Here is a 107,915-nt window from a genome sequence, read left to right as displayed (position 1 = left end):
CCTCCTGCCCCAGCCCGCCGGCTGATCCTCAGTTCAGCACCCCGGCTGAATACGTACCCATGTGCTGCGCCACAGCTTCGCCACCCACATGCTCCAGGCCGGCTACGACATCCGCACGGTGCAGGAACTGCTGGGCCACGCCGATGTGGCGACGACGCAGGTCTACACGCACGTGCTGAACCGCGGCGGGTTCGGCGTGCGCAGCCCGCTCGACGCGATCTGAACGGAACCGTGGCCGCGCGAGGAAGCGCGCCTGTCTGTCCGACGGCGCCGCGGCGGCCTGTCAGTGGATCGGCGGCTGGTCCTGACCCGGCTCGCCGGCCTCGTCGTCCTCGTCGGTTCCGGCGCTCTCCTGCAGGCGCACCCGCATCTCCATCTCCGCTGCTTCGGCAGGCTCCATCACGCCGGAGGCCTCCTCCCACAGCTCGCCGGCGAGGTCCCGCGCGGTCGCTTCATCCAGCTCGGGCACCAGTTCGCGCAGCCGGGCGGCGCATTCGTCGATCCAGTCGTCTTGCGGCGTGGGCATCGATCTCGCTTTCTTGGGTCAAAGGGTGGAGGGGGCGGCGCCGGCCCGCAGGCGCACCGCCGGACCCCATTCTGGCCGCAGGCGCATTTCCGCGCGGTGACGCTTGCGCCGCCCGGCGCGGGCACATCGCATGCCCGTTTCCCTGCCTGCGTGCCCGCAGAGGGGCTGCGCGCCCCGGCAATGCGGCGGCGCCACATAGAATTCGCCGCAAACCGTGCGCGAATGCGCATCTTTCTGCCCGCCCGGGCGTCGCATGCGCGGCCCGGGCCGATCGCCACAGCGGCCAGCCGTCGCGTACACCGGCCGGCGCCGCCCCAGGACCCGGCCACCTTCGATGAGCACTCCGAACCCGCCCGAAAAACCTTCCTTCATGCGCCGCGTCTCGATGGCCTTCGGCGCCTTCTTCGGCATCCTGTCTGACGCCGACTACGCCGCGCGCATCCCCTCGCGCGACGAGGTCGCGGCGCCGCCGCCCCCCGAGCCGCCCGCGCCCGCGCCGGCCCCGGTCGTCGCGCCGCCGCCCCCGCCGCCGGTGGTACTGAAGGAGGCCACGCCCGACGCCGCGCTGCAGCTGCTCGGGCTGCTGCAGCGCGAGGCGCGGCTGATTGACTTCACGCAGGAGAACCTCTCCGGCTACTCGGACGCCGACATCGGCGTCGCCGCGCGCCTCGTGCACGAGGGCTGCCGCAAGGTGCTGCGCGAGCATTTCAGCATCGAGCCGGTGCGCACCGAGGCCGAGGGCAGCCGCGTCACGGTGCCCGAGGGCTTCGACGCGTCGGCAGTCCGGCTCACCGGCAACGTGGTCGGCAAGCCGCCCTTCACCGGTCACTTGAGCCATCGCGGCTGGCGCGTCACCGCGGTGCGCCTGCCGAAGCTGGCCGAGCGCCATGACGCCTCGGTCGTCGCCCAGGCGGAGGTGGAACTGTGATGAACGAATCCCGCTATGCCATCGGTGTCGATCTCGGCACCACCCACAGCGCGGTGTCCTGGGTGGACCTCGCGGCAAGCGACGGCGAGAAGACGCAGCACGGCGTGCTGCCGATCCCGCAGCTCACCGGCCCCGGCGCGGTGGAGCAGCCGCCGCTGCTGCCGTCCTTCCTCTACCTGCCGCATGCCGACGAGCTGGCCCCCGGCGAGCTGAGCCTGCCCTGGGGCGGGGCGGACTACGCGGTGGGCGAGATGGCGCGCAGCCGCGGCGCGACGACGCCGATCCGGCTCGTGTCGAGCGCGAAGAGCTGGCTCTGCCATCCGGGGGTGGATCGCCGCGCGGCGATCCTGCCGCCGGGCTCGCCGGCCGAGGTGCCGCACGTCTCGCCGCTGGAGGCGTCGATCCGCTACCTGGACCACCTGCGCCGGGCCTGGGACCACGCGCACCCGGACGCGCCGCTGCGCGCTCAGAACGTCACCGTGACGATCCCGGCCTCGTTCGATCCGGCCGCGCGCGAGCTGACCGCCGAGGCCGCCAAGGCCGCCGGCTACGAGCAGCTCACGCTGCTGGAGGAGCCGCAGGCCGCGCTCTACAGCTGGATCCAGAACAGCGGCGGCGCGTGGCGCAAGGAGGTCCGGCCGGGCGACATCATCCTGGTGGTGGACGTCGGCGGCGGCACCAGCGACTTCTCGCTGATCGCGGTGCACGAGCGCGAGGGCAACCTGGAGCTGCACCGCGTCGCGGTCGGCGAGCACATCCTGCTCGGCGGCGACAACATGGACCTCGCGCTCGCGCACGTCGTCGCGCGCAAGCTCGCGGCGAACGGCACGCAGCTCGACCCGACGCAGATGCGCGCGCTGACCTACGCCTGCCGCGCCGGCAAGGAGGCGCTGCTGGCCGACGCGAACGCCGGGACCTGGCCGATCGTCGTGGCCAGCCGCGGCTCGCGCCTGATCGGCGGCTCGATCCGCACCGAGCTCACGCGCGAGGAGGTCACCGCGACCATCCTCGAAGGCTTCTTCCCGCAGGTGGACGCGACGGCGCGGCCTGTGACGCGCACCCGCGCGGGCCTGACGCAGCTCGGCCTGCCCTACGCGCAGGACGCGGCGGTGACGCGCCACCTTGCCGCCTTCCTCGGGCGGCAGGTGGGCGCGCTCGCGGAGCTGGAGGGCTTCGCCGGCGCGCAGCACGCGAACGCCAGCTTCCTGCACCCGACCGCGGTGCTGTTCAACGGCGGCGTGTTCAAGTCCTCGCTGCTCGCCGAGCGCACGATGGCGACGCTCAACGGCTGGCTCGCCGCCGAGGGTGCCGCGCCGGCGCGCGCGCTCGCGGGCGCGGACCTCGACCTCGCGGTGGCGCGCGGCGCGGCCTACTACGGCCATGTGCGGCGCGGGCGCGGCGTGCGCATCCGCGGCGGCACGGCGCAGTCCTACTACGTCGCGATCGAGTCGGCGATGCCGGCGGTGCCGGGGCTGGAGCCGCCGATCCAGGCGCTGTGCGTCGCGCCCTTTGGGATGGAGGAGGGCAGCGACGCGCCGCTGCCCGAGCAGGAGTTCGGCCTCGTCGTCGGCGAGCCGGTGCACTTCCGCTTCTTCGGCTCCTCGGTGCGGCGCCAGGACCAGGTCGGCACCGTGCTCGACTTCTGGACGCCCGAGGAGCTGCAGGAGCTGGAGGAGATCCAGGCCACGCTGCCCGCCGAGGGGCGCCAGCCCGGCGAGGTGGTGCCGGTGAAGCTGCACGCCAAGGTCACCGAGGCCGGCACGCTGGAGCTCGAGGCGCTGCCCCAGTCCGGCGCGGCGGGCGGCGGCGAGCGCTGGAAGGTCGAGTTCGACGTGCGGGGCGGCGAGCAGGCGGCTTGACGGAGCGCATGAACTCCAGACAGGGCGCCGCCTTCTCCCGCCGGCCGGCCGGGGTCCCCCCGGGGGACCGCGCGCGGTGCCGCGCCGCCGGGGGACGGACATGAGCTCCCGCTACGTGGTCGGCATCGACCTCGGCACCACCAACACGGTGGTGGCCTGGGCCGACGCGCAGCAGGAGGACGCCGGCATCCGGCTGTTCGAGATCGAGCAGCTCGTCGCACCCGGCGAGGTCGCGACGCGGCCGATGCTGCCCTCGCTGCGCTACCACCCGGCGCCGGGCGAGTTCGCCGACGGCGACCTCGGGCTGCCCTGGAGCTGGCGCGATCCGGCCGGGCTGCCGCAGGCGGTGATCGGGCAGCTCGCCCGCGCGCGCGGCGCGCAGGTGCCGGGGCGGCTGGTGGCGAGCGCCAAGAGCTGGCTGTCGCACGCGGCGGTGGACCGGGGCGCGGCGATCCTGCCCTGGGGCGCCGAGGCCGAGGTGCCCAAGGTCTCGCCGGTGGCGGCGAGCGCCAGCTACCTCGCCTACGTGCGCGCCGCCTGGAACGCGCGCCACCCGGACGCGCCGCTCGAGCGCCAGCAGGTGGTGCTGACGGTGCCGGCCTCCTTCGACGAGGGCGCGCGCATGCTGACGCTGCAGGCCGCACGCGATGCGGGCCTGCCGGACGTGCGGCTGCTGGAGGAGCCGCAGGCGGCCTTCTACGACTGGCTGCACCGCCACCGCGACACGCTCGACGCGGAGCTGGCGGACACGCGCCTCGTGCTGGTGGTGGACGTCGGCGGCGGTACCACCGACCTGACGCTGATCCGCGTCGAGCCGGGCAAGGAGGGCGAGGAGGGCGCCCCGCAGCTCACCCGCATCGGCGTGGGCAACCACCTGATGCTCGGCGGCGACAACATGGACCTCGCGCTCGCGCACCTGGCCGAGCAGCGCCTCGGCGGCGGCGACGCCCCGGGCGCGCGGCTGTCGGCGAGTCGCATGTCGCAGCTGATCGAGCGCTGCCGCGCCGCGAAGGAGCAACTGCTCGCGGCCGACGCGCCGGAGCGCGCCGCGGTGACGCTGCTCGGCGCCGGCTCGCGCCTCGTCGGCGGCGCGCGCACGGTGGAGCTCGCGCGCGAGGAGGTCGAGCGCCTCGTCGTGGACGGCTTCTTCCCGCGCGTGGCGCCGACCGAGCCGGTGCGGCGCGCGCGCGCCGGGCTGGTCGAGTTCGGGCTGCCCTACGCGGCCGACGCGGCCGTGACGCGCCATGTCGGCAGCTTCCTGATGCGGCACGCGGCGGATTCGCGGCTGGCGCTGGGCCTGGGCGAGGGGGGCGCGGCGCTGCCGGTGCCGGACACGCTGCTGCTCAACGGCGGCGTGTTCCGCGCCGACGCGCTCGCGCGCCGGCTGCAGCAGACGCTGGCCGACTGGCGCGGCGCGCCGCTGCGCCTGCTGCACAACGACAACCCGGACGTCGCGGTGGCGCGCGGCGCGGTGGCCTTCTCCCTCGCGCGCCGGGGCCGTGCGCCGCGCATCGGCGGCGGCTCGGCGCGCAGCTACTTCCTGCTGCTCGACGACGTGCCCCGGGACGCCGCGGCCGGCTCGGCCGCGCGCGGCGTCTGCGTGCTGCCGCGCGGCAGCGAGGAGGGCCGCGAGCTGCGGCTGCAGGAGCGGACCTTCGCGCTGCGGCTCGGCCGCCCGGTGCGCTTCCACCTCGCGTCGACCACCGCGGGCTCCGGCTCGCAGGCCGACTACCGGCTCGGCGAGCTCGTCGCGCTCGACGAGGGCGAGTTCGTGCGCCTGCCGCCGATCGCCACCGTCGTCGCGCCGGGCGCCGCGGGCGGGCGCCGCGAGGTGCCGGTGCAGCTCGCGACCACGCTGACCGAGGTCGGCACGCTGGAGGTCGATTGCGTGGGCGTCGAGGACCCCGCGCAGCGCTGGTCGCTCGAGTTCCAGCTGCGCGGCGAGGCGGGCGAGGACGCGGCGGAGTCGGCTGCGGCCGGCGCGCCGCCCGGCTTCGGCGAGACGGTCGAGCGCATCGAGCGCGTCTTCGGCGCGCGCTCGCAGCAGGTCGCGCCCAAGGAGGTCAAGCAGCTGCGCGCGCAGCTCGAGGCGCTGCTCGGCGCGCGCGAGCGCTGGCCGACGCCGCTGCTGCGCCGGCTCTTCGACGCGCTGTGGCAGCGCGCGAAGGCGCGGCGCCGCTCGGCCGACCACGAGCGCGTCTGGCTCAACCTCGCGGGCTTCTGCCTGCGCCCCGGCTTCGGCGACCCGCTCGACGGCTGGCGCATCGAGCAGCTGTGGACGCTGTTCGAGGCCGGCGTGCAGCACGGCCACGACGCGCAGGTCGCCTCCGAATGGTGGACGCTGTGGCGCCGTGTCGCCGGCGGCCTGCCCGAGGAGGCGCAGCTGCGCCTCCTCGACGACTTCGCGTGGAACCTGCAGGGCGCCGAGGCCGGCGAGCCGCGCCCGCCCAGGCTCGTGAAGGGCGGCTTCGACGACATGATCCGCCTCGGTGCCTCGCTCGAGCGCATCCCGGCCGAGCACAAGGCCGAGATCGGCGAGTGGCTGCTCGGGCGGCTGCACAGGCCGGTGGCCGGCGCCGGGAAGGGCGAGGACGTCGACGGCCGGCTGCTGTGGGCGGTGGGCCGCATCGGCGCGCGCCAGCCCTTCTACGGCAGCGCGCACGGCGTGGTGCCGGCCGACACCGCGGCGCAGTGGCTCGAGACGCTGCTGGCGCTGGACTGGCGGCGCGTCGAGGCGGCGGCCTTCGCCGCGGCGCACCTCGCCCGCATGACGGGCGACCGCACGCGCGACATCGCGCCGGAGCTGCGCGAGCGCGTGGTGGGCAGGCTCTCCGCCGCGCACGCCGCGCCGAGCTGGATCGCGATGGTGCGCGAGGTGGTGCAGCTCGACGAGGCGACCGAGCGGCGCGTCTTCGGCGAGGCGCTGCCCCCGGGGCTGAAGCTGATCGCCTGAACGGGGACCGGCGCGGGCCGGCCGGCGCGGCGATACTGGCCGCATGGCCACCTTCCTTGTCTGTCATGGCGCTTGATCGGCCGGCTGGGCGTGGAAGAAGATGCATCCGCGGCTGCAGGCCGCCGGGCACCGGCTCGTCGCGCCGACCTGCACCGGCCTCGGCGAGCGTGCGCACCTCGCGTCGCCCGCGGTCGACCTGGAGACGCACATCGCCGACATCCTCGGCGTGCTCGAGTTCGAGGACCTGCGGGACGTGATCCTCGTCGGCCACAGCTACGGCGGCATGGTCGCGACCGGCGTCGCGCAGCGGGCGCCGGGCCGGCTGGCGCAGCTCGTCTACCTCGACGCGATGCTGCCGCGCCCCGGCCAGAGCGCCTTCGACCTGCATCCCGAGGACGTGCGCGAGCGCATGCGGGAGGCGGCGCGCAGCTCGGGCGAGGGGTGGCGCATCCCGCCGAACCCGCTGCCGCCCGACACCAGCGCCGAGGACGCGGCCTGGATCGGGCCGCGGCGCCTGCCGCAGCCGATCGGCACCTTCGAGCAGCCGCTGAGGCTCGACGGCCCGGAGCCGCAGCTGCCGCGCAGCTACGTCTACTGCCGGCGCGCCGCGCGCGGCGACTTCTTCCGCCAGTTCGCGGACCGCGTGCGCGGGGCGCCCGGCTGGCGCTCCTTCGAGATCGACGCGAGCCACAGCCCGCACGTCACCGCGCCGGACGAACTCGCGCGCTTGCTCGCCGAGATCGCCGCGACCGCGTCCTGAGGCCGGCCCCGGCGCGGGTGCCACACCGCGAACGCGGGTACCGCGGCGGCTCCAGAATCGGGATGACCGACCGACCGACCGACCGGAGGCCTGTGTCATGGATCGCTTCTCGACCTACCGCTTCCAGCTCACGTACCGGCTCCCCGGCGATGCGCCCGAGCGCGCGGCGCTCGCGAAGACGCTGGAGGGCGCCGGGGCCCGGCTGATCGACGACTGCCCCGCGGGGCCCGACCACGTCGTGATCGAGTTCAGGCAGGCCGCGGGCGACGCCTCGGTGGCCCTGATGGAGGCGCTGAGGACCGTGCGACGGCACCTCCCCGGCGCCGAGCTGGTCTCCTCCAGCCCGCTGCTGCCGGGTCACTGATCCTTCGCCGCGACGCCGGGCGGCGCACCCCGCGGCACCGGACGGTGCCTCGGCGAGGGATCCCATTGGTGCAAACCCGATTTGAAACGGCGTTTCGATTCTGCAGAATCGCCGCCTGACGACAGGTCCTTAGGCCCGCCGTGCCGGGGTGTGGACTGACGCCACGCTGAACGAACGAAACCGATGATTCGAACAGCGAGGAAGTCTCCCATGCGATCCGCACACAAGTCTGCTCTGACGGCCTGCGCCTGCGCCGTCCTCGGCTCCCTGCTCTCCGCCTGCGGCGGCGGCACGGACGACCGCGCGGCCGAGGCCGCGCGCACGCACATCGCCGGGGTGGCCGCGGGCAGCGCGCCGCTCGCCGGCGCCGAGATCCGGGTCTGCGACGCGGCCGGCGCCTCGGTCTCGGGCCGCACCGCGGCCGACGGCTCCTTCGAGCTCGACGTGAGCAGGCTGCAGGCGCCGCTGCTGGTCTTCGCGCGCACCGCGCCCTTCGCCGAGGTCAACGGCGTGCCGCAGCCGATGGGCGACACGCAGGTCTACGCGGCGCTGCTGCCGGCGCTCGGCGCGGGCGCCAGGAACGTCGCGAACGTCAACCCGCTCACCGACAAAATCGCCTCCGACGTGGCGGCGACGGACCTGAAGCTCAAGGGCTCGGTGCAGCTGGTCAACCGCTGCAACACCGCAGGCGTGACGGCGCAGACCGTCGCGGGCCGCACGGCTGAGCTGCGCGCGCTGGTGCTCGACGCGCTGCAGTCGCAGGGCGTGGCGCAGGCGGCGCAGTTCGACCCCGTGACGACGCCGATGAAGGCCGATCGCCAGGGCGTCGGCGCGGTGCTCGCGATGGTGGTTCACGGCCGCGAAGGCTTCGGCAACAGCAGCAGCAGCGAGCTCGGCGCGACGCAGCTCTTCGACCGCAACATGCAGGAGATCTCGGCCGCGAACGTGAAGCTCGATCCGGCGCTCCCGTCCTGGTCGGCGGCGGCGCGGCGCATCTTCGTCGTCGGCGACTCGACCGCGAGCAGCTACGGGCTCGACGTGGCGCCGCGCATGGGCTGGGGCCAGGTGCTCGAGCGGCGCCTGAAGGACGGCTCCGGCGCCAAGGTCGTCAACCTCGCGCAGTCGGGCCGCAGCTCGCGCAGCTTCATCAACGAGGGCTGGATGCGGGTCCTCGAGGAGCACCTGAAGCCCGGCGACTACGTGCTGGTCCAGTTCGGGCACAACGACGAGAAATGCAACCAGGGCTCGGGCCTGGACGTGCCCAACCGCTGTACCTACCCGAACGACGCGAGCGGCAGGAAGCCCTCGGGCTTCACGCTCGCCAAGCTGCCGCCCGGCACCACCGAGGACCAGATGAGCTTCCAGGGCTCGCTGGAGCGCTACGTTGCGCTGGCGCGCGCGAAGGGCGCGACGCCGGTGCTGATCACGCCAGTCACGCGCATCGTGCAGGACCGCTCGGTCACGAGCCATGTCGAGGGCAGGTTCCCGATCGCCTCGAGCACCCACGTCACCGAGGCCAAGGCCGGCGAGACCTGGGCCGCGACCGGCAACTACAGCCAGACCGTGCTCGACACCGCCGCGGCGAACGAGGTGGCCGCGGTCGACCTCGACGCGAAGAGCATCGCCTTCTTCAACTCGATCGGCACCGGCAGCGGCGGCACGCCGGGGCAGGCGGGCTGGCGCGACTACTACCTGGCGGTCGCCGACACCGCGCGCTATCCCTTCTACGGCAAGCTCACCGCCACCGGCGGCCCGGTCTCCGGGCACTTCCTGAACGGCGACCGCACGCACTTCCAGGAGCGCGGCGCGGAGGCCGTGGCGGAGCTGATCGTCGCGGAGATCAAGGCGCAGCCGGCGCGCCTGGCCGGGCTGATCGCGCTGCTGAAGTGAGCGGGCGGGCGCCCGGGCGCGGCCGGCGCGCGGCGCCGGGGGCGCTCAGGCGCCGCCGTCGCGCCGCGGGCGCCCGGGCAGGCCCTTCTGCCAGACGCGCAGCACCTCGTCCCAGGCCAGGAAGCGCGCGCCGGGCGCGGTGTCCGGGTCGCCCGAGTTGCTCGCGACGAGCTGCTCGATCAGCGCCTCCTGGGCCTCGTCGAGCTGCTCCGGGAACAGCGGCTCGACCTTCACGATGCAGTCGCCGCGCGGGCCGCCGCGCCCGCTCGGGAAGCCCTGGCCCTTGAGGCGGTAGACGAGGTGGCTGCGGTCGAGCCGCATCTGGCGCAGCCCGCCCGGCGTCGGCACCTCGGCCCAGCGGTTGGCGGCCCAGGCGAAGCCGTCCACCGGGATCTCGCAGCGCACCGTGCCGTCGGCGTCGAGCTCGAAGAACTCGTGCGGCAGCAGCTCGATGCGCAGCTCCAGCGCCTCGCCGTCGCGGCCCTCGACGTGCAGCAGGTCGCCGTCGCGCACGCCGGCCGGGATGCGCACGCGGTAGTGGTACTCGCGCGCCGGCGCCTTGCCGCTGCCGCCGCAGCTCCCGCACGGCCGGCGCCCGATGCCGCGGCCGCCGCAGGCCTCGCATTCGGCCACCGATGCGAGCCAGCCGAACCAGGCCGGCCGCTGCACCCGGCCGCTGCCCTCGCACTCGGGGCAGCCGCCCGACTGCATCGTGAAGCCCGCGGCCTCGCAATCGGGGCAGTCCTCGGTCACCTCGCCCTGCAGCTCGTGGATGCCGCCGAACGCGGCCTCCTCCAGCGTCAGCGGCACGTCCAGGTGCAGCGTGCGGGGCGGGACCTGCGCCTCGTCGTCCTCGGGGTCCTCGTCCTCCGTCTCGGGGGCCTGCTGCGCCGCGGCTTGCGCGGCCTCCGCGGCCGCGGCTTGCTCGTCGGCCTCCAGCCGCGCGCGGCGGATCTCTTCGAGCGCGCGGTTGAGGCGCTGCATCCGCTGCACCGCGTCCGGGCTGCCGTTGCGGTCCGGGTGCCAGCGCGCGGCGAGGCGGCGCCACGCGGCCTTGACCTCGGCTTCGGTCGCCCGCGGCGTCAGGCCCAGTTCGGCATAGGCGTCGTCGATGTCCAGTTCCATGTGCTGCTTGCGGGCCCGTTGCGGCGGCTCCCGGCGCACGCCCCCGGATCGGGGCGGCGGGGCCGCGGCGCATCCTAGCCGACAGGCGATGCCCGGGCGGGGCTGCGGGCCGTCCCGGCCGGCCGCCGCCGGGTTGCCGGACGAGGCACCGGGCGACGCGATGCCGGCAGGAGTGCGACACTGGCCGCCCCCTTTCACGGTGCCCCCCATGCCGCTGCTCTACACCGTCCTGCTCTGCCTCCACGTGCTCGCCGCCGCCTTCTGGGTGGGCGGCATGGCCGTCATGCACTTCGCGGTGCGACCCGCCGCGGTCGCGGCGCTCGAGCCGCCCCAGCGCCTGAGCCTGATGGCGGGCGCGCTGTCGCGCTTCTTCGCCGGGGTCGCGGCGGCCATCGTGCTGCTGCTCGCCAGCGGCGCGGCGATGATCGTGCTGGCCGGCGGCATGGGCCGCGTGCACTGGAACGTGCACGCGATGCTCGGGCTCGGCCTCGTGATGGCGGCGATCTTCGGCCACATCCGCTTCGCCTCCTACCCGCGGCTGCGCCGCGCGGTCGCGGCGCGCGAATGGCCGGCGGCGGCCGGCGCGCTGGACTCGATCCGCCGCCTCGTCGCGCTGAACCTCGGGCTCGGCACGCTCGTCTTCGTGGTGGCGCTGGTCGGCGACGCGCTGTGAGCCGTGCCGCGGCCGCCGCGCGTGGCAGGCCGCTTGCCTCGATCCTTCGAGGGGGCGCGGCCGCCTCGCGCCCCCGCATGAAAGGAATGCCATGAGCATCGGGATCAAGGTCTGGTCGGACTTCGTCTGCCCCTTCTGCATGATCGCGGAGCAGCCGCTGCTGGAGGCGGTGCGCGAGTCCGGGCTGGACGTGGAGATCGAGTGGATGCCCTTCGAGCTGCGCCCCTACCCGACGCCGACGCTGCGGCCGGAGGACGAGTACCTGCAGACCGTCTGGCCGCGCTCGGTCTACCCGCTGGCCGCGCGCCACGGCGTGGAGATCCGGCTGCCGAGCGTGTCGCCGCAGCCGCACACGGGGCTCGCCTGGGAGGGCTACCAGTTCGCGCGCGAGCACGGCCGCGGCCACGCCTACAACGACCGCGTGCTGCGGGCCTTCTTCCAGGAGGACCGGGACATCGGCGACATCGAGGTGCTGGCGCAACTCGCGGGCGAGATCGGCCTGGACGCGGACGCCTTCCGGCAGGCGCTCGCCGAGCGCCGCTACCGCGACGCGCACCAGCGCGCGCTGGGGCAGGCCCGCGAGATGGGCGTGACGGCGGTCCCGACCTTCGTGATCGAAGGCCAGCAGTTCGCGGGCGTGCAGCCCAGGGAGATGCTGCTGCGGGCGCTGCGCCATGCGGCGGGCGGGTCGGCGGAGTCGGCCCGGCCCGCGGGTTGAGGCCGGGGCGGGCCGCGTCCCGGCCCGGCTTGGCCCGGCCCGGCATCTGGCGGCGCGTCGCCGCCGCGAGGGACAATCGCGCGCTTTGAACGAACATCCAGGAGCCGGGACATGTCCACCGAAGACCGCGTCACGATCTACCACAACCCCGCCTGCGGCACCTCGCGCAACACGCTGGCGCTGATCCGCAATGCCGGCATCGAGCCGGAGGTGGTCGAGTACCTGAAGACGCCGCCGGACCGCGGGACGCTGGCCGCGCTGATCGCCGCGGCGGGCCTGCCGGTGCGCGGCGTGCTGCGCCGCAAGGGCAGTCTCTACGAGGAGCTGGGCCTCGAGGACCCGAAGTGGAGCGACGCGGAGCTGCTCGACTTCATGCTCGCGCACCCGATCCTGATCGAGCGCCCGCTCGTCGTGTCGCCGCTCGGCACGCGGCTGTGCCGTCCCTCGGAGACGGTGCTCGACATCCTGCCGCGCCCGCAGCAGGGCGCGTTCGCGAAGGAGGACGGCGAGCCGGTGGTGGACGCCGAGGGGCGGCGCGTCGGCAGGGACTGAGGTCCCGCACCGGGCGCGCCTGCCCCGCGTGCCTCACTTGCAGAGTTCCTCGCGCACGGCGCTGGTGTGCCAGCCGACCTTGTCGATCGCGGCGCGCAACTCGGGCTCGGTGCAGTCGAACTCCCTGCACCAGTACTCGATCTCGTTCGGGTCGGTCAGGTCGACCCGGCCCCGGTCGAGCGGTTCGAAAGGCTTGGTCTCGTCTACCATGGCGTCTCCTCGTTGGATGCCGTGTTGCCGGCCTCGATGACGGTACGCGGCTTCCGGGGTGCCGGCAAGAAACCTGCGAAGGCGGCCGGCATGCCCCGAGGCTCGGGCCGCGATCCCTGCTGCCCGAAGAAGAATCACCGATCACCGGAGGATGCCGATGTCGAAGAGCCCCCTGCTTCTCGCCGCCCTGGCCGTCGCCTGCACGGCGGCGGCGGCCCAGACGAGCGCCCCTGCAGGCTTTCCCGAGGATTCGGCGCCGCCGGCGGCTGCCGAGCTCCGCGAACGGCTCGGCGGCAAGGTGTTCAACGTGAAGCTGGCCGACGGCGCGAGCTGGCGCCTGGAATACAAGTCCAACGGCTATTTCTTCATCAACACGAGCCGCGGCTTCAACGACAGCGGCGAGTGGAAGGTGGAGGACGGCCGGCTCTGCAACAAGGGCCGCAGGATCGGCGAAACGTGTCACGACGTCCGCGTCAAGGGCTCCGAGCTCTACATGAAGCGGGACAACGGCGAGATCGTGCAGTTCGTCCCGCAGTCCTGAAGGTGGGGACGGGCGGCGGCCGCACGGCAGGCTGCCCGGCATCCCGGGCGCGTCGAGCCCCGCCTAGCCGAGCCGCACGATCCTCGCCACCGAGGGCACGCCGTCGCGCAGCAGGAACAGCATGTAGTGGCCCGAGGGCACGCTGGTGTGCCGCGGCGACACGGTGCGGATGCCGCCGTCGGCGCGCGTGATCTGCGTCGAGCGGAAGAAGGACTGGTTCATGTCGTTGGTGTGCGTGACCGAGGGCAGCCGCACCCAGCTCACCGCGTTCACGACCGCCGCGTCGGGCGTGCCGACGAAGAGCTCGACGCCCTTGCCGACGCTCGCCGGCGCCGACGCGATGGTCGGGCGCGGCGTGCCGGTGAAGAGGTAGGGCGGCGAGTAGATCTCCGACTGCGTGTAGCCGTTGCCCCCGGTCACGAACACCCGCGCGTCGGGCAGCAGCAGTGCGATCGAGTGGTACCAGCGCGGCGTGTAGGCGGTGGCCATCTCGCTCCAGCGGCCGGTGGCCGGGTCCCACAGCTCGGCCGTGCGCACCGCGAGCGCGGGGTCGCGGTTGTTGAAGCCGGTGCCCCGCGTGCCGCCGGTGGCGAGCACCCGTCCGTCGGGCAGCACCGTGGTGCTCATGTGGCGGCGCGGCCACTGCATTGAGCCCACCGCGCGCCAGGCGGGGCTCGCGGCGTTGAGGTCGATCACCTCGGCGGTGGCGGTGGGCGGGTCGCCCCCGCCGACGGCGAGGATGCGGCCCGGCGCGTACATCACCGCGCCGCCGTAGCCGCGCCCGCCGCCGAAGCTGCGGTTGCCGACCACGCTCCAGGTGCCCCAGCCGCCGCAGTCGAGGTAGCGGGTGGTGACGCCCGGGCCGGCGTTGAAGACGCGGCCGTTCGGCGCGAGGAACATGTAGGGGTAGAGCGGCAGCTTGAGCTGCGCGCTGTTGAGGCTCTGCCAGCGCCCGAGCGCGGACTTCCAGACCTGGGGCACCGGGTTGGCGCCGGTGCTCGTGTCCACGCTGCCGGAGACGACGAGCACGTCGCCGCTGGCCAGCAGCGTGGTGGTCGGGTACCAGCGGCCGAGGTTCATGCGCGGCAGCCGCGTCCAGGCGTTGCCGGCCGGGTCGTAGATCGCCGCCTCGGCGAGCCCGACGTTGTTGCTGATGTGGCCGCCGGTGACGAAGAGCCGTCCGTCGGGCAGGAAGTTGTGGCCGCTGCAGAACAGGTCGAAGCCTGCGCGGTTGCGCGCCGACAGCACGCCGGTGGCCGGGTTCCAGACCCGCGGGTCGTCGCCGTTCACGCCGCCGTCGCCCGGCCACATCATCACGTTGGCGTCGGGCAGCACGTGCATGTGCACCGGGAAGTAGGGCAGGTTCGGGCCGTTCTGCCAGCGCCCCCCGATCGAGGGCGTGGTCACGGCGGCGGAGGCGGCGTGCGGCAGCAGCGCGCCGAGCGGGGCCGCGAGCGCGGCGCCGCAGAGGCGGCGGCGGGCGATGGAATCGGGCGTCGTCATGGGCTCTCTTCTCCCTTGCTCGCTTGTCAGCGCTGAGGCCTGAGCACGACGACGCGGCGCGGCAACTCGTGGTCGCCGTGGTCGCCCCCGTCGTGACCGGCGCCCGGCGCATGCTCTTCGGTTTCCTGCGCGATCGCGACGATCGAACCCCGGTCGTTGATGCCCAGCGCCTCCACCAGCACCGCGCCCGGCAGGGAGACCAGCGCGTTGAGGTCGGCCATGCCGCCGCGCGGGGTCCACAGGAAGGCGCGGTCGCCGGCCGGGCCGCGCGAGCTGCCCACCACGTCGCCGCGCGCGTTGATGTCGTGCGCGCGGCTGTCGGTGTCGCCCGGCAGCGCGCCGAGGTCCTGCAGCCCGCCCCGGCCGGCCTCCCACAGCACTGCGCGGCTGCGGTTGGGCGCGCCGTCGGCGCCGAGCGCGTTGCCGACCACGTCGCCGCGGTTGTTCGTGGCGAGCGCCTCGCTGCCGGCGAAGCCCGGCAGCGTGCCGAGCTCGACCGCCTGGGCCTTGGCGGGCCAAATCACCGCGCGCGCGGGCTGCTCGCCGACGCTGCCGACCACGTCGCCGCGGTTGTTGACGGCGAAGGCGCGGCTGTCCGTCCCCGGCGGCGAGGGCAGCAGCTGGATCTCGCCGTTGCGCGTCCACCAGACCGCGCGCACGCCCTCGGCGCCGCTGGAGTAGCCGACCGAGTCGCCGCGGGCGTTGATGCCGTAGGCGATGCCGCCGGTGTGGCCGGGCAGCACCGGCAGCGCGACGAAGCCGGCGCGGCGCATCGAGCGGAAGGGCCGGATCGCGACATCGCCGTTGAAGGCGCCCGCGACCTCGCCGTCGTCGTTGAGGCCGTAGGAGGCGCTGAAGTCGCGGCCCTGCAGCGCGGGCAGCTCGATCGCGCCGCCGGCGGTGAGGATCAGTGCGCGCGGCGCCGCGTTGCGGCCCTTGCCGCGGCTGATGCCGGCGGCGATCTCGTCTCGACCGTTGATGCGCCGCACGACCGGGCTGTCGCCCGGGTCCTCGATGCGGGCGTACTCGGTCACGCTGTAGCGGCTGCCGCCCGCGGGCTGCGCGCCCAGCGGCGGCACGGCGAGTGCGGCGAGCGCCAGGGCCGCCGCGCCACGGCGCAGGCATTGCATGAGGCTTGGACAGGACATCGTGTACGGCACCCTTGCAACGATGGAACGGATACGGCCTCGTGGAAAAGGCCGGGGGATATTCGAAAGGGCCCCCCTTGATTCCGGGGGCGGGCTCAAGCAACCGGCGTCGAGTGGAATATATCCCCCTGAACGACGGGGCGGATTCCGCCTTCGGGACAATGGTTTTTATCGAGCCGGGATTGAATATTTTTCTCGTTCGACAATATTGAACGGAGAGCGGCAAAAAGGCGGTGAAGAAGGGGCGCTCCCGGGGGAAGGGGCCGGAACGGTATGAAACTGTTCAGCGCCGGATGCGACGAATTGAAAATGCCAAGAAGGCGAGGCCGGTCAGCATCAATACATATTCTTGCGGTTCCGGCACTGCGGTTACCTGCAATCCGCGTATCACGACATAGGCGTCGGACATCGTGAAATAGCTGATGTCGGCCGAATCGTGCACGAAGCCATGGAATTCACCCGCGTTCTCGGTGTCGGAGGGCGAGCAGCCGGGAACGGGAGTGCAGGGACTGGAGAAGCCGAGCGTGCGCGAGTCCAGCAGGCGGCGCTCGGCATCGTAGATCGCCAGCGTGAAGAGGCCGGCCGGCGGCGCATAGTTCAGCAGCGCGCCGACGCCGCGCACCGGCGTGTCGAAGGCCACCGTCATCGTGCCCTCCGCGGCACCGAGCGCCGCATAGGGGCCGGCGGCGCCGCTCCAGTCGCCGTTCTCGCCGAGGTTCTGGCGCCGCGTGTCGCCGAAACTCGACGCGAGCGAGGTCGCGCTCCAGGTGACGCCCTCGGCGAAGGTGACGGGACCGCGCGTCTGCGGCGCACGCAGCACCGGCATCCCGATCGGCATCGGGGACGGCAACGAGGTCACCGGGACCGCGACTGCCGCCGCGCCGAGGAGGGCGAAGCCCGCCGCGACGGCGGCGCGTGCAACTGAGGAAATGTCCATCGCGGGCCTCCCTGCGACATCGTGCGGCCTGGCGCGGGTCGATCGGGACCCGCGCGATGCAGTGTTCGGGGCAGGGGGCGGCCCGCTCCCCCCGATGTCGGGGGGCGGGGCGCGTCAGGCGGCGTCGAGCGTCTCGGTCTCGGCGCTCTTCGGCGCGCCGCCGCCCAGCCAGTGGCCGAGCCGGTCACGCTTGGTATTGAGGTAGGCGCCGCTGTCGGCGGTCGGCGCCACCTCGTGCACCTCGCGCTGCGAGACGGCGATGCCCTGCTGCTGCAGCGCGAGCATCTTCATCGGGTTGTTGCTCATCAGGCGCACCGAGCGCACGCCCAGGTCGCGCAGGATCGCCGCGGCCGCGTCGAAGCGGCGCGAGTCGACCGGCAGGCCGAGCGCGAGGTTGGCGTCGACGGTGTCGAGGCCCTGGTCCTGCAGCGCGTAGGCGCGCAGCTTCTGCGTGATGCCGATGCCGCGCCCCTCGTGGCCGCGCATGTAGATGACGACGCCCGCGCCCTCCTCGGCGATGCGCTGCAGCGCCAGCGCGAGCTGCTCGCCGCAGTCGCAGCGCAGCGAGCCGAAGATGTCGCCGGTCAGGCACTCGGAATGGATGCGCAGCAGCACGTCGCGGTCGGCCACGTCGCCCTTCACGACCGCGACATGCTCCTCGCTGTCGTCACCGGCCTTGTAGGCCAGCATCGTGAACTCGCCGAAGCGGGTGGGCAGCCGCGCAGCCGCGGCGCGCTTCAGGGGGGACGGGGCTGCAGTCGGCGCGTTCAACAGGGACTCCAAGAAGGACAGGGGCAGGACGGGGCGCGGCAGGCTCGGGAGCATGCCGCGTCCGCGCGCGGGTGGCCATTGTCGGGCCTGTGCGGCTCGCGTGCAGCAAAAGGTCCTCACGAACCCGCGCAGGGGCGGGGAATCGCGCACGCCGGTCCGTGCCCGCAGGCAGCGGGAGGGCATTGAAATGCTGCGCCTCGCGTGTCGGAATTGCATGCCCGCGCCTGCAGGATCTGCCGCCGATTGCCCGCCGAGGCATGCAGCCGGATGCCTGCAGCCGCGCCTGTACTGCGCGTTTCCTGCAGGGAGATGACAGCAGAGATTTCATTCGTGACGAGTTGGCAGCCGGGGCGCGGACGGGTACAGGCCTTGCCGCCCCCCGCATCAACCCCCGCCCCGAGGAGCCCGTTCGATGCCGAAGAAACTGCGCAGTGCTCCCGATGGAGCCTCCGTTCTGGAGATCGAGACCTCGAGCGGCAGGCTGCGCCGCTACCTGCTGCCTGCGGGCATGTCGACCGCCGCCCGCCTCGCCTTCCTGTCGAGCCCGCGCCTCGCGCCGATCGAGGCGCACATGGAGGAGTGCGGCCGCGGCGAGGACGGCGAGGGCGCCGTGATCTTCGCGCTGCACAAGCTGGCGATGGACCTGATGGCGCGCTTCCCCGCTGCCGACGGGGGCGATGCCTCGCCGCCGGCACTGGCGCCGCTGCCGCTGCCGGTGGCCCGGGTCGTGATCCGGCAGTGCAGCCCCTCGGTGTTCGTCTACTGCACCCACTACCTCGACGAGTTCGTCTGCCGCGAGGAGCGGCTCGACAGCGTCGACGAGGCACTCTCGGCGGCGCTGGCGCTGCTGCCGCCGGAGGCCGGCGCGGTCGAGCTCAGCTACGAAGGCATCGTCTCGGGCACCTATCCGCGACCGATCCTGGACCGCGACCCGGTGCGGGCGGCGAGCGACGCGGTGCGCACGAAGGCGGCGATCGACGAGGTCTGCGGCCGCGAGCCGCCCCCACGGCGCGGCGGCGGCCCGATGTCGATGTTCTGAAGCGCAGGGGCGGCGGGCCGGGCTCAGGGATTGGGGGCGTCGGGCCGCGCGTGGCGGAGCACTTCGCCCCATTTGGCCGCCTCGTCGGCCATGAAGCGCTCGAACTCGTGCGGCGTGCTGCCGATCGACAGGGTGCCCAGCGCCTGCAGCCGGGCCCGCACCGTGTCGCGGCGCAGGACGTGCGCGACGGTCGCGGACATGCGGTGGACCACCGAGACCGAGGTGTCGGCCGGCGCGAGCATGCCGGCCCAGCTGCTGGCGGTGAAGCCGGGCAGGCCCTGCTCGCCGAAGGTCGGCACCTCGGGCAGCGCGGGCAGGCGCCGCTCGCTCGCGACGCCGATCAGCCGCACCTGGTGGCGCAGCCCGGTGGCGAGCAGGCCGGCGGCGGCCTCGAAGCAGAGATGGATCTGCCCGCCGGCCACGTCGACGAGCGCGGGCACCGCGCCGCGGTAGGGGATGTGGACCATCGAGATGCCGGTGAGCGCCTGCAGCAGCTCGGCCCCCAGGTGCGAGGCCGAGCCGCTGCCGGCGGAGCCGAAGTTGATGCGGCCCGGGTTGCGGCGCGCGTGCTCGACCATCTCGGCCACCGTCGCGAAGGGGGCGTTGCGGTGCACTGCGGCGACCAGCGGCGACAGGCCGACGAGCGACACCGGCTCCAGGTCGAGCTGCGGGTCGTAGGGCAGGCGCTGCTGCGAGCCGGCCTGCGCGGCGAAGGCGGGAAACACGAGGCCGAAGCTGTGGTCGTCCGGCCGCGACTTCGCGAGCTGCCCGACGCCGACGATGCCGTTGGCGCCGGGCTTGTTCTCCACGACGAGGGGCTGGCCGAGCTGCTCGCGGAACTCCTGCGCCAGCAGCCGTGCGATCAGGTCGCTGAAGCCGCCGGGCGGCTGCGGCACGATCAGGCGCACCGCCTTGCTCGGCCAGTCGGGGCGGGCCGCCGCGCCCTGCGGGAGCGAGGCGCCGAGTCCGGCGGCGAGCAGCCCGAGGCTGAACTGGCGGCGGGTGTACTGCGGCACGGGCACTCCTGGTGGCGGCGGTTCGGGCCCCCACCTTCGCCCGGGGCGGCCGGCGCTGTCAACGGGCGGCTGCCCGTTTGCGGCCCCGGGCGGCGCAGGACCCCGCGGGCGCGGGGTGCGACCTCAGTCGACGCTGACCTTCGCGTCGCGGATCACCTTGCCCCACTTCCCGGTCTCCTCGGCGATGAAGCGCTCGAAGGCCTCGGGCGTGCTGCCCACCGGGATGGTGCCCATCGCCTCCAGGCGTGACTTCACGTCGTCGAGGCGCACGATGCGAGCCACCTCCTCGGACATGCGCTGCACCACCTCTTTCGGCGTGCCGGCCGGCGCGAGCATGCCGGCCCAGGTGCTGCCGGTGAAGCCCGTCACGCCCTGCTCGATGAAGGTCGGCACCTCGGGCAGCGCGGGCAGGCGCTGCTCGCTCGCGACGCCGATCAGCCGCACCTTGCCCTGCTTGCCGGGGTTGATCAGCCCCGAGGCGGCGTCGAGGAAGAGCTGCACCTGCCCGCCCATCAGGTCGGTCAGCGCGGGCGCGGCGCCTTTGTAGGGGATGTGGACCATCTGGGTGCCGGTCATCGACTTCAGCAGCTCGGTGCTCAGGTGCACCGCCGAGCCGTTGCCGCTGGAGGCGTAGCTGATCTTGTCCGGGTTGCGGCGCGCGTACTCGATCAGCTCGCGCGCGGTCTTGAACGGCGCCTCGTTCGGCACCGCCGCCACCAGCGGCGAGACGCCGATCAGCGACACCGGCACGAGGTCCTTGCGCGGGTCGTAGGGCAGCTTGCCCTGGTAGAGCGTGGTGTTGGCCGCGTAGGCGGCGATCACGACGCCGAAGGTGTGCCCGTCGGGGGGCGACTTGGCGACGTTGTCGACGCCGATCAGGCTGTTGGCGCCGGGCTTGTTGTCGACCGTGACCGTCTGGCCGAGCCGCTCCTGGAGCTTCTGCGCGACGAGCCGCGCGGTGACGTCGGTGAAGCCGCCGGGCGGGTAGGGCACGACGATGCGCACCGGCTTCGAGGGCCAGGCGGCCTGCGACTGCGCGAGCACGCCGGGCGCGGCGAGGCTGGCGCCGGCGGCGAGCAGGCCGAGGCTGAATTGGCGGCGGTCGAGTTGCGTCATGGTGTCTCCTCCTGGGGGGTGGGGCGGGCGCGCGGGGCGTCAGGCCTCGCGCTCCCGGTGGGGGGATCCTGGTCCGCGCTCAGCGCATCGGGCCGTGGGCCTCGCGCAGCTCGCGCTTGAGCACCTTGCCGATCGCGCTGCGCGGCAGCTCGTCGAGGCGGTGCAGCGCGGCCAGGCGCTGCGTCTTGCCGACGCGCTCGTTGGTCCAGCGCAGCAGCTCGTCCTCGGCGATGGCGGCGCCCTCGCGCAGCACGACGAAGGCCACCGGCGTCTCGCCCCACTGGGTCGACGGCACGCCGACCACGGCCGCCTCGGCCACCTCCTCGTGCGTGCGCAGCACCGCCTCGAGGTCGCTCGGGTAGATGTTGAAGCCGCCGCTGATGATCATGTCCTTGCGCCGGTCGAACAGCGTCAGGAAGCCGTCGGCGTCGAAGCGGCCGATGTCGCCGGTGCGGATGAAGCGTTTTCCGGACGGGTCGTACCACTCGGCCTCGCGCGTCATCTCCGGCTGGCGGTGGTAGCCGCTCATCATGCCGGGCGAGTGGCCGACCACCTCGCCGGCCTCGCCCGGGCCGACCTCGCGGCCCTGCTCGTCGATCAGGCGGATGTCGTGGCCGGCGGACGGGCGGCCGACCGTGTGCAGCTTGTCCGGGTGCTCGTGCGCGACGAGGATGCAGGTGCCGCCGCCCTCGGTCATGCCGTAGAACTCGACCAGGCCGCCGGGCCAGCGCCGCAGCACCTCGGCCTTCAGCTCGGCCGAGAAGGGCGCGCTGGTGCAGAACTTGGCGCGGAAGCTCGACAGGTCGTGCCGGTCGAACTCCGGCAGCGCCATCAGCCGCTGGTACTGCACCGGCACGAGCATCGTGTGCGTGGCGCGGTGGCGCTCGGCGAGCGCGAGGTAGCCGGCGGCGTCGAACTTCGGCATCAGCACCACGGTGCCGCCGAGCGCGATGGTCGGGAAGAAGGCCACCAGCGTGGTGTTCGAGTACAGCGGCGTCGCCAGCAGCGTGACCGCGTCGGGGCCGTAGCCGTAGGCGCGGCCGCGCTGCACGTGCATCCAGCGCATGCCGTGCGGCTGCACGATGCCCTTCGGCATGCCGGTGGTGCCGGACGAATAGATGATGTTGAACGGGTCGCCGGGCTGCACCTCCACGGGCCGCGGCCGGCTGCCCGCGGGTGCGAGCCAGTCGTCGAAGGCGCGGCCGGGCGCGCTCGCGTCGAGCGCGACGCAGCGCCCGTCGCCGCCTTGCAGCAGCCCGCTCGCGAGCGCATCGACGAACAGCAGCCGCGCGTCCGCGTCGGCCACCATCGACGCGAAGCTGGCGGCGGTGACCGAGGGCGCGATCGGCGCGACCACCACGCCCGCGCGCAGCGCGCCGAGAAAGAGGGCCGCATAGCGCGGCGACATCTGCGCGCAGATCGCGATCGTGTCGCCCTCGCGCAGGCCGTCGCGCTGCAGCGAGGCGGCGATGCGGTCCATCAGCGCGTCGAGCGCGGCGTAGTCGAGCCGCTCGTCGCCGCCGATCAGCGCCGCATGCTGCGCGCGCGTCGCGGCATGGCGGCCGATCAGGTCGGAGACGGTGGCGAAGGGGGCGTCGAGGAGCGGGTCGGTGGTCGTCATCGGGATCGTTTCGGGGCAGGGGGCCCGGCTCAGTAGCCGGCGGCGCGGTCCACCGCGTGTTGCGGTCGGCGTCCGGCGCGCACCGCGTGCAATGCCTCGATGCACTGCCGCGCAACCACGTCGTCGGCCGCCTGCGCGGCGATGTGCGGCGTGGCGAGCACCTTCGGATGCGTCCAGACCCAGTTGTCGGGCTTGGGCGGCTCGCGCTCGAACACGTCGAGCGCGGCGCCGCCGAGGTGGCCCTCGTCGAGCAGCGCGCGCAGGTCGGCTTCGACGAGCTGCTCGCCGCGGCCGACGTTGATCACGCAGGCGCCCTGCGGCAGCTGCGAGAGGGTCGCGCGGTTCAGCAGGCCGCGGGTCGCGTCGGTCAGCGGCAGCGCGCAGACCAGGATGTCGCTCTGCGCGAGCAGCAGCGGCAGCCCCTCCGGGCCGGCGAAGCCGCGCACGCCGCTCACGTCCTGCGGGCGGCGGCTCCAGCCGGCGACCGGGTAGCCGAGCGGCAGGAAGGCGCGCGCGATCGCCTGCCCGACGGCGCCGAGGCCGAGCACGCCGACGCGGCAGCGTTCGGACGGACGCACCGGGTGGCGGCGCCACTCGGCGCGCGCCTGCTGCGCGGCGTAGAGCGGGAGGTCGCGCGTGAAGTGCAGCGCGCAGGCCACCACGTACTGCGCGATCTGCACGCCCTGCTGCGGGTCCACCACGCGCGTGATGGGCAGCCCGGGCGGCAGGTCCGGCGCGGCGAGCAGCTTGTCGACGCCGGCACCGGTCGAGCACAGCACGCGCAGATTCGGGTAGGCAGGCAGCACGCCCGGCTTCATACGCCACGCGAGCACCGCCTCGACCGCGTCGGGCGAGGGCGGCGGCTGCTGCTCGGTCCAGACCGGCATGTCGGGCGCGGCGCGGCGCAGCGCGTCGGCGAAGGGTTCGGACGGCAGCGGATGGGACAGCACGAGGATGGCCATGGATCTCCTCGTGTGTTCAGGCGTCGTAGCCCGGGCTGCGGCGGTCAAGCCGGCGCAGCAGCCCCGGCCAGACGAGGTTCGAGCCCTGGCCGCGCGTGACCTCGCGCATCTGCTCGGGCATGCCGTCGATGATCTCCTGCGGCACGCGCCGCAGCCCGCTGCCGCCGGCCTGCGCGAGGATCTGCACGCGGCAGGCGGCCTCGAGCATGTACATCGCCTGGAAGGCCTCGGCGACGCTGCGCCCGCAGGTCAGCAGCCCGTGGTTGCGCAGGATCATGTGCCGCGCGCGCCCGAGATCCGCCACCAGCCGCGCCTTCTCGGCCTCGCGCAGCGCCAGCCCCTCGTACTCGTGGTAGGCGAGGCTCGTCAGCGCGAAGGTGGACTGCTGCGACAGTGGCAGCAGCCCCTCCTGCTGCGCCGACACCGCGGTGCCGTGCAGCGTGTGGGTGTGCAGCACGCAGTTCACCTCGGGCCGCGCCTCGTGCACCGCGCTGTGGATCACGAAGCCGGCTGGGTTGACGGGGAAGGGCGTGTCGAGCAGCGGGCGGCCCTCGTGGTCGACCTTCACGAGGCTCGACGCGGTGATCTCCTCGAAGAACAGCCCGTAGGGGTTGATCAGGAAGTGATCGGGCTCGCCCGGCACGCGCGCCGAGATGTGCGTGTAGACGAGGTCGTCCCAGCCGAACAGCGCCACCAGCCGGTAGCACGCGGCCAGGTCGACCCGCATCTGCCATTCCTCGGGCGAGACGCGGCCGCGCAGCGAGGGGATCTCGGGGAGTCGGTTCATGCGCGCGTGCTCCTCCTCACTTCGGGGTGGCGAGGCCCAGGCGCTCGATCAGGCCGCGGTCCTTCTCGAAGGTCTCCATCGCCCACTTGCGGTACTCGTCGCCGGTGCGGTACCAGGCCTGCTGGTTCAGCTGTTCCAGCACCTCGACGTGCTTCGGGTCTTCCATCGCCTTCTTGAACGCGTCGTGCAGCGTCTTCACGACCGCCGGGTCCATGCCCTTCGGGCCGACCAGGCCGTAGGGCGAGGTGGAGACCACGCCGTAGCCCAGCTCCTTGGCGGTGGGCACCTCGGGCCAGCGCTTGGTGCGCTGCTCGCCGAAGGTCAGCAGCAGGCGCATCTGGCCGTTGTCGACGAACTTGTCCCAGCCGCTGGCGTCGCTCTGCGCCATCACGTGGCCGCCGAGCAGCGCCTGCTGCAGGTCGGCGTTGCCCTTGAAGGGGATGTGGTTGAGCTTCACCTTGGCGTTGCCGGCGAGCTCCTCCATCAGCAGGTGCGGCGAGGTGCCGTTGCCGGTGGAGCCGTAGTTGATCTGGCCGGGGTTCTTGCGCGCGGCCTCGATGTAGTCGTTGAAGGACTTGAAGGGCGAGTCCGACTTGACTGTGAAGCCGAAGGTGTAGCCCGACACGCCCATGATGAAGGTGAAGTCGTTGATCGGGTGCCAGTTCGTCTTCTGCATGTGCGGCACGCGCAGCATGCCCATCGGGAACTGGGCGATCGTGTAGCCGTCGGGCTTGGCGGTCATCGCCATCGACGAGGGGCCGAGCGTGCCGCCGGCGCCGGGCTGGTTCTGCACGATGATGTTCTGGCCGAGGTGCTTGGAGGCGATCTCGGCGAGCGTGCGCAGGTGTCGGTCGGTCGAGCCGCCGGCCGGCCAGGGCACGATCAGCGTGATCGGCTTGCTCGGGTAGGCCTGGGCCTGCGCGGTGCCGAAGGGCGCGGCGATCGCGCCGGCCGCGGCGGCCAGCAGCAGCGCACGGCGCGACAGCGAGAGCTTGGTGTGGGGCTTGCGGTCCATCTGTCTGTCTCCTCTGGGGGGTCTGTGTCGGTGGGGGGAATGTGGCGCGCGCCTTCAGCGGGCGGCGCGCTCGGCCTCGCGCTGCTGCAGCTCGCGCCACTGCACCTTGCCGGTGCCGGAGCGGGGCAGCGAGGGGACGAACTCGATCAGCCGCGGCGCCTTGTAGGCGGCCATGTGCTCGTGGGCCCAGTCGATCAGCTCCTGCTCGCCGACGGACTGCCCGGGCTTCAGGACGACCAGTGCCTTGACGGTCTCGCCGCGGCGCGCGTCGGGTGCGGCGATCACGCAGGCCTCCTGCACCGCCGGGTGGCGGTACATCAGCGCCTCGACCTCGGCCGGCCAGACCTTGAAGCCCGAGGCGTTGATCATGCGCTTGAGCCGGTCGACCATGAAGAAGTAGCCCTCCTCGTCGATGCGCGCGAGGTCGCCCGTGCGCAGGAAGCGCTTGCCGTCGATCTCGACGAAGGCCTCGCGCGTCGCCTCGGGCTGGCGCCAGTAGCCCTGCATGACCTGCGGGCCGTGCACGACGATCTCGCCGACCTCGCCGTCGGGCACGGGCGCGAGCGTCGCGGGGTCGATCAGCCGCGCGTCGACGTCGAACACCGGGATGCCGAGGCACTGGGGCTTGGGGCGGTGCGGTGGGTTGATGTGCGTGGCGGCCATCGTCTCGGACATGCCGTAGCCCTCGACGAAGTCCAGCCCGGTGAGCTCGCGCAGCTTGTGCGCCACCGCCTCGGGCATCGCCGCGCCGCCGCCGCGCAGCGCCTTCAGGCTCGAGAGGTCGTGCCCGGCAAGGCCCGGGTAGGACAGGAAGTCGATCACCATCGTCGAGATCGACTGCCAGATCGACACGCGGTAGCGCTCGATGCAGCGCGCCGCGGCCTCGCGGTCCCAGCGCGGCAGCACGACGATGGTGGCGCCCGCGTAGAGCGGGCCGTTGAGGCTGCCGGACAGGCCGGTGACGTGGAAGAAGGGCAGCGCTGACAGGTAGACCGCGTCCTGCGTGCGCGAGAACCAGCTCACGCCGCCGACCAGGGTGCTCATCACGCTGCGGTGCGTGTGCATGCAGCCCTTGGGCGCGCCGGTGGTGCCCGAGGTGTAGGGCATCACGCACAGGTCCTCGGGACCGGCCTCGTACGCCCCCGGCCGCAGGTCGCGCGCCAGCATCTCGCTCCACAGCGTCACGCCCGGGCCGGCGATCGGCTGGCGCAGCGCGCGCACGAAGTCCGGCACCGCAAGGTCGGTCTCGCGCGTCAGCGCGTCGGCGTAGCAGGCCACGACGACATGCCGCAGGCCGGGCTGCGCCGCGTCCGCGTCGCCCCCGGTCAGCAGCGGCTCTGCTTCAACATACAGGTCTTGCGGAAGGAAGGCCACCTGCGCACCGCTGTCCTCGACGTAGTGGCGCAGCTCGTCGCGGCGGTTCATCGGGTTGACCGGCACCACCACCGCATCGGCGCGCAGGATGCCGTAGAAGGCCATCGCCCACTGCGGGCTGTTCTGCATGTAGAGCAGCACGCGGTCGCCGCGCTTCACGCCGCATTCGCGCTGCAGGAAGCCGGCGATGCGCTCGGCGCCGTCCCGGAACTCGGCGAAGCTCGTCGGCGAGTCGTAGAAGACGATGAAGGGCTTGTTCGGGAAGCGCGCGGCGGAGACCTCGACGTTGTGGAAGAGGTGCGTCTGCGGCAGCGTCAGGTGGTGCGGCAGCGCGGGCGGCCAGTGCGCGAGATGACGGTCGGACATCGGTACGGCAATCCGGTGTGGAACCAGCGGGCGTCTCGGCGACGCGGGCGGCACGCCGCGAAGCGGGCCGGGGTGCGGTTCGAAGTTCTGCGGTGCGGAAGCAAATTTCGAATCCGATGCATCCTAGCGAGGGCCTTCCGGCTTGTAAACAGGGCACTTCCCGCAGGTGGGCATGCGCTGGACAAGGGCGCGGGCGGGGGCGATGACACGCGCGGGAACGGGCGGGGAGAGGAGCTGGGGGAGGCGCGCAGGGAGGCGCGCAGGGCGGCGCCGGCCGCGTGCGCAGGCCGGCCGGGGGGGGAGGAGAGAGCGGGGGAGCGGCGGCGCGGGCCGCCGCCGGGGGCCTCAGCGCATCAGCGCGGCCTCGAGGCGGTGCACCGTCTCGATCAGGCGCGGGCGCACCTCGTTGATCAGGTGCTCGCGCGACACGGTGTAGGACGGGCCGCCGCAGTTGATCGCCATCGGCGGCAGGCCGCCGCCGGGGTGGAAGGCGCGAGCGATCGCGTTGACGTCCTTCTGCCAGTCGCCGAAGGAGCAGGTCACGCCGAGGTTGCGGTAGTCCTCCAGCGAGCGGTCGATCGCCTGGCGGATCTCTGGCCAGGCCAGCTCGTCGAGCTCCTCGACGCGCTCCATGAAGTCCTGCCGCTCGCGCTCCGAGATGACCGCGAGCCAGGAGCGGCCCATCGCGGTCAGCGCCACCGGGATGCGCGAGCCGACGTCGAGCGCCAGTGTCAGCGCCGAGGCGCTGCGACAGTTCTCGACGTAGATCATCGACAGCCGGTCGCGCGTGCCGAGCGAGACCATGGTGCGCGTCGCGTCGGCGAGCTCCTGCATCAGCGGGCGCGCGATCTGGCGCACGTCGAGCTTGGCGAGCATCGCGCTGCCGAGCGACAGCGTCGCGGTGCCGAGCCGGTACTTGCCGCTGTCCTCGAGCTGGATCAGGTAGCCGAGCTTGGTCAGCGTGTAGGTCAGGCGCGAGACGGTGGACTTCGGCAGCTTGCAGCGCTGCGCGATCTCCTGGTTGCCGAGCGTCTTCTCGCCCGAGCGGAAGCAGGCGAGCACCTCCAGCCCGCGGGCGAGGGCGGTGACGAAATGGCGGTCTTCCTTGATCGCGCCGGGTTTGGGGGCGGCGTTCCTGGCGGCCGGCTTCTGGTTCTGCGTGCTCATTTCCATATTGTCGCGTTCCTCTGCGCAAGGGCGGCGGCGCCCGGGGGGCGGGAGGGGGGCGCCGCCGTGGTGAAAGACGCCTTCCGGGTTGCGCCGGTTGACAGCTTCGGCTTCAGGGCCAAGAATCGTTTGAATTCAAAAAACAGAACTTGGTTCTGCAATGCAGTCTAGGCACCGAGGGCCTGCTGCGCAAGGAGTGAAAACGATGGGTGAGGCAGGCGGGGGTCCGCAGCTGGGACTGGTCGGCGCCGGCGTGATGGGCATGGGCATCGCGCAGATCGCGGCGCAGGCCGGGCTCGAGGTGCGGGTGCACGACGCGCGGCCGGGCGGCGCAGCGCAGGGCTGCGAGCGGCTCGCGCAGACGCTGCGCGGGCTGCAGCAGCGCGGCAAGCTGAGCGAGGCGCAGGTCGCCGAGGCTGTCGCGCGGGTGCGCCCGGTCGAGTCGCTCGCGCAACTGGCGGGCTGCGACCTGGTGGTCGAGGCGATCGTCGAGGACCTGGACACCAAGCGCGCGCTGTTCGCCGAGCTCGAGCCGATCGTCGGCCCGGACTGCGTGCTCGCCACCAACACCTCCTCGCTGTCGGTGACCGCGATCGCCGCGGGCCTCGCGCGCCCGCAGCGCGTCGCCGGCTGGCACTTCTTCAACCCGGTGCCGGTGATGAAGATCGTCGAGGTCATCGACGGGCTGCAGACCGACCCGGCCGTGGGCGAGCGGCTGATGGCGCTGGGGCAGCGCATGGGCCACACCTCGGTGCGCGCCAAGGACACCCCCGGCTTCATCGTCAACCACGCCGGTCGCGGCTTCGGCACCGAGGCGCTGCGCATCCTGGCCGAAGGCGTCGCGGAGTTCCACGACGTCGACCGCGTGCTGCGCGACGTGGCGGGCTTCGTGATCGGGCCCTTCGAGCTGATGGACATCACCGCGCTCGACGTCTCGCACCCGGTGATGGAGTCGATCTACCACCAGTACTACGAGGAGCCGCGCTACCGGCCGCAGCCGCTGACGCGCCAGATGCTCGCCGCGGGGCTGGTCGGGCGCAAGGTCGGGCAGGGCTTCTACCGCTACGAGGGCGGGCAGCGCCAGGCGATTCCCGAGGCGCCGGCGCCGCAGGCACGGCCCGCGGCCGTCTGGCTCGCGCCCGACGCGCCGCAGGCGCTGCGCGAGCTGGTGGCGGGCCTCGGCGTGCCGCTCGACGCCGCCGCGACGCCGGGCGCGGAAAGCCTGTGCGTGGTCGCGCCGGTCGGCGACGACGCGAGCGGCTGCACGCACCGCCTCGGCCTCGACGCCCGCCGCACGGTCGGCGTCGAGACGCTGTTCGACTTCTCCAAGCGCCGCGTCGTGATGACGACGCCGGCGACGACGCGCGAGTTCCGCGACGCCGCGCACGGCCTCTTCGCCGCCGACGGAGTGCCGGTGACGGTGATCCGCGACAGCGCCGGCCTCGTCGCGCAGCGCGTCGTCGCGCACATCGTCAACATCGCCTGCGACATCGCGCAGCAGCGCATCGCCACCCCGGCCGACATCGACCGCGCCGTGAAGCTCGGCCTCGGCTACCCCTTCGCGCCGCTCGCCTGGGGCGACCGGCTCGGTGCGGCCACCGTGCTCGCGATCCTCGAGCGCATGCACGCCTTCTCGGGCGACCCGCGCTACCGTCCCAGCCCCTGGCTCAAGCGGCGCGCGCTGCTCGGCCTGTCGCTGCTCACCGAAGAGAACTGACCGATCGACCCGACGGAAGAAACCACCATGGACCTCCATTTCACCCCCGAAGAACAGGCCTTCCGCGAGGAGGTGCGCGCCTTCCTGCGCGACAAGCTCCCCGAGGCGATCCGCGCCAAGGTGATGAACAGCCAGCACCTGACGCGCGAGGAGCACCTGCAGTGGCAGCGCACGCTGCACGAGCGCGGCTGGGGCGGCCCCGGCTGGCCCAAGGAGTTCGGCGGCCCGGGCTGGAACGCGGTGCAGCAGTACATCTTCGAGGAGGAGTGTGCGGCGGCGGGCGCCCCGCGCCTGATCCCCTTCGGCATCAAGATGGTCGCGCCCGTCATCATGGCCTTCGGCTCGCCCGAGCAGCAGCGGCGCTTCCTGCCGCGCATCAGCGCCGCCGAGGACTGGTGGTGCCAGGGCTACTCGGAGCCGGGCGCGGGCTCGGACCTCGCCGCGCTGAAGACGCGCGCGGTGCGCCAGGGCGACCACTACGTCGTCAACGGCCAGAAGACCTGGACCACGCTCGGCCAGCACGCGGACTGGATCTTCTGCCTGGTGCGCACCGACCCCGAGGCCAAGAAGCAGTCCGGCATCAGCTTCCTGCTGATCGACATGAAGAGCCCCGGCATCACGGTGCGCCCGATCATCACGCTCGACGGCGCGCACGAGGTCAACGAGGTCTGGTTCGAGGACGTGAAGGTCCCGGTCGAGAACCTCGTCGGCGAGGAGAACAAGGGCTGGACCTACGCGAAGTTCCTGCTCGGCCACGAGCGCAGCAACATCGCCGGCATCGGCATCGCCAAGCGCGAGCTCGCGCGGCTGAAGCAGATCGCCGCGAGCGAGCGCAAGGACGGCCGCCCGCTGCTGGAGGACCCGCTGTTCTCCGCCAAGGTCGCGCAGGTCGAGATCGACCTGATGGCGCTCGAGATGACGAACCTGCGCGTGCTGTCGGCCGAGAACGAGAAACGCGCGCCGGGGCCGGCCGCGTCGATCCTGAAGATCAAGGGCACCGAGATCCAGCAGGCGATCACCGAGCTGCTGGTGCAGGCGGTGGGTCCGTACGGCATCGGCTTCCAGCCCCGGGCCGCCGCCGGCGAGGAGGAGGCTGTCGGGCCCGATTACGCCGTGCCGCTCGCCGCCCACTACTGCAACATGCGCAAGCTCTCGATCTTCGGGGGCTCCAACGAAATCCAGAAGAACATCATCTCCCAGATGATCCTCGGCCTGTAAGGAACGCACCATGGACTTCAGCTACAGCGAAGAGCAGCAGCAGCTGCAGGATGCCGTCACCCGTTTCGTGCAGGGCGACTACGGCTTCGAGCGCCGCAAGCAGATCGTGGCGAGCCCCGAGGGCTTCAGCCGCGAGGTCTGGTCGGGCCTCGCGGACCTCGGCGTGCTCGCGATGACGGTGCCGGAGGCGCACGGCGGCCTCGGCTACGGTGCGGTCGAGACCCAGCTCGCGATGCAGGCGATGGGCCCGGCGCTGCTGGTCGAGCCGGTGCTCGCCAGCGCCGTGATCGCCACCGCGCTGGTGCGCGACTTCGGCGACGCGACCGCGCAGGACGAGCTGCTGCCGGCGATGGCCGCCGGCGAGCGCATCGTCGTGCTGGCCCACGAGGAGGCCGCGGCGCGCGGCGAGGTCGCCCGGGTCGAGGCCACGGCGCGGCGCGACGGCGAGGGCTGGCGGCTCGACGGCCGCAAGGCCATGGTGCTGCACGCCGACGCGGCCGACGAGCTGCTCGTCTCGGCGCGCATCGAGGGCGCGCCGGGCGACCCGGCCGGCGTGAGCCTGTTCCGCGTGCCACGCGGCACCGCGGGCGTGACGCTGCGCAGCTGCGCGACGATCGACGCGCGCCGCGCCTCCGACATCGAGCTGCGCGACGTGCGCCTGCCGGCCTCGGCGCTGCTCGGCGAGAACGGCGGCGCGCTGCCGGCGATCGAGCGCGCGCTCGGCATCGGCCTGGCGGCGCTGTGCGCCGAGGCCGTCGGCGTGATGCAGGCCACCGTCGACGCGACGGTCGAGTACCTGAAGACGCGCCAGCAGTTCGGCCGTCCGATCGGCAGCTTCCAGGCGCTGCAGCACCGCACCGCCGACATGCTGCTGCACCTGGAGCAGGCACGCTCGATGAGCCTGCTCGCGGCGATGCGCTGCACCTCGGCGGACGATGCCGGGCGCCGCATGGCCCTGTCGGCAGCGAAGGTCGTGGTCGGCCAGGCCGCGCGCTTCGTCAGCCAGCAGGCGGTGCAGCTGCACGGCGGCATGGGCATGACCGACGAGCTCGTCGTCAGCCACTGGTTCAAGCGCCTGCTCGCGGTCGAGCTCGCCTTCGGCGGCACCGACCACCACCTCCAGCGCTTCGCCCGGCTCAGCCAGCGCGCCGCGATCGAGGCCGCCGCCGCCGCTTGACAGCCGCAGCGCGGCGCCGAACATTTCCATTTCACGCCCGGCGCGCCTGACGCGCGCCGGGCGCCCCCTTCCGGAGACCCGACATGTCCCAAAAGTCCTCACCCTTCCAGTGGGATGACCCGCTGCTGCTGGAGCAGCAACTCGACGCCGAGGAGCGCGCCGTGCGCGACGCCGCACGCGCCTACTGCCAGGACCGGCTCGGCCCCCGCGTGCTCGAGGCCTTCCGCCACGAGAAGACCGACCCGGCGATCTTCCGCGAGATGGGCGAGCTCGGCCTGCTCGGGCCGACCATCCCCGAGCAGTACGGCGGCGCCGGCCTGAACTACGTCTGCTACGGCCTGATCGCCCGCGAGGTCGAGCGCGTCGACTCGGGCTACCGCTCGATGATGAGTGTGCAGTCCTCGCTCGTGATGGTGCCAATCAACGAGTTCGGCAACGAGCAGACCAGGCAGAAGTACCTGCCGAAGCTCGCCAGCGGCGAGTGGATCGGCTGCTTCGGCCTGACCGAGCCAGACCATGGCTCCGACCCGGGCAGCATGGTCACGCGCGCGAAGAAGGTGCCCGGCGGCTACAGCCTCACGGGCGCGAAGATGTGGATCTCCAACAGCCCGATCGCCGACGTGTTCGTCGTGTGGGCCAAGGACGACGAGGGCAAGATCCGCGGCTTCGTGCTGGAGAAGGGCTGGAAGGGCCTGTCGGCGCCGGCGATCCACGGCAAGGTCGGCCTGCGCGCCAGCATCACCGGCGAGGTGGTGATGGACGAGGTGTTCTGCCCCGAGGAGAACGCCTTCCCCGAGGTGCGCGGGCTCAAAGGGCCCTTCACCTGCCTGAACAGCGCGCGCTACGGCATCGCCTGGGGCGCGCTCGGCGCGGCCGAGGACTGCTGGCACCGCGCGCGCCAGTACGTGCTCGATCGCAAGCAGTTCGGCCGCCCGCTCGCCGCGAACCAGCTGATCCAGAAGAAGCTCGCCGACATGCAGACCGAGATCACGCTGGGCCTGCAGGGTTGCCTGCGCCTGGGCCGCATGAAGGACGAGGGCATCGCCTCGGTCGAGATCACCTCGATCATGAAACGCAACTCCTGCGGCAAGGCGCTCGACATCGCGCGCCTGGCGCGCGACATGATGGGCGGCAACGGCATCAGCGACGAGTTCGGCGTGGCGCGGCACCTCGTGAACCTGGAGGTCGTCAACACCTACGAGGGCACGAACGACATCCACGCCCTGATCCTCGGCCGGGCCCAGACCGGCATCGCGGCCTTCGCGAACTGAGTCCGGCGCGGGGCGGCGCCGCGAGCGCCCCCTGCTTGCCTTCCTCTGCTGCGGCGTCCGCCGCAGCATTCCCCGAACGCTTCCTTCCTCCCCCCCTCATCCCGCCCCCGCCGGCTCGGCGCAGGCCCGGGAGGGCGGTGCATGTCTGCCTTTTTTCCGGAGCTCATGTTCTGCCTTGCAGAATTTAAGGGAAAGCGATGAGCCGGTTTCATCGCTGGGAACATTTACCAATGTCAATGAAATCCACAAAATCGGTGCAGCCGCAGCAGTTTCGAAAGAAAGATTGATGTTCTGCAATGCGGTATTTATTCAAATATGAGGAGACAGCATGTACCGGAAACTCTCGAGCGTCGCGGCGGCGCTGCTGGCCGTCGGCCTGCTCCAGGCCTGTGGAGGTGGCGACGATGCCGCCCCGCCCGCGGCAGCGCAGCCGGAGGAGACCCGCGAGCAGGACAAGCGCGTGTTCACGATGAATGCCCAGGCGCTGCCCTTCGACGCGCTGGCCGATGCGCCGGAAACCGATCGCTGGTGGGGGCTGCTCGGCAAGAGCGGCTACCGCATCGAGGTGCCGAGGAACTGGAACGGCATGCTCGTGATGTACGCGCACGGCTACAACGGCATCGGTGCCGAGCTGCGCGTGACGCCGCCGTCGATCCGTCGCCACCTGATCGAGCAGGGCTACGCCTGGGCCGCGTCGAGCTACTCGACGAACTTCTACGACGTGCGCGCCGGCGTCGAGGACACCAACGCGCTCGCCCTCGCCTTCAACCGCATCGCGCAGGAGAAGGGCCGGGCGCTCGCCGCGCCGAGGAAGGTCTACCTGATCGGCCACTCGATGGGCGGGCACGTGACTGCCGCGGCGATCGACGAGGAGGCCGCGCGCACCGCGAACCACAAGATGAGCTACCACGGTGCGGTGCCGATGTGCGGCGTGCTCGGCGACACCGACCTGTTCAACAACTTCGCGGCCTACCAGGTCGCCGCGCAGCAGCTCGCCGGCCTGCCGGCCACGAGCTGGCCGGTGACGAACTGGAGCGCGATCCAGCCGCTCGTGAGGGATGCGCTGTTCTCCTCCTTCCCGGCCACGACGACCCCGCTCGGCGACAAGTACAAGGCAGTGGTGCGCAATCTCTCCGGCGGCGCGCGCCCGATCTTCGACCAGGGCTTCGCGCATGCCGGCCTGCACGCGACGGTCTGGGGCACCTTCGGGCGCGACGGCAAGATCAACGGCATCCTGAACCAGGATCTGGTCAGCACCGAGGGCATCGTCTACCAGCTCGACAACGACCCCGCGCAGAGCGTCGAGGAGCAGGCCTTCAACGCCTCGGCCTACCGCGTCAAGGGAACGCCCGAAGCCAACCGGCTGCGCCGCGACGGGCTGCGCTGGGTGCCGAAGACGAACGGCAACTTCCGCATCCCGGTGGTGACGATCCACACGCTCGGCGACCTGTACGTGCCCTTCAGCATGGAGCAGATCTTCAAGCGCCGCGCCGACGCCAACGGCAGCGGCGACTTCCTGGTGCAGCGCGCGATCCGCAGCCCCGGTCACTGCGACTTCACGGTCGCGGAGCAGGTCGCCGCCTTCGACGCGATGGCGAACTGGGAGCAGAAGGGCGTGAAGCCCGAGGGGGACGACGTGCTCGACGCCGCGAAGGTCGCAGACGCGGCCTACGGCTGCCGCTTCACCGACAACCGCACCGGGACGGACGACAACCCCTCGCTCGGCACGCTCCGCGCGTCCTTGCCGGAGTGCCCGAGGCCCTGACCGGGCCTGCCGCCGGATCCGGGAGACCGGGTCCGGCGAGCGCATTCTTGCCCTCTGCCCATCGATGTGAATTCCGCCGCATCGGCCCGCTCCGGGATATTCTGTTTGATGGAAGGGGTTGTAGGGTAAACGCTACAATTCTTTCCACTTGTAAACAAAAAGACTCCCGCGCCTGCCAGCATGTGTGCTGACGGCAAAGTGCTTCCGGCGTCCCGACAACGCGCCCGAAGCGGAGTCGGGGTGGCGGGGTCTCCGGCGTGCCGGGAAGGGAGCGGGTTTGCGTTTTCTGGTTGTCGATGACCATCGGCTGTTTCGTGATGGCATGAAGTCGCTTCTCGTGCACTGGCGCGCGGAGGCGCGGATCGTCGAGGCAGGGCGCCTCGCGGAGGCGCTGGACCGTCTCGCGGCGGGCGAGCGCTTCGATCTGATCCTGCTCGACCTGACGCTTCCGGACTCGCAGGACTTCGAGGACACGCTGCACCGCATGGTGCGCGCCGCCGTCGGGATGCCGGTCGTCGCGGTCTCGATGCTCGACCAGCGTGCGGTGGTGGCCGCGGCGATCCGTGCCGGCGCGCGCGGCTTCATCCGCAAGACCGACAGCGCCAACGTGATGCTGGGGGCGCTCGAGATGGTGCTCGCCGGCGGGAGCTGCGTCCCGGCCGAGCTGCTGTGCGGGGAGCCGGAAGCGTCGCCGCACGCGCCGGTGCTGAGCGAGCGGCAGCTGGAGGTGCTGCGCCTGATCGACGGCGGGATGTCCAACAAGGAGATCGCGCGCGCGCTCGGGATCGCCGAGCCGACCGTGAAGGTGCACGTGCACCGTATCCTCCAGCTCGTCGGCACCACCAGCCGCGCCAAGGCTGCCGTTTGGGCGCGCCGCGCCGGGCTGCTTCCCGGCAGCGAGGGCTTCAGCGCAGGACCCTGAGCAGCTCCTCCAGGTCTGCCGCGAGCGGCCGGCCCCGTCCGGCCACGCCCGACGATGCCGGCAACTCCACGATCCGCCCGGCGTCGCGGCGGTCGGCCTCCACCGGGCGCGAGACGTCGCCGACGACGAAGAGGTCGGCGCGGCTGTCGATCGCGCGCAGCTCCTGCAGGACGCCCTCCGGCTCGCTGCCCGCCACCACCGCCGCGCCCCAGTCCGACAGGGTCGCGGTGATCATCTCGCCGCGCACCGCGTCGCGCGTGGCCAGCGCGATCACGCGGTCGCGCACGCGCGCGGCCGCCTCGCGGAAGCGCGGGCCCGGTTCCGGGCTGCGCGTCGACAGCGGCAGCTCGATGCAGAAGACGGTGCCGCGGCCGTGCAGCGAACGCACCTTCAGGCCGAGCCCGAGCTGGTCGGAGATCTCGCGCACCAGCGACAGCCCGATGCCGATGCCGCCCGCATGGCCGCTCTCGAAGTCGTCGAAGATGAGAGGCAGCCGCTCTGCCGCGATGCCGGTCCCGCTGTCGTGCACCTCGATGCGCACCATCAGCCCGCGGCGGCGCGCACAGAGCAGCACCCGTCCCGACGGGACGCAGGCGCGCACCGCGTTGCTCAGCAGGTTGCGCAGCACGCGCTCGATCAGCACGGGGTCGGCGATCACGTGCAGCGCGGTCGGCCGGGCCCGCACCGCGGCGCCGCCGCGGGGGTGGGCGAGGGCGGTCTCGGCGGCGAGTTGCTCGAACAGCGGTCCGAGCGCCAGGTCGCGCGGCGTGACGCCGCGGATCTCGCCCTCGAGCCGCGCGGTGTCGAGCACGCTCTCGAGCACCCGCGAGAGGGAGCGCGCGGCGTTCTGCGTGCGGCGCAGCACCTCGTCCATCTCCGGCGGCAGCTTCTGCAGCGCCAGCGTCTCCAGGCCCAGCCGCACGGCCTCGAACGGCGGGCGCAGGTCGTGCGTGGTCGCGGCCAGGAAGCGTGCCTTGCTCATGCGCGCACGCTCGGCCTCCCGGCGCGCCTTCTCGGCCTGGCTGCGGTGCATCGCCGCCACCGCCTCGAGCGAGCGGCGGCGATCGGCACCCGAGGCGCTCAGCAGCAGGCTGACGATGCACAGCGACATCAGCAGCAGCTGCAGGTCGATCTGGCCGACGGGGTTGCCCGTGGCGCGCACCACCGCGACGATGCCCGCGCTCAGCAGCAGCGTGGTGTAGGCGGCGCCCTGCGGCCCGAAGCGGATCGCCGCCAGCGACACCGGCAGCAGCAGCAGGTACCAGCGTGCCAGCGTCGAGGCGGTGTAGCCGCCATCGGAGAGGCCGAGCCACAGCAGCTCGCCGGAGATCGCGGCGATCAGCAGCAGCTCGACCCCGCTCTGGAGCAGGCGGCTGCGTTTCTCCGGCGACAGCCGCAGCCGCCGGCGCAGCTCCCCGGGCGGCCAGAGCGCGGCGAGGTGCAGCGCCACCGGCACGACGATCAGGATGCCGAGGTAGTCGCCGACGAAGAACTGGAAGGCCACGCCCCAGTATTCCTGCGGCGCCAGCAGCCCGGAGCGCACGTTGACCGCCACGACGCCGTAGGCCGTCACGAGCTCGGCCAGCGCGGACAGCAGCACCAGCGCGACCGCGTCGCGCAGTCGCGTCGCGGCCGAGACGCCGAGCCGGCGCAGCGCCCAGGCCGCGGCGCTCATGCCGCCCGCGATCAGCAGCGCATTCGCGATCAGGTTCTCGGGATGGTCCGGCAGGTGGTATGAGATCCCGCCGACCAGCGACGCCACCGCGACCACCGGCGCGAAGCGCAGGCCGCCGATCAGCAGCAGCGCGAGACTCAGGCCCCGCGCCGGATACCAGGCGCTCGAGCCCGGCGCGGTCTCGTAGATCACCGCGAGCCAGTGCAGGTTCAGCCACAGCATCAGGAATGCCGCGGCCGGAATCGAATAGCGCAGCAGTGCGGCGGGTGCGGCATGCGTGCGTTGGAGGAATATGGGGAGAGTCATGTGGGGCCGGAGCGCTCGGGCCGGCGAGCATCCCGGAGAGTCGGCAAGCGATCAATACATCCTTGGATGTAGCGCCACTCCATCGCTTGGGACATTGGCCGGTCGCCGGTGCCGCCTGACAATCCTTGCAGGTCGGCAGCTGTTTCGTGATTCTTCGGGGCGGCCGGGTTGAACGGCGTTTCTGCCGTCTCCCGCCGTGAAAAAGCGGGGATTGTAGGAGCGGCCCGGGCCCCGGTTCACCGGGAAGACGGGTTGCCGTGCCGGAGGCCGGGGCAGAAAACCGGCCTGAGATCCTTTGCAACCGCGGAACAGGCGGGGTCCGATGAGAAATCCCGGCGCGCGCCGGTCGGGAAAGACAGAGCGGAGTATCCGCTCGGGAGTACGTCATGGAGCATACCTATACCGCTTTCGTCAATTGCCGGAAGGACGGCAGCACGAAACCTTTCCAGCCCCGCATGGTTACGTTTTCGCTGCCCGTGCAGGAAAAGCGGAATCCGCTCGACATCGAACTGACGGCATTCAGGGAGGCGCGCCGGCAGGGTTTCGAGGTCCTGCATGTCGTCTCGTTCAGGCAGCAGGAGCACGCCTGAACGGCGCGGGAATCCCGCGCGGCGTCCGGGAGGGGCATCCATCATGAGCGCGCGGACCGCGGGACGGCGCCATGCGAGCCCGTTTCCCCTGCCCCGCTGAAAAGCGCCGGAAGATGCCTTATGTAAAGTGAGGTGCGCCGAAAGCGGAGCATTCCTGTCTTCCCCGGCGTCCGGTGTCCCGCACCGGTCGCGCTAACCGGCCGGCACCGCGGGCCGACGCGCTGCGGCGCGTCGGTGTGCCGGTCCGCCGTGCGCAGCCCCCGGGGGCTGCACGCGCGCGGGAGTCTCTCAGGCCGCCTTCTTCTTCGCAGCTGCCTTCTTCGCCGGTGCTGCCGTCTTCTCGGCAGTCTTGGCTGCGGACTTGACGGCAGTCTTCGCTGCAGTCTTTGCGGCCGTCTTCGCAGCAGCCTTCTTCGCCGGCACCGCCTTCGCTTCGTTCGCCGCAGCGGCGGCCTTCTTCGCGGCCGTCTTCGGCGCCGCGGCGCTCTTCTTCGCCGTGGCCTTCACGGGCACCTCGACGTCCTGCTCCGCCGCCTTCTTCGCCGCTGCCTTCGCGGCCTTCGTCGCGCGGGCCTTCGCGAATTTCGGGTCGACCACGTCGGCCAGTGCCGTCGAAGCCGAGAACTTCACCAGCTTGCGCTCGGCGATCTTCACCTTTTCGCCGGTGCTCGGGTTGCGGCCGGTGCGCGCTGCGCGGGTGGCGAGCTTGAAGGTGCCGAAGCCGGCAAGCGCCACCGGGTTGCCCTTCTTCAATTCGGCTGCCAGCGTTTCGAACACCGTGTCGAGGATGCGGGTGGCGCCGACCTTGGGCAGGTCGTGCTTTTCGGAAATCAGGGCAGCGAGTTCTTTGCGGTTCATTCTTCGAATCCTTGAGCCGATGGGGAAAAACGCGCGATTCTGCCACCGCTTCGTACCGGCAAGCCGAGCGGCGCACCGCGGGTATCGGAATCGGGTGCAGCGGCCCCTCCGGGGCGGCCGGTAAGGCGGGGTCGCGCGCCGGCTCCGGGTTCGCCGGCAGCCCCGCCCGGGGCCGTCCAGCGCCGGGCTCGGATACCGCCGCGGGACGAAACCGCGCGAATCGCGCGCCGTCTCAGAACAGCGCCCGCAGGAAGGCGCCAAGGAAACCCGAGGACTGAGCCTGCTCCTTTTCCGGCGGCGGGCCTTCGCTGCGCCGCGAGTCCGGCTTGCATTTGCCGGCGCGCGCCTCCTCGGCCGTGCATTCCTCGGCGTCGGAGGAATTGCCGGGCGTCGACCTGAAGCCCTCGGCGATGCCCCGGGCCACCTCGACGAGCACGTTGGCCGCGCGCTTGAGCAGCGAGCCGATGACCCTGCCCAGCTCCTCGGCCGTGGACGACTCGTCCTCCTGCTGGCTCGAGGCGGCGGTGGCCGTGCGGGATGCCGCACCTGAACCGGGGGCCTGTGCGAACGCGAGAAGGCTCGCGAAGCACAGGAGGAGCGCGATGACTGCTTTCTTCATGAGGGTCTGCCCGCCGGGACGGGCGCGCCCGGGAGGGTGTCGAGGTATTTCAGGCGCAAGCGGGGACAAGGGGTATCTGCGGTGTGGCCTATCGGCGGCGAAGATTACTCCATGAACCACCCCGGGGCGCCTTGCGCGCATCGCCCCGGGCCTTCGTTTCCCGCGAAAGCGGGGGCGCGGCGCGCGGCCGGGAGCCGACACCATGCTGAGACAGGACACCACCGTGCTCGAGATCCGCACCCCGGGTCGCGGGATGACCGACATCACCGGCGAAGTGCGCGACTGGGTCGCGGCTCGCGGCCTGCGCCAGGGGCTGCTGACCGTCTTCGTGCGCCACACCTCGGCCAGCCTGCTGGTGCAGGAGAACGCCGACCCGCAGGTGCAGCGCGACCTGGAGCACTTCTTCTCGCGCCTCGTTCCGGACGGCGACCCGATGTTCCGCCACCGGGACGAGGGGCCGGACGACATGCCCGCGCATGTGCGCGCAGCGCTGACGCAGACGCATCTCGGCATCCCGCTGGTCGAGGGCCGGCTCGCGCTCGGCACCTGGCAGGGCATCTACCTGTGGGAGCACCGCAGCCGGCCCCACCGCCGCGAGGTCGTGCTGCACCTGATCGGCGCCTGAGCGCCCTGCTGCCGCCGCTTTCAGCCGAGGCCGAACTGGGTGAACTGCGGCAGCGCCTCGCGTGCCGCGCGGCGGCCTTCCGCGATGGCCGCCGCGCCGCGGTGGAAGTCCATGAAGGCCATCTGCGCGAGGCGCGGCTGGATCAGGATGTCGGCCGGTTCGCCCGCGAGGCGGCTGCGCGTGATGCGCACCTGCATGATGTTGACGCTGCTGGCGAGCACGTCGACGATCGAGGGCATCGCGCTCGAGTGGCTCGGGCCGCTGCGCAGGCGGCCGAGGCCGCTCTGCAAGCGGTCGAGCATGTTCGCCAGGGGGCCGCCGTTGGCCGGCGCCGGTTCCTCGGGGCGCGCGGGCGGGCGCAGGTGCCGCCCGAGCAGGTCGGAGTTGAGGTCCACCGCGACGACGAGGTCCGCGCCGAGCGCCCGGCACAGCGACACCGGCACCGGGTTGACCAGGCCGCCGTCGACCAGCAGCCGGCCGCGGTCCTGGGCCGGCGTGAGCAGGCCGGGAAAGGCCATCGACGCACGCACCGCGTCGATCAGCGAGCCGCTCTGCAGCCAGACCTCCTGCCCGGTGGTGAGCTGGGTGGCAACAGCCCCGAAGGTGCGGTCGAGCGTCTGGATGTCGCGGTCCCGAAAGTGCCGGCGGAAGAATTCGGTGAGCGCCCTACCCTTGATCAGCCCGCCGCTGGTGGTGAGGTCGAGCATGCCGACCACGGCCTGCCAGGTCAGGCTGCGCACCCAAGCCTCCAGCCGGTCGAGCTCGCCGGCCACGCAGGCCGCGCCCACCAGCGAGCCGATCGAGGTGCCGCAGACGACCTGCGGCTCCAGCCCCGCCTCCTGCAGCACGCGCAGCACGCCGATGTGGGCCCAGCCGCGCGCCGAGCCGCTTCCCAATGCCACGCCGATCCTGGGCTTTCCGTCCATGCCGGCATTCTCGTCGCGGCGGCACGGCGCGGCCAAAAAAAAGCCCGAGATCGAGGATCTCGGGCTTGAATCCACCGAGGGAGGTGGAGGAGACAAACGTGAGGAGAAAAGCTGTTTTCTCCCGCAGTGAGTGAATGATAGGGGAAAACCCTCGCGCTGTCCAGCGCCTTCGCCACTTCGCGAAGAGGGCGGCCCCGGCACCCCGGGCGGGGGCGGCAGCCGGCCGGGTGCGCGGTTTGCCGGACGGTCCCTCGTCATGGCTTGCGAGCGTGTCGCTGCCCGCCCCGGGCAGTCGGCGACGCGGCAGAGATGCATCTTCCCGCTTCCTTCCACGCCAGCCGGCGCGCGACCCAGGTCCTCAGGCACCCCGGCGCCTTCGCATGGCGGGTCCTGAAGGCCTTCCGCGCCAACCAGGGACTGCTGCTGGCCGGCGCGGTGGCGTACTACGCGCTGCTGTCGCTGGTGCCGCTGCTGATCCTGATCGCGATCGTGCTGTCGCACGTGCTCGAGCCGGTGGAGTTGCTGCGCACGCTGGCGCGCTATCTCGAATGGCTGCTGCCCGGGCAATCGGCGCCGATCGTGCTGGAGCTGGGCAACTTCCTCGCGCACCGCGAGGTGGTGGGCTGGTTCGTGCTCGCGACGATGCTGTTCTTCAGCTCGCTCGCCTTCACCGTGCTGGAGAACGCGATGTCGGTGATCTTCCACCACCGCGTCGCGATCCGCCGGCGCCACTTCCTCGTCTCCGCGGTGCTGCCCTACTGCTACATCCTCTTCCTCGGCTTCGGGCTGCTGGTGGTGACCATCGTCTCGGGCAGCCTGCAGGCGCTAGGCGACGACAGCGTGCGGCTGCTCGGGCACGTGTGGTCGCTCGGCCGGCTCTCGGGCCTGCTGCTCTACCTGCTGGGCGTGGTCGGCGAGGTGCTGATCCTGACGTCGATCTACATGGTGATGCCGGTCGGGCGGCTGTCGCTGCAGCATGCGCTCGTCGGTGCCCTCACCGCCACGCTGCTGTGGGAGATCACGCGCCACCTGCTGATCTGGTACCTGACGACGCTGTCGCAGGTGAGCGTCGTCTACGGCTCGCTGACGACGGCGATCATCGTGCTGCTGAGCCTGGAGATCGCGGCGACGCTGCTGCTGTTCGGCGCGCAGGTGATCTCGGAGTACGAGCGCGTCGATGCCGCGGGGGCGGCCGCGGAGCCCGAGGGGCTGCGCACGGACTGATTCCCTGGCCGCTTCAGCGCTCGGGCGGCTGCCGGGGGGCGTCGCTCCAGCCCCGGCGGATCAAGGCCTTCTCGACGCGCAGCAGCACATCCAGCACCACGATCGACAGCACGGTAACGAACACCGCGGTGGCCTCCAGGCCCATGCCGGCCGTCATGCCGATGGCTGACGTGGCCCAGATGCCGGCCGCCGTCGTGAGTCCCCGGATTTGCTGGGAGCGGTCGAGCTTGAGCACCGCGCCGGCGCCGAGGAAGCCGATGCCGCTGATCACGCCCTGGATGACCCGGCTGAGATCCTCGATCTTCATGCCGGCCTGCAGCGGCACCAGCACGAAGACCGCGGTGCCGAGCGAGACCAGCATGTGGGTGCGCAGTCCGGCCGCGCTGCCGCGCCGCTCGCGCTCGTAGCCGATCATCGCACCGAGCACGAGCGCCATCAGCAGGCGAACCGTCAGCCGCGTGAGCTCGGCCACATCGGGAACATCCGAGAACTCGTCGCGCACCGTCTCCACAATCGCCTGCCACATCGGGGGCCGCCGGGCGCGCGAAACGGGCGCGCCCTCTCCTTTCCGGCGCAACACAGGCAGCCGGCGTGCCGGCGCCCCGGGCGGCGCATCCCGCGCCCGGGGGTATCCGGTTTGCTGGGGGAGCACAGGACTTTCCCGACCCTCTTTTCTGGCCGCGCCCGGTGCGCGGCCCCCGAGCCGTTCATGAATTTCTCTCCTGCTGCCCTTCCCCCCTTTTTCCGCCCGGCGCAGCGCCTCGCCGTGGCCTTGCTGGTCCTGGGCCTTGCCACGGTCGGGCAGCCGGCGGCTGCCGAGAGCGCAGCGGCCCTGTCGCTGCAGCCGCCCGCCGTCCCGCAGTCGTTGCCGCAGCAGTTGCCCGCCGTCCCGCCGGCCGGGTCCGCGGTCCTGCCCGGGTCACCGCCGCTGCCGCTCACCGCGCTGTCCGCCCTCCTCGCCGCGCCCGATCGCGCCCGGATTCCGGGCGCCGAGGAGCTGGAGGCGCTGCACCGGCTCTACCGGCCGCTCGGCTACACCCCCCTGTGGAGCGGCGCCGACGGCCGGCCCGGACGCAGCGCCGCCGATGCGCTGCTGCTGCTGTCGGCCGCAGGCGACGAGGGGCTCGATCCGGCCGACTACCGGGTCGAGGCACTCGCCGCAGGCGTGGCGCACTTGCGGGATGCGGCCGCTCCCGACGAGGCGCAGCGCGCGGCGCTCGACATCGATCTCAGCGTCGCGATGCTGCGCTACCTGCGGCATCTGCAGCGCGGTCGCGTCGATCCGCGCGAGTTCGGCTTCCGCATGCCGCCGCGCACGGGGGAGCCGGATGCGGCCGACCTGCTGCGCGCAGCTTTGCCGGTGCACGGCCTGCGGGACGCCGTCGCGGCGTCCGCACCGCAGTCCGAGCCCTATCTGCGCCTGCGCGAGGAGCTGCGGCGTTACCGCTCGCTGGCAGCCGAGCCGGGTGCGGCCGTCCTGCCCCCCGGCCCGGACGTGCGCCCGGGCGAGCGGCTGGCGGGTGCCGCGTCGCTGCACCGCCGCCTGGTTGCGCTCGGCGACCTGCCGGCCGACGCGCGGCCGCCGTCGCGCCCGGCGTACGAGGCGGCGCTGGTCGAAGGCGTGCGGCGCTTCCAGCGCCGCCACGGCCTGCGGGACAACGGCGTGCTCGGCGCCGAGACGCGCGCGGCGCTGAACGTGCCCCTGTCGCGGCGCGTGCGGCAGATCGAGCTCGCGCTGGAGCGCATGCGCTGGCTGCCGCCGCCGGACGGGCGGCCCTTCCTGGCGGTCAACATCGCGATGTTCCGGCTCGCCGCCTGGGACGCCTCGCCCGGGCGCGCGCCGGCGCTCGGCATGGACGTGATCGTCGGCGGCTCGCTCGACACGCAGACGCCGGTGCTGGCGGAGGAGATGCGCTACCTGGTCTTCCGCCCGTACTGGGACGTGCCGCGCTCGATCGTGCGCAAGGAGATCCTGCCGGGTCTCGCGCTCGACCCGGGCTACCTGGACCGGATGCAGATGGAGATCGTGCGCGGCGCGGGCGACCGCGCGCCGGTGGTGGCCGCGACGCCGGAGAACATCGAGCGGCTGCGCCAGGGGCGCGACGGACTGCGGGTGCGCCAGCGCCCCGGGCCGCACAACTCGCTCGGGCTCGTGAAGTTCATCTTCCCGAACGACCAGGCGGTCTACCTGCACGGCACGCCGTCGCGCCGGCTCTTCAGCCGCACGCGCCGCGACCTCAGCCACGGCTGCGTGCGCCTGCGCGATCCGGCGGCGCTCGCGCAATGGGTGCTGCGCGACCAGCCGGAGTGGACGCGCGAGCGCATCGAGGCGGCGATGGCCGCGCCGCGGCCGCTGCGCGTGAACCTCACGCAGCCGCTGCCGGTGCGGCTGCTGTACTACACCGCCGAGGTGAACCCGGAGAGCGGCGCGCTGCACTTCGCGGCGGACATCTACGGCCACGACCGGCGGCTGGAGGCGGCGCTGGCGCGGCGCAGCGCCGGCACCGCTGCCGGGGACTGATCACCAGGCGCGCACGCGCCCGGTGTCCACGTGCACGAAGTTCGAGCCGGGGTAGTAGCCGACGCCGCCGCGCCCGAGCGCGAGCGCGGCCTGCCGCAGCCGGGCGAGCGGCACGTCGGCGACGCGGATGTCGATCGCGCGTCCCGACAGGTGCAGGCTGCCGCTGGCCACGCCGGTGCTGCGCGCGCGCAGCATCGCGTTGGTGGCGGGCGAGCGGTAGGCGGAGATGATCTGGAAGGGCTGCGTGCTGCCGGTCAGCTGGCTCAGGCCGTGCAGCAGGTCGAGCAGCTGCGGATCGATCGGGGCGACCTCGCCGGTGCGGAAGTCGCGCAGCAGGCGGTTGATCTCGCCGAGCGCGTCGGGCAGGTAGCTGCCGCCGCTGAAGTACTCGATGTCCACGAGGCGCTCGCCGGTGTGGAGGTGACTGAATGTCAGCGTGCGGGGCTCGGCGGCGTGCGCGCGCGCCAGCGCCGGCACGGCCAGCGCCGGCACGGCCAGCGCCGGCATCGCGGCCAGCAGTCGGGTGAAGCGGCGTCGGGACAGGGGGCTCACGGGGGGCGTCTCCGGGCAAAGCCGCCCTTATACGTACCCCCTCTTACGAGCGTCAACCAATTGTTTCAGGAGTGGGGCCCCTGCCTCGCGCAAGCGTGAAGAAGTGGGCGCTCACCGGGCTCCGGCGGACCGTTCCGGCTCGCGAACGCCTTCCGCGCCCTGGCGGGCCCGGAAGGCGCCGCCGCCTCACTTCACCGGCGCGACGTACGCGATCAGCTTGCCCAGGTTCGAGACGAACTGGCTGGTCGAGATGCCGAGCGTGCGCTCCTGCTTCACGTAGGGCGCGATCTCGGGCGGGTTGCGCGGGTCGTAGGGCGAGGTGTCGCTGAGGTCGCCGACATGCCGGCTCTGGTAGGCCGTGCCGGTGTAGGGCTCGCTCGGGCCGTTGCCGCGGTAGGGATTGGTGGTGGTCGCGAGCGGGGTGAGCCAGTAGTTCTTGGTGCCGAGGTCGGCGATCAGCTTCTGCGCTTCGCTGTCGGCCACCGTGGGGCTGAGCATGACGCTGTCCTCGAACAGGTCGGGGAAGTCCACCTCACGCAGCGAGAAGTAGCGCGGCAGCTCGCGCCGCTTGCGCGCGCCGAGCGGCGAGCGCGCGACCATCTCGGCGACCTGCGCCGGGCTCATCGAGCTGAGCTGCTCGTAGGTCCGGCGCAGCGCGGCGACGTTGACGGTGCGGCCGGCCGAGTAGTGGCTCGGCGTGTTGCGGTGGTCGTAGTCGACGTAGTAGGCGCCGTTCCAGATGTTGGAGCCGTAGCGGTGCACGAACAGCGGCCGGTTGGTGCCGAGCTCGATGAAGGTCGGGTGCGTGCGGCTGGCGATGAGCGGGTTCTCCGCCTTCATCTGCGCCGTCAGCGCGCAGCTCTCGAGCCATTGGAGCGCGGCTGGCACGCCCTCGAGGTACTTGCGGTCGCCGGTGAGCTGGAAGTAGTTGAAGAGCTGCTTGACGTTGGTGTCGGTGGTGTGGGTGGCGAGCGCGCGCGGCTCGTAGCTGCGCGCGCCGGCCGGGGCGCCGGCGGGGCGGCCGTCACGCGCCACGGCGAGGTGCTGCAGGCCCCAGCCCGCCTGCGGCGCGGGCTGCTGCAGCCGGCGCAGGCATTCCATCGCGCGGTGCACCGGCTCGACGAGGTCGGTGCGCCCCAGCCCGATCACGCACATCAGCAGGAACTTGATGTTCTCGCCGGCCACGTCGTCGTTGAAGGTGACGTGGCGCGTGTAGTCGCCGTCCTCCATGCCCTGGCGTGCGCCCGGGGGGATCTGCTGCGGGTTCGGCTGCGGCATCGACGAGATCGAGTTGTCGACGAAGGGAAAGCGCTGCGGCCAGCCGCCGTCGGCGACGCCGCCCTTGAACTGCGCGGCCAGCACGAAGCCGATGGCCTTGTTCAGCGGCACGAGGAAGCGGCGGTCCTTCTTCTCCAGGTACATGCGCAGCAGGAACTGCGAGGACACCGCGGTGCCGGCGTCGTCGAAGGTGGCGTTGCCGTAGTAGTGCTGGAACTCCTCGAGGCGCCAGCCGTTGATGCCGATCGTCTCGTACCAGTCCTTCAGCGAGGCCTCGCCGGCGAAGTCGTGGATGTAGTTCCAGCCGCCGGCCGGGTGCTGCGCGGCGATCAGCGCGAGGCCGGTGCGTTCCGCGGCGCGGTAGAACGTCTCGTCCCCGGTGGCGTGGTAGGCGTCCAGGAAGGCGTGGCCCGCGGTCGGCGTGCCCGGGGGCTGGATCCAGCACATCGTGCGCTTGGCCTCCATCTCGCCCCAGGTGCGCGACATGTCGGGCAGATAGTCCCAGACATAGCCGCCGTGATAGGAGACCTGCTGGTCCATGTGCTCGACCGCGCGCCGCATCGCGTCGATGGCCGCGATCTTGGTCGCCGCGGGGCTGTGCGCCGGCGGCAGCGCGCCCGCGCTGCCGCTCCAGCCTGCGAGGGTCACCGGCGCCAGGCCGGACATCAGGAACGTTCTGCGTTTCATCGAACCACTGCTCCTCTGGTGGGGAAGGCCGACGTCCCTGCGTCGGCAGGTAGCGGCCGGATGCGGCTATTGTTGGCCGCTACTGGTAGGACATCGTATGACTGAGAGTTGACGCTGAAGACAGGGTCAGCCCCGATTGAACGGTTCAAGCGGGGTGGGGAATGGCAGTTTTCATAGGAAAAACTCGGAGGAAGAAAAGGGAAAACTTCCTCAGGACATTGGCCATCGTCTGGCACAAGTGCTTCAAGTTGTGTGATGACATACGTTTGAGGCTCTCGATCCACCCCGCAATCGGAGGGGGCTGCTTGCCCGGCTGCCTTGGCGCTTCGCGCTGTCCGACAATCGGGGACATGCAAGTCCCCTTTCCCGGCTCCTCCGACACCGAAGCGCGCGCGCTGCTGCGCCAGCTCTACGACGCCGCGGTGCAGCGTGCGCAGCCTGCGCACTGCATCGCCCCCTTCCTGCCGCCGCCGCCGCACGGCCGCACCGTCGTGATCGGCGCTGGCAAGGCCGGCGGCGCGATGGCCGCGGCGGTCGACGCGCTGTGGCCGGCCGGGGCGCCGCTGTCGGGACTCGTCGTCACCCGCTACGGCCACGTGCCGCCGGCCCGCGGCGCGCAGCCCGGCCGCATCGAGGTGGTGGAGGCGGCGCACCCGGTGCCGGACGAGGCGGGGCGGCACGCGGCGCGGCGCATTGCCGCGCTGGTGCAGGGCCTCGGCGCCGACGACCTCGTGCTGTGCCTGATCTCGGGCGGTGCCTCGGCGCTGCTGTCGCTGCCGGCCGAGGGCGTGACGCTCGAGGAGAAGCAGGCGATCAACCGCGCGCTGCTGGCCAGCGGCGCGGCGATCGACGAGATGAACTGCGTGCGCAAGCACCTGTCGGCGATCAAGGGCGGGCGGCTCGCGGCGATGTGCGCGCCGGCGCGCGTCGTCACGCTGCTGATCTCGGACGTGCCGGGCGACGACCCGGCGGTGATCGGCAGCGGGCCGACGGTGCCCGACCCGACGAGCTGCGCCGACGCGCTGGCGATCCTGCGCCGCCACGGCATCGCGCTGCCGCCGGCGCTGCGCACCGGACTCGAGAGCGGCGCCTTCGAGACGCCCAAGCCGGGCGACGCGCGCTTCGCCGGGCACGAGCTGCACCTGATCGCCACGCCGCAGCAGAGCCTGGAGGCCGCCGCGGCCCGGGCACGCGAGCTGGGCCTCGAGGCTCATATCCTGAGCGACGAGATCGAGGGCGAGTCGCGCGAGGTCGGCCGGGTCCACGCGGCGCTGGCGCGCGCCGTCGCCCGTCGCGCCCAGCCCTTCGCGCGGCCCTGTGTGATCCTGTCGGGCGGCGAGACCACGGTGACGGTGAACACGTGCCGCGATCCGGCCCTGGCGCCGGGCCGTGGCGGGCGCGCCGGCGAGTTCCTGCTCGGCTGCGCGATCGCGCTCAAGGGCGAGCCCGGCGTCTGGGCGCTCGCCGCGGACACCGACGGCATCGACGGCAGCGAGGACAATGCCGGCGCGCTGGCCGCGCCCGACACGCTGGCGCGTGCCGCGGCGCTGGGCCTGAAGCCGGCCGAGTTCCTCGACCGCAACGACGCCTACGGCTTCTTCGCGGCGCTCGGCGACCTGCTGGTCACCGGGCCGACCTTCACCAACGTCAACGACTTCCGCGCGCTGCTGGTGACCTGAGCGCCGCGCCTCGCCGCTGAGCGGCTCAGGCCGTCACCCGGTACACCCGGCCGGTCTGCGCGCCGTCGACGCTGCGCCGGTAGGCGAGCGCCGCGCGCCGGGCGGGCACCGGCTCGAAGCCGGCCATGAAAGGCCCGTAGACCTCCCAGGATTCGGCGAGGACGGTGGGGCTGACCGCGTTGATGCGCAGGCCCCGCGGCAGCTCGATCGCCGCGGCGCGCACGAAGCCTTCGAGCGCGGCGTTCACGGTGCTCGCGTTCGCGCCGTTGCGGATCGGCTCTTCGGAGAGGATGCCGCTCGTGAGCGTGATCGAGCCGCCGTCGTTCAGGTGGTGCTGGCCGATCAGCGCCAGGCGCACCTGGCCGAGCAGCTTGTCGTTCAGCCCGACCGAGAAGCGGGCGCTGTCGGTCTCGGCCAGCGGGCCGAAGTGCAGGCTGCCGGTGGTCGAGACGAGCGCGTCGACGCGACCGACCGACGCGAACAGTGCCGCGACGCTTTCCTCGCTGGTGATGTCGACGCGCACGTCGCCGCTGTGGCGCCCGGCAAGGATCAGCTCGTGGTGCGGCCCCAGGGCCTCGCTGACGGCTTGGCCGAGCACGCCGGAGGCGCCGATGATCAGGACTTTCATTGCAGGACTCCCGTGTGTTGAAGGAGCCCTCATGTTCGACCCAGCGCCTTCCTGCAACAATGCGCTCCGACTTCACTCATTGCGAACTCCGGGTTCGGAATCCCGTGGACAAGCTGCGCAGCATGGAGGTTTTCGTCGCGGTGGCCGAGGCCGGCGGCTTCAGCCGCGCCGCCGAGGCGCTGGACATCTCGGCCGTGATGGTCGGCAAGCATGTGCGGCAGCTGGAGGAGCGTCTCGGCGCGCGGCTGATCCAGCGCAGCACGCGGCGCCAGCGCCTGACCGATGCGGGCCGGCTGTTCTACGAGGAGAGCCGGCGCGTGCTGGAGCAGCTGCGCTGGGCCGAGCTGTCGGTGGAGCGGCTGCGCGAGGAGCCGGGCGGGCTGCTGCGGGTGTCGGCGCCGGTGACGCTCGGCGGCTGCCTGATCGCGGCGCATGCCGCCGACTTCATGGCGCGGCATCCGGCGGTGCGCATCGAGCTGGTGCTGAGCGACGGGCTCGTCGACCTCGCGGCCGAGGGCTTCGATCTCGCAATCCGCATCGGCGAGCTGGGCCAGCCGCACCTCGTCGCGCGGCCGCTCGCACCCTACCGCATGGTGATCTGCGCGTCGCCCGACTACCTGGCGCGCCACGGCCGCCCGCGCGTGCCGCAGGACCTGGGCTCGCACCGCTGCCTCGGGCATCTCTCGTGGAACAGCGCCAACGCATGGCGCCTCTGCGGCACGGGCGAGGAGGCGCAGTGGCCCGCCGACGCGCCCTTCGCCTCCAACCACGGCCCAGCCCTGCGCGCCGCGGCGCTGCGCGGGGCCGGGCTGGTGCTGCAGCCCGAGGTGCTGCTCGCCGAGGACATCGCCGCCGGCCGGCTCGAGACGGTGCTCGAAGCGCACGTGCCGCCGCCCCGTCCCGTGCACCTGCTCTACCTGCCGGACCGTCGCCCGCTGCCGAAGCTCGCCGGCTTCGTCGCCCATCTCCGCGAACGCATGCCGCCCGGACCCTGAACCGGGCGGACGCTCCCCACCCAAGCCAGGGCCCTGCGCCCTCCCCCAGGAAACGACCCGAGGACTTCCCGATGCGCCGAGCCGCGAACCCGACCGATCTCGAAGCCGTCCACGCGATCTACATGCACGAGGCGGTCGTGCCCTTCCTCGGCTTCGACCCGATGCCGCTCGACGACTTCCGCGCCGTCTACCGCGACCTGCTCGCGAGCGGCGGCTTCTTCGTCTGGGAGGCGGGCGGCGAGGTGGCCGGCTTCTACAAGGCGGTGCGGCACCCGGGCCGCGCGCGCCATGTCGCCGGCCTCGGCACGCTCGCGGTGGCGCCGCGCCACCACGGCAGCGGTGTTGCGCGCGCGATGGTGGGCGACGCGATCGCCCGGCTCGCCGCGGAGGGCGTGCTGCGCGTCGAGCTGATGGTCGAGAGCGATAACCCCCGCGGCATCCGCTTCTACGAGGGCCTGGGCTTCCGCATCGAGGGGACGCTGCGCAAGTTCTACAAGCGCGCGGGCGACGCGCACTTCGTGGACGAGCACGTGATGGGGCTGCTGCTCGGGTAGCGGGCCGGCCCCGGTGGCCCGCAGGACGCGGCCTGCCCGGCTCAGGCCGGCTCGCGCAGCTCGCGCCGCAGCACCTTGCCGACGTTGGTCTTCGGCAGGACGTCGCGGAACTCGACGATCTGCGGCACCTTGTAGCCGGTGAGCTCGGCGCGCGCGAAGGCCAGCAGCGCCTCGGCGGTCAGCGCCGGGTCGCGGCGCACCACGACGAGCTTGACGCGCTCGCCCGAGCGCGGGTCGGGCACGCCGACCACCGCCGCCTCGAGCACCCCCGGGTGCTTCGCAATCACGTCCTCGACCTCGTTCGGGTACACGTTGAAGCCCGAGACGAGGATCATGTCCTTCTTGCGGTCGACGAGGAAGACGTGGCCGTCGGGGGCGACATAGCCGACGTCGCCGGTGCGCAGGAAGCCGTCGGGGAAGAAGATCTTCGCGGTCTCGGCCGGCTGCTGCCAGTAGCCGGGCGTGACCTGGGGGCCGCGCACGCAGATCTCGCCGATCTCGCCGGGCGCGAGCTCGCGGCCCTCGTCGTCGCGCACCGACAGCTCGGTCGAGGGCACCGGCAGGCCGATCGAGCCGGTGAAGCGGCGCGTGTCGAGCGGGTTGATCGTCACCGCGGGCGAGGTCTCGGTGAGGCCGTAGGCCTGCGCGATCGCGACGCCCGTCACCTTCTGCCAGCGCTCGGCCACCGCCTGCTGCACCGCCATGCCGCCGCCGAGCGCGATGCGCAGCGCCGAGAAGTCGAGCTTCGCGAAGTCCGGGTGGTTCAGCAGCGCGTTGAAGAGCGTGTTGACGCCGGTGATCGCGCTGAAGCGGTGCCGGCCGAGCTCGCGCACGAAGCCCGGGATGTCGCGCGGGTTCAGGATCAGCAGGTTGGCCGCACCGAACACGAGGAACGCGAGGCAGTTCGCGGTCAGCGCGAAGACGTGGTAGAGCGGCAGCGCGGTGACGACCAGCTCCTCGCCCTCGCGCACCGCGGGACGCAGCCAGGCGCTCGCCTGCAGCACGTTGGCCGAGATGTTGCGGTGCGTGAGCATCGCGCCCTTGGAGACGCCGGTGGTGCCGCCGGTGTACTGCAGGAAGGCCAGGTCGGCGGGGCCGAGCGCGACCGGCACCGGCCGCTGGCCGCGCGTCTGGCTCAGCGCCTGCGACAGCCGCAGCGCGCCGGGCAGCGACCAGGGCGGCACCATCTTCTTCACGCGCCGCACCACGAAGTCGACGAGCACGCCCTTGAGCGTGCCGAGCATCTCGCCGATCGAGGTCACGACGACCGTCTTGAGCGCGGTGCGCGGCAGCACCTGCTCGAGCGTGTGCGCGAAGTTCTCGACGATCACGATCACCTCGGCGCCCGAGTCGCGCAGCTGGTGCTCGAGCTCGCGCGGCGTGTAGAGCGGGTTGCAGTTGACCACCACCGCGCCGGCGCGCAGCGCGCCGATCAGGCACACCGGGTACTGCAGCAGGTTGGGCATCATCAGCGCGACGCGCGTGCCCTTGACGACGCCGCGGCGCTGCAGCCACGCGGCGAAGGCGTCGGCGAGCCGGTCGAGCTCGGCGTAGCTCATGCGGCGGCCCTGCGAGACGTAGGCGGTGCGCGCGGCGTGGCGCGCGAGCGCGTCGTCGATCAGCGCGACCAGCGAGGGCCAGGCCTGCGGGTCGATGTCCGCCGGCACGCCGTCGGGATAGTGGTTCAGCCAGATGCGGTCCATGGCGGGGTGTCTCCTCGTTGTCGATGTCTGGGATGGGCACGGCGTGCTGCGGCCGAGGCGGCGGCACGGCCGGCGTGTCAGGGGGCGGGCGGACTCACGCGGGAGGCGCCGGCGGCACGTCGCCGAACTGTGGCAGCGGCGCGCGCAGCCCGCCGAGCAGGAAGCTCATCAGGCGCGGCAGCAGCCGCGCCTCGGGATGCGGCGGCGCCTCCTCCCTGGTGCCCCAGTCGGTGACGAGGCGCAGCGCGTCGGTGCCGGCGACGGCATAGGCGGTGGCGCCGAGCATGAAGTGCAGGCGCCAGACGATCTCGTCGCGCGGCACGTCGGGCAGCGCGCGGAACAGCGCGGCCTTGTAGCGCTCGAGCACCTCGCGGTACTCCTCGGCGAGCAGCGTGTGGATGAAGGCGGCGGGCTCGGCATGGATGCGCCCGAGCAGGCGCAGCAGCATCGGGCCCCCGGACTGCGGGTCGGCCGCGAGCCGGAAGATCGTGCCGAAGAAGCCCTCGACGATCTGCGACGGGCGCACCGCCCCCCCGCCGGCCCGCGCCTCCGCCTCGTCGAGCGCGCGCAGGCGCTCGCGGTTCAGCGCCTCCAGCCGGCGCCGCAGCACCGCGCGGATCAGCCCCTCCTTGGAGCCGAAGTGGTAGCTGATCGCGGCGATGTTGACCCCCGCGGCGAGCGTGACGAGCCGCACCGAGGTGGTCTCGTATCCGTGCTCGACGAACAGGCGCTCCGCGGCGTCGAGGATGCGCTCGGGCGTGTCGGCGGGTCGCGGGGCGGGAGCGCGCGATGGATCGGAGGAGGCTTTCAAGATGGGCTTGAATCAAACGTTAGTTTGAATCTTTGACCGAATACCCCGGCTTGGCAAGCGCGAAGCGCGCCCCGGGCCCGGAAAATGGGGGAAAACCCCAGGCAGGGCGGCGAGGCCGGCGGGTGCCACAGGGCTGCCGGGGCGGGAGGGGATGCGCGCCCGTCGACGCCGGGGCGGGCCTGCCCCGTTCACCGGCCCCGCTTCAGGCCGCCTCCTCCAGCGCCTCCGGCGGGGCGATCCAGTTGCCCTGCGCGTAGTCCACGCCGAGGCGGCGCAGCAGGTCGAGCGTGGCCTGGCTCGCGACGAACTCGGCGATGGTCTGCTTGCCCATCGAGTGGCTGATGTCGTTGATCGCGCGCACGATCTCGGCGTCCACCGGGTTGTCGGCGATCGACTCGACGAAGGAGCCGTCGATCTTGATGAAGTCCACCGGCAGCTCCTTGAGGTAGGCGAAGGAGGCCATGCCGGCGCCGAAGTCGTCGAGCGCGAAGCGGCAGCCGCGCGCGCGCAGCTGCTCGATGAAATGCTGCGTGCGCGGCACGTCGGCGATCGCGGCGGTCTCGGTGATCTCGAAGCAGATCTTGTCGGCCGGGATGCCGGTCTCGTCGAGCAGCTGCGCGACATGGCGGTAGTAGCCCTCGTCGCTGAGCGTGCGCGCGCCGACGTTGACGGTGCACATGCGCAGCCGCCCGAGCCGCTCGGGCGAGCGCGCGAGCATGCGCAGGGTCAGCTCGATCACGCTGCGGTCGAGCTCGGGCAGCAGGTCGTAGCGCTCGGCCGCGCCCATGAAGACGCCGGGCCTCACGAGCTGGCCCGCCTCGTCGCGCAGGCGCACCAGCACCTCGTAGTGCGTCGGCGCCGTGCCGGGCGGCGCGCCCTGCTCCAGCGCCACCGGTGTGATCGGCTGCCAGTGCAGCTCCAGCCGGCCCTCGTGGATCGCGCGGCCGAGCGTGCCGACGAGGTTGATGTCCCGGTTGCGGCTCGCGATCAGGTCCTCGTCCGGGTGGTGCAGCACCGCGCGGTTGCGGCCCGCCTCCTTGGCGGCGTAGCAGGCCTGGTCGGCGTGACGCAGCAGCTCCTCGAGCGTCGGCACGCCCGCCGGGAAGGGCACCACGCCGATGCTCACGCCGATGCGGTAGATGCTGCCCTGCCAGGCGAAGCGGAACTCGCGCACGGTGCGCAGCAGCTTGTTCGCCACGCCCAGCGCGTGCTCGGCGTCGCAGTGCTCGAGGATCACCGCGAACTCGTCGCCGCCGAGCCGCGCAAGGGTGTCGCGCTCGCGCAGGTGCAGGCCGAGCTGGCGCGACACCTGGCGCAGCAGCTCGTCGCCGGCCGGGTGGCCGCAGTTGTCGTTGACGACCTTGAACTGGTCGAGGTCGAGGTAGAGCAGCGCGTGCGTGGTGGTGCCGCGCTCGCCGCTGGCGAGCGCGCGGCGCAGCCGGACCTCGAACTCGCGCCGGTTGACGAGGCCGGTGAGCACGTCGTGGCTGGCCTGCCAGGCGATGTCGTGGATCAGGCGGCGCGACTCGCTGACGTCGTGGAACACCAGCACCGCGCCCGCGACCCGACCGTCGGAGAGGCGGATCGGCGCGGCGCTGTCCTCCACCGGGGTCTCGCGCCCGTCGCGCGCCACGAGCTTGCACAGCCCCGGCAGCGACACGATGCGCTGCTCGCGCATCGCCAGGCCCGCGAGCTCCGGCGCGTCGTCGGCCAGCTCGGCGCGCAGCACCACCACCTCGCCTGCGGGACGGCCGCGCGCCTCGGCCTCGCGCCATCCGGTGAGCTGCTCGGCCACCTCGTTCATCTGCTCGATGCGGCCGTCGGGGTCGGTGACGACGACGCCGTCGCCGATCGCGCGCAGCGTGGTGCGCGCGATCTCGTGCTCCGCCTCCAGCCGCGTCTGCGCCTCGGCGAGCGCGCTGACGTCCACCTGCACCCCGGTCAGCACCCCGCTGGCCTGCCCCGCCGTCGTCTCGTCCTCGGCCCAGCCGCCGATCGACAGCACCGAGCGCCAGCTGCCGTCCTCGGCGGCGATGCGGAAGGACAGCGACACGAGCGGCTCGCGGCGGGCGACGACCTCGCGCAGCCGCTGGCGCAGCGCCTCGCGGTCGTCGGGATGCACCCGCGCGAGCAGCCAGTCCGGCGTGTGCCCGAGCTGCTCGGGCGCGAGGCCGAGCAGTGCCGCGAAGCCCTTCGACAACTCCAGGCGGCCGCTCGCCGTGTCCCAGCTCCAGATGCCGATGCGTGCCGCCTGCTGCACGAACTCGAGCTGGCGGATCGTGCGCCGCAGCTCCGACTCGAGCACGTGGCGCTCGGTGACGTCGCGCGTGACCTGCACGAAGCCCTGCAGGCTGCCGTCGGGGTGGCGCAGCGCGGTGGTGGAGCTGCTGGCCCAGAAGCGGCTGCCGTCCTTGCGCTGGCAGCTCACCTCCTCGGCATGATGGCCGCGGCCGAGCGCGAGCCCGATCAGGCGCGCGGCCTGCGCCTGCGCGGCCTCGTCCGAGCCGAACAGCAGCGACTGCGGCGCGCCCAGCGCCTCGTCCCGGCGCCAGCCGAGCAGGCGCTCGGCACCGGCGTTCCACGAGGCGATGTGGCCGTTGGGGTCGAGCAGGAAGATCGCGTGGTCGGCGGCACCCTCGATCACCAGGCGCGAGCGCTCCTCCGACTCGCGCAGCGCGCGGTTGCCGCGCGTGAGCTCGGCGCCGGCGCGGCCGATCGCGTGGATCGCGTCGCGCAGCACCCACGCGGTCGCGCCCGCGGCCAGCAGCGCGAGCGCGAGCACGACGGCCCCCAGGCTCATCGCCTGGAAGGAGGCATCCACCACCCGCGAGCGTGCCGCTGCGAACTGCTGCTCCTGGTGGCTGATGAGTCGCTCGACCGCCTGCTCGATCGCTTCGCGGCGTGGCCGGATGCGTCGCTGCCACTGCGTGCCGATCGTCTCGAGCGTGCGGGGCAAGGTGCCGGCCTCCAGCTCCCGGTTGAGCGAGGTGACCGCGGAGACGTAGTCCGGCAGTCGGCTCTCCACCTGCGCCAGCAGCTTGCGCTCGCGCGGGCTGTCCGCCTCTGCGCCGGCGCGCTGCAATGCGGCGTCGAGCTGCTGTTCGTGGCGCCCGATGGCGTCGATGTAGGCCTGCTCGCCGGTGAGCAGGTAGGCGCGGTGCGCGATGGAGAGGTCGCCCAGCACGACGCGCAGGCGCAGTGCGTTGTTCGCGGTCTGGGCCTCGCCCTCGAGCGCCGAGGCGCCGAGGCGCGTCACCGACACCAGCATGGCCATCAGGACCGCGCCGACGAGCAGCAGCGCGCCCAGCAGCACGGCCGCCGCGATCGTCAGGCGGCGGATCTGGGCCTGTGCAGGGTCCATGGAATCCTTCTTCCCCGCAGGGGTGGAAAACAGCAAGGCTCGTGGCAATCCGCGTTCCGCGCGCTTCCGCCTGCGGGCGCGGGCGCCCGGATTGCTCGTGGGAGCTCATCCCGGGCGGCATCCCGGACGGATGGGGCCGTTCGCAACAGGAAGAGAAACGACATGCGCAAATCCCTCCCGATCGTGCTGGCCGGCCTGGCGGCGCTGGTGGCCACGCAGTATTTGCCGCAACCCGATCCTGCCGAGCAGGCAGGAAGCACGCCTGCCCCCCAGTCGCAGGTCCTCCCCGCGGAGCCGTCCCCCGTCCTGCCGGGTCCCGCCGAGCCGCCCGCGGAGGCGCCGCCGCGGCACGCGGACTTCGACGGCGAGCTGCCGTCAGCCGAGGCCCGGCAGCTTGCCGACTGGGTGCTCGACTCGGGCGACCACGAGGGCCGTCCCTTCGCGATCGTCGACAAGGTGGACGCGCGGGTGTTCGTGTTCGATGCCGAGGGGCGGCTGCAGGGTGCTGCCCCGGCCCTGCTCGGCCTCGCGCCCGGCGACGATTCGGTGCCCGGCATCGGCGAGCGGCCGGTCCCGGACATCCTGCCCCACGAGCGCACCACGCCCGCGGGCCGCTTCGTCGCCGAGCGCGGGCGCAACGCGCAGGGCGAGGACATCGTCTGGGTGGACTACGACGCGGCGATCTCGATGCACCGGGTGCGGCCGATCGATCCGCGCGAGCGGCGCCTGGAGCGGCTCGCGTCGCCGACGCCGTCGGACAACCGCATCTCCTACGGCTGCATCAACCTGCCGGTCGAGTTCTACGAGGGGGTGATCGATCCGCTGATCGGTGCGTCGCACGGCATCGTCTACGTGCTGCCCGAGACGCTGCCGCTGCAGGCGGTCTTCACCGGCTACGAGCCGCGCGAGGCGCAGCGGCATGCGGCGCTGGCCGAGACCGAGGAGGAAGCGGCCTTCTGGCGCCGGGTGATGGCGCGCTGAGATCGCCGCCGGGGGACTGCCCCGGCAAGGCCCTTCCGGCAAGAACGACATGAAAAAACCGGGCCGCAGCCCGGTTTTCCTTCATTGCCGCTTCGCTCAGTTGCGGTCGGCGCGCGGAGCACGCGTGTCGGTCGTGCCCTGCGTGTCCGTGGTGGTCGTGGTGGTCGTGGACGAGGTGCCGCCGCTGGTGGTGTCGGTCGTGCCGCTGGTGCTGCCGCTGCCCATGCTGCCGCTGCCCATGCTGCCGCTGGTGGAGCCGCTGCCCATGCTGCCGCTGGTGGAGCCGGCGGCATCGCTGCCGGTGGTGCCACCCGTGGTGCCGCTGCCCATGCTGCCGCTGGTGCCACCCGTGGAACCGGCCGCATCGCTGCCGGTGGTGCCGCCCGTGGTACCACTGGTGCCGCTCGTGGTGTCCGTGGTGGTGGTGCTGGTGCTGCTGGAGGAACCCGCAGCGTCGCTGCCGGTGGTGCCGCCCGAGGTGCCGCTGGTCGAGCCCGCCGCGTCGGTGCCGGTCGAGGCGTTGGTCGAGCCGGTCGGGGTGCTGCCGCCGCTGGGGGTGTTCGTGCCGGGGGTCGCGGTCGTTGCCGAGGGGCCTGCCGGGCTGCCGCCCGACGTGCCGCCGGCTTCGGTGCCTTGCGTGCTCGTGTTCGACTGGGCAATCGAGACACCGGCGGCCGCAGCCAGGGAAAGGGCCGCGGCAACAGCGGTCAGGCGTTTTGCGAGTTTGCTCATGATGAATCGACTCCTGTAGCTAATGGTCATGGCCAAGTTGCTCGCGATCCGGAACCGGAGCGCTTCAGAGGCCTGGCAGCGAAGAACCGGCAAGCGGTGTGCCCGCCGGCGTTCCCTCAGTCCTTGCCTTCGGCGCCGCGCTCGCCGTCCTCGCGCGGCTGGCCGCGCCCGGTGATCTGCTGCAACTCCTCGATGCGGCGCGAGGCCTGCGCCTTGGTGAGCCGCTCGTCGAAGGGCACCTTGGCCTCCTCGGAGAGGGTCTTTAGGTAGGAGCGCTGGGCCCCGGTCATCGGCTCGTCGCCGGTGACCCAGTCGTCTGGATCCTTCTCCATGTTGCCTTGCCCGGCCTCCTGCTGCGTGCGCTTGTCCGTCATCGTGGGCTCCTTCGGAAGGGCTTTGCTGAACGCCCGGGGGCTGCAATGGCTGTGCCCGGCCGCGCCGCGCCGGGCGCGTCGATTGCCGCGCTGCACGCGCGTGCCGCAGGCCTGCGGCACCTCAACCCAGCAACCCAGGAGACGGAAGATGAAGCCCTATCTGCAAGCGGCCGCGCTCGGCTGCGTGATCGCCCTGTCGGGCTGCGGCATGATGCAGCGCACCGGCGGTGTCGCGCAGGCCGACGCTCACTTCATGCGCCAGGCGGCGCACAGCGGTTTCGCCGAGGTCGAGGGCAGCCGGCTGGCGCAGCAGAAGGCCTCCAATCCGTCGGTGCGCTCCTTCGCCGACCGCATGGTCCTGGACCACCGCCGCAGCAACGAGGAACTCGCCAAGCTGGCCGCCTCCAAGGGCGTGGACGTGCCCAAGGAGCCCAGCCCGGCGCAGCAGGCGCGCATCAAGGCGCTCGGCACGCTCGAGGGCGCGGCCTTCGACCGCCAGTACGTCGACCAGATGGGCGTGATGGCGCACGAGAACTCGATCTCGCTCTACCGCCAGGCGTCGACGAACTCCCAGGATCCCGAGGTGAAGGCCTTCGCGACCCGGATGCTGCCGGCGCTGAACATGCACCTCGACATGGCCAAGCAGTTGCAGGGCGCGATCGGGCGCTGAGCCGGCGGCCGCGCGGGCCGTGGCCCGGTAGCCCTTACACGAGGAACGACAGGCCGCGCGCGCTCCTGCGCAGGCGAAGGATTTGCAGCGGCCTTGTCGATTCTGCCGGCGCGCTCGCGGTGGCGGCGGGCGCACCTCAGGCCCGGGCAGAGCCTTCCTCGTACCAGCCCTTGCTCGCATTGACGACGCGCACCACCAGCAGCATCACCGGCACCTCGATCAGCACGCCGACGACGGTCGCCAGCGCCGCGCCGGACTCGAAGCCGAACAGGCTGATGGCGGCGGCGACCGCCAGCTCGAAGAAGTTGCTCGCGCCGATCAGCGCGGACGGGCAGGCCACGCTGTGCTTCTCGCCGGCCCGGCGGTTGAGCCAGTAGGCGAGCGCCGAGTTCAGGAACACCTGGATCAGGATCGGCACCGCGAGCATCGCGATCACGAGCGGCTGCCTGAGGATCGCCTCGCCCTGGAAGGCGAACAGCAGCACCAGCGTCAGCAGCAGCGCGCCCATCGACCAGGGGCCGATGCGCTGCAGCGTGCGCTCGAAGCTCGCCTGCCCGCGCGCCAGCAGCATGCGCCGCAGTGCCTGCGCGATCAGCACCGGGACGACGATGTAGAGCACCACCGAGATGATCAGCGTCTCCCACGGCACGCTGATCGACGAGATGCCGAGCAGCAGGCCCACGATCGGCGCGAAGGCGAACACCATGATGGTGTCGTTGAGTGCCACCTGCGACAGCGTGAACAGCGGGTCGCCGTTGGTCAGCCGGCTCCAGACGAACACCATCGCGGTGCAGGGCGCTGCCGCGAGCAGGATCAGGCCGGCGATGTAGCTGTCGTGCTGGCCGGCGGGCAGCGAGTCGGCGAAGACGTGGCGGATGAAGAGCCAGCCGAGCAGCGCCATCGAGAAGGGCTTGACGGCCCAGTTGACGAACAGCGTCACGCCGATGCCGCGCCAGTGACTGCGGACCTGGTGCAGGGCACCGAAGTCCACCTTCAGCAGCATCGGGATGATCATCACCCAGATCAGCAGGCCCACCGGCAGGTTGACCCGCGCGATCTCCATGCGGCCCAGCGCCTGGAAGAGCGCCGGGAACCATTGTCCGAGGGCGATGCCGACGACGATGCACAGCGCCACCCAGACGGTGAGCAGCCGCTCGAAGACGTGCATCCTGTGGGGGTTGCCGATGCCGCGGGCGGCCGGGGAGGAAGCGCTCATGGCCCAGGTCCTTCAGCTCTTGGAAATGCTCAGCAGCGCCTGCTGCAGTTCGGCGTCGCCCATCGTCTCGAGCGGCAGTTGCAGCAGTTGCAGCATGCGGTAGCCGATCGCCTGGCGGGTCAGCTCGAAGGCGAGGCGCTTGCCCTCGTCGCCACCCGGCGCGTTCGACGGGTCGGCATAGCCCCAGTGCACCTTGACCGGGCTGCCCGGCCAGTAGGGGCAGGTCTCCGCGGCGGCGCTGTCGCAGACGGTGATGACGATGCGCATCCCGGGCGCCCCGTCGCCGGTGAACTCGTCCCAGCTCTTGCTGCGGTAGCCGCCGACATCGACGCCGGCGTTCGTCAGCGCCTCGAGCGCGAAGGGGTTGAGGCGCCCGCTCGGCGCGCTGCCGGCGCTGTAGGCGCGCACGTCGCGGCCCAGCTTGCGGGCCCAGTGGTTCAGCATGCCCTCGCTCAGCACGCTGCGCGCGGAGTTGTGGGTGCAGAGGATCAGTACGTTGGTGCTCATGTTCGATCGCGGGCTCAGCAGCAGGAGGATCCGGACTTGAGGGGAATGCCGATCGGCTTGCCGCGCGGTGCCGCAGCCGGCGCCGGGGGGGCGCAGCAGGCGGAGCCGGAGGCGGCCTCGCCCTGCTGCTCGCGGAACACCGGGATGTTCCCGAGCGTGTGGAAGTGCTCCCACGCGATGCCCTGCGGGTCGGTGACCCAGTGCTTCTCGCTGCGGGCATAGCAGCAGGTCGTCGCGCCCTCGTCGAGCAGCGCCAGGTCGGCGGCCTCGGCGCGCGCCTTCATCTCCGCGAGCTCGGCCGGATCGTCGGTCTGGATGCCGAGATGGTCGATGCCGGGCGCGCTGCCGCGCGTGGAGATCGCGAAGTTGACCGGCGGGTCCTGCAGCATCCATTTCGCGTAGTCGCCCTCGACGCGGGCCGGCGCCGCGGCGAAGAGGCGGGAATAGAAGTCGATGCTCTTGCCGAGGTCCTCGACGTGCAGGTGGACATGGAATCGCTTCATGGGGATCTCCGGGGTCAGCAGTGGGTGCAGGGTGCGGGCGCGGGGTCGAGGCAGGACGTGCCCTCGCAGCAGTTCTCGGTCAGGTAGCCCAGCAGCGCGTTCATGCGCTCGAACTCGGCGCGGTAGATCAGCCGCCGGCCGTCGCGCTCCTGGGTGATCAGCCCGGCGTTCGCGAGCTCCTTGAGGTGGAACGACAGCGTGGTGGCGGGAACGCCCAGCCGCTGCGCCAGCACCCCGGGCGTCAGGCCCTCGGGCCCGGCCACCACCAGCGCGCGGAACATCTGCAGCCGGGCCTGCTGCGCGAGCGCGGCCAGGGCCTTGACGACATCTTTCTCTTCCATACTTCAATGATATTGGAAATATAGGCGCGAGCCAAGCCCCGGCGGTGACGGAGCCTAGAGCCGCGAGGGCGGCGCGTGCGCGACCTCGACCCGGTCGCGCCCGTTCTGCTTGGCGGCGTAGAGCGCCGCGTCCGCGGCGCGCAGCAGCGTCGCCAGGTCCTCCATGTCCCGGCGCAAGACGGCCACGCCGACGCTGACCGTCACCGTGACGGGCCCGGGATGCGCGACGACGGCCGCGCGCACGTGCTGCGCCACCCGCACCGCCCCGTCGAGCTCGGTCTCGGGAAGGAGCACCGCGAACTCCTCGCCGCCCAGGCGGCCGACCAGGTCCTTCTTGCGCACCGAGCGCGACAGCGCCCTCGCCACCGCGACGAGCACCTGGTCGCCGACCTCGTGGCCGCGGGCGTCGTTGACGCGCTTGAAGTGGTCGCAGTCCAGCACCAGCACGGCCAGGGGCCGCTGGTGCCGGCGCGCCAGGGCGAACTGGCGCTCGGCCTCCTCGAGGAAGCGGCGGCGGTTGGCGAGCCCGGTCAGCGCGTCCGTCTCGGCCAGCGCGCGCAGGGCCTGCTTGGCCTCCATCAGGCGCGTGACGTTCTCGTGGCTCACCAGCACCGCGCCCTGCGCGTCGAGCAGCGGCGTGACCTTCATCGTGAACCAGCGCTGCTCGTCGGGCGCATGGCAGGCGTAGTCGAACTGGAACTCCTTGGCGGCGCCGGTCATCACGCTCGAGATGCCGGCCAGCGCGGTGCGCGCGTCCTCGTGGTCGGCGTGCTCGCAGGCCTTGAAGTAGCTGGATCCCTCGACCGCCTCGCCCTCCCCGAGGCCGTTGCGCAGCGCGAAGTCGCGCCAAGCCCGGTTGGTGGCCAGGATGCGGCCGTCGCGGGCGACGATCGCGATGTGGGCGGAGACGGAATCGAGGATGGCGAGGCTGAAGCGCTGGCTGTTCTCGAGCCGGCGTCTCGCGCGGGCCTCCTCGCCGAGCGCGAGCAGCGCGAGCCGGCCCGCGACCAGCAGGGCGAGGGCCGCGCCCAGCAGGAGCATCAGCAGCAGGGCCGCGTCGGAGCGCCACTTCGCGAGCACGTCCGAGCTCCTCTCGCTGACGAGCACGTACACGGGGAAGTCCTGGACCTTGCCGTAGGAGAAGTAGCGGCGGTCCCGGTCGAACGGCGAGACGGCCTCGTAGCTGCCCTCGGGGGCCGTGCGCGCCAGGTGCAGCAGCGGGGTCGTCGAGGGCAGCTTCTCGCCCAGCGGCACCTGGGGCGCGCGCGTCAGGATGGTGCCGTCGTCCCGCAGCGCCACGGCGACGCCGCCCCTGACATGCCGGGAGAACAGGTACTCGAGGTGCACGCGCTCGACCGCCACGACGATCACGGCGCTGAGCTCGCCGGCCGCGTTGCGCAGCGCCCGGCTCAGCGTGAACACGTCCTTGCCGACGCTGCGGCTGCGCACCGGCTCCCCGATCACGAAGGCCTCGCCCTGCCGGTGCCGCCTGAAGTACTCGCGGTCGGAGTTGTCGATCGCGGACGCGAGCGCGAAATGGCTGTTCGCCACCACCCTGCCCCGGCCGTCGAGCAGCACCACGAAGGCGATCTCGGGGAACAGGTCGACCAGCCGGCGCACCTCCGTCATCCCGGCCGCGGAGCCGGTCTGCTGCAGCCCGCCGGCCGTCAGCCGCGCGGCGATCAGGTGCTGCAGGGCCTCGGCGCTGCTCAGGACGTGATGCAGGTGCGCGGCGATGACGCGGGACGCGCCGAGGCTGGACGAGTAGCTGCCCGCCACGGCGAGCTCGTAGCGCTCGTGCAGCAGCGCGGCGCCCAGGCCCGCGATCGTCAGCAGGACGCCGACGATGCTGGCGACGACGAGGCGCGGAAGGCGGCCGGAGGCGAGCAGCGACGGCGGAGACGCTTCGCCCGGCCCGGGCGGGGGGCCGGCGCACGGGCTGGTTTCGGAAGCCTCGCTTCCCGGATGCTTGTTCATGGTCGCCACGCCGATGCAGCTTCGCAGCAGGGGGCCATGCACACGCCGTGCGGGAGGCATCGCCCGCCTCTGCCGGGCCGTGCTGCACTGAGGCGGGCGCAGCGCTTCCCGCCTTCAGCCCGGGCCTCCCGGCCCGCAACCGCATCGCAATCCGCGTACCTGCGCGGCCCTCACGCCCCCGGGCCCGGGGCGGAAGCCGTCGTGCCCCGCGCAGAGACCGCGTGCGGCGTTCAGAAGCCTTGCCAGTCCCCGGCGGCGGCGGGCGCCGCGACGGGCGCGGCCGTGCGCGCGAGCTTGAAGACCTCCACCGTGCGCACCAGCTCCCGCGCCTGGAAGCTCAGGCTCTCGGCGGCGGCGGCGCTCTCCTCCACCAGCGCCGCGTTCTGCTGCGTGGTCCGGTCCATCTGGCTGACTGCCGCGCCCACCTGTGCGACGCCTGCACTCTGCTCGGTGCTGGCCGCACTGATCTCGGCCATGATGTCCGAGACGCGCTTGATCGAGGCCACGATCTCGTTCATCGTCGAGCCGGCCTGGTCGACCAGCGTCGAGCCCTGCTCGACGCGCTCGACGCTCGCGAGGATCAGGCCCTTGATCTCCTTGGCCGCGGCCGCGCTGCGCTGCGCCAGCGCGCGCACCTCGCCGGCGACGACCGCGAAGCCCCGTCCCTGCTCGCCCGCGCGCGCCGCCTCCACGGCCGCATTGAGCGCCAGGATGTTGGTCTGGAAGGCGATGCCCTCGATCACGTTGATGATGTCGGCGATCTGGCGCGAGCTGTCGTTGATGCTCTTCATCGTGCTCACGACCTGAGCCACCACCTCGCCGCCGCGCCGCGCGACGCTGCTCGCGCCGTGCGAGAGCTGGTCGGCCTGGCGGGCGTTGTCCGCGTTCTGCCGCACCGTCGAGCCGAGCTGCTCCATCGACGCGGCGGTCTGCTGCAGCGCGCTCGCCTGCTCCTCGGTGCGCTGCGACAGGTCGCCGTTGCCCTGCGCGATCTGCGCGCTGGCGGTGGCGACGCTGTCGGCGTTGCTGCGCACCGTGCCCACCACCTGCGCCAGGTTGCCGTTCATCGTCGCGAGCGCGCGCAGCAACTGGGCCATCTCGTCGCGGCCGCTCGCCTTGATCTCGCGGCTCAGGTCGCCGGCGGCGACCGCCTCGGCCAGCTCGACCGCCTGCCGCACCGAGGCGGTGGTGCCGCGGGAGACCGTCACCATCAGCCACAGCGCCAGCGCGCCGAGCGCCGCCAGTCCGCCGACGAGCAGGGCGAGCCTGCGCTGCAAGGCCGACGCGTCGCCCTCGAGCTGCGCGCGGAAGGCCTCGAAGGACATGCCCATCAGCTCGAACTGCGCGTCGATGACGCGCGTCATCGCGGCGAAGTAGTCGGCCGACGGATGGCTCGGCACGTCGGCCTGAAGGATCTTCGCGTCGACCAGGCGCAGGCCCTCGTCGCTGGCCTCGAGCGCGCGCTTCATCGGGGCGGCCAGTGCCGCGGCCAGTTCCGGGTCCGATCCGGTGGCCAGCTCCAGCGCCTTGCGCGCGCCGCGCAGGCTCTGGCGGGTCGAGGCGGCGAGCGTGCCGACCGCCGCCTTCTCCTCGGCGGTGGCGCTGCCGCGGCTCAGCAGCAGCGAACCCTGCGCGCGCATCCGGCCCAGGCTCTCGGTCACCTGCGGCAGGTGCTGGAGCACCGCGACGTGAAGGAAGTAGCCCGCGGGCTCGGCGTGCAGGCTGATGCCGGTCGCGATGGTGATGTCCTCGACCAGCTCGAGCAGCTGCCCGATCAGCGCCGTGTGGCGGCCGAAGCTGTCGGGGCCGGCGATCGCCTTGCGCCCGACGGCGGCCGACAGATCCTTCCACTCGGCGTCGATGCGGCCGATCGCCTCGGCCAGGCGGGGGGCGTCGAGCGCGGCCAGCGCGGCGCGGGTGCGCTCCAGCGCCTGGCCGACCTCGGCCTGCTTGGCCTCGCGCGCCGCGGCCTGGCTCTCGTTGCCGCCGAGCAGCACCGCGGACATGCCGCGATGCTGCTGGGCCAGCCTCAGCAGCTTGAGCACCGCGTCCGCGGGCGCGAGGCCGGTCACCTCCTGCTTCGCGACGGCCACGGCCCGCATCTCGGCCTTCACGAGCAGGCCGGCGGGAACGGCCAGCAGGAGCGCGGAGAGCGATCCGATGAGGAGGAACTTCTGCGAGAAGCGCAGATTCTCGATGAGCGATTTCATGGACGACTTCGACGGACAGCGGACACGACCGCGGCGATGGCTCGTTTCCAGGGGACGGGCGCCGACAGCGCGCGCTGCACCCCTGGGGCTTGTGCCGTCGTATCGACGGAAACCCGCGGAGGCTTGAGAGGTTTACCGGCGTTCCGTTTGATGCAAGTCAAGCGCGATGCAGGCCTGCTGGCGAGGGCAGGCACCACGGTTGCAGGCATCCGCCCAGGACGCGCAGCGGCGCGCCCACATCCAGGAGGCGACGATGAACCATTCCGATTCGAAGCGGCCCGGTGCCCCGCAGGGGGAGCGCGGGGACAGCGACAGGGCGGCAGGCGGCGGCTCGCGCAGCGACGCGATGCGGTCGCGCGACGACGTGTCGAGCGCGCCCGAGAGCGGCGACAAGCCGCAGGCCGATGCACGCGATCCGCTGCGGGCCGCCGATGCCGGCCGGCCGCCCTTCCCCCAGGAGGGATCGGAGGCCGCGCGCGCGAAGGACGACGTGTCCAGCGCGCCCGAGAGCGGCGACAAGCCGGACGCGGCGGGCGCCTGAGGCGAGCGGGCCGGGGAGGCGCGCAGCCCTCGTGCCCGGCCCCGCGTGGTGAACAGCCCTTGCCCGTCCCGCCGTTCGTGGCAAGATGGGGCATGGACAATGCGTATGGGATCGAATCACGGGGTGAGCCCCCTCACACCCCGCACCGCAAGCCGGCCCGCTATCTGGTGATCATCGACCAAGCCGGCTCCACCGTGGCGCGCCTGTTCCTCGAGACGCGCGAGCAGGTCGCCGAGTTCGACGCCGGGACCGAGGAGATCGCGCCGATGACGCAGGGCCTGAGGCCGGCGCGCAGCGCGCACCTGCCCGAATGGGACCGGGCGCTCGCAGGCCACAGCCTCGAGGAGCGGCGCGCAGCCGACGTCTACACGCTCGACATCTAGAAGATGCTGCGTGCGGGGGCCGGTCCGCGCGGCTCGTCCCCGGTGCGTGCCGCAGCGGGTGTCAGCGGCGGTGCGAGACCGGCGGCGGTCCGCGTCGCTCGAGGTGCCGGAAGGTGATCCGGCCCTTGCTCAGGTCGTAGGGCGAGAGCTCCAGCGACACGTTGTCGCCCGCGAGGATGCGGATGTGGTGCTTGCGCATCTTGCCGGAGGTGTAGGCGACGAGCTGGTGACCGTTTTCCAGCAGCACGCGAAAGCGCGAGTCGGGGAGGACCTCCTCGACGACGCCGTTCATCTCGATCAGTTCTTCCTTGGCCATGGATTCTTGCTCCTGGTGTTGTTGATTTCGGGAAAGCGGGTCCTCGCGCCGTCGCCTGCCGACGTCCTCCCAAGGCGGGCGCACGGCGCTGCGCCGCACGGGCGCTGCCTGCGGGCAGCGGCGCCGTTCCGGATCGGCAGGGACGCGGCGACGCGGCCGTATCCGGCGGTGCGGCTCGGGGAGGAGGCGAGGTGCAGGCCGATCCGGGCGGGTGTATCGATGTCTTTGCTTTCGAGCGGCCGCCCGCGTCCGGGAGGACGGCCGGCGGAGAGGGAAACCGGGTGCCGTCGGCGGACCTTCGGCGGGCGACGCGGGTCCGGAGGCGGACTGGCAGGAATGCTCGCTGCGAGTCGGTAACGATCAGGACGCCTCCGTCACCGGAGCAAACGGGAGACCCTCGGGATGGACGGGGGCGACGCTCGATCCGGGCACGGGCAGCGCGGTGGTCGGCCCGGGAGCGGACCGGGCGCTGCATGCGTAGGGTTTACTCTAGCACTTCCGGCGTTCCCGCGCCGACGCGGCCCGGTGTCCCGCGCGCCCCGGAAGGGTCCGGCGGGAAGGCGCAGGCGCCGCCGGCGGGCGCAGCACTTGCCGCCGGAACCGGCAGCGAGGCGCAACAATCATGGGCAACGCACTGGAAGTCGACGGCATCGAGGTTCTCGTCGAAGGGGACGGCGAGCCGGCTCTGCTGATGATCCACGGCTGGCCGGACACGCTGCGCCTGTGGGACGCGCAGGTCGCGGCCTTGCGCGAGCGCTGCCGCTGCGTGCGCTTCACGCTGCCGGGCTTCGACGTCGGCCGGCCGTGCCGGCCGCTGCCCATGTCGATGTCGCAGACGATCGCGCTGATCGGCCGCATCGCCGACGCCGTGTCGCCGCAGCGTCCGGTGCTGCTGATGCTGCACGACTGGGGATGCGCCTTCGGCTACCAGTTCGCGCTGGCGCAGCCTTCGCGCGTGCAGGGCATCGTCGGCGTGGACATCGGCGACGCCGGCTCGGCCGCACACCGCCGCTCGCTCACCGCGGCGGCCAAGGCGGCGATCGTCGCGTACCAGGTGTGGCTGGCCGCCGCGTGGCGCATCGGCGGGCGCCGCGGCGACGCGATGACGCGCCGCATGGCGCGCTGGGCCCGCGCGCCGGCGGACCCGCGCCTCGTCGGCTCGACGATGAACTACCCCTATTACCTGCTGTGGACGGGAGGCTATGGCTCGTATCGGCACCGGGTCGACTTCGAGCCGCCCTGCCCGATGCTCTATCTCTACGGCCGGCGCAAGCCCTTCATGTTCCATTCGCCGCGATGGGCGGCGGCGCTGGCGGCGCGGCCGGGCTGTCGCGTGCAGGGCCTCGACACCGGGCACTGGCCGATGATCGAGCGCCCGGACGAGTTCAACCGGATCGTGCGGGACTGGATCGCGCTGCAGGTTTGAAAAAGATGCCGGGTGCGCCGGCTCGCACGGCCGCAACTCGCGCCGAGGAGGCCGCTCGACGATCGGCGGCCGAGAGGGAGACCGCCTCAGAAGGCGTAGCGGATCGGGCATCCGGGCAGGTGCTGCTCCAGCAGCTCGCGGAAGATCGCGACCATGCGGCCCTTGAGTCCGGCGCGGTAGCGCAGGTTCAGCCCGCCCTGCTCGCTGCGCTTGGTCTCCTGCAGCCGCGGCGTCCACAGCAGCTCCTCCGCCTTCGGATGCCAGCCCAGGTTCACGCGGTGCAGGTCCTCGTTGTGGGTCAGGAAGATCACCTCGGCGGCGATCTGGCGGCGCGCCCGCTCCGACAGCGCCGCGTCGATCTCGCGGAACAGCGCGGCGTAGTCCGCACGCCATCCTTCGTAGACGATCACTGGACTGAAGTTCAGGTGCACCTCGTAGCCGGCCTCGACGAACTCGTTGATCGCCTCGATGCGCTCGTGCATCGGCGAGGTGCGCACGTCCACCACCCGGGCCGCAGCCTGCGGCATCAGCGAGAAGCGGATGCGGGTCCTGCCCTGCGGGTCGTAGCCCAGCAGCTCGCGGTTCACGTACTTCGTGGCGAACGAGGCCTTCGCGTTCGGCAGGCGCCGGAACAGCGCCACGAGGTCGCGCACGTTGTCCGACACCAGCGCGTCGACCGACAGGTCGCTGTTCTCTCCGATGTCGTAGACCCACAGCCGCGGGTCCACCTGGTCGGGGGCGGGCTTCGGTCCCTGGCGCAGCGCGTGGCGCTCGAGGTAGCCGAGGATCTGCTCGATGTTGACGAAGACGGTGATCGGGTTCGCGTAGCCCTTGTGCCGCGGCACGTAGCAGTAGGCGCAAGCCATCGCGCAGCCGTTGGCGGTGGACGGCGCGATCCAGTCGGCGCTGCGGCCGTTGAAGCGGCAGGACAGGGTCTTGCGCACGCCGAGCACGAGCACGTCGCGCTTGATGCGCACCCAGTCGCGCACCAGTCCCTCGTTGCCGTGCAGCCCGGGGATGTTCCAGTGCGAGGGCACCACGATCCGCTGCGCATCGGGAAAGCGCGCGAGGATCTCGCGCCCGCGGGGATGGTCCTCCACCCCCGGCTCCAGGTAGAGCGTGCGAACGCGCAGCAGCGGGCCGTGCCCGTCGGGCTGCGGCCTCGCCTCGCCGCCGCTGTCCATGGGAGGATGCCTGCCGTTCCGGCAGCCCCTATCGCAGGCCGCGGCGCTGCGCGCGCAGCGAGCGCGCCACGCCGCCGACGAGCAGCGCCGCGAGCGCGCCGAGCGCCGCTGCAGCGGGCCGGTGCGTGTTGAGCCAGAACTGCGGGCTCCAGTCGCGGGCCTGCGCGTCGAAGCGGCCGTGCGCGCCGGCGTCGCCCGGCACCGGCGCGTGCAGGTTGTCGCGGCGCCCGGGCGGCAGCGGCTCCTCGCCCATCTGCCCTTCCCAGGCGCGGCGCGCGAGCAGGCGGTCGAGCAACCCAGGCATCAGCCGGGTGCCGAGGATCGCCTTCACGGCCGGCATGCCGACCCACAGCTCGCGCCGGCGGTGCGTCGCGGCCCAGACGATCGCCTCGGCGGCGAGCTCGGGCTGGTAGATCGGCGGCACCGGCTGCGGGCGGCGCTCCATCTTCGTGCGGCCCCATTCGAACTGCGGCGTGTTGAAGGCGGCGAGATGCACCATCGTCAGGTGCACGGCGCTGCGCTCGTGCAGCAGCTCGCTGCGAAGCGAGTCGGTGAAGCCGCGCAGCGCCGCCTTCGCCGCGCAGTACGGCGCCTGCAGCGGGATCGAGCGGTAGGCGAGCGCCGAGCCGACCTGCACGATCGTGCCGCGGCCGCGCGGCTTCATGCGGCGCAGCGCCGCGAGCGTGCCCCAGACGGCGCCGTGGTAGGTCACGTCGGTGGCGCGGCGGAAGTCCTGCGGCGACACCTGCTCGGCCGGCGCGAAGATCGTCGCCATCGCGTTGTTGACCCAGATGTCGATCGTTCCCCAGCGCGCCTCGACCTGCGCCGCCGCGGCCTCGACCTGCGCCTCGTCGGCGACGTCGGTCGGGATCGCGAGCGCCTCGCCGCCGGCCGCCTCGATGTCGCGGCAGGCGCCGGCCAGCCCGTCGGCGCCGCGCGCCAGCACCGCGACGCGCGCGCCGCGACGCGCGAAGGCGCGTGCCGTGGCGCGGCCGACGCCGGCCGAGCCGCCGGTGATCACGACCACGGGACGCGGGGGGCTGCTGCGGGAGTCGGAGTCGTTCATCGCTGCTCGCTGGTTCTCGGGCCGGGCCGGCGCCGGGGGGATGCTTGCCTGCAGGCGGCAAGTCACGTGCCGTGCCCCGCGACGAGCAGCGGGAAGAGCGCGAGCAGCGCGAGGCTCGCCAGCAGCAGCACCGCGGTGAAGTGGCTGAGCAGCACCGCGTTCTCGAGCACCCGCGGGCGCTGCGGATGCAGCCTGCCGGCCAGCAGCGCGACGGCGGCGCGCAGCAGCATCAGCACGCAGGCGGCGAGGTGCGCGAGAAGGTAGAGCGCGATCGCCCACAGCAGCGCGCCGTAGGGATCGCGCGTCGCATGCGTCTCGTCGAACAGCAGCCACAGCACGCGCGCGCTCGCGGCCTGCAGCAGCAGCAGCGCGGCGATGCCGGCGGCGGTGGCCGTGCGCCAATCGGCCTGCAGGGCGCGCAGGGTCATCGTGCCGAGCGCCAGCGACACCAGCGCGAGCGCCGCGCCGACGATGCTGCCGCCCGGCGGCAAGCGCTCGTGGCCGGCCGGGGGCCAGGGCGGGCCGTGCAGCGCGAACAGCAGAAGGTAGCCCGCCAGCAGCGCGCCGCCGAGGACCCCGTCGAGCACCAGCGTGCCTGCGCTGTCCTTGCGACGGGCCGCAGGGCGGTTCATCGTGCGCGCCGGGGGCGGCCCGGCCTCAGCCGTGCTCGCGGCCGCGCCGCTCGCGCGGTCGGTAGTGCGCCTTGAGGTAGCGCGCCAGCCAGGCATGGATCTCCGGCGGCATCGCCACGCCGTCTGCACCCTCGCCGGAATCGAGCATGCGGGCGCCCTCGGTGTAGCTGAGCGAGGCGAGCACCGGCATCGCGCGCCCCTCGCGCATCTGCCACATCACGAACACCTTCGGCTGCGGCGCGACCCAGTTCTCGAAGTAGCCGTCGTTCTCGTCGCGGTGCAGCTCGAGCCGCAGCCCGGCGACGAGGTAGGTCTCGCGCTCCCCGCCCTGCTCGAGCGGCTGCAGAGGCGGCAGGCCGCCCGGGTCCGGCACCACGCCGATCGCGGCCCAGACCTCGTCGGCCCACAGGTGGCGCACCGTGCGCCGCTGCATCAGCACCGCGACCGGCAGCGAGTCGATCACCATCGCGTCCCCCGCCATCCGGCGCGGGAGGGATTCGCGCCAGCGCCGCCCTTCACCGGGCCGGGGCCGCGGGGCGGTCCTGCTTGGTCTTCACGTCGGCGCTGGGCGGGGCGGTGCCGAGCTTCTCGCTGCGGATCGGCTGCTGCGCGGCGGCCGATCCGAGCTGCCCGCCCGGCTGGCCCGAGGCGCTGGACTGCGTCGCCGAGGCGTTGAAGCCCTGCACCGGCTGCACCGCCACCTGCGGGTTCACCTTCCAGCCCTGCCCCTGCGCGCGCTGGCGCCAGTAGGCCGCCACGCGTTCCATCGACTCGGCGAGCTGCTGCTTCTCCTTCGCGGCCTGCGCGTCCGCGGCCGCCTTCTTGGCGGCCGCCGCGGCCTGCTGCTCGGGCGTCGGCTCCGGCAACGCCGCGCGGGCCGGCAGCGCGAGCGCCGCGACGGCGAGCGGGACGCAGAGCGCCAGTGACTTCCATCGGTTCATGAGCCCTGTCTCCACACGGTTGGTTCAGCGGCTGGCGGCCCCGGGCGGCGCTGCCGCCGCGCCGGACGCCGGCGTCGCGCCGGACGCCGGCGTCGCGCCGGACGCCGCCGCATCGGGGCCGGGAATGGGCACTTCGCGCGCCTGCTCCGGCGTCTTCTCGCCCGAGCCGCCGAGCGGGGTCGAGGGGGTGGTGGTGCCGCCGAGCGCGGCACCGCCCACATTGCCCCCCGAGCCCTGCGGGATGCCGGGCGTGCCGCTCACCTCGGGCAGCGACTTCTCCTGCTTCGTGGCGGCGATCACCTCGCCGCTCGTGCCCCCGCCCGCGCTGACCTGCCCGGGAAACTTGGTCTGCCGGGCCTCGACGTCGTCGCCGGCGCGGTTTCCGCAGCCGGCAAGCAGCCCGCCGAGCAGCGCGAGCGCGACGGCGAGCCTTCCGTTCCAGTGTGTGCGATCGATCATCGTGTCACCTCCCGCTGCCGTTCAGGTCGTGCCCCGCGGCGCATGCCGCGCGCCGGGCCGGGCCTCGGGCCGCACCGCGCCGGGGTCGCCGCCACGGCGCACCTCGTCGTACCAGAGTTCGTGGTGCGCCCTCGCCCACTCCTCGTCCACGGTGCCGTGGCGCATCGCGCCGTAGGCGCCCGGCGTGCCCCAGGTGCCGATGTAGATGTGGCCCATGGCCATGATCATGTAGATCGTCCCGGCCGCGAGGTGCAGCACGTTCGCCACCTGCAGCAGGTAGCGCGTCATGCCGTAGTTCTGCCCGTAGTTGATGAAGTAGGGGAAGTTCAGGATCAGCCCCGAGATCGACATCAGCAGCCCGAGCAGCGTCACGCCGAACCAGAACCACATCTTCTCGCCGGCGTTGAAGAAGCCGGCCGGCACGTGCTGGTGCGAGACGATGCCGCCGCCCTTCTTGATCCACTGCCAATCCCAGCGCCTGAAGAAGTTGCGGCGCAGGAAGGTCGCGAACATCAGGATCGAGCAGACGATGAACAGCGGCCCGACGAAGTTGTGCACGTACTTCGAGATGATCGCGAACCACGAGAACAGGTCGTGCCCCATCCACGGCAGCATGAGGTTCTTGCCGAACAGGATGATCAGGCCGGTGATCGCGAGCAGGATGAAGGAGATCGCGGTGGCCCAGTGCACCAGCCGCTCCCAGCCGGTGAAGCGCTGGATCTTGCGCCCGCTCTCCTTCTCGGTGCGCGCGGGGCCGACCACGCGGTACAGGCCGATGATCACCAGCGGCACCGCCAGCAGCAAGGTGCCGGCGATCGTCGCGAGTGGCCCGTTGCGCAGCGTGCGCCAGGTGTTGCCGCCGCGCTGCAGGATCAGCTCCTGCTCCGGCATGAAGCCGGGCGACACGATGTAGTGCCGGTCGAAGTGGCGCCGGCCGGACGCGATCGAGCCGAGGCCCGGCTCCGGCAGGCCCGCCTCGCGCTGCAGGATGGTCTGCTCCTCGGCGTAGGCGGGCACCGCCTTCTCGTGCGGCACCGCGGCCTGCACGAGCAGCGGCATCAGCAGCGCGAGCAGCAGCACGGACAGGAGGCGGCGCAGGATCGGGACGAAGCTCATGACACTCCCCTTCAAGGGTTGGTCCTGTTGTATTCGTTCTGCAGGTGGTTGCGATCGGTGATGGCGGCGTTCCAGGCCAGGCGGTCGTTGTGGAAATGCACCTGGTGATGCATGTTGTCCGTCTTGCCGTCGTACTGGCCGTTCATCCAGGGCGGGTGCTGCTCCACCTCCAGGCAGCCGCCGAGCAGCGGCAGGAGCACGGCCAGTCCCAGCAGTCTCAGCGTCTTCATGTCGGCAGCCTCCTCGGGTTGTTCTGGCTGTCGCCCTCGATCTGGTTGGTGCGCGGGCCGTCCCCCTCGACCTCGATGCGGCCGTTGGGGGCGCGGTTCTCGTCGTAGGCGATCTTCCAGCCCCACAGCTCGGGGCCGTAGCCGCGCGTCTCGACGCGCTGCTTGTAGATCGCGGCGATGATGTTGGCGTCGCCGCCGATCAGCGCCTTCGTGCCGCACATCTCGGCGCAGGCCGGCAGCTTCCCTTCGGAGATGCGGTTGCGGCCGTACTTCTTGAACTCGGCTTCCGAGGTGTCGGGCTCGGGGCCGCCGGCGCAGAAGGTGCACTTGTCCATCTTGCCGCGGTGGTTGAAGGCGCCGGTCTCGGGGAACTGCGGCGCGCCGAACGGGCAGGCCAGGTAGCAGTAGCCGCAGCCGATGCACTGGTCCTTGTCGTGCAGCACGATGCCGTCCTCGGTGTGGTAGAAGCAGTCCACCGGGCACACCGCCATGCACGGCGCGTCGGTGCAGTGCATGCACGCCACCGAGATGTAGTGCTCGCCGGGCACCCCGTCGTTGATCGTGACAACCCGGCGGCGGTTCACGCCCCAGGGAGTCTCGTTCTCGTTCTTGCAGGCGGTGACGCAGCCGAAGCAGTCGATGCAGCGCTCGGTGTCACAGATGAATTTCATTCGGGCAGCCATGGATCGTCTCCTGTGGGTTCAGGCGAACTTGGCGAGGCGGCAGATCGAGACCTTGGTCTCCTGCATCATCGTCACGGCGTCGTAGCCGTAGGTCCAGCCGGTGTTGCAGGCCTCGCCCAGCACGATCGGCGCGGCGCCTTCCGGGTAGTTGGCGCGCAGGTCCTCGCCCATCCACCATCCGCCGAAGTGGTAGGGCATCCACACGACGCCCTGCGGCACCCGCTGCGTGACCATCGCGTAGACCTTGAGCCGCGCGCCGGTGGGCGTCTCGACCCAGACGAACTCCTTGGACCGCGTGCCGATCTGCGCCGCGTCGTGCGGGTTGATCTCGACGAACATCGCCTGCTGCAGCTCGGCGAGCCAGGGGTTGGAGCGCGTCTCGTCGCCGCCGCCCTCGTACTCGACCAGCCGTCCCGAGGTCATGATGAGCGGGTAGTCCTTCGAGACGTCGAGCGCCTGCACCGAGCGGTAGAGCGTGGGCAGCCGCCAGTGCGTCGCGCGGTCCTCGTAGGTCGGGTAGGCGGCGAGCAGGTCGCGCCGCGGCGTCATCAGCGGCTCGCGGTGCACCGGCACCGGGTCGGGGAAGTTCCAGACGTTGCAGCGCGCGCGGGCGTTGCCGTAGGGTGCGCAGCCGTGCGCGATGACGACGCGGATGATGCCGCCCGAGAGGTCGGTCTTCCAGTTCTTGCCCTCGGCGAGCTTCTGCTCCTCGGGCGTGAGGTCGCCCCACCAGCCCAGGCGCTTGAGGAAGACATGGTCGAACTCGGGGTAGCCGATGTCGATCTCGCTGTCCTTGGTCGTCGAGCCGTCCGCCGCGAGCAGGCTCTGGCCGTTGTGCTCCACGCCCCAGTTCGCGCGGAACGGCAGGCCGCCCTCGGCGACCGTCTTGGAGAGGTCGTAGAGGATCGGCGTGCCGGGATGCTTCATCTCCGGCGAGCCCCAGCAGGGCCAGGGCAGGCCGTAGTAGTCGCCCTTGCACGGCCCCGACTCGGCGCGCAGCGTCGTCGGGTTGAAGGTGTGCTTGTTCTCCATGTGGAGCTTGAGCCGCTCCGGCGAGATGCCGGAGTAGCCGATCGTCCACACCGAGCGGTTGATCTCGCGGAGGATGTCCTCGATCACCGGCTCGTTGTTGACGACCTTGATGTTCTTGCACAGCTGCTCCGCGAAGCCGAACTTCTTCGCGAAGAGGTACATGATCTCGTGGTCGGTCTTCGATTCGAAGATCGGCTGGATCACGCGCTCGCGCCACTGCACGCTGCGGTTGGACGACGTGCACGAGCCCTGCGTCTCGAACTGCGTCGCGGCGGGCAGCAGGTAGACGCCGTCCTTCCTGCCGTGCATCGCCGCCGTCATCGTCGGATAGGGGTCGATCACGACGAGCAGCTCGAGCTTCTGCATCGCCGCCTTCATGTCCGGCAGCCGCGTCTGGCTGTTGGGCGCGTGACCCCAGTAGATGCAGGCCTTGAGCGGGTTGGGCTGGTCCACGTACTCGCCGCGCTCGAGCACGCCGTCGAACCAGCGCGAGACCGTCATGCCGGGCTTCTCCATCAGCGCCTTGGAGGCGTAGCGCGACACGAGCCAGTTGTAGTCCACGCCCCAGACGGTGGCGAAGTGCTTCCAGGCGCCCTCGGCGAGGCCGTAGTAGCCGGGCAGCGAGTCCGGGTTGGGGCCGACGTCAGTGGCGCCCTGCACGTTGTCGTGGCCGCGGTAGATGTTCGCGCCGCCGCCGGCGATGCCGATGTTGCCGAGCGCGAGCTGCAGGATGGAGAGCGTCCTCACGTTGGCGGTGCCCACGTGGTGCTGCGTGATGCCCATGCACCAGACCACCGACGAGGGCTTGTTCTTCGCGAGCATCTCGGCCGCGAGCCGCACCGAGGCCTCCGGCACGCCGGTGACGTCGGCCACCTTGTCCGGTGTCCACTTCCCCACTTCCTTGCGCACCTCGTCCATGCCGTAGGTGCGCCGCGCGATGTACTCCTTGTCCTCCCAGCCGTTCTGGAAGATGTGCCACAGCATGCCCCAGACGAAGGGGATGTCGGTGCCGGGGCGGATGCGCACGTAGTGGTGCGCGAAGCGCGCGGTGCGCGTGAAGCGCGGGTCGACCACGATCATCTTCGCGCCGAGCTCCTTCGCGTGCAGGAAGTGCAGCATCGAGATCGGGTGCGCCTCGCACGGGTTGGAGCCGATGAACAGCACCGCCTTCGTGTTGTGCAGGTCGTTGAAGGAGTTGGTCATCGCACCAAACCCGTAGGTCTGCGCGACGCCCGCCACCGTGGTCGAGTGGCAGATGCGGGCCTGGTGGTCGGTGTTGTTCGTCCCCCACATCGAGACGAACTTGCGCAGCAGGTAGGCCTGCTCGTTGTTGTACTTGCTCGAACCGATCCAGAACACCGAGTCCTGGCCCGACTGCTCGCGGATCTGCAGCAGCCGGTCGCCGATCTCGTTGATCGCCTGCTCCCAGCTGATGCGCTGGTACTTGCCGTCCACGAGCTTCATCGGGTAGCGCAGCCGGTGCTCGCCGTGGCCGTGCTCGCGCACCGAGGCGCCCTTGGCGCAGTGCGCGCCCATGTTCAGCGGCGACTCGAACGAGGCCTCCTGCCGGACCCACACGCCGTTCTGCACGATCGCGTTGACCGAGCAGCCCACCGAGCAGTGGCTGCAGATGGTGCGCTTGAGCTCGGGCGTGCCGCCCTCGGTGTGCCGGATCTCGGCGCCGTCCTCCCTCGCGGTGGTCGCCGCCGCGGCCGGCTGGATGACGTTGAAGGGCAGGTGGCGCGCGAGCAGCCCCGCGCCCGCCGCGACGCCCGCGCGCACCAGGTAGTTGCGCCGCGTCATCGTGTGCTGGCCGATGCGGCCGAGCCCCTTGCGCAGCAGGCTGCTGCCGCCGGGCTGGACGGGCGTGTCGGATTTCTTCCTGAGAAGGGTCATGGCGGGCTCCTCAGAACGAGGCCGAGGCGTAGTACTGCCGGATGTGCTCGGTCTCGTGGTAGCCGCCCTGTTCGGCGGCGGGCACGGGCGGCTCGTCGGCGGGCGCTGCGGCCACGGGCGCCGGCGCCGGCCGCGACCGGCCGATCAGCGCGACGGCGGCGATCGCCGGGGTGCACAGCGCCGCCGCCATGAAGGTGCGGCGCTGGAGTCGGTTCTCGGGGGTTTTCATCGCCTGGTCTCCTCTCGCTGTTCGGCACCGGGGGGCGGCGCGCCACCGGCGTCGTCTTCGTCCTCGTCGATGTCGAAGGCCTCGGCCTCGACGTCGAGGAAGGCATGCATGAAGTCCGCCACGCGGCGGTAGAAGTTCGCACCCTCGGCCTGCCGCAGGTCGTCCAGGCAGCGCTCGTACCAGGGCGCGAGGTGTCTGTCGAAGAAGTCCTTCTGCACCGCGAGCGGCCGCCGCGGCAGCCCCGGGGCTCCGGCGATCAGCAGCCGCATCGTCTCGCACAGCGCGGCGAGGTGGTCCTCGAGCTCGCCGCTGCCGGGCCGGCGCGCAAGCCCGAGCGCGGCGAGGTCGTCGCGCAGCGCGGCCAGCGGCTTCTCCATCATGAAGCCGCTCTGGTAGAGCGAGCCGTAGGGGTTGACGGCCGGCATCCCGATGCTCACGAACAGCCGGTCGAACTCGTCGGCGACCGCGGCCTCGTCGAGGACGCCTGCGGCGGCCACCAGGCGCTCCCAGGCCCGGTCGAGCGGATGATCGGCCTGCTCGCTCGGCAGCGCGTCCGCGCCGCCGAGCTCGGCGAGCAGCGCCGCGTCGGGCGGCGCCAGCAACAGCCGCGCGGCGAGCGCGTAGAGGTCGGCGCGCGCCTGCTCCTCGGGCGGCAGCGGCGCGAGGGGGCGCGGCGTGCCGCGCCGCAGGTCGGCGAGCGGCACCTCGAGCGGTCTGGGCTCGGCGCTCATCGCGTGCTCCTGCAGGCAAGGCTGCGTGGATGGGGGCACGGCCGCCGCAGAGGGGCGGTGCCGCGGGCAGTATCGGGTGGGGGGTATCCGGAGGACATCGCGAGTCCCCGAGCAGGCAGCGTGCCCATCGCCGCCCGCCGCCTGCTCCCCGCAGGAACGCCGATGCGGGGGTGTTTTCCCCCTGCAGCCGGCCTCGCCTCCGGCTGCATGTGCCGGATATGCATTTCTTGCATGCAAAGTCGCGAGTCCCACGCTGCAGAAGCTGCACGTCTGTCCCGCGGGAGCGCCGGGCGCGACGCCGGCGGCGCGCGGCATGCCGATTGCACGGGCTGCGGCCATGGACGATCCCATCACGTCACGGCATCCCGGCTCGGAGGGGGAACGTCTGGGCGGCCTCTTCGAGGGGCTGCTGCAGTGGGAGCTGCCGCAGCTCGACGCGCGGCTGCCGCTCTTCATCCCCGACCTCGGCATGATGACGGCGGTCTTCAGCGCGGCGACCGCGCGCGTCGCGCCGCTGCTGCCGCACCGCGACATGCGGCCGATCGAGATGCTGCCGGGCCGCTGCCTGATCGCCTTCGCCGCGCTCGAGTACCGGGCCTCGGACCTCGGGCCCTACGACGAGTTCGTGATCGCGGTGCCGATCGGCTTCGGCGCGAACCTGCCGGCCATCGCCTCGGCGCTGAAGGACGCGCTCGGCGGCACCGCGAGCGCCTACATCTGGCAGATGCCGGTGACGACGCGGCGCGCCTGCGAGGCGGGCATCGGCATCGCGGGCTTCCCGAAGTTCGTCGCCGACATCGCCTTCGAGCGCCAGGGCGCGCAGCTCGCCTGCACCGTCTCGCACGAGGGCCGGCATCTCGCCACGCTGCGCTGCGACACCGAGCCCGCGGGCAGCCAGCGCACGCTGCACGCGCGCAGCTACACGGTCAAGGACGGCGTGCCGCTGCTGACCGCGTTGCGGGTGCGCCAGCAGAGGGCGGTGGAGCACCTGCACGGCTGGGCCGCGTCGCTCGAGCTCGGCAGCCACCCGATCGCCGACGTCCTGCGCACGCTCGAGCTGAGCGAGCGTCCGCTCGCGACCCAGTACTGCCCGCAGGCGCAGGCGGTGATGTTCTTCCCGCGGCATGTCGGCGAGCCCTGAAGCCGCCGGGGGAGGCGGGGCCAGCGGGTGCTCCGGCGGGGCGGGCGGATGAAGGGCGACGAGCAGCGAGACCGTATGGAGCCGAGAAGGTATCCGGACATGCAGATCTGCGAGGACCTGCGGCAGCAGCGGGTCGAGTGGACCGTCGAGCGCGTGGCCTGGGGCTTCCTCTATGCGCTGCTCGGCGCCATCGTGCTCGGGCTGCTCGGCCAGGGGCCGCTGGCGGACGCCCGGCTGCAGGGGCCCGACGGCGCGACGCTGATGGAATACAAGCGCTTCGCGCGCAAGAAGTCCGGGGAGCGGATCAAGGTCACGCTGCCGGCCTCCAAGGGCAGCGTGCGCGTGATGCTGGACCGCGGGTACCTGGAGAACGTCGAGCTGAAGGAGGTCACGCCCGAGCCGGAGAAGGTCATCGCGCAGGACGACGGGACCTCCTTCGTCTTCAACACCGAGTCAGCGCGACCGGTGGACGCGTATTTCCATTTCGAGCCGAAGAGCGCCGGCCTGCTGGAGGGTTGGGTGTCGGTGGCGGAGGGCCCGCGGCAGCGTTTCGGCCAGTTCGTCTATCCCTGAGCAAGGAGCCACCGGCATGGATGTCTTTCTCCGCACCTTCGTCGTCTACCTGTTCCTGCTCGTGATCCTGCGCCTGGCGGGCAAGCGCACGCTCTCCGAGATGTCGACCTTCGACTTCATCCTGCTGCTCATCATCAGCGAGGCGACGCAGAACGCGCTGGTCGACGACGACCGCTCGCTGTCCAACGGGCTCGCGGTCATCCTCTCGCTGGTCGCGCTGGACCGGATGCTGGGCTTCCTGAAGTGGAAGTACAGCGCGCTCGAGAAGGTCGCCGAGGGCACGCCCCTGGTGCTGGTGGACCACGGCAAGGTGCTCCAGGAAGCGGTGGACCGTTCGCGTGTGACCCGGGACGACATCCTGCAGGCGGCGCGCCAGAACGGGGGGATCGCCAGGATGGACCAGATCAAGTACGCCGTGCTCGAGGCGAGCGGCGGCATCTCGATCATCCCGATGGAGGCGCCGCGCGACGACGAGGGGCTGGAGCGGCGCATCGAGGAGGCGCTCCTGCGGGTGCTGCAGAAGACCGGCCGGCTTCCCTGAGACGGGCCGGATCCGTGCGGGACGGTGGAGTTCTCGGGCACGCGGCGCTCCGGCGGGGGCCCGGCTCCGCGTGGGGATGCTTGGCAGTTGCCCGCGGAGGGGGCAACATGGTCCGCGGTTCCCCCGTCCGCCGTCCCGATGCCCAAACGCAGAGAGTTCCTGATCGCCGTCGCCGCGCTGGCCGCCGCCCGTGCCGTGGCGCGCCCGCCGAAGCGGCGCGTCGGCCATCTCGTCGCGATCGGTGGCGCCGAGGACCGGCGCGAGGACATGCAGGTGCTGCGCCGCTTCGTCGAGCTGTGCGGCGCGCCCTCCCCCGCGATCGCCGTGATGACCGCCGCCAGCGGCGTGCCCGACCTGAGCTGGACCAGCTGCGAGCGCGCCTTCATGGCGCTCGGCGCCGGGCACTGCGTGCCGCTCGACATGCGCACCCGCGAGGAGGCGGACGATCCGCGCGCGGTGGAGACGATCCTGTCGGTCGACGGCATCTTCCTGACCGGGGGCGACCAGCGGCGGCTGATGGCGGTGACCGGGGGCAGCGCCACGCAGCGGGCGCTGCAGCAGGCCTATCGCGAGCGGGGCGCCTGCATCGGCGGCACCAGTGCGGGCGCCGCGGCGCTGTCCCTGCACATGCTGGCCGAGGGGCGCAACCCGGCGCTGCCGGAGAAGGACGCCGCGCGGCTCGACCAGGGGCTCGCGCTGCTGCCGGGCGCGATCATCGACCAGCACTTCTCCGAACGCCGCCGGCTCGGCCGGCTGCTGTCGGCGCTCGCCCAGCGGCCGCAGGCGCTCGGCATCGGCATCGACGAGGACACCGCGCTCGTGGTCGAGCAGGGCCGCGGCATCGAGGTGGTGGGCCGCGGCGTCGTCACGCTGCTCGACGGCCGCGGCATGGGCTCCAACGTCGCGCAGGCGGCGGCGAGCGAGCGGCTCGAGATGCTCGGCGTGCGCATGCACCTGCTGCCGGCCGGCAACCGCTACGCCGTCGAGGCGGACGGCCGCGATACGCGCGACGTGCCGGCCTCGCTGCGTCGCGCGGTGAGCCTGCTCGCCGCTGCGCCGGAGACCGCGGACTGAGCGCGCCTGCGCCCCGGTCCGTGCCCGCCGGGCGGAGTCGGCGGGGGCGGCGACGAACGCCCCGCTGCCGGCCCTGCCCCGCCCCCGCGCATCCCGCGATCCCGCGATCACTCGCGCCGCTTCTTCCAGTCGTAGCCCTCGGGCAGCGCGTCGCTGACCCCGGGCAGCGTCACGCTCTCGTCGGGCTCGCTCGAGATCGCGACATGCCGCATGCCGGCGCGCCGCAGGCTCTCGCAATGCGCCAGTGCCTGCGAGAGTTCGCTGCTGCCGAAGGCCCGGGCCTGCGGGCGAAGCAGCCCGGCGGGCGCCCCGGGCTCATCGTCCGCGGGGGCGAGCCAGAAAACGACGATGCTCATCTTTGCAACCGCTCCGTCCGGGTGGGGGCGGCAGTCGGCGCCGTCCCTGCCTGCCGTGGGTGGCGAACGGTGTGCCGGGGGGCTGCGCGGCGCATGCGGGACATCTTTTCCGCGCCGCGGCTCGCCTGCCTGTACCCTTGGCGCTGCTTGGCGCACGTGCCGGATTTGGCAATTCCCGCAATCTGTGATGTAAACACGGAGACGCGGATGACGCAGCAGGGTCTTTCGTGGATGCCGCGGGCGGCCCGGGCGCCGCGCCGGCCGGTCCGCGGGCGGTGCGGCACATGCACTGCCAGGCGGACGAAACAAGAACACCCCGCGGCGCTCCCCGAGGACCGCGGACCCGATGTGCAACAGGGATAGGCTTATCTGACCGGCATGAACACAATCAATCGACAGCAGGTTGTCCGAACCTACCGCGCCTATGCGCCGATTTACGACTGGACCTTCGGCGCGGTGCTCGGGCCGGGGAGACGGGCGATGACACGCCTGACGGCGGCGATGGCGCCGAAGTCGGTGCTCGAGATCGGCATCGGCACCGGCCTGAGCCTGTTCGACTACCCGGCGTCGAGCCGTGTGGTCGGCATCGACCTGTCGGAGGAGATGCTCGAGCATGCGCGCAAGCGCAGCGCCTCGCTGCCCGACCGCGACATCACGCTGCGCTACATGGACGCGGAGAAGATGGACTTCCCCGACCACAGCTTCGACTGCGTGACGCTGCCCTACGTGCTGTCGGTGACGCCGAATCCGGCGCAGCTCGTCGCCGAGGCCCGGCGCGTGTGCCGCAAGAACGGCGTGATCATCGTGCTGAACCACTTCAGCGGCAGCCGCTTCTGGTGGTTCCTCGAGCAGGCGGTGCGCTCGCTCGCCGACCGGGTCGGCTTCCGCTCGGACTTCACCTACGAGCAGCACATCCTCGCCCATGACTGGAAGGTCGAGTCGGTGACGCCGGTGAACATCTTCGGCCTGTCGCGGCTGGTGGTGATCCGCAACGTCTGAGAGCCGCCGCGCCTGCCTGCCGTCGCAGGCAGGCGCACGCTTTCCCTCGAACGGCCGCTTTCCCCCATGAGCGGCAAGGCCGGGCTGCCGCGGCGGCCCGCCCCTGCCCGTCTCGCGTCCCCCTGTCCTCCCCCCTCTCGCGCTCACGCCCCTCCTGTGGCGTCGAGGGCGGTATGCCGGTTGCTCACTCCGGCACACCGGGCGATGCGGCCGCGCAGGCTGCCCCATCGCCTATCCACCACGCTGATCCCACATGAGGAGGACATCTTGGACATGAGCAGCCAACCCCCGGACCTGGTCCGGGCGATCCGGCAACAGGCGCATCCGCTGCAGGGTCTGCGCGACGTCGCGCCCATCATCGAGCGCATCGGCGACGCGCGCCTGGTGCTGCTCGGCGAGGCGACCCACGGCACGCACGAGTTCTACCGCCTGCGCGCCGAGATCACGAAGCGGCTGATCCTCGACAAGGGCTTCGACGCGGTCGCGGTCGAGGCCGACTGGCCCGACGCGCTGCGCGTGAGCCGCTACGTGCAGGGCCTGTCGGACCTGGACAGCGCCGACGAGGCGCTCGGCGGCTTCATGCGCTTTCCGCGCTGGATGTGGCGCAACGAGGAGACGCGCGACCTGGTGGAGTGGCTGCGCGGCCACAACGACTCGGTGCGCGAGCCGCTCGGCCGCGTCGGCTTCTTCGGGCTCGACCTCTACAGCCTGCACAACTCGATGCACTCGGTGATCCGCTACCTCGAGAAGGTCGACACCGAGGCGGCCCGCCGCGCGCGCAGCCGCTACGCCTGCTTCGACGGCCTGTCGCTCGAGCCGCAGGAGTACGGCTTCTCGACGAGCGCGGGCCTGACCGAGGACTGCGAGCGCGAGGCCGAGCAGCAACTGCGCGAGATGTCGGAGGACCTCGCGCGGCGGCTGCCGGCCGACGCGCCGGGCGGCGCCGACGAGCTCTTCTACGCGCAGCAGAACGCGAAGGTGGTCTGCAACGCCGAGCGCTACTACCGCACGATGTTCGACGGCCGCACCCATTCGTGGAACCTGCGCGACACGCACATGGCCGACACGCTGGCGGCGCTCGAGGAGCACATCGCCCGGCAGCGCGGCCGCCCGGCGAGGATCGTCGTGTGGGCCCACAACTCGCACATCGGCGACGCTCGCGCGACGCAGGCGGCGCAGCGCGGCCAGCTCAACCTCGGGCAGCTGGTGCGCCAGCGCGCCTGCGCGCCCGGCGAGACCTTCCTGCTCGGCTTCACGACCCACACCGGCACGGTCGCGGCCGCCTCGGACTGGGGCGAGCCCGCCGAGCTCAAGCCGGTGCGGCCCTCGCGCGACGACAGCATCGAGGGCCTGCTGCACGACAGCGAGCTCGACGCCTTCTTCCTGCCGCTGCAGGGCGAGCTGGCGCGGCCGCTCGCGGCGAGCCGGCTCGAGCGGGCGATCGGGGTGATCTACCGCCCCGACAACGAGCTGATGAGCCACTACTTCCGCGCCTCCCTGTCGGAGCAGTTCGACGCGGTGGTGCACCTGGACGAGACGCGCGCGGTGACGCCGCTGGACCCGTCCTCGCTGTGGCAGCCGCGCACCGAGCCGGAGACCTACCCGACCGGCATCTAGCCGTCATCGGCGTCGCCCCGGCGAGGGGCGGCGCCGATGCGGCGCATGCGGGGGCGTGCGCCGGCCGCTCTGCTCAGGCGCTCACCTCGGGAATCGTGCCGGGAGGCGTGATCTCCGGGCCCGTGGTGCCGGGCGTGATCTCGGGCGCCGTCGAGGGCGGTCCGACGTCCGGGGGCGATGCGGGCACGATCTCGGGTGCCGGCGAGGGCGGCTGGATGTCGGGACCGATCGGGTTCGGCACCACGTCGGGACCGGGCCTCGAGGGGGACGGCGAGGGGGCGACGTCGGGTCCCGGCCCGGCTTGGCCGGTGAGGAATTCGCTTGTCATGTCGGGAATCTTCCTTGCGTGGGCACCGACGGCGCTGCCGTCGGTGCGGAAGCACGGCGTGAGCCGGGCGCGGCGGGGGGTCGGATGGCGGTGGCCCTCGTCGCCAAGGGATGCCCGATCCCGCCGCCGCCTCACAGGCGCGCGCCCGCCTGCTCGGACGTCATCAGCGGCGTCTGGCCAGGGCGCTGTGCCGCATCGCTTGCCGGGACGCCGGTCTCGATGAAGGCTTTCATCCGCCGCAGGTCGTCCGCCAGCTCCTGGTCCGGATTGCGGCCGAACAGCGAGGCGACCGCATGGCCCAGCGCACCGGCCGGCGGGCGATAGCCCATGTGCACGGTGGCGCGCGTGCCATGCCCCGACGGCTCGAGCCGGACCATGCCTTCGTGCTGCACCTGGCTGTCGGGCTCGCTGTTCCACCTCAGCAGGCGCGGGCGCTCGCTGGTGACGAGCACCGAGTCGAACTCTACCCGGCTGCCCGCCGGCCCCTTGACGACCCAGTGCGAGCGCCTGCCGCCGAGCGGGCGCACTTCTTCCACGTTCGACATGAAGCGCGGGAAATTCTCGTAATTCGACCAGAGGTCGAACACCGTCTCCATCGGGGCATCGATCTCGATCGACTGGCTCACCTCGATCCGGCTGTCTGCCGCGCCTTGGCCCGAGCCGAAGCGGCGCCAGGCATACGCCGCCGCGGCCGCGCCGGCGAGCAGGGAGAGCAGTCCCACGCCGCCGGTGCTGTGAGGCATGGATTCCTGCAGGTCGAGGTCGAGGCGGTGGCCTCGCCGGGCGTGCGGCAGGAGGCCGGCTTCCGGCCGCATGCGATGCGGGAGATCCGTCATCGCGTTGCCGAGCCGGGCGCGGCGCCTGCGGCCTCGATCCGGGTCCATCAGGTACATCGCCAGTGCGCCGATCGCGGCGCTGGCGGCCAGCTGGAGAGCATCTTTCCGTGTGTCCATGGTTCCACCTCGTGTGCTGAAGCGTGCTGAAGCCTCATCCCGGGCAAGCGACGTTCCAGGGGGGGGCCCACGACGCCGCGCCCGGCAGCGGGCCGCGGGCGCAGGAAGGACCCTGCTAGGCGCTCGCGGCGGCCAGCGGCAGCCACACGGTGAAGGTGGTGGAGACGCCCGGCGTGCTCTGCACCTCGATGCGGCCGCCGTGGCCGGTCACGATGCCCTGCGTGGCCGCCAGGCCCAGCCCCGTTCCCTCCCCGACCGGCTTGGTGGTGAAGAAGGGCTGGAACACGTCCCCGAGGTGTTCGGCGGCGATGCCGCAGCCATGGTCCCTGACGCGCAGCCGCGCGCTCGGACACTTGAGCGGGCTGCGGTCGGCGGGGAGCGCGTCGAGCAGCAGCTCGACGTCCTGGGCCCCGCGGCCCCGCAGCGCGTGGCCCGCGTTCCTCACCAGGTTGAGCAGCACCTGCTCCAGCTGGATCACGTCGGCCGCGACCTCGCACTCCTGCGCCACCTCGATGGCGAGCCCGACCGGCGCCGGGAGCGCCAGCTCGAGCAGCGGGCGCAGCTCGTGCAGGAAGGACCCGAGGCGCAGCGCGACCGGCCGGGACGGGGTCTGGCGAGCGTAGTCGAGCAGCTGCCGAACCAGCGTGGCCGCCCGTTCCGAGGCCTGGAGCGCGCGGCTCAGGTGGCGCTGCTGCCGCGAGTCCGCGGGCGCGTCCAGCAGCGCCAGCTCGAGCGAGCCCCTCAGGGTGCCGAGCAGGTTGTTGAAGTCGTGGGCGACGCCCATCGCGAGCATCGAGCCCAGGCGCAGCTTGTCGTTCTCGCGGATCCGTTCCTGGATCCGCCGGTCGTGCGTCACATCGGCGAGGTAGCCGCTCCAGCGGATGCGACCGTCGGGCAGCCGGCGGGGCACGGCGTTGATCTCGCACCACATCGGCTCGCCCTCCGCGCGGACCAGGCGAAGCTGGCAGCTGCCTCCGGTGTTGCTGGCGGCGGCGCGGCTCGCCAGGGCCCTCAGCCGTTCGCGGTGCTCAGGTGCGATGCCGCGCAGGAACAGGCCGGCATCGCGGCACAGGTCCCGGGGAGTGCAGCCCACGAGTTCCGCCAGCTTCTCGCTCGCGTACCTGAAGACCGGGGACGCTCCCCTCGCATCGGTCTCGAGATGGAAGCTCATCGAGGCGCGTGCCTTCGCTGCCATCTCCCGGCGCACCAGCTCCTGGCTCAGCAGCGCGGCCAGGTCCTGCAGCGTCTCCTCGTCCTGCGGGGCGAGTTGCCGGGCCTTCTGATCGATCACGCAGAGCACGCCCAGGGGGACGCCTTCGCTCGAGCGCAGCGGCACGCCCGCATAAAAGCGGATGTAGGGCGCCCCGGTGACCAGCGGGTTGTCGAAGAAGCGCTCGTCGCGCGTGGCGTCCGGCACGACGAAGGTGCCCTCGCGGTGAAGCGCATGCGCGCAGAAGGACAGGTCGCGCGGCGTTTCCGCGACCTGCAGCCCGACCCGGGACTTGAACCACTGGCGGTGCTCGTCGATCAGCGTCACGAGCGCGATCGGTGTGTCCAGCAGGCGGGCCGCCAGGCGGGTGACGCGGTCGAAGCAGTCCTCGGGGGCGGAGTCGAGGATGTCGATCGACGACAGCAGCGCGATCCGGGCGTCTTCGTCTTCGGTCAGGGGTGCGATTCGCATGGAGTTCCGTGTCGGACGAGGCCGGTGCCCCGGCTGTCCGAGGCCTGGGGATGCCGGAGGGCGCACCGGCCGTGCGCGGTCCGTGCGTTTCCGGCCCCTATTCTGCGGCTTCGCCTTCGTTTCGGCGTGCTGGGGCGGACCCCGAGCCCGCACAGGAGCCCGCCGCCATGGGGCAGGCCTGCGGAAGAATTCCCGGGTCTGCCTCGAGCCGGAGGGGCCCAGGGGCGCAGGCGCCGGGAACGCTGGGCGGAGCGGAATAACTTCTTGAAGTGGAAATATCCGGTTCCAATATGTAACAACGATGGGCAGGATGGTGTTTTCTTGCCGATCAGGAAACATCCTGGAACATGGAGGCGCTCGACTCTTATCATGCGCCCCTATCGGGGTCTTGGCTTGCCGCAGCCTCGAAATCGGCAGAGAGTTTCAAGCCCGGATCCCGATCCGGAATGCGCGATTTCCGATATGCCGCATGGCGGCTATTTCACCTGGAGGTTGTTATGCTCAAGGTCTTAGGCTCCATCGTTGCGCTGAGTGCGCTGTTGTCGCTTCCCGCGGCCGCTGAACCGAGGAAAATGACGAATGCCCAGCTCGACGAGGTGGTGGCAGGCACCTACACCCCGCCACCGCCGCCCTATTGTCCACCAGCGATTCCGACCAACTGCCGTGGCGGGGTCTGCGGCAACAACGGCTGGGGCAACGGGGCGGACGCCTCGAATCCGGGCAGTGGCTCCGGCGCCACCTCTCCTTCCAAGCTGGCCAACTTCAACCTGCCGCCCGGAGCGTCAAGGATCAACACCAATCCGACCGGATCCACAGGCCGGTGACTGCTGATCGAAAACCGGAGAAGGGGCGGAAGGATTTCCGGCCCTTCTTTCCATTATTTTCATGAAATCGAAATTCCTTCTCATCGGGCTGCTGGTGTTTTCCGCGGCCGTCCAGGCGGAGCGCCCGGTGCGCTCGCTGCTCGAGCGCCGCCATGAAAACGTGATCATCCAGCAATGGGACAACAGTTGCGGTGCCGCGGCGCTCGCCACCGTTCTGACTTATTACAGGAATTTTCCCGTTTCGGAAAAGCAGGTTGCGCACGGCATGCTGCGCCGCACCGACCCGCTGCGCGTGCGCTACCGCGGCGGCTTCTCGCTGCTCGACATGAAGCGTTACGTCTCGCAGCTCGGTTTCGAGAGCGAGGGCTATGAGGGCATGGGGCTGGAGGATCTGGCCGGCGCGCTGCCGATGATCGTGCCGCTGCAGCTGCGCGGGTACCCGCATTTCGTGGTCGTGCGCAAGGTGGGGGAAGGCACCGTGTCCATCTCCGATCCGAGTTTCGGAAACTACGAGATGCGTCAGGACGAATTCGCGGCGGCGTGGCCCGGGCTGGGCTTCGCGATCACCGGGAGGCCAGGGAATGGGAGTCCGTGAGGTGGCGAGATCTTGTCTGGTGGGGGTGGCGCTGCTGGCCTCCTCGTCCCTGTGGGCACAGGGCCTGGAGGACCTGCAGCGACGGCTGGCCGAGAAGGAGGCCGAGAACCGGCGCCTGCGCGAGCGCGTCGAGATGCTGGAGCGGGAACTGACGCCGCGGCGGATCGCACCAGCGCGTGCGGAGCCTGCTGTCCCGGAGGGTGCCGAGGAGGACGTCAACCGCGCGCTCGAGCGGGCGCTGGTGCGCGAGAACGGCTTGCTGCTCTCGGCCGGCACCTTCGAGCTCGAGCCGAACGTCGTCTATTCGCACCTCGACGACGGCAGCTCCGACTTCCGCCGCGACTCCTTCGGTCCCGGACTCGTGTTCCGGATGGGCCTGCCCGCCCGGCTGCAGTTCGACGCGGCGCTGCCCTATGTGTTCGAGCGGCGCCGCGACGACACGGCCTCGATGCGCAGCGCCGACGGCATCGGCGACCTGAGCGTCGGCCTGTCGCGCCAGTTCCTGAGCGAGGGGCCGGCGCCGCTGAGCCTCACCGGGCGGCTCGGCTACCAGGCTTCGACGGGCCGCAACACGCTGTTCGAGAGCCCGCGGCCCGTGGCACTCGGCAGTGGCTTCGATGCGCTCCAGGCCGGGCTGACCGCGGTGAAGCGCATGGACCCCCTGGTCCATTTCGGCAGCTACACCTTCACCCATGTCTTCGGCCGCACGAGGAGCGGCCTCGACGTGCGGCCCGGCGACAGCCACGAGCTGCGCTTCGGCACCGCGCTCGCAGTGAGCCCCGCTGCCTCCTTGAGGGCCGCCTTGAGCCTGTCCTTCTTCGAACGCACGAGGATCGAGGGAATCCGGATCCCGGGCAGCGACGATCCTCTGGCGATGCTCGAGCTCGGCGGGGCCCTGGTGCTCAACTCCTCGACTGCGCTGGACGTGCTGGTGGGCGCCGGCCTGACCGGGAACGCCCCCGACTTCCGGCTGAGCGTCGCCTTCCCCTTCCGCTTCTGAAGGCGGAGACCGGGCCGCCGCCTCTGCAGGAACGACCTTCCTGTTCAGCTGCGATCGCGGGGCCGGGACGCAGCATTCCGGTTTAAACCCGACCCTTGCCACCTCCTCCGGGACCGCGCCCCTAGCGGCGGCGGTCGTGCCAGCGCTGCCGCAGCGCCACCCACTTGCGCTCCAGCCACAGCGTGAGGCGGCCGACCGGGCCTTGCAGGAAGGGGATGTCCTGCGCGACCAGCAGCAGGCCGATCGGGATGAACTCGAAGCCGAGGATCGGCAGGAAGCCGAAGACGCCGCCGGCGATCAGCAGCAGCCCGAGCGGCAGGCGGATCCAGCGCGAGCCGGGGGAACGCAGCCAGCGGATGGCGCGCGAGACCCGGTCCGGGGTTTCGCGCTCCAGGCCTTCGTAGGCCCGGTCGAGGTCCTTGCGTCCGTCGTCGCTCATCGTCGTTCCGGCACCCGGGCCGGCTCTCCTGTGAAGGGGGATCCGCGGTTCCTGCAAGCAGGGTGCCCGGCTTGCGTCAGTCCGCGTCGCCGCCGTCCCCGGCCAGGAAGCCGATCGGCGGATGGTCGCGGGAGCCCGAGATCAGCAGCACGAAGGCGTGCGGAATGCGGATGCTGCGCAACTGCGGCTCGCCGGGGCGGAAGGTGCGCATCTCCAGGTAGTGGGCGTGCGTCTCGTCGATCTCGGTGCACAGGAACTGCAGCATCGGCGGCTCGGCGTCGCCGGGGACCCGGCAGCACCACTTCTCGAGCAGCGCGCGCTCGCGCGCCGGCAGTTCGGAGCGCAGCACGACGCTGAACTTCTGGATGGGGTCGGACATCGGGGCTCCTCGGTCGTCGTGGTGTGCAGGGGGCGATCGGCGCAAGGTCAGCGGCACGCGATCTCGAGCACCTCGCCGGGCCGCAGCACGCAGGCCGCGCCCCGGTGGCGCATCCGCAGGCCCGTCGCGTCGCCCTCCTCCACCGAGGCGCGCAGCGTGGTGCCGCGCAGGTGCAGGCGCAGCCGGTGGCCACGGATCCACACGGTGGTCGCGAACTCCTCGAGCGCGGCCGGCGGCCGCGGGTCCAGCCAGACGCCGTCGGCCTCCAGGTGCAGCCCGAGGTAGTGCCGCTGCAGCACGTCCCAGGTGCCGGCCATCGCGCCGAGGTGCAGGCCCTCGTGGGTGCTGCCGCTCGCGCCGGTGCCGAGGTCGGTGTGCAGCGCCTGCCGGAAGTAGTGCCAGGACAGCTCCGGGTCGACCGAGGCGAGCGCCCCGGCGCAGACCACGCGCGACAGGCTCGATTCGTGGCTCACATGGGCGAGGTGGTGCCGCACGGTGCGCTCGTACCAGCCGCGCGCGAGCCGGTAGCCGAGGTGCGCGACCAGCGCCTCGCAGTCCTCGCGGCCGAGCAGGTGGCACAGCATCAGCACGTCGGCCTGCTTCGTGACCTGGTAGGCGTTGACCGACTCGCCCTGCGCGTCGAGCCACCAGTCCTCGCGCATTCCGGGGTCGCGCCGCGGCAGCGGCTCGGCGTCGACCGGGCGCAGCCGCTCGTAGCCGTCGAACTGCTCGATCAGCCCGCCCTCGTGCAGCGGCAGCTTCAGGCGGCGGCTGATCTCGTCCCACTGTGCCAGCTCCGCGTCGCGCAGCCCGGTCGCCTCCTTCAGCCGCCGCCAGTCCCCGGCATCGAGCCGCCGCGGCAGCGCGCTCGCGCAGCGCAGCGTCCAGGCCGCCATCGCGTTGGTGTAGGCGTTGTTGTCGAGGCCGGGGCGGCTCGCGCCCGGGTAGGCGTCGTGGTATTCGTCCGGCCCGATCACGCCGCGGATCTCGTAGCGTCCGCCGCATTCGTGCGGCGCGGCGATCGAGGCCCAGAAGCGCGCGATCTCGACCAGCATCTCGCCGGTGGTGCCGAGCAGCAGCGCCCGGTCGTCGGTGGCGAGGTGGTGGTGCCAGAGGTTGTAGGCGACGGCCGCGCCGATGTGGCGCTGCAGCCGGGTGTGGTCGCGCTTCCAGCGACCGGACGGCGGGATGAACTGCCAGGGCGGCGTCTCCTCGGCGCCGCTCGCCGCGCTGCGCCAGGGGTACATCGCGCCGCGCAGCCCGGCCTGCCGCGCGGCGGCACGGGCGGCGCCGAGCCGGCGGTGCCGGTAGCACAGCAGGCCGCGCGCGATGTCGGGCCGCCGCGGGCTGAGGAAGGGAAAGGCGAGCAGCTCGTCCCAGAAGACATGGCCGAAGTAGGCCTCCTGCCAGCCACGCGCCGGCAGCCCGACGTCGAGCGCCGGCGTCAGCGGCGAGGCGGTCTGCAGCAGGTGGAAGGCGTTGAAGCGGCAGATCCGCTCCAGCTCCGGGTCGCCGGGCGCCTCGGCATGCACCCGGCTCCACAGCCCGCCCCAGGCCTCGCGCTGCGCGGCGGCGGCCTGCTCCCATGCGGGAGGATCGGGCGGGGCCCCGTCCTCCTGGCGCGAGACGAGCGCGTGCAGTTCGAGCTGCAGCTCCTCGCCGCGGCGCGCCTCGCGGCGGCACTCCTGCCACAGCGCCTGCGGCTCCTCGCCGCGGTGCCCGGCGGGCTCGCCGTCGACGCGCAGGCGCACCGCGATGCGCAGCGCGCGGCGGCCGTCGGCGGTGCTCGCGAGCACCGCCTGCCCCTCCGGCACCGGCAGCGGCCGCACGTCGACGCGGCGGCCCTCGTAGGCGCGGCTGCGCCCGACCTTGGCGTTGCCGCCCTGCAGCGGCAGCCAGGCACGCACGCGCAGCGGGCCCGTCCAGTTCAGCGGCCGCACGCGCCAGCGCAGCAGCGCGAGCCCCGGCTGAGCGAGGCTCGCGAGCCGCTCCTCGTCGATGCGCGTCTCGCGCCCCGCGGCGTCGCGCCACACCAGCTCGCGCCGCGAGAGGCCGTCGCGCATCTCGAGCACCTGCCGGTAGTGCAGCAGCTCCACCCCGTCGATCGCGAAGGCGGCGTCGTCCCCGCCGGCGTGCAGGCCGAGGGCCAGCGGATGCGGCAGCCGCGCGAGCGACGCGATGCGCGCGGTCTCGCCGTTCACCTCGCGTGGCGACTCGTCGTAGAAGCCCGCGACGTAGAGGCCGGGGTAGTGGCGCGGATCGGCCGCGCCGTCGCGCTGCGCGCCGACCACGGCCTCCGGCGCGCAGCCGCGCAGGAAGAACAGGCCGTTGCCGAGACCGAGCAGCGACTCGCGGCGCGTCTCGTCGTCGGCGTCGTAGTGCTCGAAGACGACGCGCCAGGCCTCGTCGCCCGTGTCGGCCGGGACCGGGCCGCTCACGCCGGCTCCGGCCAGGCGCGCACGCCGGGCTCGACCGTCTTCAGGTGCGCGTCGAGCGCCTCGCGCGACGGGTAGGCGGGCTGCGAGCCGTAGCCGGTCACCGCGAGGTCGCTGCACGCGACCGCGAAGGCCGCCGCCTGCACCGGCTCGCGCCCCTCGAGCAGCGCCACCGCGAACGCGCCGGTGAAGGCGTCGCCGGCGCCCGTCGCGTCGACGATCTCGACCCGGCCGGCCGGCACGTGCTCCATCCGCTCGCCCTGCGCGACGAGGCAGCCGCCGTCGGAGAGCTTGATGCACACCATGCGCGGCCCCAGCGCGGCGAGCGCGCGGGCCGTCTCGGCGACGCCGCGCGCACCGGGCGTGGCGACGCCGGCGAGCTCGCGCGCCTCGCTCTCGTTGGGCGTGAGCGCATGCACGCCGCGCAGGTCCTCGCGGCCGACGTGGCGCGGGAAGGACGGGTCCACCACGGTGCGCAGGCCGCGCTCGTGCGCGGTGCGCAGCGCGGCGCGCACCGCCTCGGGCGCGATCTCGAAGTCGGCCACCAGCAGCGCTCCCGGGTCCGCGGTGCGGATCGCCGCGCAGCTCGCCTCGATGTCCTCGGCCTCCCAGCCCAGGTTGGCGTTGCCCGCCAGCACGATGCGCTTCTTGCCCGAGGGCGGCACCATGATCATCGACACCGCGGTGGCGGCGCTGCAGGTGCGGCGCACGCTCTGCACGTCGACGCCGGAATCGTGCAGCGAGCCGAGCGCCTGCGTCGCGAGGTCGTCGCAGCCGACGCGGCCGAGCAGCAGGGCCGGATGGCCGAGCCGGTGCGCGAGGTAGGCGACGTTGGCGGCCTTGCCGCCGCTCAGGCGCCGCAGGTCGTGCGCCTCGAGCGTCTCGCGCTCGCCGGGCTCCTCGTCGACGCGGACCTGGAAATCGGCATTGATGCTGCCGAGCGATATCAGTGGAGGGCTCATCGGTGGACAGGCAGGGCGCGGCGACATGCCGCGACGCCCCGGCTTCAGCAAGCGGCGCGCCCGTCTCCCGGCCCGCGTCCGTCAGCGCGCCCCGGGCGGCTCACGGCGGCGGCGCCGGCTGAGCCAGGCGGTGAGCCCGGCCGGCTCCGGCACCGCTTGCGCGAGCCGGCGCGGCCGTCCGAGCTCGGCCGCGACCGGCTCGGCCGCGAGCCAGCCGGAGCGCACCGCGCTCTCCATCGAGAAGGGCAGCCCGGTGCGGGTCCAGTCGCCGGCGAGCAGCAGTTGCCGCACCGGCGTGCGCGTGGCGGGCCGCAGCCGCTCGGTGCCGGGGCCGGCCCGGGGAATCGCCATCGGCACGCGGTGGACCGCGGCGTGGCGCAGCCGCGCCTGGCGCGCCCCGGGATGGAACTCGGCGATCTCGTCGAGCGTGCGGCGCACCACCTCCTCGTCCGGGACCTCGCCGAAGCGGGCGGCGTCGATGCAGTTGCTCGCGATCACCGAGGGGCGGTCCTGCCAGCCGGCGCGGATGTTCGAGAGGTCGTAGAAGTCGCAGTTGAGGTCCTCGGGCGACCAGCGGCGCGCCCAGAACTTCTCGTCGCCGAGCTTGCGGTCGAACCACAGGTAGCTGCTGATGTAGGCGCTCGGGCGGAAGCGCGCCGCGGCGCCGAGGCCGGGCCAGGTGCCGGGGGCCAGCACCTCCAGCAGCGCCTGCGGCGGCAGCGCGCAGACGCACCAGCGCGCCTGCAGCCGGCTGCCGTCGTCGAGCACGAGCCCCGAGAAGCCGCCGCGCTCGAGCTCTACGCGCCGCACGCCGGTGCCGAGCCGCAGCTGCCCGCCGTCGCGCGCGATCTCGCGCAGCGCGGCGTCGGCGAACAGCTCCGACAGGCCCGTCGCCGGGAAGCCGAAGCAGTAGCCGCTGCGCACCGCCATCATGCGGAAGAACCGCATCACGCTCGCGGCCGAGCAGTGCTGCGCCGGCGCGGCCAGCAGCGAGATGCAGGCGGTGGACCAGAACCAGTCGATCAGGTGCTCGCTCACGCCCATGCTGCGCAGGAAGCTGCGCGCGTCGAGCCCGTCGAGCGTCAGCAGGTCCTCCTCCTCGCGGCGCACCGCCTGCCACGCGACGCGGCGCAGCGACCACAGGTCGCGCAGCGACAGCGAGCGCAGCGCGACCGGCAGGTTCACGAGCTGATGCAGCGGCGGCATCGCCGACGAGGATTGCATCCTCAGCACCTGGCCGTCCTCGAGCAGCGTGATGAGCGGCTGCGCCTGCCAGACGACGCGCTCGCGCGTGCCGAGCGCGTCCATCAGCGCGAGCATGTTGCGGTACTCGCTCAGCAGCACGTGCGGGCCCAGGTCCACGCTGTCGCCCGTCGCCGGGTCGATCCAGCTCGCCGCGCGGCCGCCGACGCGGGCCGCCTTCTCCAGCACCGTCACCCGCAGCCCCAGGCCGCGCAGGCCGACGGCACAGCTCAGGCCGGCGAGGCCGGCACCGACGATCACGACATCCGTTTTCTCCGTCTGCATCGCTTCCTTTCCCGAAGACGCGCCGAGGCGGCCTCGGGCAGGAAGCGTCCGAGCAAACGCGGCGCCCGCGGGCGGCGGCGGGCGAGCCAGAGCCCGTAGAGCGCGAGGTTGACGGCGACGACGAGGCCGCCGAGCAGCAGCTGGATCGAGGGCGTCAGTCCCTGCGGATAGATCAGCGGCAGCAGGTAGTGTTCGACGAAGCCGCCCTCGTAGCCCCGTTCGCCGGCGAGCGCGCGCAGCCGGTTCTCCAGCGGCGTGAGCGGGCAGATCGTGCCGGAGAACTCGACCCACGCGCCCCACAGCACCGCCGGGACGTGCAGCCAGGCGAGCCGCGGCCAGCGCCACAGCAACGCGGCGCCGCCGACGACGAACAGGATGAAGGCGAGGTGCAGCCAGACGAGGGCGTCGGCGGCGACGGAGAGGAGCGGGTTCATGGAAGGCCGGTTGGGAAGGCGGTCGGGCCCGAGCGCAGTGTCGCCGTTCGCGCGCGCCGATGTCCGCGCAGGGTGGAGGCCGTCGGGAGCGGGCGCGTCTCACCATTGCACACAGGGCGGGTACGCGATCTGCTGCCTCCGGGGGGACGGCCGCCTCGAGGCCGTGCTTGCTTCCCGCCTGTCGCATCTTGCGGCACGGATGCATCACGCACTGCGCGGGCGGGCCGAGACACCGATCGCGTCGATCCCGTGCGATCCCGAACCCGAAGGAGAATTCCATGAGAAGGATGATCAATCCCCTTGCCGCGGCAGCCCTGGGCGCGGTGGCCATGTACTACCTGGATCCCGATCGCGGGTATCGCCGCCGCGTGCGCATGCTCGACGGGATCGACCGCATCTCGCACGAGGTCGGCAATTTCATGCACGAGCAGAGCCTGCGCGCCGCCGACCAGGCGCGGGGGCTGGCGAGCTCGGCGAGCCGGCCGTTCGTGGCGGCGGCGGGGGCCCTCGGCTCGATGCGCGAGCGCGTCGACGAGGTCTCGTACGATGCGGGCGACTACGCGCAGGACCGCGGCCACCGGTTCGCGGACCGGGCCCGCGAGCTGGCGGCCTCGGCGCGCCGGCCGTTCTCGCGCGCCTCGGAGGCCGTCGACGACTACCTGTTCCGCCAGCGCGTGCGCAACGAGGTCGACCGGGTGATGGAGGACCGTTCCGACCTGATGGACCGGGCCGAAGCCGAGATGGCCGAGATGCCGCGCAGCGGCTCCCTGCTGGGCGGCCTGATGAAGGTGATGGCGCTGTGCGCCGCGAGCGCGGCGGCCATGTACTACCTCGACCCGCAACACGGGCGCCAGCGCCGGACCATGGTGCGCGACCGCTTCGACACGATGACCCACGATGCCGGCGACTACGCCCGCGCCAAGGGCCGCATGGCGGCCGACCGCATCAAGGGCGTGGCGTCATCGGCAAGCGCGCCCTTCGCGGGCATGCGGCAGTCCCGCAACGACCGCAAGCTGCAGAAGCAGCTCAGCTCGCAGCTCGGCCGCTGGGTCAACCAGCCCCAGGCGATCGAGGTGGAGGTGAGCCAGGGCGACGTGTGCCTGCGCGGCCATGTGCTCGCCGCGGAGCTCGACACGCTGCTGTCCGCGGTGCGCGCGATGCCCGGCGTGCAGCATGTCGACAACCAGCTGGAGGTGCACCAGGACGCGGGCGCCATGCCCGCGCTGCACCACGGCGCCAACCTGGCGCTCGCGGACCGTTCGGGCACCGGGCGGACCGGAGACAGCGGCGTGGTGCATTGAGCGGCAAGCGGCCGCCGCGCGGCGGCCGCACCGGCATCGGCCGGCGCCGCGCAGCCCGCAGCCGCGTGGTTTCGCCGCGTGGTCAGCCACCCCCGCGCACGAGCCACTCCCCGAGCGTGCCGATCGCCGACATCACGAAGGAGCCGGCCAGCGCCCAGCGGAATCCGTCGATCGTCAGCCGGTCCGTCAGCGCGTCGACCAGCTTGAGGATGATCGCGTCGATGATCCAGCGCGTGATGAACGCGAGCAGCCAGGCGATGCCCAGGGTCGCGACGGTGAAGAAGGCGAACAGCAGCCAGCCGAGCAGGACGTTGAGGACGCCGATCAGCGCCGCCACCATGATCGCGCTGCCGAAGCTCTTCACGTGGAATCCGGGCAGCAGGTAGGCGGTCAGCCAGACTGCCAGCGTGAGGATCAGCCAGGAGAGCAGGAGCGTCATCGTGAGGGCCTCGAGGTGTCTTGCGGAGGGACCGCGCGCCGGCGTCAACGGCGGCTGGCTTCGCAGCGAAGGTGATCCGGGCACCCAAGCGGTTCCCGTCGCGCGCAAGACCAGCAAGAGCCATGCCCTTGCGATCCGGCCGCAGGAGCCGGGGCGCGCAGCAGTCCCGCTGCATCTGCGGCCGGCAAGCTCTTGCGGGATGGCACGAAAGTCGGCGAGCGATTTCAGACTTGAGACCGCAGGGTTGTTTTATTTGACTTCGGTGATCACGTAATCCTTGCCGGACTGTACGAAGCTGAACTCGACAGATTTGCCCTCCGTCAGCTTGCTCAGTTGGTCCTTGTCCTTCACCTTGAAACCCATCGACATCGCCGGCCAGTTCATGCTCTTGACCGGACCGTGGGCCAGGGTCACCATCCCGGTCTTTGCGTCGACCTTCTTGACCGTGCCCTTGGCGGTGTGGATCTTTTCTTGTCCTTCCGCGGCCGGGGACATCTTTTCCATCTGCATGCCCTTCATGCCGTCCATCTGCATGCCTTTCATGCCGCCCATGTTCTGGTCGGCGAAAGCGGTGGCGTGGGCTCCGATCAGGGCAATAGCGATGGCGTAATTGGCGAACTTCTTCATTTCCAATCCTCTTGGCTTGAATATTGTCGAAAGAGAGGAGTCGACGTCCTTTTGACGGGGGACGTCGACCATGAGCCGGGACTCAATTCCCGCGCATCATCCGGTGGCACTCAGCCATCATTCCCATGCTTGGCTCCATCGGCATCTGCCCGCTCTTCATGCCGGGCATGCTGTTCATGGGAGCGGTCTTGACCGGTTGGAGTGCGGTCACGGCAAGCGTTCCGGCCACGGGTGCAAGCAGGAAGGCAAAGGTCTGTCCTGTCGCGATCCGCGACAGGTCGACCGACTCGTGCACGGGGAAGTCCATGGTCATCGCCGGCATGCCGATGCTGGGGATGTCCTGGTGGTCCACGGTCAGCAGGCGTGCGCGGGTGTCGACCCCGAGAACCTGGCCGACGGCCAGGTGCACGGACTGCATCGCCGCGTGGGGCTGGGGCGGCGCTGAGGGCTGCGGGGCGGCGGCGCAGGCGGCCAGCGTCGTCATGAGCGCGAGCGCGCCCGGCAGCAGGCGGGTGAGTTTCATGTGAAAGCTCCTGTCGGAGGATGGGGAGCCGACCGGCCGGCGAAGGCCGGTCGGCTTTCGGCCAGGGCCGGTCTCCGGCCCTGTGCGGGTGGGTCAAAGCGGCTTTGCGGAGAGCTCGTCATCAGTCGCGGGCAGGGGCGCCCTTTCCTTGGTGCGGCGCATCAGCAGGTACGCGGCGGGGATCACGAACATCGACAGCAGCGGCGCGGTGATCATTCCGCCCACCATGGGCGCCGCGATGCGCTGCATCACCTCGCTGCCCGTCCCCCCGCCCCACATGATCGGCAGCAGGCCGACCAGGATCGTGAGCACCGTCATCGCCTTGGGGCGTACGCGCAGTGCCGCACCTTCGCGGATCGCGTCCAGCAGGTCGGCCCTGCTTTCCTCGCCGTTCTCCCGGCGCGCGTCCCAAGCCTGGCGGAGATAGAGCAGCATGATCACGCCGAACTCCGCGGCGACCCCGGCGAGCGCGATGAAGCCCACGGCCCCCGCCACCGAGAGGTTGTAGTCGAGCAGCCACAGCAGCCAGATGCCGCCGACCAGGGCCAGGGGCAAGGTGGCCATGATCAGCAGGGCCTCGTCCATGCGTCGGAAGGTCAGGTAGAGCAGCACGAAGATGATCAGCAGCGTGAAGGGCACGGCGATCCGCAGCTTCGCGGCGGCGCGCTCCAGGTACTCGAACTGGCCCGACCACGAGACCGAGTAGCCCGCGGGCAGCTTCACTTCTTCAGCCACCGCACGCTGCATGTCCTGCACCGCCGAGCGCAGGTCGCGCCCGCGGATATCGACATAGACGAAACCTGCCAGGCGGGCGTTCTCACTCCGGAGCATCGGGGGGCCGTCGCTGACGCGGATGTCCGCCACGTCGGACAGCACCAGGCGCTGGCCCCGCTCGGTGATGATGGGCAGCTCGCGCAGGCCGGACAGCGAGTCCCGGACCTCGCGGGGGTAGCGCACGTTGATCGGGAAGCGCTGCAAGCCCTCCACCGTCTCGCCGATGTTCTCGCCCCCGACGGCGCTCGCAATGAGCGACTGGACGTCGGCGATGTTGAGCCCGTAGCGCGCGGCCGCATCCCGCTTGATCGCGACATCGACGTAGCGCCCGCCGGTCAGCCGCTCGGCGAGCGCGCTGCTCACGCCGGGCACGTCCTTGAGCGCCCGCTCGATCTCGCCGGTGAGCCGGTCGATGGTGGCGATGTCCTGCCCGGCCACCTTCACGCCCACCGGGCTCTTGATGCCGGTGGCGAGCATGTCGATGCGGTTGCGGATCGGTGGCACCCAGATGTTCGACAAGCCGGGCACCCGGACGATGCGGTCCAGCTCCTCCACCAGCTTGTCCGGCGTCATCCCCTCGCGCCACTGCTCGCGCGGCTTGAACTGGATGGTGGTCTCGAACATCTCCAGCGGCGCCGGGTCGGTGGCCGATTCCGCACGACCGGCCTTGCCGTAGACGCTCTGCACCTCGGGCACCGTCTTGATCAGCCGGTCGGTCTGCTGCAGCAGTTCGACCGCCTTGGCCGCCGACAGGCCCGGCAGGGCCGTCGGCATGTAGAGCAGGTCGCCCTCGTCGAGCGGCGGCATGAACTCGGTGCCGATGTGCTGCAGCGGCCACAGGCTTACCACGAGAAAGGCGCCCGCCACGGCAAGCGTCGTCCTGGGCGCCTGCAGCACGCGCTCGAGCAGCGGCCGGTAGGCCGCGATCAGCCAGCGGTTGAGCGGGTTGGCCTGCTCCTTCGGAATCCGCCCGCGGATCAGATAACCCATCAGCACCGGGATCAGGGTCACCGCCAGTCCGGCCGAGGCCGCCATCGCATAGGTCTTGGTGAAGGCCAGTGGCGAGAAGAGCCGCCCCTCCTGCGCTTCGAGCGTGAAGACCGGGATGAAGGAGAGCGTGATGATCAGGAGCGAGAAGAAGAGCGCCGGCCCGACTTCGACCGCCGCGTCCCCGATCACGCGCCAACGTGCCTCGCCTTCGAGCCTCCGGCCGGGATGGTCGTGCTCCCATTGCTCGAGATGCTTGTGCGCGTTCTCGATCATCACCAGCGCCGCGTCCACCATCGCCCCGATCGCGATCGCGATGCCGCCCAGCGACATCACGTTTGCGTTCACGCCCTGGTAGTGCATGACGATGAAGGAGATCAGCACGCCGAGCGGCAGCGAGACGATCGCCACGAGCGCGGAGCGCAGGTGAAAGAGAAAGGCCACGCAGACGAGGGCGACGACGACGAATTCCTCGACGAGCTTGTGCGTCAGGTTCTTCACCGCGCGCTCGATCAGGCCCGAGCGGTCGTAGACGGGGACGATCTCGACGCCCTCGGGCAGGCTCCTTTGCAAGTCGCCGAGCCTGGCCTTGACGGCCTGGATGGTCTCGAGCGCGTTCTTGCCCGAGCGCATCACGATCACGCCGCCCACGGCCTCGCCCTCGCCGTCGAGCTCGCCGATGCCGCGCCGCATCTCGGGGCCGAGCTGCACCCGTGCCACGTCGCCCAACCGCACCGAGACGCCGGCCTCGGTGGTCATCAGCGGAATCGCGCGGAAGTCGTCCAGGGTCTGCAGGTAGCCGGAGGCGCGCACCATGTACTCGGCCTCGCCCATCTCCAGCACCGCCCCGCCCGCCTCCTGGTTCGCTCGCCCGATGGCCTCGATCACCCTGCCATGCGGTATTCGGTAGGCCGCCAACTTGGCCGGGTCGAGAACGACCTGGTACTGCCGCACCATGCCGCCGATGGTCGCCACCTCTGCCACGCCGGGGACCGTCGCCAGCTCGTACTTCAGGAACCAGTCCTGCAGCGCCCGCAGCTGCGACAGATCCTGCGTGCCGCCCCTGTCGACGAGCGCATACTGGTAGATCCAGCCGACGCCGGTGGCGTCCGGGCCGATCGAGGACTTGGCCGTGGGCGGCAGGCGCGACTGCACCTGGTTCAGGTACTCCAGCACCCGCGAGCGTGCCCAGTAGAGGTCCGTGCCGTCCTCGAACAGCACGTAGACGAAGCTGTCGCCGAAGAAGGAGTAGCCGCGCACCGCGCGGGCGCCCGGCACCGACAGCATCGTCGTCGTGAGCGGATAGGTGACCTGGTTCTCGACGAGCTGCGGCGCCTGGCCGGGGTAGCTCGTGCGCACGATCACCTGCACGTCGGAGAGGTCGGGCAGCGCGTCGAGCGGCGTGCGCAGCATCGAGACCAGGCCCCAGGCGCTGATCATCAAGGTCGCCAACAGCACCAGGAAGCGGTTGGCGATCGACCAGCGGATCAGACCGGCGATCATTTCCGCCCTCCCCGGGGCTGACCGCCCGGCGGGGTGCCCAGGGGCCGGACCGAGGTGATCTGCGGCACGTCGTCTTCCTGCATCCGGAACTCGATCTCGATGCGCTGGCCCGGGGAGAAGTCGGCGGATTTCTGCCCGGGCGGCAGCCGGAAGTCCATCGTCATGGCCGGCCACTTCAGGCTCGGAACCTCCGGATGGGTGAGGGTCGCCGTGTCGCCCTCGACCGCCTCGACCAGCGCCTCGGTGCGGTGCACGCCTGCCGAGCCGGCAGCCGGCTCCGCGTCGAGCCGGGCCTCCAGCCCCCGGAGGCTTGCCTCGGAGTCGATCAGGAACTGCCCGGAGGTGACGACGCGCTGGCCGGCTGCGAGGCCGCGCCGGATCTCGGTCTTCCCGCCGAGCTCGCGCCCGATCTCGACCTCTGCCGGCTTGAAGCTGCCGCCCTCCCCGGCGACCATGACCACGGAACGCCTGCCCGTCTGGATGACCGCCTCGCTCGGCACGACCAACGACTTGTCTGTGTTGCTGCCGGTGAGCTCCATCTGCACGAACATGCCCGGCACCAGCTGTCCCCGGGGATTGTCCAGCTCCATGCGGGCCTTGAGCGTGCGTGTCTCCGCGCTCACCTCGGGCAGCAGGGCCTGCACGCGGCCTTCGAAGACCTGGCCGGGAACGGCAGGACTGGTGGCCTGCACCCTGGCGCCGGGGCGCAGCTGGGCGGCCTGGCTTTCCGGCACCTCGGCGTTCGCCCAGACGCTCGAGAGGCCGTGCACGCGGGCGAGCGTCATGCCCGGCATCACGGTCATGCCCTCGCGCACCATCAGCTCCGCCAGCACGCCGCCGATGGGTGCAGTGACCGTGACTCGCGTGTGCAGTCGTCCGCTCGATTCCACGCGGCGGATCTGCTCCTCGCTCATGCCCGCCTGGCGCATGCGCTGGCGCGCGCCCTCGACCAGGGGTGCGAGGTCCGTGCCCTGCATGCGGCGCAGCGCCAGGTACTCCTCCTGGGCGGCGACCCAGTCGGGAACATGGAGCTCGACCAGGGGCTGGCCCTTCACGACCCGGTCGAGCGTGGCCCGCACGTGAAGCTTCTCGACGTAGCCCATCGCGCGGGCTTGCACGACGGCCTGCTCGCGCTCGTTGTAGGCGATCGAGCCCACCGCGGAGACCTGCGGCGCGAGCGTCGCCTCGACCACCTCCGCCGTGCGCAGTCCCAGGTTCTGCTGGATGCGCGGACTGACGGTGACGCTGCTCGCGTCGGCGCCCTCGCTGCCGGCGTAGGCGGGCACCAGCATCATGTCCATGAAGGGCGACTTGCCTGGGGCCTCGAACTTCTTCCCCGGCACCATCGGGTCGTGGTAGTGCAGGATCCTGCGGCCGGTCACCGGGTCCACATCGCCGGCCTTGAGTCCTTGCTTGACATGGCGGCGGGTGGCCTCCTCGCCCTGCGGCACCGTCCAGTTCGAGGGATCGACCGCCGAGCCGGCCGCGACAGGAACTGCCGCGCTTGCGGCCGCGGCAGGCGCGGCAGCCCCCATGTCCATGCCATGGCGCATGCCCAGGTTGTAGAGGCCATAGGCCGACGCGCCGAGCACGCCGGCGACCAGCAGACCGATCACGAGTTTCTTGTAGTTCATCTTCACTTCTCCGCGTTCTCCGGGGTGCGCGGGACGGCGCCGCTCTCGTGTTCCGGGGGCACCAGGTACTCCAGCTGCGCCCACAAGCCTGCGGTTTCCATTTCCATGCGCAGCCGCTCCATGCGGGTATCGATCTCCATGCGCCGGGCGTCGAGAACGGCGGCGAGCGGCCCCGTGCCCCCGCGGTAGGCAGCCAGCGCCGCACGCGTGCGCTCGGCGGCCAGCGGGATCAGGCTGCGGTCGTACAGGTCGAGGCGTTCCAGCTGGCTGCGCCAGGTCTGATGCCAGCGACGGACCTCGGCAAGGTGCTGGCGCTGCATCTCCGCGCGCTCGGCACGCATCTGCTCGGCCATGGCCAGCCTGGCTGCCAGTTCCCGGTCCTGGCGGTTCTTCTGGTTCCACTGCAGCGGCACCGAGACGCCCAGCGAGACCATGTTGGAGTAACTCGGGCCGCGCTGGCTGTACATGAGTTCGACGTTCACGTCGGGCCGCTTGTCCTGGCGCGCGACCTCGGCTTCGGCGCGGGCGACCGCTTCGCGAGCCGCCATCACCTCCAGCTCCGGGTGATGGTTGACCAGCCCCTCCAGCGTGTGCGGCTGCAGATGGGTCTGCGTGATGGGGGGCTGCCCGGCGAGGGGCTGCTGGGCCAGGGGGCCGATCCAGCGGGCCAGGTCGATGGTCGAGTTGAGGAGCTCGGCATCGGCCTGCCGGATGCGGTCCTCGATCTGCGCAAGCGCCGAGCGCGCCATGAAAGCGTCCGCCTGCATGCTGCGGCCGGAGCGATAGAGGGCGTCGGCCGCCTCGATCTGCAGCCGCGCCTCATCGCGCTGGGCCTTCAGCAGCTCGACCATCTGCTGCCTGTAGTAGCGATCGAGCCACGCCTGGGCGGTGTCGCGACGCAGCCGGGTGAGTTGCAGCGCCCGCATCTCGCGGGCCACCTCGGCCTCGCGCTCGAACCGGGCGGCGCGGGCCTGCCGCTTTTCATCGGGAGAGAACTCCTGCATCACGCCGACGGAGCGCATCGTCATCTCCATCTGCGTGAGACTGAATCGTTCCGGGCCGCTGACAGGGACGTTGCTCACTCCGACGCTGAGCATCGGGTCCGGCAACTGACGGGCGGCCACCGCCATGTCACGGGCTGCGCTGGCCGCCGCGTCCTGTGCCACGAGCGCCTGCGAGCGCTCCCGGGCGGCCCTCAGGGCGAAGTCGAGCGTCAAGGGCCCGGCGGGCGGCAGCGCCTGCGCCACCGCTGCGCCGGAGAGGCCGCCGTACAGGGCAAGGACAGCGAGAACGGTCGCGGTCAGAGTGCGAAATGCACCCGGTCGTGGCGAACGAGAGGATCGGTCCTGCGTCCGGAAGGACGCACCGACATTGAAAAGCTCCATGAGCTGACTCCGGGCAGACTTGTGCGACGGCGCAAATCATTCGGCCGGGCGCACGAACGGCAACCCCTCGTGCGCAAGGGCACGCGCGGGATGGCGCTTGAGGGCTGGGGTGGGGAGCTCAGCTCAGCGTTGGCGGACGCCACACGCTGGAGGGGTCAGAGGACGGGTGAAGCCCGGGAGGGGCCGGGACCAGACTCGAGGGGGGAAGCCGCCCGAGGCCCCCGACAGGCGGCAGGACCAGGAAGGCTTGAGCCAGCTTGCAATCCTGCCCGGTCTTGCAGGTCTTGCCCGTGGTGCCGGCAGTCTCGGCGTCGTTGCAGCAGTCGGCCTCCATGGCCGCCATGTCGGAGGCGGCCTGGTAGGCGGCTTGCTCCATTGGGCAGGGCTGGTCTGCGAAGGCGTGCGCGTTCGCGAACCCCTGGAGAGGGATCGCGAGGCAAAGAAGCAATGCCAGCAGAACACGCATCCTTAAACTCTACCACAGGAGGCTCCGCCCTGCTGTGTGCGATCGATTCAAGGCCCAATATTCGGCGGATCGTTCGAGGAGAAATGCAGGCATGGATTTTGGGGGCTTTGTGGAGAAAAATCTGGAAATGAGGATGGATGGTCGGATGAGTGCGGTGATGATAATGACGGTCCTGCGGTGTCTCGTCCTGCCTGGCGTACTTTTTCCGGTAGGGGAGATTGCAATCGAGTATCTTTTCCTGGACAAGAATAAAAGGGATTGACCCTTGATTGCCGGACTGGAGCAGGAGTCTTTGCAGTCGGCGTTTGATCAGCGGCAGGAGTCGCTGAGTATTCCCGCCCCGTCCGCTCAAGGAGCGGGGGGAGTAACTGCCGACGGGCGAACCACACGGCCAGCGGTGGCGGCTTTGTTGCGCAAATAGATTGAGAGCGAGATTCCCCTGACCCCGGACGGAGTTAT

Annotated in this window: 101 protein-coding genes and 3 pseudogenes; 40 read left to right on the top strand and 64 right to left on the bottom strand. The window is 71.9% G+C overall.

The window, feature by feature from the left end; all coding sequences use genetic code 11:
* Positions 1 to 58 precede the first annotated feature (58 nt).
* Positions 59 to 223: pseudogene (locus D3A59_RS11880) on the top strand (tyrosine-type recombinase/integrase); the annotation flags it as partial.
* 60 nt (positions 224 to 283) lie between these two features.
* Here D3A59_RS11880 and D3A59_RS11875 read toward each other — a convergent pair.
* A complete protein-coding gene (locus tag D3A59_RS11875) occupies positions 284 to 526 on the bottom strand; it encodes a hypothetical protein (RefSeq protein WP_119155144.1) in 243 nt (80 codons plus the stop codon).
* Between the two features lie 334 nt (positions 527 to 860).
* Here D3A59_RS11875 and D3A59_RS11870 point away from each other — a divergent pair, with 334 nt between their 5' ends.
* The 6 genes and pseudogenes from D3A59_RS11870 to D3A59_RS11845 all read left to right on the top strand — a co-directional run bounded on the left by D3A59_RS11870 (position 861) and on the right by D3A59_RS11845 (position 9,280).
* A complete protein-coding gene (locus D3A59_RS11870; protein ID WP_119155143.1) occupies positions 861 to 1,454 on the top strand; it encodes a DUF2760 domain-containing protein in 594 nt (197 codons plus the stop codon).
* On the top strand, positions 1,454 to 3,313 hold the full coding sequence (locus D3A59_RS11865) for an Hsp70 family protein (protein ID WP_119155142.1): 1,860 nt from the start codon (positions 1,454 to 1,456) through the stop codon (positions 3,311 to 3,313). Before D3A59_RS11870 ends, D3A59_RS11865 begins: the two co-directional genes overlap by 1 nt.
* A gap of 100 nt (positions 3,314 to 3,413) precedes the next feature.
* A complete protein-coding gene (locus D3A59_RS11860; protein WP_119155141.1) occupies positions 3,414 to 6,266 on the top strand; it encodes an Hsp70 family protein in 2,853 nt (950 codons plus the stop codon).
* Between the two features lie 94 nt (positions 6,267 to 6,360).
* Positions 6,361 to 7,026: pseudogene (locus tag D3A59_RS11855) on the top strand (alpha/beta fold hydrolase); the annotation flags it as partial.
* A 97-nt stretch (positions 7,027 to 7,123) separates the two neighbouring features.
* A complete protein-coding gene (locus tag D3A59_RS11850; RefSeq protein WP_119155139.1) occupies positions 7,124 to 7,390 on the top strand; it encodes a hypothetical protein in 267 nt (88 codons plus the stop codon).
* A gap of 210 nt (positions 7,391 to 7,600) precedes the next feature.
* Complete coding sequence (locus tag D3A59_RS11845) at positions 7,601 to 9,280, top strand: rhamnogalacturonan acetylesterase (RefSeq protein WP_119155138.1); 1,680 nt, start codon at positions 7,601 to 7,603, stop codon at positions 9,278 to 9,280.
* 45 nt (positions 9,281 to 9,325) lie between these two features.
* On the opposite strand, the gene D3A59_RS11840 is transcribed toward D3A59_RS11845, so the two are convergent.
* Complete coding sequence (locus tag D3A59_RS11840) at positions 9,326 to 10,405, bottom strand: DnaJ C-terminal domain-containing protein (protein WP_170162338.1); 1,080 nt, start codon at positions 10,403 to 10,405, stop codon at positions 9,326 to 9,328.
* Between the two features lie 208 nt (positions 10,406 to 10,613).
* Here D3A59_RS11840 and D3A59_RS11835 point away from each other — a divergent pair, with 208 nt between their 5' ends.
* From D3A59_RS11835 to arsC, 3 genes are all read left to right on the top strand, one after another.
* On the top strand, positions 10,614 to 11,078 hold the full coding sequence (locus D3A59_RS11835) for a DUF4149 domain-containing protein (RefSeq protein WP_119155136.1): 465 nt from the start codon (positions 10,614 to 10,616) through the stop codon (positions 11,076 to 11,078).
* Positions 11,079 to 11,169: 91 nt separating this feature from the next.
* The gene (locus D3A59_RS25980; RefSeq protein ID WP_119155135.1) at positions 11,170 to 11,796 is read left to right on the top strand and encodes a DsbA family oxidoreductase; all 627 of its coding nucleotides are present in this window, start codon (positions 11,170 to 11,172) and stop codon (positions 11,794 to 11,796) included.
* 111 nt (positions 11,797 to 11,907) lie between these two features.
* Positions 11,908 to 12,348 carry an arsenate reductase (glutaredoxin) gene (gene arsC, locus D3A59_RS25975; protein WP_119155134.1) on the top strand — a complete coding sequence of 147 codons (441 nt, stop codon included), beginning with the start codon at positions 11,908 to 11,910 and terminating at the stop codon, positions 12,346 to 12,348.
* A gap of 33 nt (positions 12,349 to 12,381) precedes the next feature.
* On the opposite strand, the gene D3A59_RS11820 is transcribed toward arsC, so the two are convergent.
* Entirely contained in the window at positions 12,382 to 12,558 is a 177-nt protein-coding gene (locus D3A59_RS11820; protein ID WP_119155133.1) for a DUF3606 domain-containing protein, read from the bottom strand.
* Positions 12,559 to 12,715: 157 nt separating this feature from the next.
* Here D3A59_RS11820 and D3A59_RS11815 point away from each other — a divergent pair, with 157 nt between their 5' ends.
* Positions 12,716 to 13,099 (top strand): hypothetical protein, encoded by a 384-nt coding sequence (locus D3A59_RS11815; protein WP_157991504.1) that lies wholly within the window; start codon positions 12,716 to 12,718, stop codon positions 13,097 to 13,099.
* A gap of 63 nt (positions 13,100 to 13,162) precedes the next feature.
* Here D3A59_RS11815 and D3A59_RS11810 read toward each other — a convergent pair whose 3' ends face one another.
* From D3A59_RS11810 to ribA, 4 genes are all read right to left on the bottom strand, one after another.
* A complete protein-coding gene (locus D3A59_RS11810; protein WP_119155131.1) occupies positions 13,163 to 14,602 on the bottom strand; it encodes a galactose oxidase-like domain-containing protein in 1,440 nt (479 codons plus the stop codon).
* 26 nt (positions 14,603 to 14,628) lie between these two features.
* Positions 14,629 to 15,732, bottom strand: a complete 1,104-nt coding sequence (locus D3A59_RS11805) for a hypothetical protein (protein WP_119155130.1) — start codon at positions 15,730 to 15,732, stop codon at positions 14,629 to 14,631.
* 301 nt (positions 15,733 to 16,033) lie between these two features.
* Positions 16,034 to 16,687, bottom strand: coding sequence for a PEP-CTERM sorting domain-containing protein (locus D3A59_RS11800; protein ID WP_157991503.1), 654 nt, complete (start codon positions 16,685 to 16,687; stop codon positions 16,034 to 16,036).
* A 114-nt stretch (positions 16,688 to 16,801) separates the two neighbouring features.
* Entirely contained in the window at positions 16,802 to 17,461 is a 660-nt protein-coding gene (gene ribA / locus D3A59_RS11795) for a GTP cyclohydrolase II (protein ID WP_473206068.1), read from the bottom strand.
* Between the two features lie 409 nt (positions 17,462 to 17,870).
* On the opposite strand from ribA, the gene D3A59_RS11790 reads away from it, so the two are divergent.
* Complete coding sequence (locus tag D3A59_RS11790; protein WP_119155127.1) at positions 17,871 to 18,497, top strand: hypothetical protein; 627 nt, start codon at positions 17,871 to 17,873, stop codon at positions 18,495 to 18,497.
* 23 nt (positions 18,498 to 18,520) lie between these two features.
* Here D3A59_RS11790 and D3A59_RS11785 read toward each other — a convergent pair whose 3' ends face one another.
* The 8 genes from D3A59_RS11785 to D3A59_RS11750 form a co-directional block, all read right to left on the bottom strand.
* Positions 18,521 to 19,513, bottom strand: a complete 993-nt coding sequence (locus tag D3A59_RS11785) for a tripartite tricarboxylate transporter substrate binding protein (protein ID WP_240636033.1) — start codon at positions 19,511 to 19,513, stop codon at positions 18,521 to 18,523.
* A 123-nt stretch (positions 19,514 to 19,636) separates the two neighbouring features.
* Positions 19,637 to 20,629: a tripartite tricarboxylate transporter substrate binding protein gene (locus D3A59_RS11780; protein ID WP_119155125.1), complete on the bottom strand. Its 993-nt coding sequence runs from the start codon at positions 20,627 to 20,629 to the stop codon at positions 19,637 to 19,639.
* Positions 20,630 to 20,708: 79 nt separating this feature from the next.
* Positions 20,709 to 22,250 carry a class I adenylate-forming enzyme family protein gene (locus D3A59_RS11775; protein WP_119155124.1) on the bottom strand — a complete coding sequence of 514 codons (1,542 nt, stop codon included), beginning with the start codon at positions 22,248 to 22,250 and terminating at the stop codon, positions 20,709 to 20,711.
* Positions 22,251 to 22,279: 29 nt separating this feature from the next.
* Entirely contained in the window at positions 22,280 to 23,212 is a 933-nt protein-coding gene (locus D3A59_RS11770) for a 2-hydroxyacid dehydrogenase (RefSeq protein WP_119155123.1), read from the bottom strand.
* Positions 23,213 to 23,228: 16 nt separating this feature from the next.
* Positions 23,229 to 23,999 (bottom strand): class II aldolase/adducin family protein, encoded by a 771-nt coding sequence (locus D3A59_RS11765; RefSeq protein ID WP_119155122.1) that lies wholly within the window; start codon positions 23,997 to 23,999, stop codon positions 23,229 to 23,231.
* A 16-nt stretch (positions 24,000 to 24,015) separates the two neighbouring features.
* Complete coding sequence (locus D3A59_RS11760) at positions 24,016 to 25,014, bottom strand: tripartite tricarboxylate transporter substrate binding protein (protein ID WP_119155121.1); 999 nt, start codon at positions 25,012 to 25,014, stop codon at positions 24,016 to 24,018.
* Positions 25,015 to 25,068: 54 nt separating this feature from the next.
* The gene (locus tag D3A59_RS11755; RefSeq protein WP_119155120.1) at positions 25,069 to 26,754 is read right to left on the bottom strand and encodes a long-chain fatty acid--CoA ligase; all 1,686 of its coding nucleotides are present in this window, start codon (positions 26,752 to 26,754) and stop codon (positions 25,069 to 25,071) included.
* A 345-nt stretch (positions 26,755 to 27,099) separates the two neighbouring features.
* Positions 27,100 to 27,927 (bottom strand): IclR family transcriptional regulator, encoded by an 828-nt coding sequence (locus D3A59_RS11750; RefSeq protein ID WP_419187249.1) that lies wholly within the window; start codon positions 27,925 to 27,927, stop codon positions 27,100 to 27,102.
* A gap of 199 nt (positions 27,928 to 28,126) precedes the next feature.
* On the opposite strand from D3A59_RS11750, the gene D3A59_RS11745 reads away from it, so the two are divergent.
* The 6 genes from D3A59_RS11745 to D3A59_RS11720 all read left to right on the top strand — a co-directional run bounded on the left by D3A59_RS11745 (position 28,127) and on the right by D3A59_RS11720 (position 35,991).
* Positions 28,127 to 29,638, top strand: a complete 1,512-nt coding sequence (locus D3A59_RS11745) for a 3-hydroxyacyl-CoA dehydrogenase (protein ID WP_119155119.1) — start codon at positions 28,127 to 28,129, stop codon at positions 29,636 to 29,638.
* 27 nt (positions 29,639 to 29,665) lie between these two features.
* Entirely contained in the window at positions 29,666 to 30,856 is a 1,191-nt protein-coding gene (locus D3A59_RS11740) for an acyl-CoA dehydrogenase family protein (protein ID WP_119155118.1), read from the top strand.
* A gap of 10 nt (positions 30,857 to 30,866) precedes the next feature.
* On the top strand, positions 30,867 to 32,033 hold the full coding sequence (locus D3A59_RS11735) for an acyl-CoA dehydrogenase family protein (RefSeq protein ID WP_119155117.1): 1,167 nt from the start codon (positions 30,867 to 30,869) through the stop codon (positions 32,031 to 32,033).
* An 83-nt stretch (positions 32,034 to 32,116) separates the two neighbouring features.
* Positions 32,117 to 33,304 (top strand): acyl-CoA dehydrogenase, encoded by a 1,188-nt coding sequence (locus D3A59_RS11730; RefSeq protein WP_119155116.1) that lies wholly within the window; start codon positions 32,117 to 32,119, stop codon positions 33,302 to 33,304.
* Between the two features lie 328 nt (positions 33,305 to 33,632).
* Positions 33,633 to 35,069, top strand: a complete 1,437-nt coding sequence (locus tag D3A59_RS11725; RefSeq protein ID WP_119155115.1) for a lipase family protein — start codon at positions 33,633 to 33,635, stop codon at positions 35,067 to 35,069.
* 184 nt (positions 35,070 to 35,253) lie between these two features.
* On the top strand, positions 35,254 to 35,991 hold the full coding sequence (locus D3A59_RS11720; protein ID WP_272868069.1) for a LuxR C-terminal-related transcriptional regulator: 738 nt from the start codon (positions 35,254 to 35,256) through the stop codon (positions 35,989 to 35,991).
* Here D3A59_RS11720 and D3A59_RS11715 read toward each other — a convergent pair.
* Positions 35,975 to 37,972 (bottom strand): sensor histidine kinase, encoded by a 1,998-nt coding sequence (locus tag D3A59_RS11715; protein ID WP_119155113.1) that lies wholly within the window; start codon positions 37,970 to 37,972, stop codon positions 35,975 to 35,977. The two genes, D3A59_RS11720 and D3A59_RS11715, sit on opposite strands and share 17 nt — an antisense overlap.
* A 386-nt stretch (positions 37,973 to 38,358) precedes the next feature.
* On the opposite strand from D3A59_RS11715, the gene D3A59_RS11710 reads away from it, so the two are divergent.
* The gene (locus tag D3A59_RS11710) at positions 38,359 to 38,562 is read left to right on the top strand and encodes a hypothetical protein (RefSeq protein ID WP_119155112.1); all 204 of its coding nucleotides are present in this window, start codon (positions 38,359 to 38,361) and stop codon (positions 38,560 to 38,562) included.
* A gap of 288 nt (positions 38,563 to 38,850) precedes the next feature.
* Here D3A59_RS11710 and D3A59_RS26780 read toward each other — a convergent pair whose 3' ends face one another.
* Both D3A59_RS26780 and D3A59_RS11700 read right to left on the bottom strand, forming a co-directional pair.
* Positions 38,851 to 39,420, bottom strand: coding sequence for an HU family DNA-binding protein (locus D3A59_RS26780; RefSeq protein ID WP_119155111.1), 570 nt, complete (start codon positions 39,418 to 39,420; stop codon positions 38,851 to 38,853).
* A 232-nt stretch (positions 39,421 to 39,652) separates the two neighbouring features.
* On the bottom strand, positions 39,653 to 40,039 hold the full coding sequence (locus D3A59_RS11700) for a hypothetical protein (protein ID WP_119155110.1): 387 nt from the start codon (positions 40,037 to 40,039) through the stop codon (positions 39,653 to 39,655).
* 205 nt (positions 40,040 to 40,244) lie between these two features.
* On the opposite strand from D3A59_RS11700, the gene D3A59_RS11695 reads away from it, so the two are divergent.
* Positions 40,245 to 40,664, top strand: a complete 420-nt coding sequence (locus D3A59_RS11695; RefSeq protein WP_419187250.1) for a secondary thiamine-phosphate synthase enzyme YjbQ — start codon at positions 40,245 to 40,247, stop codon at positions 40,662 to 40,664.
* A gap of 20 nt (positions 40,665 to 40,684) precedes the next feature.
* Here the strand turns inward: D3A59_RS11695 and D3A59_RS11690 are convergent, their stop codons facing one another.
* Positions 40,685 to 41,590, bottom strand: coding sequence for a patatin-like phospholipase family protein (locus tag D3A59_RS11690; RefSeq protein WP_119155108.1), 906 nt, complete (start codon positions 41,588 to 41,590; stop codon positions 40,685 to 40,687).
* Positions 41,591 to 41,899: 309 nt separating this feature from the next.
* Between D3A59_RS11690 and D3A59_RS11685 the strand changes: the two genes are divergently transcribed.
* The gene (locus tag D3A59_RS11685; protein ID WP_119155107.1) at positions 41,900 to 42,814 is read left to right on the top strand and encodes a YihY/virulence factor BrkB family protein; all 915 of its coding nucleotides are present in this window, start codon (positions 41,900 to 41,902) and stop codon (positions 42,812 to 42,814) included.
* A 13-nt stretch (positions 42,815 to 42,827) separates the two neighbouring features.
* Here the strand turns inward: D3A59_RS11685 and D3A59_RS11680 are convergent, their stop codons facing one another.
* Positions 42,828 to 43,340, bottom strand: a complete 513-nt coding sequence (locus tag D3A59_RS11680; protein WP_119155106.1) for an MgtC/SapB family protein — start codon at positions 43,338 to 43,340, stop codon at positions 42,828 to 42,830.
* A gap of 240 nt (positions 43,341 to 43,580) precedes the next feature.
* On the opposite strand from D3A59_RS11680, the gene D3A59_RS11675 reads away from it, so the two are divergent.
* Positions 43,581 to 45,335: a L,D-transpeptidase family protein gene (locus D3A59_RS11675; protein ID WP_119155105.1), complete on the top strand. Its 1,755-nt coding sequence runs from the start codon at positions 43,581 to 43,583 to the stop codon at positions 45,333 to 45,335.
* Here D3A59_RS11675 and mepK read toward each other — a convergent pair whose 3' ends face one another.
* Positions 45,336 to 45,842, bottom strand: a complete 507-nt coding sequence (gene mepK / locus D3A59_RS11670) for a peptidoglycan L,D-endopeptidase MepK (RefSeq protein WP_119155148.1) — start codon at positions 45,840 to 45,842, stop codon at positions 45,336 to 45,338.
* Between the two features lie 231 nt (positions 45,843 to 46,073).
* Complete coding sequence (locus D3A59_RS11665; protein ID WP_119155104.1) at positions 46,074 to 47,852, bottom strand: pectate lyase; 1,779 nt, start codon at positions 47,850 to 47,852, stop codon at positions 46,074 to 46,076.
* A 350-nt stretch (positions 47,853 to 48,202) separates the two neighbouring features.
* Between D3A59_RS11665 and D3A59_RS11660 the strand changes: the two genes are divergently transcribed.
* Positions 48,203 to 49,531 (top strand): glycerate kinase type-2 family protein, encoded by a 1,329-nt coding sequence (locus D3A59_RS11660; protein WP_119155103.1) that lies wholly within the window; start codon positions 48,203 to 48,205, stop codon positions 49,529 to 49,531.
* 25 nt (positions 49,532 to 49,556) lie between these two features.
* Here the strand turns inward: D3A59_RS11660 and D3A59_RS11655 are convergent, their stop codons facing one another.
* Positions 49,557 to 50,159 (bottom strand): short chain dehydrogenase, encoded by a 603-nt coding sequence (locus tag D3A59_RS11655; RefSeq protein WP_119155102.1) that lies wholly within the window; start codon positions 50,157 to 50,159, stop codon positions 49,557 to 49,559.
* A 104-nt stretch (positions 50,160 to 50,263) separates the two neighbouring features.
* On the opposite strand from D3A59_RS11655, the gene D3A59_RS11650 reads away from it, so the two are divergent.
* Positions 50,264 to 51,154: a LysR substrate-binding domain-containing protein gene (locus tag D3A59_RS11650; RefSeq protein ID WP_119155101.1), complete on the top strand. Its 891-nt coding sequence runs from the start codon at positions 50,264 to 50,266 to the stop codon at positions 51,152 to 51,154.
* A 71-nt stretch (positions 51,155 to 51,225) separates the two neighbouring features.
* On the top strand, positions 51,226 to 51,708 hold the full coding sequence (locus tag D3A59_RS11645) for a GNAT family N-acetyltransferase (RefSeq protein WP_119155100.1): 483 nt from the start codon (positions 51,226 to 51,228) through the stop codon (positions 51,706 to 51,708).
* 41 nt (positions 51,709 to 51,749) lie between these two features.
* On the opposite strand, the gene D3A59_RS11640 is transcribed toward D3A59_RS11645, so the two are convergent.
* From D3A59_RS11640 to D3A59_RS11630, 3 genes are all read right to left on the bottom strand, one after another.
* Complete coding sequence (locus D3A59_RS11640) at positions 51,750 to 53,411, bottom strand: AMP-binding protein (RefSeq protein ID WP_119155099.1); 1,662 nt, start codon at positions 53,409 to 53,411, stop codon at positions 51,750 to 51,752.
* 94 nt (positions 53,412 to 53,505) lie between these two features.
* Positions 53,506 to 54,222, bottom strand: a complete 717-nt coding sequence (locus tag D3A59_RS11635; RefSeq protein WP_119155098.1) for a TetR/AcrR family transcriptional regulator — start codon at positions 54,220 to 54,222, stop codon at positions 53,506 to 53,508.
* A 202-nt stretch (positions 54,223 to 54,424) separates the two neighbouring features.
* Positions 54,425 to 57,583, bottom strand: a complete 3,159-nt coding sequence (locus tag D3A59_RS11630; protein WP_119155097.1) for an EAL domain-containing protein — start codon at positions 57,581 to 57,583, stop codon at positions 54,425 to 54,427.
* Positions 57,584 to 57,745: 162 nt separating this feature from the next.
* On the opposite strand from D3A59_RS11630, the gene D3A59_RS25970 reads away from it, so the two are divergent.
* Entirely contained in the window at positions 57,746 to 58,564 is an 819-nt protein-coding gene (locus tag D3A59_RS25970; protein ID WP_205665172.1) for a hypothetical protein, read from the top strand.
* Between the two features lie 96 nt (positions 58,565 to 58,660).
* Here D3A59_RS25970 and D3A59_RS25375 read toward each other — a convergent pair whose 3' ends face one another.
* The gene (locus D3A59_RS25375) at positions 58,661 to 59,296 is read right to left on the bottom strand and encodes a hypothetical protein (RefSeq protein WP_157991502.1); all 636 of its coding nucleotides are present in this window, start codon (positions 59,294 to 59,296) and stop codon (positions 58,661 to 58,663) included.
* A gap of 116 nt (positions 59,297 to 59,412) precedes the next feature.
* Entirely contained in the window at positions 59,413 to 59,670 is a 258-nt protein-coding gene (locus D3A59_RS11615) for a DUF3072 domain-containing protein (RefSeq protein WP_119155147.1), read from the bottom strand.
* A 148-nt stretch (positions 59,671 to 59,818) separates the two neighbouring features.
* Here D3A59_RS11615 and D3A59_RS11610 point away from each other — a divergent pair, with 148 nt between their 5' ends.
* Complete coding sequence (locus D3A59_RS11610) at positions 59,819 to 60,340, top strand: DUF4142 domain-containing protein (RefSeq protein ID WP_157991501.1); 522 nt, start codon at positions 59,819 to 59,821, stop codon at positions 60,338 to 60,340.
* Positions 60,341 to 60,476: 136 nt separating this feature from the next.
* Here D3A59_RS11610 and arsB read toward each other — a convergent pair whose 3' ends face one another.
* The 6 genes from arsB to D3A59_RS26690 form a co-directional block, all read right to left on the bottom strand.
* Entirely contained in the window at positions 60,477 to 61,556 is a 1,080-nt protein-coding gene (gene arsB, locus D3A59_RS11605) for an ACR3 family arsenite efflux transporter (RefSeq protein WP_119155094.1), read from the bottom strand.
* 12 nt (positions 61,557 to 61,568) lie between these two features.
* Positions 61,569 to 62,063 carry an arsenate reductase ArsC gene (locus tag D3A59_RS11600; RefSeq protein WP_119155093.1) on the bottom strand — a complete coding sequence of 165 codons (495 nt, stop codon included), beginning with the start codon at positions 62,061 to 62,063 and terminating at the stop codon, positions 61,569 to 61,571.
* A 14-nt stretch (positions 62,064 to 62,077) separates the two neighbouring features.
* On the bottom strand, positions 62,078 to 62,566 hold the full coding sequence (locus D3A59_RS11595; protein ID WP_119155092.1) for an ArsI/CadI family heavy metal resistance metalloenzyme: 489 nt from the start codon (positions 62,564 to 62,566) through the stop codon (positions 62,078 to 62,080).
* A gap of 14 nt (positions 62,567 to 62,580) precedes the next feature.
* Entirely contained in the window at positions 62,581 to 62,907 is a 327-nt protein-coding gene (locus D3A59_RS11590; RefSeq protein WP_119155091.1) for an ArsR/SmtB family transcription factor, read from the bottom strand.
* 54 nt (positions 62,908 to 62,961) lie between these two features.
* A complete protein-coding gene (locus D3A59_RS11585; protein WP_170162337.1) occupies positions 62,962 to 64,884 on the bottom strand; it encodes a sensor domain-containing diguanylate cyclase in 1,923 nt (640 codons plus the stop codon).
* Between the two features lie 230 nt (positions 64,885 to 65,114).
* Complete coding sequence (locus D3A59_RS26690; protein ID WP_119155089.1) at positions 65,115 to 67,094, bottom strand: methyl-accepting chemotaxis protein; 1,980 nt, start codon at positions 67,092 to 67,094, stop codon at positions 65,115 to 65,117.
* Positions 67,095 to 67,347: 253 nt separating this feature from the next.
* Here D3A59_RS26690 and D3A59_RS11575 point away from each other — a divergent pair, with 253 nt between their 5' ends.
* Both D3A59_RS11575 and D3A59_RS11570 read left to right on the top strand, forming a co-directional pair.
* Positions 67,348 to 67,635 carry a hypothetical protein gene (locus D3A59_RS11575; RefSeq protein ID WP_157991500.1) on the top strand — a complete coding sequence of 96 codons (288 nt, stop codon included), beginning with the start codon at positions 67,348 to 67,350 and terminating at the stop codon, positions 67,633 to 67,635.
* Between the two features lie 167 nt (positions 67,636 to 67,802).
* Positions 67,803 to 68,018 (top strand): hypothetical protein, encoded by a 216-nt coding sequence (locus D3A59_RS11570; RefSeq protein ID WP_240636031.1) that lies wholly within the window; start codon positions 67,803 to 67,805, stop codon positions 68,016 to 68,018.
* A 61-nt stretch (positions 68,019 to 68,079) separates the two neighbouring features.
* Here the strand turns inward: D3A59_RS11570 and infA are convergent, their stop codons facing one another.
* Entirely contained in the window at positions 68,080 to 68,334 is a 255-nt protein-coding gene (gene infA, locus D3A59_RS11565) for a translation initiation factor IF-1 (RefSeq protein WP_119155086.1), read from the bottom strand.
* Between the two features lie 622 nt (positions 68,335 to 68,956).
* Here infA and D3A59_RS11560 point away from each other — a divergent pair.
* Positions 68,957 to 69,760, top strand: a complete 804-nt coding sequence (locus tag D3A59_RS11560; protein ID WP_119155085.1) for an alpha/beta fold hydrolase — start codon at positions 68,957 to 68,959, stop codon at positions 69,758 to 69,760.
* Between the two features lie 86 nt (positions 69,761 to 69,846).
* Here D3A59_RS11560 and D3A59_RS11555 read toward each other — a convergent pair whose 3' ends face one another.
* From D3A59_RS11555 to D3A59_RS11500, 12 genes are all read right to left on the bottom strand, one after another.
* Complete coding sequence (locus D3A59_RS11555; RefSeq protein WP_119155084.1) at positions 69,847 to 70,944, bottom strand: spore photoproduct lyase family protein; 1,098 nt, start codon at positions 70,942 to 70,944, stop codon at positions 69,847 to 69,849.
* A gap of 28 nt (positions 70,945 to 70,972) precedes the next feature.
* A complete protein-coding gene (locus tag D3A59_RS11550) occupies positions 70,973 to 72,010 on the bottom strand; it encodes an SDR family oxidoreductase (RefSeq protein ID WP_119155083.1) in 1,038 nt (345 codons plus the stop codon).
* 62 nt (positions 72,011 to 72,072) lie between these two features.
* The gene (locus D3A59_RS11545) at positions 72,073 to 72,642 is read right to left on the bottom strand and encodes a hypothetical protein (RefSeq protein ID WP_119155082.1); all 570 of its coding nucleotides are present in this window, start codon (positions 72,640 to 72,642) and stop codon (positions 72,073 to 72,075) included.
* Positions 72,643 to 72,667: 25 nt separating this feature from the next.
* Complete coding sequence (locus D3A59_RS11540; RefSeq protein ID WP_119155146.1) at positions 72,668 to 73,108, bottom strand: DUF3305 domain-containing protein; 441 nt, start codon at positions 73,106 to 73,108, stop codon at positions 72,668 to 72,670.
* Positions 73,109 to 73,157: 49 nt separating this feature from the next.
* Complete coding sequence (locus tag D3A59_RS11535; RefSeq protein ID WP_119155081.1) at positions 73,158 to 73,583, bottom strand: hypothetical protein; 426 nt, start codon at positions 73,581 to 73,583, stop codon at positions 73,158 to 73,160.
* 24 nt (positions 73,584 to 73,607) lie between these two features.
* Complete coding sequence (locus D3A59_RS25370) at positions 73,608 to 74,042, bottom strand: hypothetical protein (protein WP_157991499.1); 435 nt, start codon at positions 74,040 to 74,042, stop codon at positions 73,608 to 73,610.
* A gap of 21 nt (positions 74,043 to 74,063) precedes the next feature.
* A complete protein-coding gene (locus tag D3A59_RS11525) occupies positions 74,064 to 75,158 on the bottom strand; it encodes a formate dehydrogenase subunit gamma (protein ID WP_119155079.1) in 1,095 nt (364 codons plus the stop codon).
* Positions 75,159 to 75,169: 11 nt separating this feature from the next.
* The gene (locus tag D3A59_RS11520; RefSeq protein WP_119155078.1) at positions 75,170 to 75,388 is read right to left on the bottom strand and encodes a hypothetical protein; all 219 of its coding nucleotides are present in this window, start codon (positions 75,386 to 75,388) and stop codon (positions 75,170 to 75,172) included.
* Positions 75,385 to 76,059: a formate dehydrogenase FDH3 subunit beta gene (fdh3B, locus tag D3A59_RS11515; RefSeq protein ID WP_119155077.1), complete on the bottom strand. Its 675-nt coding sequence runs from the start codon at positions 76,057 to 76,059 to the stop codon at positions 75,385 to 75,387. Before fdh3B ends, D3A59_RS11520 begins: the two co-directional genes overlap by 4 nt.
* Positions 76,060 to 76,089: 30 nt before the next feature.
* The gene (locus D3A59_RS11510; RefSeq protein ID WP_119155076.1) at positions 76,090 to 78,999 is read right to left on the bottom strand and encodes a formate dehydrogenase subunit alpha; all 2,910 of its coding nucleotides are present in this window, start codon (positions 78,997 to 78,999) and stop codon (positions 76,090 to 76,092) included.
* A gap of 10 nt (positions 79,000 to 79,009) precedes the next feature.
* Positions 79,010 to 79,228 carry a formate dehydrogenase gene (locus tag D3A59_RS11505; RefSeq protein WP_119155075.1) on the bottom strand — a complete coding sequence of 73 codons (219 nt, stop codon included), beginning with the start codon at positions 79,226 to 79,228 and terminating at the stop codon, positions 79,010 to 79,012.
* Entirely contained in the window at positions 79,225 to 79,959 is a 735-nt protein-coding gene (locus D3A59_RS11500) for a TorD/DmsD family molecular chaperone (RefSeq protein ID WP_119155074.1), read from the bottom strand. The genes D3A59_RS11505 and D3A59_RS11500 overlap by 4 nt, the downstream gene beginning before the upstream one ends.
* A 337-nt stretch (positions 79,960 to 80,296) precedes the next feature.
* Here D3A59_RS11500 and D3A59_RS11495 point away from each other — a divergent pair, with 337 nt between their 5' ends.
* The 4 genes from D3A59_RS11495 to D3A59_RS11480 all read left to right on the top strand — a co-directional run bounded on the left by D3A59_RS11495 (position 80,297) and on the right by D3A59_RS11480 (position 83,288).
* A complete protein-coding gene (locus tag D3A59_RS11495) occupies positions 80,297 to 81,100 on the top strand; it encodes an acetoacetate decarboxylase family protein (protein ID WP_157991498.1) in 804 nt (267 codons plus the stop codon).
* Positions 81,101 to 81,199: 99 nt separating this feature from the next.
* A complete protein-coding gene (locus D3A59_RS11490) occupies positions 81,200 to 81,673 on the top strand; it encodes a hypothetical protein (RefSeq protein WP_119155072.1) in 474 nt (157 codons plus the stop codon).
* A 16-nt stretch (positions 81,674 to 81,689) separates the two neighbouring features.
* Positions 81,690 to 82,214: a DUF421 domain-containing protein gene (locus D3A59_RS11485; RefSeq protein ID WP_119155071.1), complete on the top strand. Its 525-nt coding sequence runs from the start codon at positions 81,690 to 81,692 to the stop codon at positions 82,212 to 82,214.
* Between the two features lie 138 nt (positions 82,215 to 82,352).
* Complete coding sequence (locus D3A59_RS11480; RefSeq protein ID WP_119155070.1) at positions 82,353 to 83,288, top strand: cyanophycinase; 936 nt, start codon at positions 82,353 to 82,355, stop codon at positions 83,286 to 83,288.
* A gap of 107 nt (positions 83,289 to 83,395) precedes the next feature.
* Here the strand turns inward: D3A59_RS11480 and D3A59_RS11475 are convergent, their stop codons facing one another.
* Positions 83,396 to 83,644, bottom strand: coding sequence for a hypothetical protein (locus D3A59_RS11475; RefSeq protein ID WP_119155069.1), 249 nt, complete (start codon positions 83,642 to 83,644; stop codon positions 83,396 to 83,398).
* A gap of 480 nt (positions 83,645 to 84,124) precedes the next feature.
* On the opposite strand from D3A59_RS11475, the gene D3A59_RS11470 reads away from it, so the two are divergent.
* Both D3A59_RS11470 and D3A59_RS11465 read left to right on the top strand, forming a co-directional pair.
* The gene (locus D3A59_RS11470; protein WP_157991497.1) at positions 84,125 to 84,643 is read left to right on the top strand and encodes a class I SAM-dependent methyltransferase; all 519 of its coding nucleotides are present in this window, start codon (positions 84,125 to 84,127) and stop codon (positions 84,641 to 84,643) included.
* Between the two features lie 273 nt (positions 84,644 to 84,916).
* Positions 84,917 to 86,260, top strand: a complete 1,344-nt coding sequence (locus tag D3A59_RS11465) for an erythromycin esterase family protein (protein WP_119155067.1) — start codon at positions 84,917 to 84,919, stop codon at positions 86,258 to 86,260.
* A 73-nt stretch (positions 86,261 to 86,333) separates the two neighbouring features.
* Here D3A59_RS11465 and D3A59_RS25365 read toward each other — a convergent pair whose 3' ends face one another.
* From D3A59_RS25365 to D3A59_RS11455, 3 genes are all read right to left on the bottom strand, one after another.
* Positions 86,334 to 86,588 (bottom strand): hypothetical protein, encoded by a 255-nt coding sequence (locus D3A59_RS25365; protein WP_157991496.1) that lies wholly within the window; start codon positions 86,586 to 86,588, stop codon positions 86,334 to 86,336.
* Positions 86,589 to 86,719: 131 nt separating this feature from the next.
* Positions 86,720 to 87,541, bottom strand: coding sequence for an SRPBCC family protein (locus tag D3A59_RS11460; RefSeq protein WP_119155066.1), 822 nt, complete (start codon positions 87,539 to 87,541; stop codon positions 86,720 to 86,722).
* Between the two features lie 115 nt (positions 87,542 to 87,656).
* Positions 87,657 to 89,222 (bottom strand): ATP-binding protein, encoded by a 1,566-nt coding sequence (locus D3A59_RS11455; protein WP_119155065.1) that lies wholly within the window; start codon positions 89,220 to 89,222, stop codon positions 87,657 to 87,659.
* A gap of 347 nt (positions 89,223 to 89,569) precedes the next feature.
* Between D3A59_RS11455 and D3A59_RS25360 the strand changes: the two genes are divergently transcribed.
* From D3A59_RS25360 to D3A59_RS11445, 3 genes are all read left to right on the top strand, one after another.
* Positions 89,570 to 90,046, top strand: a complete 477-nt coding sequence (locus D3A59_RS25360) for a hypothetical protein (RefSeq protein WP_157991495.1) — start codon at positions 89,570 to 89,572, stop codon at positions 90,044 to 90,046.
* Between the two features lie 61 nt (positions 90,047 to 90,107).
* Complete coding sequence (locus tag D3A59_RS11450; RefSeq protein WP_119155064.1) at positions 90,108 to 90,641, top strand: C39 family peptidase; 534 nt, start codon at positions 90,108 to 90,110, stop codon at positions 90,639 to 90,641.
* Positions 90,628 to 91,641: a hypothetical protein gene (locus tag D3A59_RS11445; RefSeq protein ID WP_157991494.1), complete on the top strand. Its 1,014-nt coding sequence runs from the start codon at positions 90,628 to 90,630 to the stop codon at positions 91,639 to 91,641. Before D3A59_RS11450 ends, D3A59_RS11445 begins: the two co-directional genes overlap by 14 nt.
* A gap of 121 nt (positions 91,642 to 91,762) precedes the next feature.
* Here D3A59_RS11445 and D3A59_RS11440 read toward each other — a convergent pair whose 3' ends face one another.
* From D3A59_RS11440 to D3A59_RS11415, 6 genes and pseudogenes are all read right to left on the bottom strand, one after another.
* Complete coding sequence (locus tag D3A59_RS11440) at positions 91,763 to 92,080, bottom strand: hypothetical protein (RefSeq protein ID WP_119155062.1); 318 nt, start codon at positions 92,078 to 92,080, stop codon at positions 91,763 to 91,765.
* Positions 92,081 to 92,156: 76 nt separating this feature from the next.
* A complete protein-coding gene (locus D3A59_RS11435) occupies positions 92,157 to 92,459 on the bottom strand; it encodes a hypothetical protein (RefSeq protein ID WP_119155061.1) in 303 nt (100 codons plus the stop codon).
* A gap of 47 nt (positions 92,460 to 92,506) precedes the next feature.
* Entirely contained in the window at positions 92,507 to 94,897 is a 2,391-nt protein-coding gene (locus D3A59_RS11430; protein ID WP_170162336.1) for a glycoside hydrolase family 65 protein, read from the bottom strand.
* Positions 94,894 to 95,856: a ribokinase gene (locus tag D3A59_RS11425; protein ID WP_119155145.1), complete on the bottom strand. Its 963-nt coding sequence runs from the start codon at positions 95,854 to 95,856 to the stop codon at positions 94,894 to 94,896. Before D3A59_RS11425 ends, D3A59_RS11430 begins: the two co-directional genes overlap by 4 nt.
* Positions 95,857 to 95,937: 81 nt before the next feature.
* Positions 95,938 to 97,383 carry a hydroxysqualene dehydroxylase gene (locus D3A59_RS11420; protein WP_119155059.1) on the bottom strand — a complete coding sequence of 482 codons (1,446 nt, stop codon included), beginning with the start codon at positions 97,381 to 97,383 and terminating at the stop codon, positions 95,938 to 95,940.
* 71 nt (positions 97,384 to 97,454) lie between these two features.
* Positions 97,455 to 97,817, bottom strand: a pseudogene (locus D3A59_RS11415) (DUF2784 domain-containing protein); the annotation flags it as partial.
* 278 nt (positions 97,818 to 98,095) lie between these two features.
* Between D3A59_RS11415 and D3A59_RS26685 the strand changes: the two are divergent.
* Complete coding sequence (locus D3A59_RS26685; RefSeq protein ID WP_157991493.1) at positions 98,096 to 99,118, top strand: BON domain-containing protein; 1,023 nt, start codon at positions 98,096 to 98,098, stop codon at positions 99,116 to 99,118.
* 82 nt (positions 99,119 to 99,200) lie between these two features.
* On the opposite strand, the gene D3A59_RS11405 is transcribed toward D3A59_RS26685, so the two are convergent.
* The 7 genes from D3A59_RS11405 to D3A59_RS25825 form a co-directional block, all read right to left on the bottom strand.
* Positions 99,201 to 99,557, bottom strand: coding sequence for a phage holin family protein (locus D3A59_RS11405; RefSeq protein ID WP_119155056.1), 357 nt, complete (start codon positions 99,555 to 99,557; stop codon positions 99,201 to 99,203).
* Between the two features lie 249 nt (positions 99,558 to 99,806).
* Entirely contained in the window at positions 99,807 to 100,184 is a 378-nt protein-coding gene (locus D3A59_RS11400; RefSeq protein WP_119155055.1) for a copper-binding protein, read from the bottom strand.
* An 82-nt stretch (positions 100,185 to 100,266) separates the two neighbouring features.
* Positions 100,267 to 100,707, bottom strand: a complete 441-nt coding sequence (locus tag D3A59_RS11395; RefSeq protein ID WP_119155054.1) for a copper-binding protein — start codon at positions 100,705 to 100,707, stop codon at positions 100,267 to 100,269.
* 93 nt (positions 100,708 to 100,800) lie between these two features.
* On the bottom strand, positions 100,801 to 103,971 hold the full coding sequence (locus D3A59_RS11390; RefSeq protein WP_119155053.1) for an efflux RND transporter permease subunit: 3,171 nt from the start codon (positions 103,969 to 103,971) through the stop codon (positions 100,801 to 100,803).
* Positions 103,968 to 105,605 carry an efflux RND transporter periplasmic adaptor subunit gene (locus D3A59_RS11385; protein WP_119155052.1) on the bottom strand — a complete coding sequence of 546 codons (1,638 nt, stop codon included), beginning with the start codon at positions 105,603 to 105,605 and terminating at the stop codon, positions 103,968 to 103,970. Before D3A59_RS11385 ends, D3A59_RS11390 begins: the two co-directional genes overlap by 4 nt.
* A gap of 2 nt (positions 105,606 to 105,607) precedes the next feature.
* Positions 105,608 to 106,990 carry a TolC family protein gene (locus D3A59_RS11380; protein ID WP_119155051.1) on the bottom strand — a complete coding sequence of 461 codons (1,383 nt, stop codon included), beginning with the start codon at positions 106,988 to 106,990 and terminating at the stop codon, positions 105,608 to 105,610.
* 118 nt (positions 106,991 to 107,108) lie between these two features.
* Positions 107,109 to 107,456: a hypothetical protein gene (locus tag D3A59_RS25825; protein WP_119155050.1), complete on the bottom strand. Its 348-nt coding sequence runs from the start codon at positions 107,454 to 107,456 to the stop codon at positions 107,109 to 107,111.
* Positions 107,457 to 107,915 lie beyond the last annotated feature (459 nt).

Origin of the sequence: Caldimonas tepidiphila, from assembly GCF_003569765.1 — a bacterium.
GTDB classification, from domain to species: domain Bacteria; phylum Pseudomonadota; class Gammaproteobacteria; order Burkholderiales; family Burkholderiaceae_C; genus Caldimonas; species Caldimonas tepidiphila.
This window is presented reverse-complemented; position numbering and strand designations above follow the sequence as displayed.

Excerpts from the sequence above, each read along its gene's own strand:
- D3A59_RS11875 (WP_119155144.1), bottom strand. The coding sequence starts at position 526 with ATGCCCACGCCGCAAGACGACTGGATCGACGAATGCGCCGCCCGGCTG.
- D3A59_RS11870 (WP_119155143.1), top strand. The coding sequence starts at position 861 with ATGAGCACTCCGAACCCGCCCGAAAAACCTTCCTTCATGCGCCGCGTC.
- D3A59_RS11865 (WP_119155142.1), top strand. The coding sequence starts at position 1,454 with ATGAACGAATCCCGCTATGCCATCGGTGTCGATCTCGGCACCACCCAC.
- D3A59_RS11860 (WP_119155141.1), top strand. The coding sequence starts at position 3,414 with ATGAGCTCCCGCTACGTGGTCGGCATCGACCTCGGCACCACCAACACG.
- D3A59_RS11850 (WP_119155139.1), top strand. The coding sequence starts at position 7,124 with ATGGATCGCTTCTCGACCTACCGCTTCCAGCTCACGTACCGGCTCCCC.
- D3A59_RS11845 (WP_119155138.1), top strand. The coding sequence starts at position 7,601 with ATGCGATCCGCACACAAGTCTGCTCTGACGGCCTGCGCCTGCGCCGTC.
- D3A59_RS11840 (WP_170162338.1), bottom strand. The coding sequence starts at position 10,405 with ATGGAACTGGACATCGACGACGCCTATGCCGAACTGGGCCTGACGCCG.
- D3A59_RS11835 (WP_119155136.1), top strand. The coding sequence starts at position 10,614 with ATGCCGCTGCTCTACACCGTCCTGCTCTGCCTCCACGTGCTCGCCGCC.
- D3A59_RS25980 (WP_119155135.1), top strand. The coding sequence starts at position 11,170 with ATGAGCATCGGGATCAAGGTCTGGTCGGACTTCGTCTGCCCCTTCTGC.
- arsC (WP_119155134.1), top strand. The coding sequence starts at position 11,908 with ATGTCCACCGAAGACCGCGTCACGATCTACCACAACCCCGCCTGCGGC.
- D3A59_RS11820 (WP_119155133.1), bottom strand. The coding sequence starts at position 12,558 with ATGGTAGACGAGACCAAGCCTTTCGAACCGCTCGACCGGGGCCGGGTC.
- D3A59_RS11815 (WP_157991504.1), top strand. The coding sequence starts at position 12,716 with ATGTCGAAGAGCCCCCTGCTTCTCGCCGCCCTGGCCGTCGCCTGCACG.
- D3A59_RS11810 (WP_119155131.1), bottom strand. The coding sequence starts at position 14,602 with ATGACGACGCCCGATTCCATCGCCCGCCGCCGCCTCTGCGGCGCCGCG.
- D3A59_RS11805 (WP_119155130.1), bottom strand. The coding sequence starts at position 15,732 with ATGCAATGCCTGCGCCGTGGCGCGGCGGCCCTGGCGCTCGCCGCACTC.
- D3A59_RS11800 (WP_157991503.1), bottom strand. The coding sequence starts at position 16,687 with ATGGACATTTCCTCAGTTGCACGCGCCGCCGTCGCGGCGGGCTTCGCC.
- D3A59_RS11790 (WP_119155127.1), top strand. The coding sequence starts at position 17,871 with ATGCCGAAGAAACTGCGCAGTGCTCCCGATGGAGCCTCCGTTCTGGAG.
- D3A59_RS11780 (WP_119155125.1), bottom strand. The coding sequence starts at position 20,629 with ATGACGCAACTCGACCGCCGCCAATTCAGCCTCGGCCTGCTCGCCGCC.
- D3A59_RS11775 (WP_119155124.1), bottom strand. The coding sequence starts at position 22,250 with ATGACGACCACCGACCCGCTCCTCGACGCCCCCTTCGCCACCGTCTCC.
- D3A59_RS11770 (WP_119155123.1), bottom strand. The coding sequence starts at position 23,212 with ATGGCCATCCTCGTGCTGTCCCATCCGCTGCCGTCCGAACCCTTCGCC.
- D3A59_RS11765 (WP_119155122.1), bottom strand. The coding sequence starts at position 23,999 with ATGAACCGACTCCCCGAGATCCCCTCGCTGCGCGGCCGCGTCTCGCCC.
- D3A59_RS11760 (WP_119155121.1), bottom strand. The coding sequence starts at position 25,014 with ATGGACCGCAAGCCCCACACCAAGCTCTCGCTGTCGCGCCGTGCGCTG.
- D3A59_RS11755 (WP_119155120.1), bottom strand. The coding sequence starts at position 26,754 with ATGTCCGACCGTCATCTCGCGCACTGGCCGCCCGCGCTGCCGCACCAC.
- D3A59_RS11750 (WP_419187249.1), bottom strand. The coding sequence starts at position 27,927 with ATGGAAATGAGCACGCAGAACCAGAAGCCGGCCGCCAGGAACGCCGCC.
- D3A59_RS11745 (WP_119155119.1), top strand. The coding sequence starts at position 28,127 with ATGGGTGAGGCAGGCGGGGGTCCGCAGCTGGGACTGGTCGGCGCCGGC.
- D3A59_RS11740 (WP_119155118.1), top strand. The coding sequence starts at position 29,666 with ATGGACCTCCATTTCACCCCCGAAGAACAGGCCTTCCGCGAGGAGGTG.
- D3A59_RS11735 (WP_119155117.1), top strand. The coding sequence starts at position 30,867 with ATGGACTTCAGCTACAGCGAAGAGCAGCAGCAGCTGCAGGATGCCGTC.
- D3A59_RS11730 (WP_119155116.1), top strand. The coding sequence starts at position 32,117 with ATGTCCCAAAAGTCCTCACCCTTCCAGTGGGATGACCCGCTGCTGCTG.
- D3A59_RS11725 (WP_119155115.1), top strand. The coding sequence starts at position 33,633 with ATGTACCGGAAACTCTCGAGCGTCGCGGCGGCGCTGCTGGCCGTCGGC.
- D3A59_RS11715 (WP_119155113.1), bottom strand. The coding sequence starts at position 37,972 with ATGACTCTCCCCATATTCCTCCAACGCACGCATGCCGCACCCGCCGCA.
- D3A59_RS11710 (WP_119155112.1), top strand. The coding sequence starts at position 38,359 with ATGGAGCATACCTATACCGCTTTCGTCAATTGCCGGAAGGACGGCAGC.
- D3A59_RS26780 (WP_119155111.1), bottom strand. The coding sequence starts at position 39,420 with ATGAACCGCAAAGAACTCGCTGCCCTGATTTCCGAAAAGCACGACCTG.
- D3A59_RS11700 (WP_119155110.1), bottom strand. The coding sequence starts at position 40,039 with ATGAAGAAAGCAGTCATCGCGCTCCTCCTGTGCTTCGCGAGCCTTCTC.
- D3A59_RS11690 (WP_119155108.1), bottom strand. The coding sequence starts at position 41,590 with ATGGACGGAAAGCCCAGGATCGGCGTGGCATTGGGAAGCGGCTCGGCG.
- D3A59_RS11685 (WP_119155107.1), top strand. The coding sequence starts at position 41,900 with ATGCATCTTCCCGCTTCCTTCCACGCCAGCCGGCGCGCGACCCAGGTC.
- D3A59_RS11680 (WP_119155106.1), bottom strand. The coding sequence starts at position 43,340 with ATGTGGCAGGCGATTGTGGAGACGGTGCGCGACGAGTTCTCGGATGTT.
- mepK (WP_119155148.1), bottom strand. The coding sequence starts at position 45,842 with ATGCCGGCGCTGGCCGTGCCGGCGCTGGCCGTGCCGGCGCTGGCGCGC.
- D3A59_RS11665 (WP_119155104.1), bottom strand. The coding sequence starts at position 47,852 with ATGAAACGCAGAACGTTCCTGATGTCCGGCCTGGCGCCGGTGACCCTC.
- D3A59_RS11660 (WP_119155103.1), top strand. The coding sequence starts at position 48,203 with ATGCAAGTCCCCTTTCCCGGCTCCTCCGACACCGAAGCGCGCGCGCTG.
- D3A59_RS11655 (WP_119155102.1), bottom strand. The coding sequence starts at position 50,159 with ATGAAAGTCCTGATCATCGGCGCCTCCGGCGTGCTCGGCCAAGCCGTC.
- D3A59_RS11645 (WP_119155100.1), top strand. The coding sequence starts at position 51,226 with ATGCGCCGAGCCGCGAACCCGACCGATCTCGAAGCCGTCCACGCGATC.
- D3A59_RS11640 (WP_119155099.1), bottom strand. The coding sequence starts at position 53,411 with ATGGACCGCATCTGGCTGAACCACTATCCCGACGGCGTGCCGGCGGAC.
- D3A59_RS11630 (WP_119155097.1), bottom strand. The coding sequence starts at position 57,583 with ATGGACCCTGCACAGGCCCAGATCCGCCGCCTGACGATCGCGGCGGCC.
- D3A59_RS25970 (WP_205665172.1), top strand. The coding sequence starts at position 57,746 with ATGCGCAAATCCCTCCCGATCGTGCTGGCCGGCCTGGCGGCGCTGGTG.
- D3A59_RS25375 (WP_157991502.1), bottom strand. The coding sequence starts at position 59,296 with ATGAGCAAACTCGCAAAACGCCTGACCGCTGTTGCCGCGGCCCTTTCC.
- D3A59_RS11615 (WP_119155147.1), bottom strand. The coding sequence starts at position 59,670 with ATGACGGACAAGCGCACGCAGCAGGAGGCCGGGCAAGGCAACATGGAG.
- D3A59_RS11610 (WP_157991501.1), top strand. The coding sequence starts at position 59,819 with ATGAAGCCCTATCTGCAAGCGGCCGCGCTCGGCTGCGTGATCGCCCTG.
- arsB (WP_119155094.1), bottom strand. The coding sequence starts at position 61,556 with ATGAGCGCTTCCTCCCCGGCCGCCCGCGGCATCGGCAACCCCCACAGG.
- D3A59_RS11600 (WP_119155093.1), bottom strand. The coding sequence starts at position 62,063 with ATGAGCACCAACGTACTGATCCTCTGCACCCACAACTCCGCGCGCAGC.
- D3A59_RS11595 (WP_119155092.1), bottom strand. The coding sequence starts at position 62,566 with ATGAAGCGATTCCATGTCCACCTGCACGTCGAGGACCTCGGCAAGAGC.
- D3A59_RS11590 (WP_119155091.1), bottom strand. The coding sequence starts at position 62,907 with ATGGAAGAGAAAGATGTCGTCAAGGCCCTGGCCGCGCTCGCGCAGCAG.
- D3A59_RS11585 (WP_170162337.1), bottom strand. The coding sequence starts at position 64,884 with ATGAACAAGCATCCGGGAAGCGAGGCTTCCGAAACCAGCCCGTGCGCC.
- D3A59_RS26690 (WP_119155089.1), bottom strand. The coding sequence starts at position 67,094 with ATGAAATCGCTCATCGAGAATCTGCGCTTCTCGCAGAAGTTCCTCCTC.
- D3A59_RS11575 (WP_157991500.1), top strand. The coding sequence starts at position 67,348 with ATGAACCATTCCGATTCGAAGCGGCCCGGTGCCCCGCAGGGGGAGCGC.
- infA (WP_119155086.1), bottom strand. The coding sequence starts at position 68,334 with ATGGCCAAGGAAGAACTGATCGAGATGAACGGCGTCGTCGAGGAGGTC.
- D3A59_RS11560 (WP_119155085.1), top strand. The coding sequence starts at position 68,957 with ATGGGCAACGCACTGGAAGTCGACGGCATCGAGGTTCTCGTCGAAGGG.
- D3A59_RS11555 (WP_119155084.1), bottom strand. The coding sequence starts at position 70,944 with ATGGACAGCGGCGGCGAGGCGAGGCCGCAGCCCGACGGGCACGGCCCG.
- D3A59_RS11550 (WP_119155083.1), bottom strand. The coding sequence starts at position 72,010 with ATGAACGACTCCGACTCCCGCAGCAGCCCCCCGCGTCCCGTGGTCGTG.
- D3A59_RS11545 (WP_119155082.1), bottom strand. The coding sequence starts at position 72,642 with ATGAACCGCCCTGCGGCCCGTCGCAAGGACAGCGCAGGCACGCTGGTG.
- D3A59_RS11540 (WP_119155146.1), bottom strand. The coding sequence starts at position 73,108 with ATGGTGATCGACTCGCTGCCGGTCGCGGTGCTGATGCAGCGGCGCACG.
- D3A59_RS11535 (WP_119155081.1), bottom strand. The coding sequence starts at position 73,583 with ATGAACCGATGGAAGTCACTGGCGCTCTGCGTCCCGCTCGCCGTCGCG.
- D3A59_RS25370 (WP_157991499.1), bottom strand. The coding sequence starts at position 74,042 with ATGATCGATCGCACACACTGGAACGGAAGGCTCGCCGTCGCGCTCGCG.
- D3A59_RS11525 (WP_119155079.1), bottom strand. The coding sequence starts at position 75,158 with ATGAGCTTCGTCCCGATCCTGCGCCGCCTCCTGTCCGTGCTGCTGCTC.
- D3A59_RS11520 (WP_119155078.1), bottom strand. The coding sequence starts at position 75,388 with ATGAAGACGCTGAGACTGCTGGGACTGGCCGTGCTCCTGCCGCTGCTC.
- fdh3B (WP_119155077.1), bottom strand. The coding sequence starts at position 76,059 with ATGAAATTCATCTGTGACACCGAGCGCTGCATCGACTGCTTCGGCTGC.
- D3A59_RS11510 (WP_119155076.1), bottom strand. The coding sequence starts at position 78,999 with ATGACCCTTCTCAGGAAGAAATCCGACACGCCCGTCCAGCCCGGCGGC.
- D3A59_RS11505 (WP_119155075.1), bottom strand. The coding sequence starts at position 79,228 with ATGAAAACCCCCGAGAACCGACTCCAGCGCCGCACCTTCATGGCGGCG.
- D3A59_RS11500 (WP_119155074.1), bottom strand. The coding sequence starts at position 79,959 with ATGAGCGCCGAGCCCAGACCGCTCGAGGTGCCGCTCGCCGACCTGCGG.
- D3A59_RS11495 (WP_157991498.1), top strand. The coding sequence starts at position 80,297 with ATGGACGATCCCATCACGTCACGGCATCCCGGCTCGGAGGGGGAACGT.
- D3A59_RS11490 (WP_119155072.1), top strand. The coding sequence starts at position 81,200 with ATGCAGATCTGCGAGGACCTGCGGCAGCAGCGGGTCGAGTGGACCGTC.
- D3A59_RS11485 (WP_119155071.1), top strand. The coding sequence starts at position 81,690 with ATGGATGTCTTTCTCCGCACCTTCGTCGTCTACCTGTTCCTGCTCGTG.
- D3A59_RS11480 (WP_119155070.1), top strand. The coding sequence starts at position 82,353 with ATGCCCAAACGCAGAGAGTTCCTGATCGCCGTCGCCGCGCTGGCCGCC.
- D3A59_RS11475 (WP_119155069.1), bottom strand. The coding sequence starts at position 83,644 with ATGAGCATCGTCGTTTTCTGGCTCGCCCCCGCGGACGATGAGCCCGGG.
- D3A59_RS11470 (WP_157991497.1), top strand. The coding sequence starts at position 84,125 with ATGACACGCCTGACGGCGGCGATGGCGCCGAAGTCGGTGCTCGAGATC.
- D3A59_RS11465 (WP_119155067.1), top strand. The coding sequence starts at position 84,917 with ATGAGCAGCCAACCCCCGGACCTGGTCCGGGCGATCCGGCAACAGGCG.
- D3A59_RS25365 (WP_157991496.1), bottom strand. The coding sequence starts at position 86,588 with ATGACAAGCGAATTCCTCACCGGCCAAGCCGGGCCGGGACCCGACGTC.
- D3A59_RS11460 (WP_119155066.1), bottom strand. The coding sequence starts at position 87,541 with ATGGACACACGGAAAGATGCTCTCCAGCTGGCCGCCAGCGCCGCGATC.
- D3A59_RS11455 (WP_119155065.1), bottom strand. The coding sequence starts at position 89,222 with ATGCGAATCGCACCCCTGACCGAAGACGAAGACGCCCGGATCGCGCTG.
- D3A59_RS25360 (WP_157991495.1), top strand. The coding sequence starts at position 89,570 with ATGGAGGCGCTCGACTCTTATCATGCGCCCCTATCGGGGTCTTGGCTT.
- D3A59_RS11450 (WP_119155064.1), top strand. The coding sequence starts at position 90,108 with ATGAAATCGAAATTCCTTCTCATCGGGCTGCTGGTGTTTTCCGCGGCC.
- D3A59_RS11445 (WP_157991494.1), top strand. The coding sequence starts at position 90,628 with ATGGGAGTCCGTGAGGTGGCGAGATCTTGTCTGGTGGGGGTGGCGCTG.
- D3A59_RS11440 (WP_119155062.1), bottom strand. The coding sequence starts at position 92,080 with ATGAGCGACGACGGACGCAAGGACCTCGACCGGGCCTACGAAGGCCTG.
- D3A59_RS11435 (WP_119155061.1), bottom strand. The coding sequence starts at position 92,459 with ATGTCCGACCCCATCCAGAAGTTCAGCGTCGTGCTGCGCTCCGAACTG.
- D3A59_RS11425 (WP_119155145.1), bottom strand. The coding sequence starts at position 95,856 with ATGAGCCCTCCACTGATATCGCTCGGCAGCATCAATGCCGATTTCCAG.
- D3A59_RS11420 (WP_119155059.1), bottom strand. The coding sequence starts at position 97,383 with ATGCAGACGGAGAAAACGGATGTCGTGATCGTCGGTGCCGGCCTCGCC.
- D3A59_RS26685 (WP_157991493.1), top strand. The coding sequence starts at position 98,096 with ATGAGAAGGATGATCAATCCCCTTGCCGCGGCAGCCCTGGGCGCGGTG.
- D3A59_RS11405 (WP_119155056.1), bottom strand. The coding sequence starts at position 99,557 with ATGACGCTCCTGCTCTCCTGGCTGATCCTCACGCTGGCAGTCTGGCTG.
- D3A59_RS11400 (WP_119155055.1), bottom strand. The coding sequence starts at position 100,184 with ATGAAGAAGTTCGCCAATTACGCCATCGCTATTGCCCTGATCGGAGCC.
- D3A59_RS11395 (WP_119155054.1), bottom strand. The coding sequence starts at position 100,707 with ATGAAACTCACCCGCCTGCTGCCGGGCGCGCTCGCGCTCATGACGACG.
- D3A59_RS11390 (WP_119155053.1), bottom strand. The coding sequence starts at position 103,971 with ATGATCGCCGGTCTGATCCGCTGGTCGATCGCCAACCGCTTCCTGGTG.
- D3A59_RS11385 (WP_119155052.1), bottom strand. The coding sequence starts at position 105,605 with ATGAACTACAAGAAACTCGTGATCGGTCTGCTGGTCGCCGGCGTGCTC.
- D3A59_RS11380 (WP_119155051.1), bottom strand. The coding sequence starts at position 106,990 with ATGGAGCTTTTCAATGTCGGTGCGTCCTTCCGGACGCAGGACCGATCC.
- D3A59_RS25825 (WP_119155050.1), bottom strand. The coding sequence starts at position 107,456 with ATGCGTGTTCTGCTGGCATTGCTTCTTTGCCTCGCGATCCCTCTCCAG.